General features: G+C 59.0%; 92 protein-coding genes, 1 other RNA gene and 1 pseudogene (1 of these 94 running past the window's edge). 45 read left to right on the top strand and 49 right to left on the bottom strand.

The window, feature by feature from the left end:
* Positions 1-814 carry the 5' portion of a TlpA family protein disulfide reductase gene (locus tag ACZYSM_RS10245; protein ID WP_489071336.1) on the bottom strand. 59 nt of this gene lie to the left of the window's left edge, so 814 of the gene's 873 nt are visible here — the first part of the coding sequence; it begins with the start codon at positions 812-814; the stop codon falls past the left edge of the window.
* On the bottom strand, positions 814-2,556 hold the full coding sequence (gene dsbD / locus ACZYSM_RS10240) for a protein-disulfide reductase DsbD (protein ID WP_489071334.1): 1,743 nt from the start codon (positions 2,554-2,556) through the stop codon (positions 814-816). Before dsbD ends, ACZYSM_RS10245 begins: the two co-directional genes overlap by 1 nt.
* Before the next feature lie 174 nt (positions 2,557-2,730).
* Here dsbD and ACZYSM_RS10235 point away from each other — a divergent pair, with 174 nt between their 5' ends.
* The 4 genes from ACZYSM_RS10235 to ACZYSM_RS10220 all read left to right on the top strand — a co-directional run bounded on the left by ACZYSM_RS10235 (position 2,731) and on the right by ACZYSM_RS10220 (position 6,324).
* A complete protein-coding gene (locus tag ACZYSM_RS10235) occupies positions 2,731-3,405 on the top strand; it encodes a response regulator (RefSeq protein WP_489071332.1) in 675 nt (224 codons plus the stop codon).
* Between the two features lie 2 nt (positions 3,406-3,407).
* Positions 3,408-4,733: an ATP-binding protein gene (locus ACZYSM_RS10230; protein WP_489071330.1), complete on the top strand. Its 1,326-nt coding sequence runs from the start codon at positions 3,408-3,410 to the stop codon at positions 4,731-4,733.
* A 92-nt stretch (positions 4,734-4,825) separates the two neighbouring features.
* Positions 4,826-5,311 (top strand): GNAT family N-acetyltransferase, encoded by a 486-nt coding sequence (locus tag ACZYSM_RS10225; RefSeq protein ID WP_489071328.1) that lies wholly within the window; start codon positions 4,826-4,828, stop codon positions 5,309-5,311.
* A gap of 317 nt (positions 5,312-5,628) precedes the next feature.
* Positions 5,629-6,324, top strand: coding sequence for an HAD-IA family hydrolase (locus ACZYSM_RS10220; RefSeq protein WP_489071326.1), 696 nt, complete (start codon positions 5,629-5,631; stop codon positions 6,322-6,324).
* Between the two features lie 80 nt (positions 6,325-6,404).
* Here ACZYSM_RS10220 and ACZYSM_RS10215 read toward each other — a convergent pair whose 3' ends face one another.
* Positions 6,405-7,151 (bottom strand): 3-oxoacyl-ACP reductase family protein, encoded by a 747-nt coding sequence (locus tag ACZYSM_RS10215; RefSeq protein WP_489071324.1) that lies wholly within the window; start codon positions 7,149-7,151, stop codon positions 6,405-6,407.
* Positions 7,152-7,274: 123 nt separating this feature from the next.
* Here ACZYSM_RS10215 and ACZYSM_RS10210 point away from each other — a divergent pair, with 123 nt between their 5' ends.
* On the top strand, positions 7,275-8,198 hold the full coding sequence (locus ACZYSM_RS10210; RefSeq protein WP_489071322.1) for a LysR family transcriptional regulator: 924 nt from the start codon (positions 7,275-7,277) through the stop codon (positions 8,196-8,198).
* 145 nt (positions 8,199-8,343) lie between these two features.
* Here ACZYSM_RS10210 and ACZYSM_RS10205 read toward each other — a convergent pair whose 3' ends face one another.
* The 3 genes from ACZYSM_RS10205 to ACZYSM_RS10195 all read right to left on the bottom strand — a co-directional run bounded on the left by ACZYSM_RS10205 (position 8,344) and on the right by ACZYSM_RS10195 (position 11,985).
* A complete protein-coding gene (locus tag ACZYSM_RS10205; protein WP_489071320.1) occupies positions 8,344-9,072 on the bottom strand; it encodes an aspartate/glutamate racemase family protein in 729 nt (242 codons plus the stop codon).
* Positions 9,073-9,129: 57 nt separating this feature from the next.
* Positions 9,130-10,680, bottom strand: coding sequence for an NCS1 family nucleobase:cation symporter-1 (locus ACZYSM_RS10200; RefSeq protein ID WP_489071318.1), 1,551 nt, complete (start codon positions 10,678-10,680; stop codon positions 9,130-9,132).
* Positions 10,681-11,250: 570 nt separating this feature from the next.
* A complete protein-coding gene (locus tag ACZYSM_RS10195) occupies positions 11,251-11,985 on the bottom strand; it encodes a phosphoadenylyl-sulfate reductase (RefSeq protein WP_489071316.1) in 735 nt (244 codons plus the stop codon).
* A gap of 174 nt (positions 11,986-12,159) precedes the next feature.
* Between ACZYSM_RS10195 and thrH the strand changes: the two genes are divergently transcribed.
* Positions 12,160-12,777 carry a bifunctional phosphoserine phosphatase/homoserine phosphotransferase ThrH gene (thrH, locus tag ACZYSM_RS10190; protein WP_489071314.1) on the top strand — a complete coding sequence of 206 codons (618 nt, stop codon included), beginning with the start codon at positions 12,160-12,162 and terminating at the stop codon, positions 12,775-12,777.
* A gap of 112 nt (positions 12,778-12,889) precedes the next feature.
* On the opposite strand, the gene pabB is transcribed toward thrH, so the two are convergent.
* The 4 genes from pabB to rloA all read right to left on the bottom strand — a co-directional run bounded on the left by pabB (position 12,890) and on the right by rloA (position 17,438).
* On the bottom strand, positions 12,890-14,233 hold the full coding sequence (gene pabB / locus ACZYSM_RS10185) for an aminodeoxychorismate synthase component I (RefSeq protein WP_489071457.1): 1,344 nt from the start codon (positions 14,231-14,233) through the stop codon (positions 12,890-12,892).
* 102 nt (positions 14,234-14,335) lie between these two features.
* A complete protein-coding gene (locus tag ACZYSM_RS10180) occupies positions 14,336-15,364 on the bottom strand; it encodes an alpha-L-glutamate ligase-like protein (RefSeq protein WP_489071312.1) in 1,029 nt (342 codons plus the stop codon).
* Positions 15,364-16,896, bottom strand: a complete 1,533-nt coding sequence (rloB, locus tag ACZYSM_RS10175) for an osmotic stress tolerance membrane protein RloB (RefSeq protein WP_489071310.1) — start codon at positions 16,894-16,896, stop codon at positions 15,364-15,366. The genes ACZYSM_RS10180 and rloB overlap by 1 nt, the downstream gene beginning before the upstream one ends.
* A 5-nt stretch (positions 16,897-16,901) precedes the next feature.
* Positions 16,902-17,438 (bottom strand): retropepsin-like aspartic peptidase RloA, encoded by a 537-nt coding sequence (gene rloA / locus ACZYSM_RS10170; RefSeq protein WP_489071308.1) that lies wholly within the window; start codon positions 17,436-17,438, stop codon positions 16,902-16,904.
* A 283-nt stretch (positions 17,439-17,721) separates the two neighbouring features.
* Here rloA and ACZYSM_RS10165 point away from each other — a divergent pair, with 283 nt between their 5' ends.
* The 6 genes from ACZYSM_RS10165 to prpD all read left to right on the top strand — a co-directional run bounded on the left by ACZYSM_RS10165 (position 17,722) and on the right by prpD (position 26,422).
* Positions 17,722-18,444, top strand: coding sequence for a GntR family transcriptional regulator (locus ACZYSM_RS10165; RefSeq protein ID WP_489071306.1), 723 nt, complete (start codon positions 17,722-17,724; stop codon positions 18,442-18,444).
* Positions 18,441-19,331, top strand: a complete 891-nt coding sequence (gene prpB, locus ACZYSM_RS10160; RefSeq protein WP_489071304.1) for a methylisocitrate lyase — start codon at positions 18,441-18,443, stop codon at positions 19,329-19,331. The genes ACZYSM_RS10165 and prpB overlap by 4 nt, the downstream gene beginning before the upstream one ends.
* A 229-nt stretch (positions 19,332-19,560) precedes the next feature.
* Entirely contained in the window at positions 19,561-20,688 is a 1,128-nt protein-coding gene (gene prpC / locus ACZYSM_RS10155) for a bifunctional 2-methylcitrate synthase/citrate synthase (protein ID WP_489071302.1), read from the top strand.
* A 185-nt stretch (positions 20,689-20,873) separates the two neighbouring features.
* Positions 20,874-23,468 (top strand): Fe/S-dependent 2-methylisocitrate dehydratase AcnD, encoded by a 2,595-nt coding sequence (gene acnD / locus ACZYSM_RS10150; protein ID WP_489071300.1) that lies wholly within the window; start codon positions 20,874-20,876, stop codon positions 23,466-23,468.
* 60 nt (positions 23,469-23,528) lie between these two features.
* Complete coding sequence (gene prpF, locus ACZYSM_RS10145) at positions 23,529-24,719, top strand: 2-methylaconitate cis-trans isomerase PrpF (RefSeq protein ID WP_489071298.1); 1,191 nt, start codon at positions 23,529-23,531, stop codon at positions 24,717-24,719.
* 218 nt (positions 24,720-24,937) lie between these two features.
* Positions 24,938-26,422 carry a 2-methylcitrate dehydratase gene (gene prpD / locus ACZYSM_RS10140; RefSeq protein WP_489071296.1) on the top strand — a complete coding sequence of 495 codons (1,485 nt, stop codon included), beginning with the start codon at positions 24,938-24,940 and terminating at the stop codon, positions 26,420-26,422.
* Positions 26,423-26,434: 12 nt separating this feature from the next.
* On the opposite strand, the gene ACZYSM_RS10135 is transcribed toward prpD, so the two are convergent.
* The gene (locus tag ACZYSM_RS10135; protein WP_489071456.1) at positions 26,435-27,310 is read right to left on the bottom strand and encodes a DMT family transporter; all 876 of its coding nucleotides are present in this window, start codon (positions 27,308-27,310) and stop codon (positions 26,435-26,437) included.
* A gap of 144 nt (positions 27,311-27,454) precedes the next feature.
* Between ACZYSM_RS10135 and ACZYSM_RS10130 the strand changes: the two genes are divergently transcribed.
* On the top strand, positions 27,455-28,858 hold the full coding sequence (locus ACZYSM_RS10130; protein ID WP_489071294.1) for an aminotransferase-like domain-containing protein: 1,404 nt from the start codon (positions 27,455-27,457) through the stop codon (positions 28,856-28,858).
* A 138-nt stretch (positions 28,859-28,996) separates the two neighbouring features.
* Here the strand turns inward: ACZYSM_RS10130 and ppsR are convergent, their stop codons facing one another.
* The gene (gene ppsR / locus ACZYSM_RS10125) at positions 28,997-29,815 is read right to left on the bottom strand and encodes a posphoenolpyruvate synthetase regulatory kinase/phosphorylase PpsR (protein ID WP_489071292.1); all 819 of its coding nucleotides are present in this window, start codon (positions 29,813-29,815) and stop codon (positions 28,997-28,999) included.
* A 176-nt stretch (positions 29,816-29,991) separates the two neighbouring features.
* Between ppsR and ppsA the strand changes: the two genes are divergently transcribed.
* From ppsA to ACZYSM_RS10080, 9 genes are all read left to right on the top strand, one after another.
* Positions 29,992-32,367: a phosphoenolpyruvate synthase gene (ppsA, locus tag ACZYSM_RS10120; protein WP_489071290.1), complete on the top strand. Its 2,376-nt coding sequence runs from the start codon at positions 29,992-29,994 to the stop codon at positions 32,365-32,367.
* A 93-nt stretch (positions 32,368-32,460) separates the two neighbouring features.
* A complete protein-coding gene (locus ACZYSM_RS10115; protein ID WP_489071288.1) occupies positions 32,461-33,450 on the top strand; it encodes an alpha/beta fold hydrolase in 990 nt (329 codons plus the stop codon).
* Between the two features lie 100 nt (positions 33,451-33,550).
* A complete protein-coding gene (locus ACZYSM_RS10110; protein WP_489071286.1) occupies positions 33,551-33,850 on the top strand; it encodes a Rieske (2Fe-2S) protein in 300 nt (99 codons plus the stop codon).
* 102 nt (positions 33,851-33,952) lie between these two features.
* Positions 33,953-34,444: a ribonuclease E activity regulator RraA gene (gene rraA / locus ACZYSM_RS10105; RefSeq protein WP_489071284.1), complete on the top strand. Its 492-nt coding sequence runs from the start codon at positions 33,953-33,955 to the stop codon at positions 34,442-34,444.
* Positions 34,445-34,483: 39 nt separating this feature from the next.
* Positions 34,484-35,479, top strand: coding sequence for a zinc transporter ZntB (locus tag ACZYSM_RS10100; protein ID WP_489071282.1), 996 nt, complete (start codon positions 34,484-34,486; stop codon positions 35,477-35,479).
* Between the two features lie 63 nt (positions 35,480-35,542).
* The gene (locus tag ACZYSM_RS10095) at positions 35,543-35,791 is read left to right on the top strand and encodes a CrfX protein (RefSeq protein WP_489071280.1); all 249 of its coding nucleotides are present in this window, start codon (positions 35,543-35,545) and stop codon (positions 35,789-35,791) included.
* Between the two features lie 2 nt (positions 35,792-35,793).
* Entirely contained in the window at positions 35,794-36,618 is an 825-nt protein-coding gene (locus tag ACZYSM_RS10090; protein ID WP_046053154.1) for a mechanosensitive ion channel family protein, read from the top strand.
* A gap of 90 nt (positions 36,619-36,708) precedes the next feature.
* Positions 36,709-37,299 carry an RNA polymerase sigma factor SigX gene (gene sigX, locus ACZYSM_RS10085; protein ID WP_489071277.1) on the top strand — a complete coding sequence of 197 codons (591 nt, stop codon included), beginning with the start codon at positions 36,709-36,711 and terminating at the stop codon, positions 37,297-37,299.
* A gap of 107 nt (positions 37,300-37,406) precedes the next feature.
* Positions 37,407-38,384, top strand: coding sequence for an OmpA family protein (locus ACZYSM_RS10080; RefSeq protein WP_489071275.1), 978 nt, complete (start codon positions 37,407-37,409; stop codon positions 38,382-38,384).
* 216 nt (positions 38,385-38,600) lie between these two features.
* Here the strand turns inward: ACZYSM_RS10080 and cobA are convergent, their stop codons facing one another.
* The 8 genes from cobA to ACZYSM_RS10040 form a co-directional block, all read right to left on the bottom strand.
* The gene (gene cobA / locus ACZYSM_RS10075; RefSeq protein ID WP_489071273.1) at positions 38,601-39,359 is read right to left on the bottom strand and encodes a uroporphyrinogen-III C-methyltransferase; all 759 of its coding nucleotides are present in this window, start codon (positions 39,357-39,359) and stop codon (positions 38,601-38,603) included.
* 10 nt (positions 39,360-39,369) lie between these two features.
* A complete protein-coding gene (locus tag ACZYSM_RS10070) occupies positions 39,370-42,087 on the bottom strand; it encodes a nitrate reductase (RefSeq protein ID WP_489071271.1) in 2,718 nt (905 codons plus the stop codon).
* Positions 42,087-42,404: a nitrite reductase small subunit NirD gene (nirD, locus tag ACZYSM_RS10065; protein ID WP_489071269.1), complete on the bottom strand. Its 318-nt coding sequence runs from the start codon at positions 42,402-42,404 to the stop codon at positions 42,087-42,089. Before nirD ends, ACZYSM_RS10070 begins: the two co-directional genes overlap by 1 nt.
* A complete protein-coding gene (nirB, locus tag ACZYSM_RS10060) occupies positions 42,401-44,854 on the bottom strand; it encodes a nitrite reductase large subunit NirB (protein ID WP_489071267.1) in 2,454 nt (817 codons plus the stop codon). The genes nirD and nirB overlap by 4 nt, the downstream gene beginning before the upstream one ends.
* A gap of 471 nt (positions 44,855-45,325) precedes the next feature.
* Positions 45,326-46,996 (bottom strand): bifunctional protein-serine/threonine kinase/phosphatase, encoded by a 1,671-nt coding sequence (locus ACZYSM_RS10055; RefSeq protein ID WP_489071265.1) that lies wholly within the window; start codon positions 46,994-46,996, stop codon positions 45,326-45,328.
* 7 nt (positions 46,997-47,003) lie between these two features.
* Entirely contained in the window at positions 47,004-48,215 is a 1,212-nt protein-coding gene (locus ACZYSM_RS10050) for a nitrate/nitrite transporter (RefSeq protein WP_489071263.1), read from the bottom strand.
* Between the two features lie 338 nt (positions 48,216-48,553).
* Positions 48,554-49,129: an ANTAR domain-containing response regulator gene (locus ACZYSM_RS10045; protein WP_489071261.1), complete on the bottom strand. Its 576-nt coding sequence runs from the start codon at positions 49,127-49,129 to the stop codon at positions 48,554-48,556.
* 15 nt (positions 49,130-49,144) lie between these two features.
* On the bottom strand, positions 49,145-50,356 hold the full coding sequence (locus ACZYSM_RS10040) for a CmpA/NrtA family ABC transporter substrate-binding protein (protein WP_489071259.1): 1,212 nt from the start codon (positions 50,354-50,356) through the stop codon (positions 49,145-49,147).
* Between the two features lie 248 nt (positions 50,357-50,604).
* Between ACZYSM_RS10040 and ACZYSM_RS10035 the strand changes: the two genes are divergently transcribed.
* Complete coding sequence (locus ACZYSM_RS10035; RefSeq protein WP_489071257.1) at positions 50,605-51,624, top strand: quinone-dependent dihydroorotate dehydrogenase; 1,020 nt, start codon at positions 50,605-50,607, stop codon at positions 51,622-51,624.
* Between the two features lie 153 nt (positions 51,625-51,777).
* On the opposite strand, the gene rmf is transcribed toward ACZYSM_RS10035, so the two are convergent.
* The gene (gene rmf, locus ACZYSM_RS10030; RefSeq protein WP_003223300.1) at positions 51,778-51,993 is read right to left on the bottom strand and encodes a ribosome modulation factor; all 216 of its coding nucleotides are present in this window, start codon (positions 51,991-51,993) and stop codon (positions 51,778-51,780) included.
* A 547-nt stretch (positions 51,994-52,540) separates the two neighbouring features.
* Here rmf and rlmKL point away from each other — a divergent pair.
* The gene (gene rlmKL, locus ACZYSM_RS10025; protein ID WP_489071255.1) at positions 52,541-54,814 is read left to right on the top strand and encodes a bifunctional 23S rRNA (guanine(2069)-N(7))-methyltransferase RlmK/23S rRNA (guanine(2445)-N(2))-methyltransferase RlmL; all 2,274 of its coding nucleotides are present in this window, start codon (positions 52,541-52,543) and stop codon (positions 54,812-54,814) included.
* A gap of 137 nt (positions 54,815-54,951) precedes the next feature.
* Positions 54,952-57,351: a sensor domain-containing diguanylate cyclase gene (locus ACZYSM_RS10020; RefSeq protein WP_489071253.1), complete on the top strand. Its 2,400-nt coding sequence runs from the start codon at positions 54,952-54,954 to the stop codon at positions 57,349-57,351.
* Between the two features lie 196 nt (positions 57,352-57,547).
* Here the strand turns inward: ACZYSM_RS10020 and dacB are convergent, their stop codons facing one another.
* Positions 57,548-59,008 carry a D-alanyl-D-alanine carboxypeptidase/D-alanyl-D-alanine endopeptidase gene (gene dacB / locus ACZYSM_RS10015; protein ID WP_489071251.1) on the bottom strand — a complete coding sequence of 487 codons (1,461 nt, stop codon included), beginning with the start codon at positions 59,006-59,008 and terminating at the stop codon, positions 57,548-57,550.
* Between the two features lie 233 nt (positions 59,009-59,241).
* On the opposite strand from dacB, the gene ACZYSM_RS10010 reads away from it, so the two are divergent.
* On the top strand, positions 59,242-59,586 hold the full coding sequence (locus tag ACZYSM_RS10010; protein ID WP_489071249.1) for a YggL family protein: 345 nt from the start codon (positions 59,242-59,244) through the stop codon (positions 59,584-59,586).
* Positions 59,587-59,869: 283 nt separating this feature from the next.
* Here ACZYSM_RS10010 and ACZYSM_RS10005 read toward each other — a convergent pair whose 3' ends face one another.
* Positions 59,870-61,060, bottom strand: a complete 1,191-nt coding sequence (locus ACZYSM_RS10005) for a benzoate/H(+) symporter BenE family transporter (protein WP_489071247.1) — start codon at positions 61,058-61,060, stop codon at positions 59,870-59,872.
* A 370-nt stretch (positions 61,061-61,430) separates the two neighbouring features.
* Between ACZYSM_RS10005 and ACZYSM_RS10000 the strand changes: the two genes are divergently transcribed.
* Positions 61,431-62,195, top strand: coding sequence for a GntR family transcriptional regulator (locus tag ACZYSM_RS10000; RefSeq protein ID WP_489071245.1), 765 nt, complete (start codon positions 61,431-61,433; stop codon positions 62,193-62,195).
* Between the two features lie 234 nt (positions 62,196-62,429).
* Here ACZYSM_RS10000 and guaD read toward each other — a convergent pair whose 3' ends face one another.
* The 4 genes from guaD to xdhA form a co-directional block, all read right to left on the bottom strand.
* Complete coding sequence (guaD, locus tag ACZYSM_RS09995; protein WP_489071243.1) at positions 62,430-63,734, bottom strand: guanine deaminase; 1,305 nt, start codon at positions 63,732-63,734, stop codon at positions 62,430-62,432.
* Between the two features lie 8 nt (positions 63,735-63,742).
* Positions 63,743-64,585 carry a xanthine dehydrogenase accessory protein XdhC gene (gene xdhC / locus ACZYSM_RS09990; protein WP_489071241.1) on the bottom strand — a complete coding sequence of 281 codons (843 nt, stop codon included), beginning with the start codon at positions 64,583-64,585 and terminating at the stop codon, positions 63,743-63,745.
* A gap of 138 nt (positions 64,586-64,723) precedes the next feature.
* Positions 64,724-67,123, bottom strand: a complete 2,400-nt coding sequence (gene xdhB / locus ACZYSM_RS09985) for a xanthine dehydrogenase molybdopterin binding subunit (protein ID WP_489071239.1) — start codon at positions 67,121-67,123, stop codon at positions 64,724-64,726.
* Positions 67,116-68,570, bottom strand: coding sequence for a xanthine dehydrogenase small subunit (gene xdhA / locus ACZYSM_RS09980; protein WP_489071237.1), 1,455 nt, complete (start codon positions 68,568-68,570; stop codon positions 67,116-67,118). Before xdhA ends, xdhB begins: the two co-directional genes overlap by 8 nt.
* Before the next feature lie 281 nt (positions 68,571-68,851).
* Here xdhA and ACZYSM_RS09975 point away from each other — a divergent pair, with 281 nt between their 5' ends.
* From ACZYSM_RS09975 to ACZYSM_RS09940, 8 genes are all read left to right on the top strand, one after another.
* A complete protein-coding gene (locus ACZYSM_RS09975) occupies positions 68,852-69,511 on the top strand; it encodes a GntR family transcriptional regulator (RefSeq protein ID WP_489071235.1) in 660 nt (219 codons plus the stop codon).
* Positions 69,512-69,513: 2 nt separating this feature from the next.
* Positions 69,514-73,002, top strand: a complete 3,489-nt coding sequence (smc, locus tag ACZYSM_RS09970; protein WP_489071233.1) for a chromosome segregation protein SMC — start codon at positions 69,514-69,516, stop codon at positions 73,000-73,002.
* Positions 73,003-73,260: 258 nt separating this feature from the next.
* A complete protein-coding gene (gene zipA / locus ACZYSM_RS09965) occupies positions 73,261-74,112 on the top strand; it encodes a cell division protein ZipA (RefSeq protein WP_489071231.1) in 852 nt (283 codons plus the stop codon).
* A gap of 177 nt (positions 74,113-74,289) precedes the next feature.
* Positions 74,290-76,647 (top strand): NAD-dependent DNA ligase LigA, encoded by a 2,358-nt coding sequence (gene ligA, locus ACZYSM_RS09960; protein WP_489071229.1) that lies wholly within the window; start codon positions 74,290-74,292, stop codon positions 76,645-76,647.
* Between the two features lie 182 nt (positions 76,648-76,829).
* The gene (locus tag ACZYSM_RS09955) at positions 76,830-77,993 is read left to right on the top strand and encodes a zinc-binding metallopeptidase family protein (protein ID WP_489071227.1); all 1,164 of its coding nucleotides are present in this window, start codon (positions 76,830-76,832) and stop codon (positions 77,991-77,993) included.
* Positions 77,994-78,149: 156 nt separating this feature from the next.
* Positions 78,150-78,246, top strand: an RNA gene (gene ffs, locus ACZYSM_RS09950) — signal recognition particle sRNA small type.
* Between the two features lie 277 nt (positions 78,247-78,523).
* Positions 78,524-78,979, top strand: a complete 456-nt coding sequence (locus ACZYSM_RS09945) for a hypothetical protein (protein ID WP_489071225.1) — start codon at positions 78,524-78,526, stop codon at positions 78,977-78,979.
* Positions 78,904-79,548 carry a glycosyltransferase family 8 protein gene (locus tag ACZYSM_RS09940; protein WP_489071223.1) on the top strand — a complete coding sequence of 215 codons (645 nt, stop codon included), beginning with the start codon at positions 78,904-78,906 and terminating at the stop codon, positions 79,546-79,548. Before ACZYSM_RS09945 ends, ACZYSM_RS09940 begins: the two co-directional genes overlap by 76 nt.
* A 306-nt stretch (positions 79,549-79,854) precedes the next feature.
* On the opposite strand, the gene ACZYSM_RS09935 is transcribed toward ACZYSM_RS09940, so the two are convergent.
* On the bottom strand, positions 79,855-80,169 hold the full coding sequence (locus ACZYSM_RS09935) for a helix-turn-helix domain-containing protein (protein WP_489071221.1): 315 nt from the start codon (positions 80,167-80,169) through the stop codon (positions 79,855-79,857).
* 444 nt (positions 80,170-80,613) lie between these two features.
* Between ACZYSM_RS09935 and ACZYSM_RS09930 the strand changes: the two genes are divergently transcribed.
* Entirely contained in the window at positions 80,614-80,763 is a 150-nt protein-coding gene (locus ACZYSM_RS09930; protein ID WP_489071219.1) for a hypothetical protein, read from the top strand.
* An 18-nt stretch (positions 80,764-80,781) separates the two neighbouring features.
* Positions 80,782-82,473 carry a putative bifunctional diguanylate cyclase/phosphodiesterase gene (locus tag ACZYSM_RS09925; protein ID WP_489071217.1) on the top strand — a complete coding sequence of 564 codons (1,692 nt, stop codon included), beginning with the start codon at positions 80,782-80,784 and terminating at the stop codon, positions 82,471-82,473.
* Here the strand turns inward: ACZYSM_RS09925 and ACZYSM_RS09920 are convergent.
* Positions 82,439-83,261: pseudogene (locus ACZYSM_RS09920) on the bottom strand (substrate-binding periplasmic protein). The gene ACZYSM_RS09925 and the pseudogene ACZYSM_RS09920 overlap by 35 nt on opposite strands.
* Before the next feature lie 144 nt (positions 83,262-83,405).
* Here ACZYSM_RS09920 and dnaX point away from each other — a divergent pair.
* The 4 genes from dnaX to ACZYSM_RS09900 all read left to right on the top strand — a co-directional run bounded on the left by dnaX (position 83,406) and on the right by ACZYSM_RS09900 (position 88,016).
* Positions 83,406-85,505, top strand: coding sequence for a DNA polymerase III subunit gamma/tau (gene dnaX, locus ACZYSM_RS09915; RefSeq protein WP_489071215.1), 2,100 nt, complete (start codon positions 83,406-83,408; stop codon positions 85,503-85,505).
* Positions 85,506-85,573: 68 nt separating this feature from the next.
* A complete protein-coding gene (locus ACZYSM_RS09910) occupies positions 85,574-85,912 on the top strand; it encodes a YbaB/EbfC family nucleoid-associated protein (RefSeq protein WP_489071213.1) in 339 nt (112 codons plus the stop codon).
* Positions 85,913-86,066: 154 nt separating this feature from the next.
* The gene (gene recR / locus ACZYSM_RS09905) at positions 86,067-86,669 is read left to right on the top strand and encodes a recombination mediator RecR (RefSeq protein WP_489071211.1); all 603 of its coding nucleotides are present in this window, start codon (positions 86,067-86,069) and stop codon (positions 86,667-86,669) included.
* Between the two features lie 198 nt (positions 86,670-86,867).
* On the top strand, positions 86,868-88,016 hold the full coding sequence (locus ACZYSM_RS09900) for an acyl-CoA dehydrogenase family protein (RefSeq protein WP_489071209.1): 1,149 nt from the start codon (positions 86,868-86,870) through the stop codon (positions 88,014-88,016).
* Between the two features lie 121 nt (positions 88,017-88,137).
* On the opposite strand, the gene ACZYSM_RS09895 is transcribed toward ACZYSM_RS09900, so the two are convergent.
* From ACZYSM_RS09895 to ccoN (ACZYSM_RS09820), 16 genes are all read right to left on the bottom strand, one after another.
* Entirely contained in the window at positions 88,138-88,686 is a 549-nt protein-coding gene (locus ACZYSM_RS09895; RefSeq protein ID WP_489071207.1) for an adenine phosphoribosyltransferase, read from the bottom strand.
* A gap of 87 nt (positions 88,687-88,773) precedes the next feature.
* The gene (gene fnrA, locus ACZYSM_RS09890) at positions 88,774-89,508 is read right to left on the bottom strand and encodes a Crp/Fnr family transcriptional regulator FnrA (protein WP_489071205.1); all 735 of its coding nucleotides are present in this window, start codon (positions 89,506-89,508) and stop codon (positions 88,774-88,776) included.
* 139 nt (positions 89,509-89,647) lie between these two features.
* Positions 89,648-91,030: an oxygen-independent coproporphyrinogen III oxidase gene (gene hemN / locus ACZYSM_RS09885; protein ID WP_489071203.1), complete on the bottom strand. Its 1,383-nt coding sequence runs from the start codon at positions 91,028-91,030 to the stop codon at positions 89,648-89,650.
* Between the two features lie 199 nt (positions 91,031-91,229).
* Positions 91,230-91,913 carry a sulfite exporter TauE/SafE family protein gene (locus ACZYSM_RS09880; RefSeq protein WP_489071201.1) on the bottom strand — a complete coding sequence of 228 codons (684 nt, stop codon included), beginning with the start codon at positions 91,911-91,913 and terminating at the stop codon, positions 91,230-91,232.
* On the bottom strand, positions 91,906-92,139 hold the full coding sequence (ccoS, locus tag ACZYSM_RS09875; RefSeq protein ID WP_489071199.1) for a cbb3-type cytochrome oxidase assembly protein CcoS: 234 nt from the start codon (positions 92,137-92,139) through the stop codon (positions 91,906-91,908). Before ccoS ends, ACZYSM_RS09880 begins: the two co-directional genes overlap by 8 nt.
* Positions 92,140-92,163: 24 nt before the next feature.
* A complete protein-coding gene (locus ACZYSM_RS09870) occupies positions 92,164-94,614 on the bottom strand; it encodes a heavy metal translocating P-type ATPase (RefSeq protein ID WP_489071197.1) in 2,451 nt (816 codons plus the stop codon).
* 139 nt (positions 94,615-94,753) lie between these two features.
* Positions 94,754-95,293: a FixH family protein gene (locus tag ACZYSM_RS09865; protein WP_489071195.1), complete on the bottom strand. Its 540-nt coding sequence runs from the start codon at positions 95,291-95,293 to the stop codon at positions 94,754-94,756.
* An 11-nt stretch (positions 95,294-95,304) separates the two neighbouring features.
* Complete coding sequence (gene ccoG / locus ACZYSM_RS09860) at positions 95,305-96,720, bottom strand: cytochrome c oxidase accessory protein CcoG (protein ID WP_489071193.1); 1,416 nt, start codon at positions 96,718-96,720, stop codon at positions 95,305-95,307.
* Between the two features lie 524 nt (positions 96,721-97,244).
* Positions 97,245-98,222 (bottom strand): cytochrome-c oxidase, cbb3-type subunit III, encoded by a 978-nt coding sequence (ccoP, locus tag ACZYSM_RS09855; protein ID WP_489071191.1) that lies wholly within the window; start codon positions 98,220-98,222, stop codon positions 97,245-97,247.
* Positions 98,219-98,404, bottom strand: a complete 186-nt coding sequence (locus ACZYSM_RS09850; RefSeq protein ID WP_003175465.1) for a CcoQ/FixQ family Cbb3-type cytochrome c oxidase assembly chaperone — start codon at positions 98,402-98,404, stop codon at positions 98,219-98,221. The genes ccoP (ACZYSM_RS09855) and ACZYSM_RS09850 overlap by 4 nt, the downstream gene beginning before the upstream one ends.
* Before the next feature lie 5 nt (positions 98,405-98,409).
* Positions 98,410-99,018: a cytochrome-c oxidase, cbb3-type subunit II gene (ccoO, locus tag ACZYSM_RS09845; protein ID WP_054593209.1), complete on the bottom strand. Its 609-nt coding sequence runs from the start codon at positions 99,016-99,018 to the stop codon at positions 98,410-98,412.
* Complete coding sequence (ccoN, locus tag ACZYSM_RS09840) at positions 99,018-100,460, bottom strand: cytochrome-c oxidase, cbb3-type subunit I (RefSeq protein WP_489071188.1); 1,443 nt, start codon at positions 100,458-100,460, stop codon at positions 99,018-99,020. The genes ccoO (ACZYSM_RS09845) and ccoN (ACZYSM_RS09840) overlap by 1 nt, the downstream gene beginning before the upstream one ends.
* Positions 100,461-100,943: 483 nt before the next feature.
* Positions 100,944-101,894, bottom strand: a complete 951-nt coding sequence (ccoP, locus tag ACZYSM_RS09835) for a cytochrome-c oxidase, cbb3-type subunit III (protein ID WP_489071186.1) — start codon at positions 101,892-101,894, stop codon at positions 100,944-100,946.
* Complete coding sequence (locus ACZYSM_RS09830) at positions 101,891-102,121, bottom strand: cbb3-type cytochrome oxidase subunit 3 (protein WP_489071184.1); 231 nt, start codon at positions 102,119-102,121, stop codon at positions 101,891-101,893. The genes ccoP (ACZYSM_RS09835) and ACZYSM_RS09830 overlap by 4 nt, the downstream gene beginning before the upstream one ends.
* A 3-nt stretch (positions 102,122-102,124) precedes the next feature.
* Complete coding sequence (gene ccoO / locus ACZYSM_RS09825; protein WP_489071182.1) at positions 102,125-102,733, bottom strand: cytochrome-c oxidase, cbb3-type subunit II; 609 nt, start codon at positions 102,731-102,733, stop codon at positions 102,125-102,127.
* 10 nt (positions 102,734-102,743) lie between these two features.
* Positions 102,744-104,168 (bottom strand): cytochrome-c oxidase, cbb3-type subunit I, encoded by a 1,425-nt coding sequence (gene ccoN, locus ACZYSM_RS09820; RefSeq protein ID WP_489071180.1) that lies wholly within the window; start codon positions 104,166-104,168, stop codon positions 102,744-102,746.
* Between the two features lie 101 nt (positions 104,169-104,269).
* Here ccoN (ACZYSM_RS09820) and ACZYSM_RS09815 point away from each other — a divergent pair, with 101 nt between their 5' ends.
* A complete protein-coding gene (locus tag ACZYSM_RS09815; protein WP_489071178.1) occupies positions 104,270-104,956 on the top strand; it encodes an alpha/beta family hydrolase in 687 nt (228 codons plus the stop codon).
* 205 nt (positions 104,957-105,161) lie between these two features.
* On the opposite strand, the gene ACZYSM_RS09810 is transcribed toward ACZYSM_RS09815, so the two are convergent.
* From ACZYSM_RS09810 to acnA, 3 genes are all read right to left on the bottom strand, one after another.
* Positions 105,162-106,727, bottom strand: a complete 1,566-nt coding sequence (locus tag ACZYSM_RS09810; protein ID WP_489071176.1) for a methyl-accepting chemotaxis protein — start codon at positions 106,725-106,727, stop codon at positions 105,162-105,164.
* A 102-nt stretch (positions 106,728-106,829) separates the two neighbouring features.
* Positions 106,830-107,621: a CPBP family intramembrane glutamic endopeptidase gene (locus ACZYSM_RS09805; RefSeq protein ID WP_489071174.1), complete on the bottom strand. Its 792-nt coding sequence runs from the start codon at positions 107,619-107,621 to the stop codon at positions 106,830-106,832.
* A gap of 239 nt (positions 107,622-107,860) precedes the next feature.
* Positions 107,861-110,602 carry an aconitate hydratase AcnA gene (gene acnA, locus ACZYSM_RS09800; RefSeq protein WP_489071172.1) on the bottom strand — a complete coding sequence of 914 codons (2,742 nt, stop codon included), beginning with the start codon at positions 110,600-110,602 and terminating at the stop codon, positions 107,861-107,863.
* 224 nt (positions 110,603-110,826) lie between these two features.
* Here acnA and rlmM point away from each other — a divergent pair, with 224 nt between their 5' ends.
* Positions 110,827-111,900 carry a 23S rRNA (cytidine(2498)-2'-O)-methyltransferase RlmM gene (gene rlmM / locus ACZYSM_RS09795; protein ID WP_489071170.1) on the top strand — a complete coding sequence of 358 codons (1,074 nt, stop codon included), beginning with the start codon at positions 110,827-110,829 and terminating at the stop codon, positions 111,898-111,900.
* A 219-nt stretch (positions 111,901-112,119) separates the two neighbouring features.
* Entirely contained in the window at positions 112,120-112,359 is a 240-nt protein-coding gene (tusA, locus tag ACZYSM_RS09790; protein ID WP_489071455.1) for a sulfurtransferase TusA, read from the top strand.
* On the opposite strand, the gene ACZYSM_RS09785 is transcribed toward tusA, so the two are convergent.
* Entirely contained in the window at positions 112,356-113,765 is a 1,410-nt protein-coding gene (locus ACZYSM_RS09785) for an MATE family efflux transporter (protein WP_489071168.1), read from the bottom strand. The genes tusA and ACZYSM_RS09785 overlap by 4 nt on opposite strands.
* Before the next feature lie 283 nt (positions 113,766-114,048).
* Between ACZYSM_RS09785 and pdxB the strand changes: the two genes are divergently transcribed.
* A complete protein-coding gene (pdxB, locus tag ACZYSM_RS09780) occupies positions 114,049-115,191 on the top strand; it encodes a 4-phosphoerythronate dehydrogenase PdxB (RefSeq protein ID WP_489071166.1) in 1,143 nt (380 codons plus the stop codon).
* The last annotated feature ends 152 nt before the right edge of the window (positions 115,192-115,343 follow it).

Below are 115,343 nucleotides of genomic sequence, written 5' to 3'. Positions count from 1 at the left end.
TGGTCAAATTCGGGTTATCAAAATGTTCCAGGGCGCGAGCCAGGCTGGCTTCCGACAACTCGCCCAAATGGCTGGCGAGCAGGCGACCGTCGGCGCTGTAGAACAGCGTAGTCGGTAACGCCATGGAGCCGACGGCCTGGCCTAGTCGGCCGCCGCCATCGAACAGCACGTTCGTCAGGCTCAGGCCTTGGGTCGCGAGGAAGGTGCTGACGCTTTGCATGCTTTCGGCCTGGTTGACGAACAGGAAGGTCAGGTCCGGGCGTTGCTGCTGGGCGTTCTCCAGCACTGGCATTTCCCGCCGGCAGGGTGGGCACCAGGTGGCCCACAGGTTGATCACCAAGGGCCCGCCCTGATAGTCGGTCAGTTGCACGGTTTCGCCATTGGCATTGCGCAGGGCGACGTCGGGTAACCGGGTGCCTTGCTCGTAGAGGTTCAAGGACAGGCTTGCCAGCAGCCAGAACAGCAGACCGGTGCCGACACCTGCGCCCAGTGGCCGCCGAAGTGCCGGCCGTCGCCAGCACCAAACCACTGCGCTGAGCAGCAGGACAATGACGCCCGGGCAGGCCAGGAAACCGCCGTCGCGAAGATCGATGATCTGCCACAGGTCATCGCGATAGTGAGCCCAGTAGGCGAGAACGAAACCCACCCGAGCGGCCAACATCCCCAACAGAAACAGGCTGAACAGCGCCGACTCTGGATTTTCACCGCCGCGCTTGGCGACTCGCCAACCGACCAGCATGGCCAGTGCCAGGGCACTAATCAGCAGCAGGTGATTGAGCGCGATGGCAAAAGTGCCGATGGTAAACGTCAGCATCAACGGGCATCCCGGGTGATGTTCCAGCGTTGGAGAAAGGCTGTGGCATCGACTTCGCCAGTAATGCGCTGGCTGCGGCGTTCTTCGCCATTCGGGCCGATCCATAACAGGCTCGGTGGCCCCGGCACTTTATAGCGGCTGAGCAATTCGCGACTGGCGGCGTTATCGGCGGTGACGTCCAGGCGCAACAGGTGCACGTCTTTCAATGCGTCCAATACTTGAGTCTTGGCGAATACCTGTTTTTCCATGATTTTGCACGACACGCACCAGTCCGCGTAGTAGTCGAGCAACACCCATTGGCCTTGCGCCTTGGCAGTGTCCAGTTGGCTTTGCAGGGCCGCAGGGTCTTTGACGGTGATGAAAGCCTCGTGTGCCGTCGCACCGGCGACACTGACTGAACGCGAGGGGCTATAGACCTGCAACGGTTTCCACAGGTCTTCGCTACCGCCAGCGGCACCGATCAACAATACGCTGCCCCACAGCCCAAACAGCACCGAACTTGCGCCAAACACATGAGCGGCGCGACCGTAGCCTCCGGTTTGTCGCCAGCCGGCATAGGCCATGATCAGCAACAACGCGCCCCACAAACCGATCCACAGCGATTCATCGAGCACCGGGCGAATCATCAGGATGGCGGTGCCCAGGAACAGGAAGCCGAAGATCCCCTTGAGCAGGTTCATCCAGGTTCCGGGCTTGGGCAGAAAGCGATTGCCGACAGTGACCAGCAGTAACAGCGGCACGCCGATGCCCATGCCCATGGCGAACAAGATCAACCCGCCATGCAGCGCGTTGCCGCTCTGGGCGATGTACAGCAAGGCACCGGCCAGTGGCGCAGTCATGCACGGGCCTACCAGCAAGCCGGATAAGGCACCCAGTACCCCGGCGCCGATCAGACTGCCACCGCGACGTGTGCGCCCAACGTTCTCCAGGCGATCACGTACCGCGACAGGCAGTTGCAGTTCAAAGAAGCCGAACATCGGCAAAGACAGCAGCACGAACACCGTGGCGAAACTGCCCAACAACCACGGTTGCTGCAACAGCGCTGGCAAGTTGGCGCCGAGCAGGGCGGCGAGTACACCAAGGGCGGCGTATACCAGCGCCATGCAGACCACATAACTCCCGGCCAACGCGAAGCCGCGCCTAGGGCTTGCGCCACTGCCGACAATCAACCCGGCGAGAATCGGCAACATTGGCAACGAACAAGGCGTGAATGCCAGCAACAGTCCCAGGCCGAAAAACACCAGCAGGCTCCAGCCCAGGGCGCGTTGTTGCAGGCCGCTGGCCAATGCCTGATCCGGTGCTTCACCCAGGGTTGCAGCGCCAGCGCTACCGCCAAGGTCGACTACCAGTGTTTGCGGCGGATAACACAGGCCTGCATCGGCACAGCCCTGCCACCCCAACTTGACTTGACCGCTGGCACCAGCAGGAATCCGTAGTTCAAGGCCCTGGCGGTAGACCTGTTGGGCACCGAAGAACTCATCGTTATGGGCCTCGCCTTCAGGCAACGACGGTTTATCCGTGTCGGCCAATCCGTCGAACTTCAGCCGCTGCTGGTAGAGGTAATAGCCCTCGGCGATACGCCAATACAGCTGGGTTTCCCCTGATTCCAGGCGTTCGGAGCTGAAAACAAAGGCTTTACCGACAGGAAGAAAATCCGCTTTGGTCTCGAATGGATTCGAGCCGGGCTGAGCGTGGGCCAAGCCCGAGAGGAGTAAAAAAAAGAAAATAAACAGTCGACGCATGGGTAAAGCCTTAAACCAGTGCAGTTGGTGAGCACAATGGATGTCGGCGATTAACCGATGATTAACCCGTCTATCATTGACTCGTATGACTTTTCCTGATGTTTGCAGGGCTCAGGGCATAATGTCCGCTTAATCCAGTGCCGTCTTAATCGACGCTTTTCTGCAGGTCTCACCATGCACGTACTTGTCTGTGAAGATGATGAGCTGATAGCCAGTGGCATTGTTGCCGGTCTCACGGCCCAGGGCCTGACGGTGGAACACGTCGCCACTGCGGCGGCTGCCCGGGCGATGCTGAAGGTAGCAGAGTTCGATGTCATGGTGCTCGACCTCGGCTTGCCGGACGAGGACGGTCTGAAACTGTTGCAGCAGTTGCGCCATCAAGGGCTGGAGCTGCCGGTGTTGATCCTTACCGCGCGCGATTCGGTGACTGACCGTGTCAACGGTTTACAGGCAGGTGCCGATGACTACTTGCTCAAACCGTTTGACCTGCGCGAGCTGGCCGCTCGCCTGCACACTCTGCTGCGCCGGGTGGCCGGGCGCAGCGTCAATCTGATCGAACATGGGTGCCTGACTTACAACCCCAGTAGCCGGGAAACCTTTTTGGCTGGCCACCCGGTGGACCTGTCGCGGCGTGAGCAGTCGCTGTTGCAGGCGTTATTGCACAATCGTGGTCGAGTGCTGTCCAGCGAGCAGTTGAAAGACAGCGTCTATGGCTTCAACGATGAATTGGAAAGCAACGCCCTCAACGTGCATATCCACCACCTGCGGCGCAAACTCGGTAGCGGTATCGTCGAAACCGTACGGGGTCTGGGTTATCGCCTGGGGCCGGCGGATGGCGAGGAGCAATAACCGTGATGAGTTTGCGTTTGCGTTTGAGCCTGACCCTCGGTGTGGCCTTCGCCCTGATCTGGGCCTTGGCTGCCGCCTGGATGCTCAGTGACCTGCGCAATCAGATGATGTTTTCCCTCGATCAGCGTCTGGTGGCTTCGGCACGTATGGTCGCCGGGCTGCTGGAACAACTGCCGGCGTTACCGAGCAATGGCGAGGGCACGCATTTTAGTGCCGAACAACTTAGTATCCCCGGGGGCATGGCCTGTCAGGTCAGCTCTTTGCGCGGCGAAATTCTCGCCCGTAGCCACAGCACTCCGGACCAGAAGCTGGAAGCCGAGAAAATGGGTTTCCATGACCAGATGATCGACGGCGCACGCTGGCGCAGTTTCACCCTGGCCAGAGGCGATTTACGTATTACCACTGCGGATCGTCAAGTCGAGCGTGAGGCGCTGAACCTCTCGGTGCTGCTCGCGGCGTCGGTGCCGGTGGGCGTAGCGTTGTTGGGCTGCCTGTGCCTGCTCTGGCTGGGCATCGGTCAGGGCCTGGCGCCGCTGAACCGCATGCGCGATGCCTTGATGCGGCGCAGTGCCGATTCTCTCGAGCCCTTGCAGATTCAGCCGCTGCCCAGTGAGCTGCAACCTTTGCTCGACACCCAGAATCAGCTGTTTCAGCGGATCGGCAAAACCATCGAACGCGAGCGTCGTCTGACCGGCGATGCTGCCCACGAACTGCGTAGCCCTCTGACGGCGATCAAGACCCACCTGCAAGTGGCGCGGATGACCGAGGGCGCGGCGCGGGATCAGTCTCTGGCCCGGGCCGAGGAAGGCGCTGACCGTTTGCATCGAACCCTTGAGCAGCTGTTGCTGTTGTCCCGGGTCGAAGGCAGCCTGTCGTTCGATGACGGTGTGCAGTGCAACGCTGAGCAGGTGGCGCGTCTGGCCATTCAGGATGCGGCCAGTGGTGATCGTCGACGCATTGAGCTGCGCTTGCCGGAGCATTTTTCTTCGGCACCGGTCGAAATGCCGTCCGTGCTGTCGATTGCCGCCTTGCGCAACCTGTTGGACAACGCCTTGCGCCATACCCCGAGTGATGCTTCGGTCGAGCTGACCCTGGAAACCATCGGCAATCGCGTGCGCTTTCAAGTGCGTGACCATGGCCCCGGCATTGCGCAAGAAGACCTGCAACACCTGACCCAACGGTTCTGGCGCAATGGCACGAGTACCGGTTGCGGCCTTGGTCTGGCGATTGTGCAGGCGATTGTTCAGCGTTGTGGCTGCGTCCTGCATTTCGACAGCCGACCTGACGGCCTGCTGGTCGAGCTGACCATGCCATTGCAGCCTGTTTAAACAAGAAATGTAACTTCTCTGCATTGGCTATCGCGGTCCGTGCGGCGTTATTGTCCTCGCGGCCAGACTCAATGGATTGAGGTTATAGCGCTATGGATGTACCGATAGAAATCTGCAAGGCGCAGCCTGCCGACGCCGGAATTATCAGCCGGATACTCGAACGTTCCATCAAGCTGGGTTGTGCCGTCGATCACCGCAATAACCCGCAGATTGTCGCGGCCTGGACTCGCAACAAGACCATCGATCATGTGCTTCCCTGGCTGACGGACCAGCGTCGGTACCTGAATATCGCACTGCTTCACGACAAACCGATCGGGGTCGGCATGGCGGCAGCCTCGGGCCGGATAACCTTCTGTTATGTCCAGCCCGAGTGGTTTCGTCGCGGTGCCGGGCTGGCCTTGGTGCGCGATCTCGAAGCCTGGTTGAGCGGGAAGGGATGGACGAAGGCACTTCTCACCAGTAACCGCACCAGCCTGGATTTTTATGCACGGTTGGGGTACCGGCAATCGGCTGAAACCTTCACCGTCGCCGGGCTCATGGCGACGCCTATGCATAAGCCATTGGCACCTCCCACATAGCGATCCGCTTGAGAGTGTAAATCCTCGCCCCGCGGGTTCGTTTCCAGAACAGTTGCCGCATGTGGACCGTGCTCGTTATCCTGCTGAATCCTTTAATCGATCAACACACTGGCCGTACCTAGTGGCCTGTACGGCTAGTTCTGTTAGTCAACTTCGGCGCCAGAAGCCCATATTCTGCGTTGCTGTTCCTCGCCATAGCGGGCTATGACTCGTCACAGCGCCTTGGCTATGGACTTCTGGCATCCGAATTTGAGCTAACGAACTAGCCGTACAGGCCACTAGCCCCTGGGATGTATTTTGATAACGGATCAGATGCGATGAATGCACCGTTGAATGCGTTGGGCCCGATCAAGGCCGTGATTTTCGATATGGATGGTTTGTTGCTGGATACCGAGGGGATTTACACCGAGGTCACGCAAATCATTGCCGACCGTTATGGCCGGACCTTCGACTGGAGCATCAAGCAGAACATCATCGGCCGTGGGGCCGGTGATCTGGCGCGGTATGTCGTCGAGGCGCTGGATTTGCCGATCACCGCCGAGGAGTTTTTGCGGGTGCGTGAGCCGCTGATGCGCGAACGTTTTCCGAGTGCGCTGGCGATGCCGGGTGCCCAGGAGCTGGTTCGACATTTGAAGGCCAATAACGTCCCGATTGCGGTGGGCACCAGTTCTTCGCGGCAGTCTTTTGGGCAGAAAACCACGTTGCACGGCGACTGGTTCGCACTGTTCGACACCATCGTCACGGCGGACGATCCGGAAGTGGGCGCCGCCAAACCTGCACCGGATATCTTCCTGACGGCTGCACGGCGGCTGGGTGTGGCGCCGCAAGATTGCTTGGTGTTCGAAGATTCACCGTTTGGCGTCACGGCAGCGAAAGCGGCGGGGATGACAGCGATTGCGGTACCCGATGTGGCAATGGCGGACGCAAAGTACGCCCACGCTGACGTGATTATTCGGACGTTGAAGGCTTTTCAGCCCGGTGTGTGTGGTTTACCTGTACTGGAATGGGCGTGATCGGGAAAGGGTAATCGCTGACACAGCAAAACGCCGGGCAACGTGATCAAACGTTGCCCGGCGTTTTTTATTGCCGTGAATCAGGCGCCAAAGCCACCGTCGATGGTCAGGCTGGCGCCGGTGATGTAGCCGGTTTCCGGACCTGCCAGGTAGGCGACGAAGCTGGCGATTTCTTCGACCTTGCCGTAGCGGCCGACAGCCATGTAAGGGATCAGGGTTTCAGCAAAATCGCTGTCGGCCGGGTTCATGTCGGTGTCGATCGGGCCGGGCTGCACGTTGTTGATGGTGATGCCACGTGGGCCGAGGTCGCGGGCCAGGCCTTTGACCAGGCCGACCAGCGCGGCTTTGCTCATAGCGTACGGGCCACCACCGGCGAAGGGCATGCGGTCGGCGTTGGTGCTGCCGATGTTGATGATGCGACCGCCCTCGGTCATGTGTTTGGCGGCTTCTTGAGTGGCGATGAACACGCTGCGTACGTTGATGGCCAGGGTTTGGTCGAAGTCTTCCAGTTTGAAATCTTCCAGCGGCGCTATAGCCAGCACGCCGGCATTGTTGACCAGGATATCCAGCCGGCCAAAGGTTTCGACGGTGCTGTTCACGGCGTTGCGGATGGCGACTGCGTCGGCGCTGTCGGCCTTGATGGCCAAGGCTTTGCCACCGGCCGAGGTGATGCTGTTCTGCAATTCTTCAGCCTTGGCCATCGAGCTGACATAAGTGAAGGCAACGGCTGCACCTTGAGCGGCCAGACGTTTGACGATGGCGGCGCCGATACCGCGGGAGCCGCCCTGGATCAGAGCTACTTTGCCGCTGAGGTTTTGAGTGGTCATGTCGTTCTCCAAAGTTCAAGGCGGGCTGCCTTGTTGTTGGAGTCGAGTATCGACCTCGGATTACCTACTGAATAGAGGGTAATTGCTATAGTCTGTGTAAACAAAAAGTTTATAGTGGCAGCTATGGAAACCTTCAGCAGTATCGAATGCTTCGTCCGTAGCGCCGAGGTCGGCAGCTTTGCCGAGGCCGCGCGGCGCTTGAGTCTGACCCCGGCAGCGGTGGGCAAGAGTGTCGCCAAGCTGGAGGCGCGACTGGGCGTACGACTGTTCCAACGCAGCACCCGCAGCCTGACCCTGACCGAGGCCGGTCAGCTGTTTCTCGGTGAAGTCAGCACCAGCCTTCATACCATTCAAAACGCCGTGGCCAATCTGGCCAGCGCCGAAGGGCGCCCGGCGGGGACGCTGAAAGTCAGCATGGGCACGGTGTTCGGGCGGTTGTATATCGTGCCGTTACTGGGGGAATTCCTGCGGCGCTTTCCGGCGATCAACCCGGATTGGCATTTCGATAATCGTCAGGTCGACCTGATCGGCCAGGGCTTCGATGCCGCGATTGGTGGTGGTTTTGAACTGCCCCAAGGGGTGGTGGCGCGCAAGCTGACGCCGGCCCATAGGGTGCTGGTGGCCTCCGAGGATTATCTGTTGCAGCGCGAGGCGATTGTCGAGCCAGATGACTTGCGCCATTGCGACGGGATTCTGATTCGCTCACCGCAAACCGGGCGTGTGCGCTCCTGGCAACTGACCAGTCGCAGCCAGCAACACAGCCCGTTGACGCTCACGGCGCGGATGACCATGAGCGATTCAGAAGCCGCCTGCGCCACCGCCACGCAGGGATTGGGTATCGCCTTGGTGAGCATGCCGTTCGCCGTGAACTACTTGAATGCGGGCACCTTGCAGCGGGTGTTGCCAGATTGGTATGTCGACGATGGGAATATCTCGATCTACTACGCCGAGCATAAGTTGCTGCCGGGCAAGACCCGGGCGTTTGTCGACTTCATCATTGAGCATTTTGCCGAGCAGCAATTGGGGCAGCGGTTTAGTGCCCTGTGAGCAGGTCTTTAGACCGAGTCGCAGCCATCGCGAGCAAGCTCGCTCCTACACTGGACCGTGCCAGGCGCGAATCCATGGCAAATGCAGATCTAATGTAGGAGCGAGCTTGCTCGCGATTGAACGATAACGCGGTCTAAAGCCGAACTCAGCGCCCAAACCGCCCCGGCCAACCAATAATGGTCTTCGGCCGTGGCGTGGCATAGGTCCGTACCTTGGACGTGGAAAGCCCCAGCCGCACCAGCGATTCAGCAATGGTCACCGCCGCCGTCACGCCATCCACCACTGGCACGCCGGTGCGCCGACGAATCTGTTCATCCAGCCCGGCCATCCCACCGCAGCCCAGGCAGATCACCTCAGCCTTGTCCTCACTCACCGCCAGTTCCGCCTGGCGGACGATGGCTTCAAGGGCACGCTCTGGATCTTCTTCCAGCTCCAGCACCGCCAGGCCACTGGCCCGAACCGAGGCGCAGCGGTCATAGAGGCCGGAAAGCTTGAGACGGTCCTCAATCAGCGGCACGGTGCGGTCCAGTGTGGTGACCACCGAATAGGCGTGGCCAAGAAACATCGCGGTGCTCGCGCCCGCATCGGTGATATCCACCACCGGCACGTTGAGCAACTCCTGCAGGCCTTCGCGGCCATGCTCGCCGTAACCGGCCTGGATGACCGCGTCGTAGGGCTGGTCGTATGACAGCACGCGATCCATGACGGCGATCGCCGCCAGGTAGCTTTCGAAATTGCCTTCGATGGACTCTGCGCCAAAGTACGGTGTCAGGCCGATGATCTCGGTGCCGGGCGAGGCCACGGCTTGGGCCTGCCGTGCGATGGCCTGGGTGATGGACTCGGTGGTGTTGACGTTGACCACAAGAATTCGCATAGGGTGTCCTTATAACGGGGTCATTCAGCGGCCCGGGTTGAGCGGGCCGCTTTGGGGTTAGTGGCTGACGTTATCAACGGCGATGGCTTCACCGCTGACATCCGCGTAGTGCGGTTGTTGCTTGGCGATGATCAGATAAAGAAGACCTGCGATACCGGCGCCAATCAACCAGGAGAACGGCGATACGCTGGCAAAACCCGGAACCAGCGCCAGGATGATCGCAATCAGTGCCGCAGGAACAAAGGCTGCAACGGCCCGCAGATTCACGCCGCGGCTGTAGTAATAAGCACCTTTGGGGTCTTCGCTGTAGAGCTCGGGTACATTCACCTGGCCTTTGCGCACCAGCCAGTAGTCGACCATGATCACTCCGTACAGTGGTCCCAATAGGGCGCCGAGTCCAGACAGAAAGTACACGATCACCAGCGGGCTGTTATAGAGATTCCACGGCAGGATCAGCACCGCAATGGTCGCGCTGATCAACCCGGCACGACGAAAGTTCAGGTACTTGGGCGCCAGGTTGCTGAGGACGAAGGCCGGGGCGACGAAGTTGGCCATAATGTTCACCGCCACGGTGACGATCAGGAACGCCAGGCAGCCGAGTACCAGAAAGAACGTATTGGGAATCGAGGCGATGATTTCGGTCGGGCTTTCGATGACTCTTCCATTGATCTGGAACTGCGCACCGCACAGCAGCACGGTGATGCTGGCGAACACCAGAATATTCACCGGCAGACCCCAGAAATTGCCAACCTTGATGCTCTTGCGGCACGGTGAAGAGCGGGCGAAATCGCAGAAGTTGAGGATCAGCGTGCCATAGATCGCCAGCCACAATGCGCCGCCGGCAAAGATGTTGCGCCACATCTCTGGCCCACTCAGCGGCTCGCGGATCGACCAGGCAATGGTCGCGTTGGCTTGGGTGTACATCCACGCAGCAAGCGCTGCCACGGTCAGCAAAATGATCGGCCCGGCAAACGCCTCATAACGCCGGACCGTCTCCATGCCGTAGGCGAGAATCGCCAGTTGCACGAGCCAGATCGCCACGAAACATACCCAGCCCAGGCTCGACAATCCGAGGATCGAGTTGTGATCGTACTCGGCGAAACTCGGGTGGACTGCGGTCAGCAACACGCGAAACACCACCGAGGCGAGGTACGTCTGGATACCGAACCAGGCAATGGCGATGATCGCGCGGATCAGCGCCGGAATTTGCGCGCCATGGATGCCGAAACTAATGCGACTGATGACCGGGAATGGCACGCCGGTCTTCTGGCCCATGTAGCCGGACAGGTTCATGAAGAAGTACACCAGCGCCGCGCCGATCCCCAGCGACAACAGAATTTGCCAACCCCCCAGGCCCAGGGCATACAGGCCGATGGCGAAGGAATAGTTGGCGATGTTGTGCACGTCGTTGGTCCACAGGGCAAAGATGCTGTAGCGACCCCAGCGTCGGCCTTCGATTTTGGTCGGTGCCAGGTCCTTGTTGTGCAGGCGCGGGCTGAGGGTCAGCGGTGGCGTTGTTTCAAGCGTCTGATCGGTATTGGATTGAAGGCGGTTGTGGGTGGAGGAGGGCAAATCCAGTGCGATGTTATTAAAAAGACTTGTACGCATTCCGGCAGGCTCCTGATCCCGGCTCGACGGTGACTGTGCATGAGCGCGAGGCTCGGCAATCTTCGTCGGTAGTTCCAGGAATCACTGGGTTCGGGGCATCTGCAGCCAGACGGAGGATTAACCGTGACAGGCTTGCGGATATAAAGTGTATGTATGTTTTGAATTTATTGTATACAAAACATAAATCTACCTAAGCCACTTTTGTGCCAGATTTCGGTCTATGGGATTTGTGTTTAATTTCGTTTTTGTATGCTTAATAGCTAAGTGTATGAAATAAAGACGATATAAATTGACCGTTTGAACAGGTATTTATTTTTCAGTGGGTTTTTTTGGAAGTGTCGACTGAGGAAGTCAGGGAATGAGGGTGTAACTTTTTGGGGCGCTGAAATAGAAAGTGCACACATGAATGGCACCGATGGTGACATTCGTGTGTACAAGAATTTATGTCGGAGTGCAGATAGTGTGGGAGCGGGCTTGCCCGCGAAGAACGATTACGCACAGTGCCTGAAAAACCGCGGTGTTCGCTTCGCGGGCAAGCCACGCTCCCACACAAGCCCGCTCCCACAGGGGTTACGCTTTGCTGATGATATTCCCGGCATGCAGCCCGCATTCTTTCTGTGTGGCTTCTTCCCACCACCAGCGGCCTTCGCGCTCGTGTTGGTTCGGCAGGACAGGGCGGGTGCACGGCTCACAGCCGATGCTGATAAAGCCGCGTTCGTGCAGGCTGTTGTAAGGCAGCTCAAGCATGCGGATGTAGCCCCAAATCTCTTCGCTGGTCATTTGCGCCAGCGGGTTGAACTTGTAGAGGGTACGTTCCGGAGTGGAGAAGGCGCTGTCGATTTCCAGCACGGCGACCTGGCTGCGGGTGCCGGGGCTCTGGTCGCGGCGTTGGCCGGTTGCCCAGGCGCTGACGGTGGAGAGTTTGCGGCGCAGTGGTTCGATCTTGCGGATGCCGCAGCATTCGCCATGGCCATCCTTGTAGAAACTGAACAGGCCTTTTTCCTTCACAAAGGGTTCAAGCTTGCTTTGATCCGGCGATACCAGTTCGATCTGGATCTTGTAGTGCTCACGGACTTGCTCGATGAACCGATAGGTTTCTGGATGCAAACGGCCGGTGTCGAGGCTGAAGACCTTGACGTTCTTGTTCAGTTTCCAGGCCATGTCCACCAGCACCACGTCTTCCGCGCCGCTGAAGGAAATCCACAGGTCGTCACCGAACTGGGCGAAGGCCAGTTTAAGAATGTCCTGGGCGGACTTGTTGGCATAGGTCGTGGCGAGTTCAGCGACGTCGAACGATTGGCTCATCAGGGCGGTTTCCTACAGGTCGGTGGCGCTAAGCGCTCTATATAGGCTCGATAGTATCAAAAACTTGCGGCAGCTTGCCTGCTCCTCTGCGTTGCGTCGGTCAGAGCGAGTCGCTAGAGTTCGGCTGTCCTTTTACTTGCTCAACTCAATAATCAATACAAATGGGAGTGTCTTGTGGAAATTGCCTGTCTCGACCTGGAAGGTGTGCTGGTCCCGGAAATCTGGATCGCCTTTGCCGAAAAAACCGGTATTGAATCCCTCAAGGCAACCACTCGGGATATTCCCGATTACGACGTACTGATGAAGCAGCGTCTGCGGATTCTTGATGAACACGGCTTGAAACTGTCCGATATCCAGGAAGTGATCGCCACCCTCAAGCCGCTGGACGGCGCCATCGAGTTCGTCAACTGGCTGCGGGAGCGGTTTCAGGTGGTGATTCTTTCGGACACTTTCTATGAATTTTCCCAGCCGCTGATGCGTCAGCTGGGCTTCCCGACATTGCTTTGTCATCGCTTGATCACCGACGAGACGGGTCGAGTGAGCGGCTATCAACTTCGCCAGAAAGACCCCAAGCGCCAATCGGTGCTGGCGTTCAAGAGCCTGTACTACCGAGTGATCGCGGCCGGTGATTCATACAACGACACCACGATGCTGGGCGAGGCCGACGCAGGGATTTTGTTCCATGCGCCAGAGAATGTGATTCGCGAGTTCCCGCAATTCCCGGCGGTGCATACCTTTGTCGAACTTAAGCAGGAGTTTCTCAAGGCTTCGAATCGCGATCTGAGCCTGTAAATACCTCGTAGGAGCTGCCGTAGGTTCGGGCCGCGTTCGGACGATCTTTTAAATCAGGCGACCCAGTCTAGCGGGAAGCCCAAGATCAAAAAATCGCAGGCTACGCGAGCTCCTACAGATTTTGTAGGGTTTCCAGCAACACCTTCACTTTGGTGATGGATTCCTGATATTCGGCCTGCCAGTCCGAGTCCGCGACGATCCCGCCACCGCCCCAGCAGCAGACCTGCCCATCTTTGACCAGCAAGCTGCGGATGGCGATGGAGCTGTCCATTTCCCCGCGTACATCCAGATACAGCAACGAGCCGCAATACAGCCCGCGCCGCGTTGGCTCAAGCTCATCAATGATTTGCATTGCCCGGATTTTCGGTGCGCCGGTGATCGAGCCACCGGGGAAGCTGCCGGCGATCAGGTCCAGGGCATCTTTATCGTCCGCCAACTCGCCAGTGACGCTGCTGACCAGGTGGTGCACGTTCGGGTAGCTTTCCAGACTGAACAACTCCGGCACCCGCACCGAGCCGATGCGGCAGGTGCGGCCCAGATCGTTGCGCAGCAGGTCGACGATCATCAGGTTTTCCGCGCGATCTTTGGCGCTGGCCAGCAGTTCGGTGGCGTTGGCCGCGTCCTCGGCAGCGTCTTTGCCACGTGGTCGGGTGCCTTTGATCGGACGGGTTTCCACGTGGCCGTCACTGACTTTCACGAAGCGCTCTGGCGACAGGCTCAGCACCGCGCCGCCGTCGGGCAGGCTTTGATAGCCGGAGAAAGGTGTCGGGCAAGCCGCCCGTAGCGCGCAATATGCCGTCCATGGGTCGCCCTGGCATTGCGCGCGGAAGCGTTGGGCAAAGTTGACCTGATAACAGTCACCGGCCTGGATGTACTGCTGGATGCGCACAAAGGCTTGCTGATAGTCGCCGGGGCTGAGGTCAGGGCTCATCTCGCCGTTCAGTTTGAACGGGCCGGGTATCGAGCTCGCAGGCTGGCTGAACAACTCGATCAGCCGCTGACGCTCCGCATTGGCCAGGCTTGGGTGAAACACCAGTTGGCTGGTGCTCAGCAGGTGATCGCTGATCAGCGCCCAGTTGTACAGGCCCAGCCGCGCATCGGGTAGCTGCAGATCGTCGCGGGCATGGCTCGGCAGTGTTTCCAGATGGCGGCCGAAGTCATAGCTGAGGTAGCCGATCAGACCGCCGGCGAACGGTAGTTCATAAGACTCTGGCAGGTTTGCGTGACCCAGTTGGCCAAGACTGCTGCGCAGGCGTTGAAGAAAACCACTGCCGCTTTCATTCGGCAAAACCGCGAGCTGATCAAGCGGCCAGGCGCTGAGCAGGTCATAGCGTCCGCGTTCGGCGCTCGGGCGACCGCTGTCGAGCAGCACGGCGCCTGGGGCATGACGAATCGCCGCGAAATACTCGGCAGGGTTGGCGCGATAAGGGAGCGGGTGTACGGAGCAGGTCAACATGCGGGGCAGATCAGTCATCGGTGCGCGGCTGGCGATTGTAGTCCCCTGCAGGATTTGCTCCTAGAGGGGATGTCGAGGATTGATCGCCTGTGACGCAGAGCGTCACGGGGTGTATTCCCTGACCTTGCGTGAGGCGTGCTTGCTGAGCTCTTCAACCACTGGAATATGCCCAAATAACTCTTGAGCGAATTTCACACGCTCTTCAGCGGTTTCGGTGATGCCTTTGGCCTTCAGTTCTTCCAGGCGGGCTTCCACGGCATGGGTGCGCAGGGTCAGACCGCAATCGTTGGCAATCTGGATGTTCAGGCCAGGGCGGGCGTTGAGTTCGAGAATCAGCGGGCCTTTTTCCTGGTCGAGCACCATGTCGACGCCGATATAGCCTAGTCCGCAGAGTTCATAGCAACCGGCCGCCAGCTTCATGAAGCCGTCCCAGTTGGGCAACTGCACGCCGTCCACCGCGTTGGTGGTGTCGGGGTGTTTGGTGATGATGCTGTTCAACCAGGTACCGCGCAGAGTCAGGCCGGTGGCCATGTCGACGCCGACACCGATGGCGCCCTGGTGCAGGTTGGCCTTGCCGCTCGATTGACGGGTTGGCAAGCGCAACATGGCCATTACCGGGTAACCCATCAGCACAATGACGCGGATATCCGGCACACCTTCGTAGCTGATGCTTTTGAAGATCTGGTCCGGTGTTACGCGGTATTCGATCAGCGCCCGGTCACGGTGACCGCCCAGGGAATACAGGCCGGTCAGGATGCTGGAAATCTGATGTTCGATTTCTTCATGGCTGATGATCTTCCCGGACACCGTGCGATAGCGGCCCTCGAAGCGGTCGACGATGACCAGGATGCCGTCACCACCGGCTCCCTGGGCCGGCTTGATGACGAAGTCTTTGCGCCCGCCGATGATCTCATCGAGCTTGTCGATCTCCTTTTCGGTGGAGATCACTCCGTACATTTCGGGTACGTGAATGCCGGCCTTGATCGCACGTTCCTTGGTGATGATCTTGTCATCGACAATCGGGTACAGGCTGCGCTTGTTGTACTTGAGCACGTAGTCCGCGTTACGCCGATTGATTCCCATGACGCCCCGGGCTTCCAGGGCTTTCCAGGTCTTCCAGAGACCGAACATTACGAGTCAGCCTTGAGGAAGGCTTTGAACCGCACCAGCTCGGTCAGGCGGTAGCCGCGATAGCGACCCATGGCCAGCATGAAGCCCACCATAATCAACAGAATCGCCGGGAAGGTGAACACGAAGTAGATCAGTTCCGGCACGCTCATGATCACGTGTGCCAGGGAAGCGGCGAACAGTGTGCCGATCGCGACTTTCAGCGCATTCCCGGCACCGCGTTCTTCCCAGGTGATCGACAGGCGTTCGATGGTCATGGTCAGAATCACCATCGGGAACAGCGCGACCGACAGCCCACGCTCCAGGCCCAGCTTGTGGCTGAAGAGGCTGATGGCGGCGATCAGTACCACCACGAAGGTCAATACCACCGATAACCTTGGCAGCATTTGCAGCTTCAAGTGTTCAAGGTAGGAGCGCAGCGACAAGCCCAGCGCGGTAATGACGGTGAACAGCACAATGCCGAAGCCCAACTGCGTCTCGCGAAAGGCCAGGGCGATCAGTACCGGGGTGAATGTGCCGAGGGTCTGCAGACCGATCAGGTTGCGCAGGATCAGGATCACCAGCACGCCGATCGGAATCATCACCATGATCATGAACGTCTGCTGGGTTTGCAGCGGCAGCCCGTACAACGAGTAATCGAGGACGTTAGCGTTAGAGTTCTCGTCGGTCAGCTTAGCCAGGCGAATGGCGTTCATTTCGCTGTTGTTCATGCTGAAGGTAACGGTGGCTTTCTTGCCGCCATCGACGGTGATCAGGTTGTCATCTCCGGTCCACCACAACAGGCGGTCGGTGGGCAGGCCCTGTTCGCCGGTGTCCGGGTTGAAGTACAGCCAGTCGTTACCGTTGAAGCTGCGCAGCCACAGTTCCGGGGTTTGTTGCTGATCCGCCACCAGACGAATGGTATGGACCTTTTCCACTGGCACATGGGCGATGGACAGCAACAGTTCGACGATTTTTGCCTTGTGCGGCGTCGACGGATCGCCGCCCAGCAGCAGTTTGACGTTGTCGTCGTTGAGGTTATTGACGCGTTTGATGGCTTCGCCGATGAACGTTTCGACATCCGCCGAGTGCTGGCGAATCGGCGCGAGCAGGGCCTCGGCGGCGAGTTTCTCCGGGCCTTCGACGCCAATGCTGTCACGGAAGGTCGGGCCTTTGATCTTGGGTTTTTCACTGCTGTAACGCTTGGTCAGCACCAGGCGGTAATAAAGAGTCTGATTGCCCTTGGCACGGCGTGCGGACCAGGTGACCTTGCGGTTACCGTCGACGCGGTTGACGGCCACGCCGTAGTTATTGGAGATAAAACTTTCATTGAGGCTGACGTAGTCGCGGCTCAGTGGCGGTACGAACATCTGGATCTTGATCGGATCTTTGGCATTGGCGACGAACTGGACCTTGGCGTCAATGTTCCACAAGTCGTCGGTGGCGTCTTCGGTCACGGGAATACCGAGCACGAAAATCTGATAGGCCGTGACTGAAATACCCAACGCCACCAGGATGGCGATCAGGATTTTCAGATGGAGGGTAAGAGCACGCATTGGAATTACTCTGCGGTATGAGCGTCGGTGGCGCAGGCAGGTTTGCCAGCAGCGTATTTAAGGCTGGGGTCGACCAGCGCATCAAAGCGTTTCAGTGCTTCGGATCCGATCAAAAGCGGGTATTGGAATGCACTTCGGTCGGTCAAGTTCACTTCAATGCTGCGTAAAGCGCTGCCCATGCAGATATCCAAAGCAATTACCGGGCGGGCGGTGTAGTTCTTGTCTTCATAAGGGTCGTAATCGCCGGCGCGGCGCTTGATCTTGCTGACTCGCGCCAGTGGACGTTCAATCGGGTGTGAATGTGCGGCGTCGATAGCCAGATAGAAACGCACCCAGGACTCGCCATTGCGTTTGAAGCGCTTGATGTCGCGAGCACTGAGGGAGGCGGTTTTGGCGCCGGTGTCGAGTTTGGCTGCGACTTCCAGATCGATCCCGGCAAGCGCAGCGTATTCATTCAGGCCGTATACGGTCTTCTCGGCGGCGGCACTCACGCCGGGCAGGCAGAGTAGGCAAAGCAATGTGGGGACGGGCTTGAGTCTCATAAATCCTGGGGCGTCGCAGTGCGATCTTCAATTCGAGGCGACTGGCATTGCTGCGCAAACCCCCTCGTATGCCTACCATAAAAAGATGACAGGCAAATGCGGGCGGCATTCTAGCATGCTGGTCTTATGGCGCCAGCGCTCGAGGGCGGCTATAAACAGAGGGGTTTGCGTCGTTATGGTGCAGATGGTTATTAGATGATTGTCGACAATGCATATTTTTCCTTTGACTGAATGCGCTTAATTCGCTAGTTTTTGTCGCATTAGCTTTCAAGGTGTCGACAATATGCTGGATCAACTCGATCCCCCAGTGACAGTGCAGGACGATTCGGAAACACTTTCCGAGAACGTCTTTCGGCGTATCCAGGCGGCCATCGTCAAGGGAGATATCGCCCCGGGCAGCAAGATTTCCGAGCCGGAACTGGCGCGAACCTACGGCATCAGCCGCGGACCATTGCGCGAGGCGATCCATCGTCTGGAAGGCCAGCGGCTGCTGGTGCGCATCCCCCATGTCGGTGCACGGGTGGTATCTCTGAGCCACGCCGAGCTGATCGAGCTCTATGAAATTCGCGAATCCCTGGAAGGCATGGCCTGTCGTTTGGCCGCTGAGCGGATGAGCGTCGAAGAAATCGACGAGCTGCGTCGGGTACTCGAGACCCATGAGCGCGACGCGGCATTCCAGGCTGGCGTCGGCTATTACCAGCAGGAAGGCGATTTCGACTTTCACTACCGAATCATTCAGGGCAGCGGCAATCGCACCCTGACTCAGATGCTTTGCGGTGAGTTGTACCAGTTGGTGCGCATGTACCGCATACAGTTTTCCGCTACGCCTAACCGCCCACGTCAGGCGTTCGCTGAACATCACCGGATTCTCGACGCGATTGCTGATCGCGACGGCGAACTGGCCGAGTTGTTGATGCGCCGTCACATCGGCGCTTCCAAACGTAATATCGCGCGTCATTACCAGGACAGCGCCAATCAGACAGCCACTCCACGAGGTGAGTCATGAGTTTCAACAAAAGCACTCCAGGTCAGCGTTTCCGCGATGCGGTCGCCAGTGAACAACCGTTGCAAGTGGTCGGCGCGATCAACGCCAACCACGCGTTGCTGGCCAAGCGCGCCGGTTTCAAGGCGATCTACCTGTCCGGTGGCGGGGTGGCTGCCGGCTCTCTCGGCGTGCCGGACCTGGGCATTACCGGTCTGGATGACGTGTTGACCGACGTACGCCGGATCACTGATGTTTGCGACCTGCCGCTGCTGGTGGACGTGGACACCGGTTTCGGTTCCTCGGCGTTCAACGTGGCGCGTACCGTCAAGTCGATGATCAAGTTCGGCGCGGCGGCGATTCACATCGAAGACCAGGTCGGCGCCAAGCGCTGCGGTCACCGCCCCAACAAGGAAATCGTTTCCCAGCAGGAAATGGTCGACCGCATCAAGGCCGCCGTCGATGCCCGTACCGATGACAGCTTTGTGATCATGGCGCGTACCGATGCGCTAGCGGTGGAAGGTCTGGAGTCGGCGCTCGATCGCGCCGCAGCCTGTATTGAGGCCGGCGCCGACATGGTCTTCCCGGAAGCCATCACTGAGCTTGAAATGTACAAACTGTTCGCCAGTCGCGTGAAGGCGCCGATCCTGGCCAACATCACCGAGTTCGGCGCGACGCCGCTGTACACCGTCGAGCAACTGAGAGCTGCCGATGTTTCGCTGGTGCTGTACCCGCTGTCGGCGTTCCGCGCCATGAACAAAGCGGCAGAAAACGTCTACACCGCCATCCGCCGCGACGGTACGCAGCAGAATGTGATCGATACCATGCAAACCCGCATGGAACTGTACGACGCCATCGATTACCACGTGTTCGAGCAGAAGCTTGATGCGTTGTTTGCGTCGAAGAAATAGTAGGACCCGTAGCAGCTGCCGAGCCCGCGAGGCTGCGTTCGAGGCCGAAGGACTCGCCAGTCAGACGACGCAGTTTTCCAGATGAACCGCGTCGTCGGGGTTTACGACTGCTGCGTCGGAATGCCGCCCAAACCGGACGCAGCCTCGCAGGCTCGACAGCTGCTACGAAAGTGAGATAGCCGTTTAGAAGCGTGCCGATTCCCTAACAAATTCAAGATTGGAGACAGCAATGGCCGAAGCAAAAGTACTGAGTGGCGCCGGGCTACGGGGCCAGGTTGCCGGGCAAACCGCACTGTCCACCGTTGGGCAGGAGGGCGCCGGGCTGACCTATCGCGGTTATGACGTTCGCGAACTGGCCGCCGACGCGCGTTTTGAAGAAGTGGCTTACCTGCTGCTGTACGGCGATCTGCCGAACAAAGAGCAACTGGCCGCCTACATGGGCAAACTGAGCAAACTGCGTGACCTGCCGCAAGCCTTGAAGGAAGTGCTTGAGCGCATTCCTGCCCAGGCCCATCCGATGGACGTGATGCGCACTGGCGCTTCGTTCCTGGGAAACATCGAGCCAGAGAAAGACTTCTCCCAGCAACACGACGTTACTGACCGCATGCTGGGCGCGTTCCCGGCGATCATGTGCTACTGGTATCGCTTCAGCCATGAAGGCATGCGGATCAACTGCGTCACCGATGAAGAATCCATCGGCGGGCACTTCCTGCACCTGCTGCACGGCAAAAAGCCGAGCGAACTGCACCGCAAGGTGATGGACGTTTCGCTGATCCTCTACGCGGAACACGAATTCAACGCCTCGACCTTCGCCGCCCGGGTGTGTGCTTCGACCTTGTCGGACATGTTCTCGTGCGTGACGGCAGCCATCGGTACCCTGCGCGGCCCGCTGCACGGCGGTGCCAACGAAGCGGCGATGGAAATGATTCAGCGCTTCAAGTCTCCGGAGGAGGCCATCAAAGGCACCCTCGGCATGCTTGAGCGTAAAGACAAGATCATGGGCTTCGGCCACGCGATCTACAAAGACAACGATCCGCGTAACGAAGTGATCAAGGGCTGGTCGAAGAAGCTCGCCGACGAAGTGGGTGACAAGGTCCTGTTCCCGGTCTCCGAAGCCATCGACAAGACCATGTGGGAACAGAAGAAATTGTTCCCGAACGCCGACTTCTACCATGCCTCGACGTACCACTTCATGGGCATTCCGACCAAACTGTTCACGCCGATTTTTGTCTGCTCACGCCTGACCGGCTGGGCTGCACATGTGTTCGAGCAGCGTGCCAACAACCGCATCATTCGCCCGAGCGCCGAGTACGTCGGCGTCGAACAGCGCAAGTTCGTGCCAATCGAACAACGCTGACCGGTGGGAGCCGGCACTGAAACCGAGAACCCTGTAGGAGCCGAGCTTGCTCGCGATAACGGACTGACATTCAACATTGATGTCGACAGTTATACCGCTATCGCGAGCAAGCTCGGCTCCTACAGAGGTGCGGTTTACCGGTGCCAGGCACCCCCCTTTGAACCTACCGTGATCGAGTCCTGACGATGAACACTGAATTCCGCAAACCGCTGCCTGGCAGCCATCTGGATTACTTCGACGTCCGTGCGGCGGTCGATGGGATCAAGCCCGGTGCCTACGACACACTGCCTTATACCTCCCGTGTGCTGGCCGAAAACCTGGTGCGCCGTTGCGACCCGGCCACCCTGACCGACTCCCTGAAACAGCTGATCGAGCGCAAGCGCGATCTCGACTTCCCCTGGTTCCCGGCTCGCGTGGTGTGCCACGATATTCTCGGCCAGACCGCGCTGGTCGACCTCGCCGGCCTGCGTGACGCCATCGCGCTGCAAGGTGGTGATCCTGCGCAAGTGAACCCGGTGGTGCCGACCCAACTGATCGTCGACCACTCCCTGGCCGTTGAGTCTGGCGGCTTCGATCCTGAGGCGTTCGAAAAGAACCGCGCCATCGAAGACCGTCGCAACGAAGACCGCTTCCACTTCATCAACTGGACCAAAAAAGCCTTCAAGAACGTCGATGTGATCCCACCGGGCAACGGGATCATGCACCAGATCAACCTGGAGAAAATGTCTCCGGTGATCCAGGTGCGTGATGGCGTGGCCTTCCCCGATACCTGCGTGGGCACCGACAGTCATACCCCGCACGTCGATGCCCTTGGGGTGATCGCCATCGGTGTCGGTGGCCTTGAAGCAGAAAGCGTCATGCTCGGCCGCGCTTCCTGGATGCGCCTGCCGGAAATCGTCGGTGTCGAACTCACCGGCAAGTTGCAGCCGGGCATCACCGCCACTGACATGGTGCTGGCACTGACCGAGTTCCTGCGCCAGCAAAAGGTGGTCGGGGCTTGGCTGGAGTTTTTCGGTGAAGGTGCCTCGGCCCTGACCCTGGGCGATCGCGCGACCATCTCCAACATGGCTCCGGAATACGGTGCCACCGCGGCGATGTTCTATATCGACCAGCAGACCATCGACTACCTCAAGCTCACTGGCCGTGAAGACGAGCAGGTGAAACTGGTCGAGAGTTACGCCAAACAGACCGGCCTCTGGGCCGAAAGCCTGACGGGCGCGCAATACGAGCGTGGGCTGCGCTTTGATCTGTCTTCGGTGGTGCGCAACATGGCGGGCCCGAGCAATCCCCACGCCCGTGTAGCTACTTCGGAACTCGCGGCTCAAGGTATCTCTGGCCAGTGGGACGACGTTCCCGGTCAGATGCCGGACGGTGCGGTGATCATCGCTGCCATCACCAGTTGCACCAACACCAGCAACCCGCGCAACGTCATCGCCGCCGGCCTGCTGGCGCGCAATGCCAACAAGCTGGGGCTGACCCGCAAGCCGTGGGTCAAGTCGTCCCTGGCGCCGGGTTCGAAAACCGTGGCGCTGTACCTGGACGAAGCCGGCCTGACCAGCGAACTGGAGCAACTCGGTTTCGGCATCGTGGCCTTCGCCTGCACCACCTGCAACGGCATGTCCGGCGCGCTGGATCCGGTGATCCAGCAAGAAATCATCGACCGCGACCTGTACGCCACTGCTGTGCTGTCGGGCAACCGCAACTTCGACGGTCGAATCCACCCGTACGCCAAGCAAGCGTTCCTCGCATCGCCGCCACTGGTAGTGGCCTACGCCATTGCCGGGACCATCCGCTTCGATATCGAGAAGGATGTGCTGGGCCTGGATGCCGAAGGCAAGGAAATTCGTCTGAAGGACATCTGGCCATGCGACGAAGAGATCGACGCGGTGGTCAAGGCCTCGGTGAAACCGGAGCAGTTCCGCCAGGTCTACATCCCGATGTTCGCCATCCAGGAAGACACCGGTCCCAAGGTCAAACCGCTGTACGACTGGCGCGAGATGAGTACCTATATCCGCCGTCCGCCGTACTGGGAAGGCGCACTGGCTGGCGCTCGTCCGCTCAAGGGCATGCGCCCTCTGGCCGTGCTGCCGGATAACATCACCACCGACCACTTGTCGCCGTCGAACGCCATCATGCTCGACAGCGCGGCCGGTGAATACCTTGCCAAAATGGGCCTGCCAGAGGTGGACTTCAACTCTTACGCTACCCACCGCGGCGACCACTTGACCGCGCAGCGCGCCACTTTCGCCAACCCGAAACTGTTCAACGAAATGGTCCAGGAAAACGGCAAGGTCAAACAGGGTTCGCTGGCCCGCGTCGAGCCAGAAGGCAAAGTCATGCGCATGTGGGAAGCCATCGAGACTTACATGGAGCGCAAGCAGCCGCTGATCATCATCGCCGGTGCTGACTACGGTCAGGGTTCCTCCCGTGACTGGGCTGCCAAGGGCGTGCGCCTGGCCGGTGTCGAAGCCATTGCCGCCGAAGGCTTCGAACGCATCCACCGCACCAACCTGGTGGGCATGGGCGTGCTGCCGCTGGAGTTCAAAGCGGGCACTGATCGCAAGACCCTGGGCATCGATGGCAGTGAAACCTTCGACGTAATCGGCGAGCGTATTCCGCGTAGCACGCTGACCTTGGTGATCAACCGCAAGAACGGCGAGCGTGTCGAAGTGCCGGTCACCTGCCGTCTCGATACCGCCGAAGAGGTGTCGATCTACGAGGCCGGTGGTGTACTGCAGCGTTTCGCCCAGGACTTCCTCGAATCGGCTGTTGCTGTCTAACGCGATATGCGGCGGCGGGATGCCAACGTCCCGCCGCAGCTTATAAGGAAAAACATTCCCATGGCCCACGTACCGCAAATCAAGATTCCCGCCACCTACATGCGAGGCGGCACCAGCAAAGGCGTGTTCTTCAGCCTGCAAGACCTTCCCGAATCCGCTCAGGTCCCAGGCGCGGCCCGCGATGCACTGTTGCTGCGGGTGATCGGCAGTCCCGACCCTTACGACAAGCAGATCGACGGCATGGGCGCGGCGACCTCGAGCACCAGCAAAACGGTCATCCTGTCCAAAAGCACAAAGGCGGACCACGACGTCGATTACCTGTTCGGTCAGGTCTCCATCGACAAGCCCTTCGTTGACTGGAGCGGCAACTGCGGCAACCTCTCCGCTGCGGTCGGCGCATTCGCCATCAGCAGTGGCCTGGTGGACACTGGCCGCATTCCGCGCAACGGCGTAGCCATCGTGCGCATCTGGCAGGCCAACATCGGCAAGACCATCATCGCCCACGTGCCCATCACTGACGGCGCCGTGCAGGAAACCGGTGACTTCGAGCTCGACGGCGTTACCTTTCCTGCCGCCGAAGTCCAGCTCGAATTCATGGACCCGGCCGCTGAAGAAGAGGGCGCGGGCGGCTCGATGTTCCCAACCGGCAACCTGGTTGATGATCTGGAGGTGCCAGGCCTTGGCACGCTCAATGTGACGATGATCAATGCCGGTATTCCGACCATCTTCGTCAATGCCCAGGACATCGGCTACACCGGCACCGAGTTGCAGGGCGACATCAACGGCGACCCCAAGGCGCTGGCGATGTTCGAAACTATTCGCGCACACGGCGCCCTTCGCATGGGCCTGATTCAGCACATCGATGAAGCCGCCAAGCGTCAACACACGCCCAAGGTCGCCTTCGTCGCCAGACCAGCCGATTACCTCGCCTCCAGCGGCAAATCGATTTGCGCGGGTGACGTAGACCTGCTCGTACGCGCACTGTCCATGGGCAAGCTGCACCATGCCATGATGGGCACGGCCGCCGTGGCCATCGGCACCGCTGCGGCGATTCCGGGCACACTGGTGAACCTCGCGGCCGGCGGCACTGCGCGCAACGCGGTGCGCTTCGGCCACCCCTCGGGCACCCTGCGGGTGGGCGCTGAAGCCAGCCAGGTCAACGGTGAATGGACAGTGAAAAAAGCCATCATGAGCCGCAGCGCCCGGGTGCTGATGGAAGGTTGGGTGCGCGTGCCGGGTGATGCTTTCTAAGGCTGGCTTGCTCTCCGGTGAATGATAAGGCGGTGCGCCTGGCACACCGCGGCGCCTGCATCGCGAGCAAGCCCGCTCCCACATTAGATTTTCGGTGTGAGCACAATTGTGTGCAGGGCACCGATCCAGTGTGGGAGCGGGCTTGCTCGCGATGGCGGCGCCCCGTTCTCTCAGAAGACCAAGACAATTGTTCCCGCACTTAACCGAGGGAATCAAAGATGAGCGCTAACGTCGACCTGAACAACCGCCCTGACTACGACACTGTCCTGCAGGACATTGCCGACTACGTCCTGAACTTCAAGATAGGGTCCAAAGAAGCCCTGGACACCGCCCGCAACTGTCTGATGGACACCCTTGGTTGCGGCCTGCTGGCGCTGCGTTTTCCTGAGTGCACCAAGCACCTGGGGCCCATCGTCGAAGGCACTGTGGTTCCGTTCGGCGCCCGCGTACCGGGCACCCCTTTTCGCCTCGATCCGGTCAAGGCTGCCTGGGACATCGGCTGTATCGTTCGCTGGCTCGATTACAACGACACCTGGCTGGCCGCCGAGTGGGGCCATCCGTCCGACAACCTCGGTGGCATCCTCGCGGTAGCTGATCATTTGTCGCAGAAGCGCGTGGCCAATGGTGATGCGCCGTTGACTGTTCGCGCTGTGCTGGACGCGATGGTCATGGCCCACGAGATCCAGGGTGTGATCGCGCTGGAAAACTCCTTCAACCGCGTCGGCCTGGACCACGTGATTCTGGTGAAAGTCGCGTCCACCGCCGTCACCGCGAAACTGATGGGCGCCAACCGTGAGCAACTGTTGTCCGCGCTGTCCCACGCATTCGCCGATGGTCAGGCGCTGCGCACCTATCGTCACGCGCCGAACGCCGGTTCGCGTAAATCCTGGGCGGCGGGCGATGCGTCCAGCCGTGGCGTGCGTCTGGCAGACATCGCCATGCGTGGTGAAATGGGCATTCCGGGCGTGCTGACAGCAAAGCAGTGGGGCTTTTACGACGTGCTGTTCAGCCACACCAATAAGGATTTGGCGCTCAAGCCTGAAAACAAGCGCCAATTCTGCTTCTCGCAGAAATTCGGCACCTACGTGATGGAAAACGTGCTGTTCAAAATCAGCTTCCCGGCCGAGTTCCACGCGCAAACCGCCTGTGAAGCCGCCGTGACCCTGCACGCTCAGGTCAAGGATCGTCTGCACGACATCGATAAGATCGTCATCACCACTCACGAGTCGGCGATCCGCATCATCTCCAAAGTCGGCAACCTGGCCAACGCCGCTGACCGCGACCACTGTATTCAGTACATGACTGCCGTGCCGCTGGCCTTCGGCAATCTGGTGGCCGAGCATTACGAAGACGACTTCCACGCCGCCCATCCAGTCATCGACGAACTGCGCGAGAAGATGGTCATCGTCGAAGACCCGCGTTACACCCGCGAGTACCTGGAAGCCGACAAGCGTTCCATCGCCAACGCCTTGCAAGTGTTTTTCAAGGACGGATCGAGCACCGAGCAGGTGGTGGTTGAGTACCCGATCGGCCACCGTCGTCGGCGCACCGATGGTATCCCGCTGCTGGAGGACAAGTTCAAGGCCAACCTGGCAACCCGGTTCACCGCTCAGCGCACCGCTGAAATCTTTGCCCTGTGCAAGGATCAGGCGAAGCTTGAAGCGACGCCGGTCCACCGGTTCGTCGACTTGTTCGTGATCTGACGCTGATCGTTCCTACCTTTTCACCGGCAGCTTGGTAATGGCGAAGCCGGCCAACAGGATCGCGGAGTACATCATCAGCTCCCGGGAAATCGCCTGGCCTTCGTACCAGGCACCGATGATCACGGCGAACACCGGGAAAATAATGAACACGAAAGACAGGATGATCGGGCTGAGTCGCTTGAGCAGCATGAAGTAGACGATGAATCCGCCGACTGACGCCACCAGGCCCAGGTAGAGCAGGGCGCTCCACGAGCGCAGGGTAATCGCATTAAATACCGGCGCCTCGAACCACAATCCGGCCACGAACAGCATCAATCCGGCAATACCGATGGGCAGGGTGTTGTAGGTAATGACGCTGATGGCGCTGCCTTTTTTCTTGGTGATCACGTAGCACAGCGCATGCAGCACGGCGGCCGCGAGAATCGCCAGCACACCAAAGAGCTCTGCGTGATCCAGATGCAAGCCCTGGCTGCGGATAATCATGTACAAGCTGGCAAAGCCGATGGCGATGCCGACCACCTGCGAGAAGTAGATTCTTTCACGCAGAAACAGCGCGGAAAAAATCAGGATGAATACCGGCATGCAACTGAACAGCAGCGCCGTCAGGCCAGAGGAAACGTGCAGTTCGCCGTAGTTGAGCAGGTAGTACGGCACGCTGAAGTAGGACAGCGTGACGAATACGAAAAACCAGCGACTCTCTCTGGGAAACAACACCGGTTCGCGTCGCAGCAAGGCAAAACTCAGAAACAACGGGAAGGCGATCAGAAAACGCAGGCCCGCGGAGGTCAGTGGCGGCACGCTTTCAACGGCGATCTTGATGCCCAGCCAGGTAGTGCCCCAACTCAGGCAAACGATGAGGAACAGGAGGCTGGTGACCAGACCTGTCAGCCACTGCTTTTGGACTGTTTCGGTGGTTTCGATAGCGCTGGTGGCGGACATCCTGACATTCCTTCCGTGATCCGGAATTGACCTCTATATTGAAAGTCTTCATCCGGTAAGTGAACCTGTTAAAGCACGCTATTAGGGAAGATGATGGCTGTCAAAGTAAGTATTGCCATGGTGTCAATCATGCGTGGCGGGCTCTCCGGCGGGCTGGGTGCAAAGTACAAACGCCTGGCCGAGGCCATCGAAAAGGGCATACAGGAGGGGGCGATAGAACCCGGTTGCAAGCTGCCTCCCCATCGCCTGCTGTCGGACAGCCTGGGCGTCACCATTGGCACCATCAGTCGTGCCTACGGTGAGCTTGAGCGCTTGGGGTTGGTGGTTGCACGGGTCGGTGACGGCACCTACGTTCGTCAGCGCGGTATGGAGCGCCAGCGCGACCAAGGTTTTCGCAACGTCAGCGATGAACCTCGTCAACGTTTCGACATGAGTCGTAACATGCATATCCCTGGGCAGGAGACCGTCTTTATGGCGCAGAGTCTTCAGGCTCTGGCCGGCAATCGAAATGTTTTGCAGGGCATTAGCGGCTATACCGCAGACGTGGGGTTGCTTCGGTATCGCTCGGCGGGCGCGCGCTGGATGGCGCACAAGGATTTTGCGCCGGATCCTGAGCAGGTTATTTGCGTCAATGGCGGCCAGCATGGCTTGTTGTGTACGTTGATGGCGCTGCTTAAAGCGGGCGATACCCTGGTGACCGAGCAACTGACCTATCCGGGGCTGATCACCGTCGCGCGCATGCTGGGCATAAAGTTGATCGGTGTTGCGATGGATGACGAAGGGCTGTTGCCGTCCGCCCTGGATGAGGTCTGTCGGATCCATCGGGTGTCGGCGCTGTACTGCACGCCAACGATCCAGAATCCTACAACGGCGGTGCTGTCGGTCCCGCGACGGGAGGCCATAGCCAAGGTCTGCCGCGAGCACAATCTGCTGATTCTGGAAGACGAGGCCCATGCAGTACTGGTAGAGGATCGCCCGCTACCGCTCAGCTATTTCGCCCCGGAACGCACGATCCTGATCAGCAGCTTGAGCAAGGCGGTGGCTGCAGGTTTACGGGTAGGTTACCTGCATGTGCCCCAGGCGCTGGTCAGTCGGCTGTCTGCGGCGGTGCGATCAACCTGTTGGATGGCCACCCCGCTGACCCTGGAGTTGGCCACATCATGGATCGAGAATGGCATCGCAGAGCAGCTGTTATGGCAGCAGGTTGCAGAAATCAGTCGACGCAAGGCGCTGGTTACAGGGTTATTGACGGGGCTTGAATACAAAACCCAGCCCAACAGCCCGCATTTCTGGATCGAAGTCCCCGAGCCTTGGCGTGCTTCGGAAATCGAGGCTGAGCTCAAGCGTAATAATTATCTGATAGCCACTGCTGAGGCCTTTGCGGTGGGGCATGCCGCCGTGCCGCAATTCATTCGGGCGAGTGTTTGCAACACTTCGGATGATGATCAATTGCTGCGCGAAGGCTTCGAGGCACTGGCGACGGCTTTACGCGCTTAAAGTACCACCGCGTCATCGTTCATCGCGGGCAAGGACTGGGCGTCCCCCCTGCTCCTACATGGATCGCATTCATCCTGTAGGAGCAGGGGGGACGCCCAGTCCTTGCTCGCGATAGCGGTCTGACAGGCGATACAACAATTACTTGAACCGCCGCTCCACGCCTTTCTCCACCAGAATCTTCGCCGAAATTTCTTCCACCGAAAAATGAGTGGAGTTGATGTGCGCGATGTTTTCGCGGCGGAACAGATTCTCCACTTCCCGCACTTCGAATTCGCACTGGGCATAGCTCGAATAGCGGCTGTTGGGCTTGCGCTCATTACGGATCGCGGTGAGGCGGTCCGGGTCGATGGTCAGGCCGAACAGCTTGTTCTGATGGGCGCGCAGGGCTGTGGGCAGTTGCAGGCGCTCCATGTCGTCTTCGGTCAGTGGGTAGTTGGCCGCGCGGATGCCGAATTGCATGGCCATGTACAGGCAGGTCGGGGTCTTGCCGCAGCGCGAGACACCCACCAGGATCAGATCGGCCTTGTCGTAATAGTGCGTTCGGGCACCGTCGTCGTTGTCGAGGGCGAAGTTCACCGCCTCGATACGCTCCATATAGTTGGAGTTGTGACCAATGGAATGGGACTTGCCGACCGAATACGACGAATGCTCGCTCAACTCTTGCTCCAGTGGCGCGAGGAAAGTCGAGAAAATATCGATCATGAAACCATTGGAGGTTGCGAGGATCTCACGAATATCCTGGTTGACGATCGTGTCGAAGATGATCGGACGAAATCCGTCCTTTTCGGCGGCTATGTTGATTTGTTGTACCATGGCCCGCGCTTTGTCCACGTTGTCGATGTACGGTCGTATGACTTTGCTGAAGGTAATATTTTCGAACTGCGCCAACAGGCTTTGGCCGAGAGTTTCGGCTGTAATGCCCGTGCCGTCGGAGATAAAGAAAGCAGATCGTTTCATTTGCGCCTTGGGCCTTAAGCTAGTGACGATTCTTGGATATGATAGGCGCGATTTGTCGGCCTCGAATGGCCCGCATTCTCACTTATTTTCCAGGTCCAGGCCATATCGCTGGCAAACGCTCCCTTCGAGCAGCCAGTGTCCTGAGCTTTTCCAACACAGTTAGTGGAGAGATCACCTTGGTAGAGTACGTAGTTTCCCTCGATAAGCTCGGCGTCCATGATGTAGAGCATGTGGGGGGCAAGAACGCATCCCTGGGCGAGATGATCAGTAACCTTGCAGGTGCCGGTGTATCGGTTCCTGGTGGCTTTGCTACAACGGCTCAGGCTTACCGTGATTTCCTTGAACTAAGTGGTCTGAACAATCAGATCCACGCCGCCCTCGATGCGCTGGACATCGATGACGTGAATGCCCTGGCCAAAACCGGCGCGCAAATCCGTCAATGGATCATGGGCGCCGAATTCCCCGAGAAACTCAACGCCGAGATCCGCACCGCGTTCGCCGCGCTGTCGGCCGGCAACCCTGACATGGCCGTGGCCGTGCGCTCTTCGGCCACTGCTGAAGACTTGCCGGACGCTTCCTTCGCCGGCCAGCAGGAAACCTTCCTGAACATCCGTGGCGTCGAGAACGTCATTCGTGCCGCCAAGGAAGTGTTCGCTTCGCTGTTCAATGACCGTGCGATTTCCTACCGCGTACACCAGGGTTTCGACCACAAACTGGTTGCCTTGTCTGCCGGTGTGCAGCGCATGGTGCGTTCGGAAACCGGCACTGCCGGCGTGATGTTCACCCTCGACACCGAATCGGGTTTCCGTGACGTGGTGTTCATCACCGGCGCCTACGGCCTGGGTGAAACCGTCGTACAAGGCGCGGTAAACCCCGACGAATTCTACGTTCACAAGCACACGCTGGCAGCCGGTCGCCCGGCCATTTTGCGCCGCAACCTGGGCAGCAAAGCCATCAAGATGATCTACGGCGATGAAGCCAAAGCCGGCAAGTCGGTCAAGACCATCGATGTCGACAAGGCTGATCGCGCACGTTTCTGCCTCAGCGATGCTGAAGTCAGCGAGCTGGCCAAGCAGGCGATGATCATCGAGAAGCACTACAAGTGCCCGATGGACATCGAGTGGGCCAAAGATGGCGACGATGGCAAGCTGTACATCGTTCAGGCCCGTCCTGAAACCGTGAAAAGCCGTACCTCCGCCAACGTCATGGAGCGCTACCTGCTCAAAGAAACCGGCACTGTGCTGGTAGAAGGTCGCGCCATCGGTCAGCGCATCGGCGCCGGCAAGGTGCGGATCATCAAAGACGTTTCCGAGATGGACAAGGTTCAGCCGGGCGACGTTCTTGTTTCCGACATGACCGACCCGGACTGGGAACCGGTCATGAAGCGCGCCAGCGCCATCGTCACCAACCGTGGCGGACGTACTTGTCACGCGGCGATCATCGCTCGTGAGTTGGGCATCCCGGCCGTAGTGGGTTGCGGCAACGCCACCCAACTGTTGAAAGACGGACAGGGCGTTACCGTGTCCTGCGCTGAAGGCGACACTGGTTTCATCTTCGAAGGCGAACTGGGCTTCGATATCAAGAAGAACTCCGTCGACGCCATGCCTGATCTGCCGTTCAAGATCATGATGAACGTCGGTAACCCGGACCGTGCCTTCGATTTCGCGCAGTTGCCGAACGCCGGTGTGGGCCTGGCCCGTCTGGAATTCATCATCAACCGCATGATCGGCGTGCACCCTAAGGCGCTGCTGAACTACGCCGGGCTGCCGCAGGACATCAAGGACAGCGTCGACAAGCGCATCGCCGGCTACGACGATCCGGTCGGTTTCTATGTCGAGAAGCTGGTCGAAGGCATCAGTACCCTGGCCGCTGCGTTCTGGCCGAAAAAGGTCATCGTGCGCCTGTCGGACTTCAAGTCCAATGAATACGCCAACCTGATCGGCGGCAGGCTCTACGAGCCGGAAGAAGAAAACCCGATGCTGGGTTTTCGTGGCGCTTCGCGTTACATCAGCGAATCGTTCCGTGACTGCTTCGAACTCGAATGCCGCGCTCTCAAGCGTGTGCGCAACGAGATGGGCCTGACCAACGTCGAAATCATGGTGCCGTTCGTCCGTACCCTGGGCGAAGCGAGCCAGGTCATCGACCTGTTGGCAGAGAACGGTCTGGCGCGGGGCGAAAATGGCCTGCGCATCATCATGATGTGCGAACTGCCGTCCAACGCCATTCTGGCCGAAGAGTTCCTTGAGTTCTTCGACGGCTTCTCCATCGGCTCGAACGATCTGACCCAGTTGACGCTGGGCCTGGACCGGGACTCCGGGATCATCGCCCACCTGTTCGACGAGCGTAATCCGGCGGTCAAAAAGCTGTTGGCCAATGCTATTCAGGCGTGCAACAAGGCTGGCAAATACATCGGTATTTGCGGTCAGGGTCCTTCCGACCACCCGGATCTGGCCAAGTGGCTGATGGAGCAGGGTATCGAAAGCGTTTCATTGAACCCCGATTCCGTACTGGAAACCTGGTTCTTCCTGGCTGAAGGTCAGGCTGCGGTCTGAGTCGTTGAGTGAAGGGCCGATCAATGATCGGCCCTTTTAGGGTAGAAGTAGGGCGGGCTCCATGGATGCCGCCCTTTTTTGTGCAAGAGCATTATGCAAAGCAGCAGCAATCTATTTCCTGTCGCCTTGATCAGCGCCGAGCGTCGTGGCGATCTGAGCGAGGACGTCTATCGCTTGAAGCCGGGTAACAGCCCCGACGGCACCGTTGAACTGGCCGTCACCCGGCTGGGCATGGCCGATGGGCCTGAGGTCCGCGGCGTTCCGGTCGTGTTGCTTCACGGCAGTTTTTCCAATCGGCGTTTCTGGTATTCACCCAAAGGTCTGGGGCTGGGCGCTTATCTGGCGCGGGCCGGTTTTGATGTGTGGATTCCTGAGATGCGTGGTCACGGTTTGTCCCAGCGCAATCAGAACTACCGCAAGAATCGCGTTGCCGACTATGCCCGCTACGATCTGCCGGCGATTGCCGCGTTCGTTCGTGAGCAAAGTGGCCAGATTCCCCATTGGTTGGGCCATTCACTGGGCGGCATCACTCTGGCGGCGGCGTTGGGCGGCGAGTATCTGGGCTCGCCTGCCGTTGCGTCTGCAGCGTTTTTCGGTAGCCAGGTCAGCCGGACTTACTGGCCTTTGAAAATCCCGCCAGTGGAGTGGAGTGGACGTTTCATTTTGAAGCGCTTTGCTCAGATATCGGGTTCCCGGCTCAAGCGTGGCCCCGAGGACGAGCCGATTGGCCTGGCCCTGGAAGGTATGCGTTGGTACGGTCTGTTCGGCCGTTTTGGTGATGCTGATAAAGATTGGTGGTCGGGGCTGGCGCAGGTTCAGGTGCCAGTGCTGGCGGTGAGTGCGGAGGGTGATCATCAAGACCCGACATGGGCGTGCCGCAAACTCTTCGATCAATTTGGCTCAGAACAGCGGCAGTTCATTTGTCTGGGCCGTGAGCAGGGTTTTAGCGACAATTTCGGCCATGTGGAGATGCTGGTCAGCAAAAGTGCCCAGGCGCAAGTCTGGCCGCTGGTGGAGCGCTGGTTGAAAGATCAGGGAACACCGTTACTGACTCAAGAGTCGAATCTGGCCGCTGCAGTCTGAGCCAGCCGCTCTAACAAGGGCATTTCGCTCTGCTCGACTAACGGCTAAGATATGACGCACTGGGCTGTTTTGGTCACTTTCAGTTACTGAGTCAGCATTTATGTTCGTATCGCTTGAGCGTCTGATCAATCTGGAAGAAGGTTACCGACGGACTTTTCAGGTCGGTGGACGTAGCGTGCTTTTGCTGGTGCTGGATAATCAGCCATTACTGTTCGAAGACAGCTGCCCCCATCAAGGTGCGCTGCTGTCGGCGGGCACGCTGAGCGGCAATGTGCTGCGCTGCATGCGCCATGGCATTGAGTTTCAATTGCCCAGCGGGCGTGCCTTGCAGCCGTCCTGTCCGGGTTTGAACATGCTGAAACTGGTCTATGATGGTGACCGCATTGGGGTCGACGTCTAAGCTCAGGCCTTGAACATCCGTCGCCGGAGCTCGTTTTATTAGCGTAACCCCTGCGATTTTCGGCTCTCTCTATCGTGTTTTTTCCCTTACAGGAGTTTCTCGATGAACCATTACCTTACTCCCGATCTGTGCGACGCCTACCCGGAACTGGTACAGGTGCTCGAACCGATGTTCAGCAATTTTGGTGGTCGTGATTCCTTCGGCGGCGAAATCGTGACCATCAAGTGCTTCGAAGACAACTCGCTGGTTAAGGAGCAGGTCGAACTCAAAGGGAACGGCAAGGTACTGGTGGTCGATGGCGGTGGTTCACTGCGCCGTGCGTTGTTGGGCGACATGCTGGCCGAGAAAGCCGCGAAAAACGGTTGGGAAGGGCTGGTGATCTACGGCTGCATCCGTGATGTCGACGTCATTGCGCAAACCGATCTGGGCGTGCAGGCCCTCGCCAGTCACCCGATGAAGACCGACAGGCGCGGCGTTGGTGATCTCAACGTTGCTGTGACCTTTGCCGGCGTGACGTTTCGTCCAGGCGAGTACATCTATGCGGACAATAACGGCGTGATCATCTCGCCAAGCCCGCTGAAGATGCCTGAGTAAAGCGTCGAGCAGCCGTCGATTTTTAATAAAGGGGTAAGGATGTTCGAGGAAGAAAACGCGCAGTGGGGGCTGGTTCATGCCCTGGTGCTGGATGGTAAAGGCAGTGCGCGTTCGATTGCCCGGACTGAACTGGATGACCTGCAACTGCATCCCCATGAAAGCCTTTGGCTGCATTGGGATCGCAGTCACCCGCAAACCCAGACCTGGCTGCGTAAATCCAGTGGTCTGAGTGAGTTCAGCTGCGATTTGCTGCTTGAAGAAAATACCCGACCACGGCTGCTGCCGTTGCCGGACAGCGAACTGCTGCTATTTTTGCGCGGGATTAACCTCAATCCCGGGGCCGAGCCGGAAGATATGGTCTCGGTACGGATTTTCGCTTCAGCTCAACGCGTCATTTCATTGCGCTTGCGCCCCTTGCGGGCCACTGATGAGCTGCTGGTACAGCTGACCGAAGGAAAAGGACCGAAAACGGCTTCTGAACTCATCCTTTATATGGCTCAGTACCTGACGCACAAGGTCCAGGATCTGGTCAGCGATCTCTCGGAAATCGTCGACGATGAAGAAGAAAAGCTGGATTCCGACGAACGGTATGCGCCGGAGCATGGATCCGTTTTGCAGATCCGTCGGCGGGCTGCCGGGCTGAAACGTTTCCTGGCTCCGCAGCGGGATATTTTTGGTCAGCTTTCCCGGATCAAATTACCGTGGTTCGTCGATGACGATGGCGACTACTGGAACGAATTGAACAACAGCCTGACGCGCTACCTGGAAGAGCTGGAATTGACCAGAGAGCGCGTGGGGCTTGTGCTGGAGACCGACGATCGGCGTCTGAACGTGCGGATGAATCGCACGATGTACCGCTTCGGAATCATCACCGGGATCTTTCTGCCGATGAGTTTTTTGACCGGTTTGCTAGGGATAAATGTCGGTGGCGTGCCCTTCTCAGGGAACCCGTACGGCTTCGTCATCGCCTGTCTGATGATGGTCTCCGTGGCTCTGGGTCAATGGTGGTTATTCCGGCGTTTACGATGGGTCTGATGTTTTGGCATGTGACCTGAAGAATTTTGATCGCGTCTTTCACAGACATCCCGAGAGGTGCGTATGCACGATCCGTTCGAACAGTCTTTGCGTGACATGCTTAACGCGACGGTGTCCAACCGTGACGACGATGCTTGCCTGGGCCGCGTACTGAAAACCGCCAACCGTCAGGTGGGAGCGGGTGATCTGTTCAGTTTGCTGGGGCGCTGGTTGCCGGCGCTGATGATTGCCCTCAATAACGGTTCGGCCCACGTCTTGCCGGTTTCCCGTCGCCCTAAACCTAACGCCCGCACTGCTGATAAGGCTGATTGAATATGGAACTTGATCTCTGGACTCAGAGCCTCGTCACTGCGATGACTGCGTTGTGGACCAAGGTAGCGAACTTCATTCCTAACCTGTTCGGCGCACTGGTTGTGCTGCTGTTGGGTTTTGTCGTGGCCAAGCTGCTCGACACCTTACTCTCCAAATTACTGGCCAAACTGGGCCTCGATCGCCTGATGGGCGGTACCGGTTTGACCAAGTTGCTGTCCCGTGCGGGCCTTCAGGTTCCGATCTCGACATTGATCGGCAAGATCGTTTATTGGTTCGTCTTGCTGATTTTTCTGGTTTCTGCCGCAGAATCACTTGGTCTTGAGCGAGTTTCGGCTACGCTCGATATGTTGGCGCTGTATGTGCCGAAAGTATTCGGCGCCGCGCTGGTGCTGTTGGTAGGGGTGTTGCTGGCGCAGCTGGCCAATGGGCTGGTGCGTGGCGCGGCAGAAGGCGTAGGCCTGGATTACGCCGCAGGTCTTGGGCGTATTGCTCAAGGCTTGGTGATCATCATCAGTATTTCGGTCGCGATCAGCCAGTTGGAGGTCAAAACTGACCTGCTCAACCATGTGATCGTGATTGTGTTGATAACCGTTGGTCTGGCAGTTGCCTTGGCCATGGGGTTGGGAAGCAGGGAAATTGCCGGGCAAATTCTTGCGGGAATTTATGTGCGTGAGTTGTATCAGGTTGGGCAACAAGTACGTGTTGGCGAGGTCGAAGGTCAGATCGAAGAGATCGGCACGGTTAAAACTACATTGCTGACGGATGAGGGTGAGCTAGTCTCTCTCTCCAACCGGATTCTGCTGGAACAGCATGTAAGTAGCCGCTAACCCGGCAAACCCTGCTACTGTATGCCGCCGCAAAATGCCCGCTAACACAGGCAGCGGCGGACATTGACCTGACTGTCGGCCCGACTCGTTTTGAATAAAGCCCAATCGCTATCCATGCGCTACGACCCCCGAGAACTCTCCGATGAGGAGTTGGTTGAGCGTTCGCATGGGGAGCTGTTTCACGTAACACGCGCCTATGAAGAGTTGATGCGGCGCTATCAGAGAACCCTATTCAACGTTTGTGCACGATATTTAGGGAACGATCGTGACGCAGATGATGTCTGTCAGGAAGTGATGTTGAAGGTGTTGTACGGCTTGAAGAACTTCGAGGGAAAATCGAAGTTCAAGACATGGCTGTACAGCATCACGTACAACGAATGCATCACGCAGTATCGGAAGGAACGGCGAAAGCGTCGCTTGATGGACGCTTTGAGTCTTGACCCCCTCGAGGAAGCATCTGAAGAGAAGATGCCGAAACCTGAGGATAAGGGTGGACTTGATCGCTGGTTAGTGTATGTGAACCCGATCGATCGGGAAATTCTGGTGCTACGATTTGTCGCAGAGCTGGAATTTCAGGAGATCGCAGACATAATGCACATGGGTTTGAGTGCAACAAAAATGCGTTACAAGCGTGCTCTTGATAAATTGCGTGAGAAATTTGCAAGCATTGCTGAAACTTAGTTCGGCGCAAATATCTCTTACGTTCAGGCAAGTTCTGTTAGACTTGCCGCCGAGTTGTCCCCCGGTTTGCGGGACTGCTTTACAATCACCAGATGGGGATTTAACGGATGAAACTGAAAAACACCTTGGGCTTTGCCATTGGTTCTCTTATTGCCGCTACTTCGTTCGGCGCTCTGGCACAAGGCCAAGGCGCGGTCGAGGGTGAGGCTTTCTACAAGAAGCAGTACAACGACAGCATCAACGACGTTGAAGACGGTCGCCGTCCAGGCGTTTCGATCGGTTACTTCCTGACCGACGACGTTTCGGTCAACGCTACTTACGAGAAAGACGATTACACTCGTTCGAACAACGACACTGGCAGCCAGAAGATCAAAGGCGATCACTTCGGTCTGAAAGCCCAGTACCACTTCCTGCCAGTTGGCAGCCCAGTGCGTCCTTACGTTGAAGGCGGTGTATCCCACGGCAGCATGACCAACGTCGCTGCTGACGGTCACACTGGTCGTGACAAGTCCACCTTCCTGACCACTGGCGCTGGCGCCAAGTGGTACATCACTGACAACCTGTACGCTCGTGCTGGCGTTGAAGCCGACTACAAGCTGGACAACGGTCGTTGGGACTACGCTCCTGTGATCGGTCTGGGTGTTAACTTCGGTGGCGGCAACAAGCCTGCTCCTGCACCAGTTCCAGCTCCAGCTCCAGTAGCTGAGCCAGCACCAGAAGCTCCGGTTGCTGAAGTTGTTCGTGTTGAGCTGGACGTGAAGTTCGACTTCAACAAGTCGGTAGTCAAGCCTAACAGCTACGGCGACATCAAAAACCTCGCTGACTTCATGAAACAGTACCCAAGCACCACTACTACTGTTGAAGGTCACACTGACTCCGTCGGTCCTGACGCTTACAACCAGAAACTGTCCGAGCGTCGCGCTAGCGCCGTTAAACAGGTTCTGACCAACCAGTATGGTGTTGCACCGTCCCGCGTTCAGTCTGTTGGCTACGGCAAATCCCGCCCAGTTGCTGATAACGCAACTGAAGCTGGTCGCGCTGTTAACCGTCGCGTAGAAGCGAAGGTAGAAGCTCAAGCTCAGTAATTAGCTTGCAGCTCTGAAAAGCCCGGCTTAGGCCGGGCTTTTCTTTGTCTGCGATTTGGTGATTTGGCTTGTAGGAGATTGGCGTTCGTTCGGCAATGGCGGAGGTATGCGATCGGAGTAGAAGCTGGCGCAGCCTGCGATCTTTTGACGGTGCAGGGAGTACCGAAGATCAAGATCAACAGATCGTCCGAACGCGGCCCGAACCTGCGGCAGCTCCTACAGGGCCGCCTCTGAACGCCAAGCTGTAGGCTGCGATCTTTTGGCGTCTTCATAGGCCGCCACCGCTCCAATCACCAGAATGGCAGGGCTTTTGAGCTGGAAGGCGAGGGCATCTTCCTGCATGGCTGTCAGATCGCTCCGACATTCCCTTTGCTGGGGTAGCGAAGCGTTTTCGATCATCGCCACGGGTGTATCCGCCGCAAGACCACCGGCTAGCAATTGGTCGCGAATTTCGCCCAACTTGGCAACGCCCATGTAAATCACCAGCGTCGTGCCGCTTTGGGCCAAAGCCTGCCAGTTCAGGCTGCTGTCATCCTGAGTGTGGGCGGTCACCAGGGTCACACCACGGCTGATGCCGCGCAGCGTCAACGAGATATCGCATTGTGTGGCACCGGCAAGACCTGCGGTGATGCCATTGACCAGTTCGACCTCTATTCCATGGGTTCTCAGCCACTGCGCTTCTTCACCGCCGCGTCCGAAAATGCACGGATCACCGCCCTTGAGCCGCACCACGCATTTGCCTTGGCGGGCATAGCGCAGCATCAAGCGATGAATGAACGCTTGCGGCGTGGAGCGACAGCCCCCGCGTTTACCCACGGGGATGATGCGAGCCGTTGGGCAATGAACCAGGACGGCGTCGTTCACCAGATCATCGATCAGCACCACATCGGCGTCCCCCAGTGCCCGCACGGCTTTGAGGGTCAGCAACTCGGGGTCGCCAGGACCTGCACCCACCAGCCAGACTTTTGCGCTCATGTTCAATTCCTCACGAAGTGATGGCTATCGGTTGGGCGGTGACAGCCAACAGACGCTTGATTTCCGGTACGCAGGAGCCGCATTGAGTGCCGCAGCCCAATTCTTGTTTCAAACCATTCAAATCCAGGCCGCGGCTGATGCCGGCACACACCGCTCTTTCGCTGACGTTTTTGCAGTTGCATAAGGTTTTACTACTGGAGGCGGAGCTGCTGGCGTTGCCTGGCGGGGTGCTTAGCGGCGCCAGTAGCCAGCGACGCAATTGCTCGTCGGCGCTCCCCTCGAGCCACAGGTTTTGTAGCCAATGCCGGGCAAGGGTTTCTCCGGCCAGGCGAATGGCAGTGATTCGCCCATTCTCGATCCGGACCCGTTTACCAATGGAGCGCCGCGGGTCGTCATAGGCCAATACCGGTCCGTCGTTGAGCCCCAACAGTTGATCAATGTCCCTGAGCATCTGCGGATCGGGTGCCTGAGCGCTTGCAGCACGAATCAACAGCGCCGGACGCTCGCGGCCGGTCAGGCTGAGGCTGACGTAGGCAAAGCCCTCACAGAGCGGTCTCAGGGCCTCGAAATGCTTCTGCACATCGCCTTCGATCAAGGCGAACAGATGCCATGGCAACTGCACCGGCTCAATGCGCACGCCGCTGTGTTTGAGTTCCGGTTGTTTGGACAGTGGGTCGAATGCCGGTTGCGTGACGGTATTGATACCGCCCTTGAGGAAGCGATCGCCCCAGTGCATGGGCAGGAAGGCTTGACCTGGGCGCACGCTGTCATCGCTATCCACCGCGACGATCAGGCTGCCCCGACGGCTTTTCAGGCTGACCAGATCCCCGGTTTGTAGCCTGTGTCGGCGCAACTCGTCAGGGTGCAGGCTCAGAACGGCTTCGCTGACGTGTCCGAACAGTTGAGCAGCCGTGCCGGTGCGGCTCATGCCGTGCCATTGATCGCGCAGGCGCCCGGTGATCAGCGTCAGTGGGAAGCGGGCGTCGCGCTGCTCCTTGGCGGCGCGGTAGGGGTCAGCAACGAAGCTCGCCCGACCGCTGGGTGTCGGAAAGATACCGTCGCCATACAAACGCACCGTGCCGCGTTGTGCTCCTCGAGGGAAGGGCCATTGTTGCGGGCCGATTTGGTCGAGCAGGGCATGGCTGATGCCGGACAGATCGAGGTCACGGTCGCGGGTCAGCTCTTTGTATTCATCGAACACCTGTGCCGGATCGTTGAAGGCGAACAGGCTTGGCTGTCCAGGGCGCAGGCGCTGTTCCAGGCGCTGAGCGAAATCCACGGTGATCGCCCAGTCTGCCCGGGCTTCTGCGGGTGCGGTAATGGCGCGGCGAACGTGGGAAATACGCCGTTCCGAATTGGTGACCGTGCCTTCCTTCTCGCCCCAGCTGGCGGCGGGCAACAACAGGTCGGCAAACGGCGCGGTTTCCGTCGTGCGAAAGGCTTCCTGCAGGACAACGAACGGACAAGCCTTCAAGGCCTCGCGCACCGCATTCTGATCCGGCAGCGATTGAGCCGGGTTGGTGCAAGCGATCCACAGGGCTTTGATCTTGCCGCTCTGGACTTGCTCGAAGAGCTCGATGGCGGTCAGTCCGGTGCTTTCGGGCAAGCGCTCGACACCCCAATAGGCTGCGACTTCTGCCCGGTGTTCAGGGTTGGCGGCCTCGCGGTGGCCCGGCAGCAAGTTCGACAGGCTGCCGGTTTCGCGACCGCCCATGGCATTCGGCTGACCCGTCAGGGAGAAGGGGCCGGCACCAGGTCGGCCGATTTGCCCGGTGGCCAGGTGCAAGTTGATCAGCGCGCTGTTTTTCGCACTGCCGGCCGTGGACTGGTTGAGCCCCATGCACCACAGCGACAGAAAGCTTGGCGAGGTGCCAATCCACTCCGCACATTGCTGCAGCTGCTCGACACTGATCCCGCACAGCTGCGCGACCATTTGCGGGGTGTAATCGCGCACCAGGTTTTTCAGTTCGGCCAAGCCTTCGGTGTGGGCCTTGATGAACTCACGGTCGACCCAGTCTTCCCACAGCAGCAGGTGCAAAATCCCATGAAACAGCGCGACATCGGTGCCCGGCAGAATGGCCATGTGCAGGTCCGCCAGATCGCAGGTATCGGTGCGTCGCGGGTCGATGACGATGACTTTCATCTGCGGCCGGCGACTTTTGGCTTCTTCCAGGCGACGAAACAGCACCGGGTGGGCGTAGGCCATGTTGCTGCCGACGATCATCACGCAGTCGCTCAGCTCAAGGTCTTCATAGCTGCACGGCGGGGCGTCGGCACCGAGGCTGCGTTTGTAGCCAACCACCGCCGAAGACATGCACAGCCGTGAATTGCTGTCGATGTTATTGGTGCCGACCAGCGCTCGTGCCAGCTTGTTGAAGGTGTAGTAGTCCTCGGTCAGCAGTTGCCCGGAAATGTAGAACGCCACGCTGTCCGGGCCGTGCTCGGTGATGGTGTCGGCAAACACATTGGCTGCGTGATCCAGCGCGGTGTCCCAATCGGTGCGGCTGCGGGCCAGGCTTTTGCTCAGCCGCAGTTCCGGGTACAGCGCCCGCGCCGCGAGGTCGCCCGTCAGGTGCAGGCTGGCGCCTTTGCTGCACAGCTTGCCGAAGTTGGCCGGGTGCGTCGGATCGCCGCTGACGCCGAGGATGTGCTCGCCATCATGCTCGATCAGTACGCCGCAACCGACCCCGCAATAACAGCAGGTCGAGGCGGTCGTCTGGCGGTTCATCAGCCTGCGTCCCGCAGTGCCAGCATGACCCGACCATTCTCCACGCGTGCCGGATGGTGGTGCGCGCAGCCAATGTCCGGCGCTTGGGCTTCGCCGGATTCCAGGTCGATCTGCCAGTTGTGCAGCGGGCAGGCAACGCGCTTGCCGTAGATCAGGCCTTGTGAGAGCGGGCCACCTTTGTGTGGGCAGCGATCATCGAGGGCGAAAACTTCATTGTCACTTGTACGAAAGATCGCGATATCACCTTTTGGGCCATTGATGATGCGCGAGCCGAGGGTGTTGATTTCTTCCAGTGCGCAGATATCCAGCCAGTTCATAGCGATACCTCAAGCTGTTTCACGGTGATGGTGTCGAATTCCTTCTTCAGCAGCGGCTGTTCCAGGCGCTCTTTCCACGGGTCTTGCTCGAACGACAGGGAGAATTGCAGACGATCATTCAGTGCCTTGCGTCTCTGCGGGTCTTCCAGCACGGCTTTCTTGATGTGCTCCATGCCGACCCGTTGCAGGTAGTGCACGGTGCGTTCCAGGTAGAAGGCTTCTTCGCGGTAAAGCTGTAGGAAAGCGCCGTTGTACTCGCGCACTTCGTCGGCGGTTTTCAGCTTGACGAAGAACTCTGCAACTTCGGTTTTGATCCCGCCGTTGCCGCCGATGTACATCTCCCAGCCCGAATCCACACCGATGATGCCGACGTCCTTGATTCCGGCTTCCGAGCAGTTGCGTGGGCAGCCGGAGACCGCCAGCTTGACCTTGTGCGGCGACCACATGTTGAACAGGTCATGTTCCAGCTCGATACCCAGTTGGGTGGAGTTTTGCGTACCGAAGCGGCAGAACTCGCTGCCGACGCAGGTCTTCACGGTACGGATGGATTTGCCGTAGGCGTGGCCGGACGGCATGTCGAGGTCTTTCCAGACACCCGGCAAGTCTTGCTTCTTGATTCCCAGCAAGTCGATACGCTGACCGCCGGTGACCTTGACCATCGGCACGTTGTATTTGTCCGCCACATCCGCGATGCGCCGCAGCTCGGAAGGGTTGGTCACGCCGCCCCACATCCGTGGAACCACCGAGTAAGTGCCGTCTTTCTGGATATTGGCGTGGGCCCGTTCGTTGATCAGGCGCGATTGCGGGTCGTCCTTGGCTTCCCCCGGCCAGGCGGAAATCAGGTAGTAGTTCAGCGCCGGACGGCAGGTGGCGCAGCCGTTGGGCGTGCGCCAGTTCAGGTAGCTCATGGTCCCGGCGATGGTCAGCAAATGCTGCTCGCGGATCGCCTGGCGGATTTGCCCGTGATTGAGGTCGCTGCAGCCACAGATGGCTTTTTCGCTTTTTGGTTTGACGTCTGCCGCGCCACCGACGGTGTTGATCAGGATCTGCTCCACCAACCCGGCACAGGAGCCGCAGGAGCTGGCGGCTTTGGTGTGCTTCTTGACCTCATCGACGCTGAACAGGCCGTGTTCCTGAATCGCCTTGACGATGGTGCCTTTGCATACGCCATTGCAACCGCAGACTTCAGCGGTGTCGGCCATGCCCATGGCTTTGTCCTGACCCTGATGTCCTACATCGCCGATCGCGTTTTCGCCGAACATCAGGTGGTCGCGGATTTCGCCGATGCCGTGGTTTTCGCGGATTTGCCGGAAATACCAACCGCCGTCGGCGGTGTCGCCATACAGGCAGGCGCCGACCAGCACGTCATCCTTGATCACCAGCTTCTTGTAGACACCGCCGATAGGGTCGGAAAGGGTGATGGTTTCGGTACCTTCGCCGCCCATGAAATCGCCGGCGGAGAACAGGTCGATACCGGTGACTTTCAATTTGGTCGAGGTGACCGAGCCTTGATAGCGGGCGAAGCCCAGTTGCGCGAGGTGGTTGGCGCAGACTTTGGCTTGTTCGAACAGAGGCGCGACCAGGCCATAGGCGATGCCGCGGTGACTGGCGCATTCGCCGATCGCATAGATCCGTGGGTCGTAGGTTTGCAGGGTGTCGTTGACCAGGATCCCGCGGTTGCAGGGAATGCCGGATTTTTCTGCGAGTTCGGTGTTCGGTCGGATACCGGCGGCCATCACCACCAGGTCCGCAGGAATTACGTCGCCATTCTTGAATTGCACCGAGCCGACCCGGCCGTTACCGGCGTCGTGCAAGGCTTGGGTCTGTTCGCACAGGCGAAAGTTCAAACCGCGACTTTCCAGGGCGTTTTGCAGCAGTTCACCACTGGTTTTGTCCAGTTGCCGTTCCATCAGCCATTCGCCGATGTGCACCACGGTTACGTGCATGCCCCGCAGCATTAGCCCGTTGGCGGCTTCCAGGCCAAGCAGGCCGCCGCCGATGACCACCGCGTGCGTGTGGGTTTTGGCGGTGTCGATCATGGCCTGGGTGTCGGCGATATCGCGGTAGCCGATGACGCCCTGCAAGGTGTTGCCAGGAATCGGCAGAATGAACGGCGTTGAGCCGGTGGCGATCAGCAAACGGTCGTATTCAGCTTCGGTGCCATCTTCGGCAATCACTCGGCGTTTGACCCGGTCGATCTGCACCACTTTGCGGTTGAGCAGCAGTTTGACGTTGTTGTCCAGGTACCAGCTCAAATCGTTGAGCACGATCTCTTCGAACGTCTGCTCACCGGCTAGCACCGGCGATAGCAGAATGCGGTTGTAGTTGGTGTGGGGTTCGGCGCCGAAGACCGTGATGTCGTACAGCTCGTTACTCAGCTTGAGCAATTCTTCGAGGGTGCGAACCCCCGCCATGCCGTTGCCGATCATCACCAGTTTGAGTTTTTTCATAAGAATCTCCGGGGGAGCTCAGTCCTGCCTCATCAGGGCGGTCGGACTGGCTCGACAAATTTTGCGCAAACAAAAAAAGGCGTCCCGCTAGTTACCTAGCGAGGACGCCTTTGTCCTGATCCCGTTCTCTCGGGAAGCACAGCCTTCGTCGTTGAAGGCTGCGCTTTATGTCTGTTGAAGGAGGTAATGCAGCGGTTGTGCCAAGTTGTACGCAGAGTGGTTTTATTGGGCGTTGAGCCGTGATTCAGCGTTTGGTTTGAGTTTTATGCACCGATTCAAGGCATCGCGCACGCTAGTGGAGCGCAAAATCCTGTAGCAGCTGCCGCCAGGCTGCGTTCGGCTGCGAAGCAGTCGCAATCCAGGCGACTCCATTTTTTTGCCAAAAACGCGGTATGGCTTTTTACGACCGCTTCGCCCGAACGCGGACCGAGCCGAACGCAGGCTTCGCCAGCTGCTACGAAAAGCGCGTGCTCAACCATGAAACACCCAATACAGCAGCACCAGATTGATCAGCAACGACACCAGTGCCAAGGTCCGCCAAACCTTCAGTGGCTCTCGTTCCAGTAGCGGCTTGGGCCGAACGCTCAAACTGCGTCTTTCTCCCTGTTCCAATAGCAGCAACCATTCCTCTGCCGTTTCAAAACGCTGAGCGGGATTGACTGAAACCGAACGCTCCAGGCTTTGCTCCAGCCAATCCGGAAGGTCCGGCCGATAGCGATTGGCGCTGACTGGCACCCCGAAGCGTGGTCGTTGAAAGGCTTCGATTTCCCCGAAGGGATATTGCCCGGTCAGCAGGAAATATAAGGTCACGCCCACCGCATACAGATCCTGTTGCGGCGTTGGCGTGTTGCCATTGAAGGCTTCCGGGGCAATGTAGCTAGGCGTTCCAGGAAGCAAGTGCGCCTGGTCCTCCGAGAGCCCAGGGCAATACGCCAGACCGAAATCCAGCAGACGCAATTCGCCGTCCTCACCCAGCAACAGGTTTTCCGGTTTGATATCCCGGTGCAGGATCTGCCGTCGATGCAGCATGCCCACCGTCCGCAACAGGCGTTCGGCCAGTTCCTGCCATTGAGCCAGTGGCAGCGGACCGTTTTGTGCGAACAGCTCGGCCAGGGTCAAACCTGGGTATTCGCGCATCACGTAGTACAAATGCTGACGCTGACTGGCGGCATGCACTTCGGGGAAGTGTCGACCGGCGACCCGCCGCAGAAACCATTCTTCAGACAGCAGACCTTGCCCGGCCTGGTTATCGTCATGCAGGTGGGCCGGTAAGGTTTTCAGCAGCCAGGGTTGCTGTTGGGCATCGCGAACGCGGTAGAGCAGAGACTGCTGGCTCTGCCCGAGTAATGCCTCGACCTGCCAGCCTTCGAACGACTGACCCGGCTTCAGCGCGGGCGGCAACGGCCATTGCTGTAAATGGATCAGCGCATCACCGATGTTCGCTTCACCGAGGGCATCGACCCGCACCAACAAGGCGCTGGCATTGTCCTGGCTGCCTGCCAGGTGCGCGGCGTTGACCAGCGTCTGCGCGGCGCTGTCGAGGTCGGGCTGGTCACGCAGGATCGCGGTGATCGCCATGTCGCCAAGGACTGCCCAGATGCCGTCGCTGAGCAGCACGAAGCTCTCACCCAGGCGCAGTTCACTGTCGAGAAAATCCAGCACCAGATGCTGATCCAGACCCAATGCGCGCTTGAGTACATGCTGCATGCCCGGTTGCTCCCAGACATGATCCTCAGTAATGCGCTGCAACTCCCCGGCGCACCACCGATAGACCCGGCAGTCGCCGACATGGGCAAGGGTAAAACGCCGGCCACGCAGCACCAACGCGCTGACGGTGGTGAGCAATGGCTGCCCGCCACCGTTGGCCTGTAGCCAGCGATTCTGTGCCAGCAACAACCGATCGAGGGCCTGAGCCACGCCCCAGGTTTCCGGCGTGGCGTAGTAGTCCAGTGCCAAAGCCTGCAAGGTCGAACGAGCGGCGAGGCCGCCGTCGGCGCACTGGCTGACGCCATCAGCGATGGCGAACAAATAGCCCTTACTGGCCGCCAGCGCAGGGGCTGGGGTGACCAGGCGCAGAGCGTCCTGATTTTCATCGCGTGGGCCGATGGCGCTGGCCTGGGCGAAAGTCAGTTGCAGGCTCATTAAGCGCTTAGACCCGCGCAGCGGTCACGGCCGCCGAACCCCACGTGGTTCTCCAGCGACGTTTGACCCCGTGCAGGCCGAACCAGGCCAGCACACCGAGACTGGCGAAAAACCAAAGCGCCAGTTGATAGCTGCCGGTGCTCTGTTTGATCGCGCCCATGCCGGCCGCCAGTGCGAAGCCACCGATGCCACCAGCCATGCCGATCAGGCCAGTCATCACGCCGATCTCCCGACGAAAACGCTGCGGTACCAATTGGAAGACCGCGCCATTACCGGCACCAAGACCGAGCATGGTGCAGACGAAAAGGGCGAGGGCGGCGTAGGAGCTTGGCAAGTTGAAGCCCACCGCGGTCATGCAGATCGCCGCCAAAGTGTACATGCCAAGCAACGTGCGAATGCCACCGAAGCGATCCGCCAGGGCGCCACCCAGCGGGCGCATCAGGCTGCCACCGAACACGCAGGCAGCGGTGTAATAGCCAGCGGTTACCGGGCTCAGGCCGTACTGGTCGTTGAAGTAGCCGGGCAGGGAGCTGGCCAGGCCGATAAAACCACCGAAGGTCACACTGTAGAAAAACATGAACCACCAACTGTCGCGATCGCCCAGTGCCTTGAAGTAGTCAGCCATGGATTTTGGTTTTGGCCGCTCAGGGGCGTTTTTGGCCAGCCAGGCAAAAACTATCAGGGTCAGGATCAGCGGAATCAGGGCGAAACCGAACACGTTGCTCCAGCCAAAAGCTGCCGCCAGTACGGGGGCAATCAACGCCGCGAACACCGTGCCGGAGTTGCCCGCACCGGCAATGCCCATGGCCTTGCCTTGATGCTGCGGTGGATACCACTGCGAGGCCAGAGGCAGCGCGACAGCGAACGACGCACCGGCCATGCCGAGAAACAGGCCGAGCACCAGTGCTTGTTCATAGCTGTGAATACCCAGCTTCCAGGCGCCGAACAGCGCGCAGATGACGATGACCTGACCGATCAGTCCGGCGGTTTTCGGTGACAGGCGATCCGCCAGCAAGCCCATCACAAAGCGCAGAAAGGCCCCCGCCAGAATCGGCGTGGCGACCACCAGCCCGCGTTGTTGGGTGGTCAGTTGCAGGTCGGTAGCGATTTGCACCGCCAAAGGGCCGAGCAGGTACCAGACCATGAAGCTCAGGTCGAAATAGAGGAAGGCCGCGAACAATGTCGGGGTATGGCCGGATTTCCAGAAGCTTGATTTCATCGCGCACCTCAGCTGTGAAGAGTCTCGAAAGGAGTCGTGAGCTTTCAGGTGGGGCGCCCGTAACGGCCGCGCCACCGGCCCCGGGCTATGGGGCCAAAACGAAAAAACGCCGCAACCCGATGCGCTTTCGCGAAGGGGTGTGCGACGTCTTTGTCGTAGGTGGGGCAACCGCCGTTGGTTACCTGTGTGGTTTACATAGCGAGATCTGTGCCAACAGGTGAAACCGAGTTGCGGCCAATCGCGAGCAGGCTCGCTCCCACAGTTGATTTATGTACGACGCAATTCCCCTGTGGGAGCGAGCCTGCTCGCGAAGACGCCCTCACAGACGCAACAGAACTTCAGCCAAGCAACTCACTCATGGCAATGATCTGTTCAGCCACTTGAATCAGCTTCTGCTGGCGGCTCATGGCCTGGCGGCGCATCAGGGTGTAGGCCTCTTCCTCTTTGCAGTCCTTCATCTTCATCAGCAAGCCTTTGGCCAGTTCGATGCGCTTGCGCTCGGCGAGTTGCTGGTCGCGGGCCTGGAGCTGTGCGCGCAAGGCCTGGTCGCTTTCGAAGCGGGCCATGGCGACGTCGAGGATCGGTTGCAGGCGCGAGGCGAGGATGCCTTCGACGATGTAGGCGCTGACCCCGGACTTGATCGCCTGGCGCATTACGTCCGGGTCATGTTCGTCGGTAAACATCACGATCGGCCGTGGCTGGTCGCGGCTGACCAGCACCACTTGTTCCATCACATCGCGGCTCGGTGACTCGGTATCGATCAAAATCACATCCGGACGCACCGTTTCGACGCGCGCCGGCAGATCGATGGTCAGCCCGGATTCGTCGATTACGTCAAATCCGGCCTCGGTCAGGGCAGCTTTGAGCCGTCCGACTTTCTTTGCCGTGTCGTTGATCAGCAGGATACGCAACATGTTCGCAGGCTCCTGTCAGCGGCTGGCGAGAAGGGCGGAGGGGGCGTTCATAGCGTGCAGTGTGAAGCTGCGGGCATAGCCGGCCGGGTCCGAACCGTCCCAGATCTTGCCGTCGATCAATTGGCTGCTGCGCATCGCCTCGCCAGAGTGACTGACACCGACGGCGCTGGCGGCCTCGCGATACAGCTCCAATTGCTGAACCTGACGGGCGACGCCGAGATAGTCCGGGTCGTCGCGCAATAACCCCCAGCGGCGGAACTGGGTCATGAACCACATGCCATCGCAGAGGTACGGCAGGTTGACCTCGCCCGCACCATGGAAGCGCAGCGCATAAGGGTCTTGCCAGCGATTGCCCAGGCCGTCGGCATAGTCGCCGAGCAGCCGCGGCTGGATGCAGTCCACAGGCGCGTCCAGATACTCGCGTGCGCTCAACAGTTGCGCGGTGCTTCGGCGGTTCTCGGTGCTCTGGTCGATAAAGCGGCTGGCTTCGAGGATCGCCATGACCAGTGCGCGGGCGGTATTGGGGTACTGCTCGACAAACGCACGCGTGCAGCCCAGAACCTTTTCAGGATGATTGGGCCAGATGGTTTGAGTGGTGGCCATGGTGAATCCCAGATCCTGCTTTACCGCGCTGGCGCACCACGGCTCGCCGACACAAAAACCGTCGATGCGCCCGGCCTGCAGGTGCGCGACCATCTGCGGCGGTGGCACCACTACGCTGTCGACATCCTGCAACGGATGGATGCCTTGGCTGGCGAGCCAGTAATAGAGCCACATGGCGTGGGTACCCGTGGGGAAGGTCTGGGCGAAGGTCAGCTTTGCGCGACTTTGGTGCACGTGCTGGTGAAGCGCTTCAGGACTGGTCACGCCAAGAGCTTGCAGGCCGTGGGACAGGTTGATGCTTTGGCCGTTTTGGTTCAGGCCCATGAGCACGGCCATATTGGTGGCTGCGACGCCGCCGATGCCCAGGTGCACGGCGTAGATCAAACCATACAGGCTGTGGGCGGCATCCAGTTCGCCGCTGACCAGCTTGTCCCGCAGGTTCGCCCAGGATGACTGGCGCTTGAGATTAAGGGTCAGGCCGTAGGGTTGGGCGAAGCCCTGAGTGGCGGCGACCACCACCGAAGCGCAATCGCTCAGGGCCATGAAGCCAAGGTTGATCGCGCTTTTTTCCGGGGCATCGCTGCCGTTGACCCAGGCCAAGGGGCCTGCAGGAAATTCATTCATCAGGTGTGCACCCTCCATAAAAAAGCGTCGTACCCAGGTCCCTTGCCAAAGCAAAAGCGGGTGACGACGCCGTTGTCCTTTTCAATAACAACGTGGGACTCATCCCGCCGTTGGCATGAGTGCTGATGCAATCGATGGTGCAAGGCATATGCCATTCACCGTTGATTTCATCGCGTACCTCGCTTGCGGCCCCGTTGCCCGGCTATAATCGCCGGCTCATTTCGCCGCCAACCGAGTCAAGCCCGCCCATGTACACCCTGGCCCGTCAGCTGTTGTTCAAACTCTCCCCGGAAACCTCCCACGATCTGTCCCTGGACCTGATCGGCGCGGGCGGGCGTTTGGGCCTCAATGGCTTGTTGTGCAAGGCGCCAGCGCGGATGCCGGTGAATGTCATGGGGTTGGATTTCCCCAACCCGGTCGGTTTGGCGGCAGGCCTGGACAAGAACGGCGCGGCCATCGATGGTTTTGCCCAGTTGGGTTTCGGCTTCGTCGAGATCGGCACCATCACCCCGCGTCCACAACCGGGTAACCCGAAACCGCGGATTTTCCGCTTGCCGCAAGCCCTGGCGATCATCAACCGCATGGGCTTCAACAACCTCGGCGTCGATCACTTGCTCGCGCGGGTGGCAGCGGCCAAGTACAAGGGCATCCTGGGCATCAATATCGGCAAGAATTTCGACACCCCGGTTGAACGCGCGGTTGATGATTACCTGATCTGCCTGGATAAAGTTTACGCCCATGCCAGCTATGTGACAGTCAACGTCAGCTCGCCGAACACCCCGGGCTTGCGCAGCCTGCAATTTGGCGACTCGCTCAAGCAACTGCTCGAAGCCCTGCGTCAGCGCCAGGAAGACCTGACGCAGCGTTATGGCAAGCGAGTGCCGCTGGCGATCAAGATCGCTCCGGACATGACCGATGAAGAAACCGTGCAGGTGGCGCAAGCGTTGATCGAGACGGGCATGGATGCAGTGATCGCCACCAACACCACGCTGAGCCGCGTTGGCGTCGAGGGTATGGAGCATGGCGACGAGGCGGGCGGTCTGTCCGGCGCGCCGGTTCGCGACAAGAGCACCCACACCGTCAAGGTACTGGCTGGTGAATTGGCCGGCCGCTTGCCGATCATCGCCGTGGGCGGTATCACCGAAGGCAAGCACGCGGCTGAAAAAATCGCCGCTGGCGCGAGCCTGGTGCAGTTGTATTCGGGCTTTATCTACAAGGGACCGGCGCTGATTCGTCAATCGGTGGATGCGATTGCAGCGCTGCGTTAAGTCTTTGTAGGATTGCGTGATGGCTTACAAAGTGAGCAGGAATAAAAAAGGGCTCCTTGAAGGAGCCCCTGGGCCGTAGCCCGCCGCCCGGATGGGACGTGCATGGTTAAGTCGTTGCGTATTCAGATTGTGGTGTCGGAATGTGTGCCCCGTTTAGCCGACGGCGTGAAGTTCGTTGAGTCTATGGATTCCCGCAGTGCCGGTCATACCGTCCCAGTTGTCGCCGCGTCCTTCTCGCCAGCCGTTAATCCAGGCTTGACGTACCGACGGTAGAGTAAATGGGCAAAGCTCACGGGATTTGCCACCAACGCCATATTGATATCCGCGTAAAAATGCTCTTTCCAACGGATCACGCTTAAGTCTTCTCATAGGGTGTTTCCCTCACTTGTTGACTGTGTAATGTCCCGTCGACCTCAATCGAGGTCGGGCAGAAATTTTCTGCCGTTGGCGGCTCGCTGCCGGCGTGGCGAGCCAAGGTGTTGACGTCATTGCGGCGCCAACCTGTATTGAGTTCTAACCAATGCGTCACATCGAGGGAATGATCGTTTTGTCATAAGGACGTAACGATAATGGTGTTAAGGCCATAAGTAAGACGGGTTTCGCGACCTGCTTTTTGAGCAAAGCCCGCTATGATCAGGCTCCCACTAGATGATGAGGTTAATTCTCTAGTGCGAATGTCGACCTGTTGTCGTCGGGTATTATTCGACGAAGGGTCGAAATATGACATTTTGTTGCACCGAATTTTTTATCTGCCTCTGCATCTAAGCTCATTTAACCTCTTGGTTGGCGGAGCAGCCGGGGTGGGACGGCACACTTTCGTGCCACGCGAGCGCTCTTCAAGAAAAGCGCTTGATTGAAAACCGAACGGACAATGCGTTGCCCGTTCACTACTGCTCTTAAAGGCCCTGGAACTCCCATGTCGGATCGTTACGAACTCTTCCTCACTTGCCCCAAAGGCCTCGAAGGCCTGCTTATCGAGGAAGCCATCGGGCTTGGCCTTGAGGAAGCGCGCGAGCACACCTCGGCCGTGCGCGGCATGGCCGACATGGAAACGGCTTATCGCCTGTGCCTGTGGTCGCGTCTGGCTAACCGGGTGTTGCTGGTCCTCAAACGCTTCCCGATGAAGGACGCCGAAGACCTCTACCACGGCGTGCTGGATGTCGAGTGGCAGGACCATATGCTTAATGACGGCACCCTGGCGGTAGAGTTCAGCGGCCACGGCTCGGGCATCGACAACACCCACTTTGGCGCCCTGAAGGTCAAGGATGCGATTGTCGACAAGCTGCGCACCCCGTCGGGCGAGCGTCCATCCATCGACAAGATCAATCCGGATTTGCGCATTCACCTGCGTCTGGACCGTGGCGAAGCGATTCTGTCTCTCGATCTGTCTGGCCACAGCTTGCACCAGCGCGGTTACCGTCTGCAGCAAGGTGCGGCACCGCTGAAGGAAAACCTCGCGGCAGCGATTCTGATTCGCGCCGGTTGGCCGCGCATTGCTGCTGAGGGCGGCGCGCTGGCTGACCCGATGTGCGGTGTGGGCACCTTCCTGGTGGAAGCGGCGATGATCGCCGCCGACATGGCACCGAACCTGCGACGTGAGCAGTGGGGCTTCACCGCCTGGCTCGGTCACGTGCCGGCGCTGTGGAAGAAACTCCATGAAGAAGCCACGGAGCGTTCCGCCGCCGGTCTGGCCAAGCCACCGCTGTGGATTCGCGGTTATGAAGCCGATCCACGGCTGATTCAGCCGGGTCGCAACAACATCGAACGTGCCGGTCTGAGCGATTGGATCAAGGTCTACCAGGGCGAAGTCGCGACCTTCGAGCCGCGTCCGGACCAGAACCAGAAAGGTCTGGTGATCTGTAACCCTCCCTACGGTGAGCGTCTGGGTGATGAGGCGAGCCTGCTCTATCTCTACCAGAACCTCGGCGAGCGCCTGCGTCAGGCGTGCCTGAACTGGGAAGCGGCGGTATTTACCGGCGCGCCGGACCTGGGCAAGCGCATGGGCATCCGCAGCCACAAACAGTATTCGTTCTGGAACGGCGCCTTGCCGTGCAAATTGTTGCTGATCAAGGTCACGCCGGACCAGTTCGTCACTGGCGAGCGTCGCACCCCGGAACAGCGTCAGATCGAGCGCGAGCAAGCCGCGGTCGTAGAAGTTGCGGACAACATCGAGGCGCCGGGCAAGTACGAGAAGTACAACAAGAACGGCAATCCGATCAAACCGGTTGCGCCGGTCATCGAGCAGGCACGCCTGAGCGAAGGCGGACAGATGTTCGCCAATCGTCTGCAAAAAAACTTGAAGTTGCTGAGTAAATGGGCCAAGCGTGAAGGTGTCGAGTGCTATCGCGTCTACGATGCCGATATGCCGGAATACTCGATGGCCATCGATCTGTACAGCGATTGGGTTCACGTCCAGGAATACGCCGCGCCGAAAACCATTGATCCGGAAAAAGCCTCGGCGCGTATGTTCGATGCCCTGGCGGCCATTCCCCAAGCCTTGAACATTGATAAAAGTCGCGTGGTCGTCAAGCGTCGCGAGCGTCAGAGCGGCACCAAGCAGTACGAACGTCAGAGCGCCCAGGGCAAGTTCACCGAGGTCAATGAAGGCGGCGTTAAACTGCTGGTCAACCTGACCGACTACCTCGACACCGGGCTGTTCCTCGATCACCGGCCAATGCGCCTGCGGATTCAGAAAGAGGCCGCCGGCAAGCGTTTCCTCAATCTGTATTGCTACACCGCGACCGCCAGCGTGCACGCAGCCAAGGGCGGCGCGCGCAGCACTACCAGCGTCGATTTGTCGAAAACCTATCTGGATTGGGCGCGGCGCAACCTGTCGCTCAATGGTTTCTCCGACAAGAACCGTCTGGAGCAGGGCGACGTAATGGCCTGGCTGGATACCTTCCGCGACGAGTTCGACCTGATCTTCATTGACCCGCCGACTTTCTCTAATTCCAAGCGTATGGAAGGGATCTTCGACGTGCAACGCGACCAGGTGCAATTGATCGATCTGGCGATGGCGCGTCTTGCCCCTGGCGGTGTGTTGTATTTCTCCAACAACTTCCGCAAGTTCCAGCTCGAGGAAAACCTCACCACGCGTTATGCCGTTGAGGAAATCACCGCTCAAACCATCGACCCGGATTTTGCGCGCAACGGCAAGATCCACCGCGCCTGGAAAATCACCGCCCGCTAAATGCCGATTGGATCCATAGAGCCTTGATTTTTAAAGGCTCTTGGGTCTTTTTGCACTGGTTAAATTACTGGCTAATAGCTATAACTCAGTCAAAGCCCATGTGACGCCCAAGCTCGCTGGCGTTATGAGTTCTGCTTATGTCGTTGCATGCCGTGCGCCCGAAAATTTTGGGATTCATCAGCGAAAATATTTCGGTCTGGCTGGTCGCGATACTGGTATTGCTAGCCGGAGCTATTCTGACGGGATTGCTGGCCTGGGCGACGCTCAATCTGTATCAGCAGCAATTGCGTCAGCGCTTCCAACTGCTGGTCAGCGAGCGTTACAGCCGGCTTGAAGATCGTTTCGACGATCAGGAGCAGCGCCTCGACAGTTTGCGGCGATTTTTCATCAGCTCTGATTCGGTAACCCGCCAGCAATTTGATGGCTACGCCAAGCCATTGTTACGCCGAACTCAATCCTACTATTGGGCGCCGCGAGTCACTGGCGCAGAACGCCCGTTGTTCGAGCGCAAGGTGCGAGCGCAAGGGTTGGTGGATTTTTCCATTCGTGAGTTGAATGCTGCGGGCCAATTGCAACTGGCTGCCGAGCGCGATGAGTACGTGCCGGTGTTGTTCGGTCAGACGCAAAGTGTTCTAGGCGTACCGTTTGGCTATGACTTGCTGGCCCAGCCTTTGCGTCGCTCCACCCTGGAGCGTGCCCGCAACCTCGGATCTCTAGCGGTCTCGCAACCGATGGATATGGTTGGGATCGAGCCTGCCTATGCCCGCGGCGTGCTGTTAGTCGCACCGGTCAGCATGCGCTCATCCAGCGCAAGTCCGACATCTGAACCCTATGGTTACGTCATGGCAGCGATCAGCATTCGTCAGCTGGTGGCTGACGGTTTGCCCGAGGCGAGTCATGACAACCTGGCGGTACGCATTCTCGATCTGTCCACCGGCGACGAACACGAAGTGCTCTATGAGTCGGACAATCGGCCGGCGCAAAGTGAGTTGTCGGCGACGCGTTTGCTGCGCTTTGCGGACCACGATTATCAGGTGGATATCCGGCCCAGCGCGGTATTCCTGCAGGCCAATCATTCTTCGGCCATCAGCCTGGTGGTGTTGGGCAGTCTGCTGAGTGTCCTGCTCAGCGCCTTACTCTATGTATTGGTCAGCCAGCGAAAACGGGCCTTGGCGCTGGTTGAGCAACGCACCCGTGAATTGCGCCTGCGCGAGCAGGAACTGCGCGGTGCTCATGGACAACTGCGCAGTGTGTTGAATGCGGCGACGCAGGTGGCGATTATCGCGACGGATTTGCGCGGTGTGATCAGCACCTTCAATGCCGGTGCCGAGCAAATGCTCGGTTATCGAAGTGTCGATGTGCTGGAACACATGACGCTGGAAAGCCTGCACCTGCCCACTGAGCTGCAGGCGCGAGCGGCGGAACTGAGTCGGCGTTATGGAAAACCGATCCCGATGGGCCAGGCGATGCTTGTCGAGGGCGACGAAGAGGGGGGGCATGAAGCTCGCGAGTGGACGCTGGTCCGTCAAAATGGCACCCATCTGACGGTGGATATGCTGGTGGCGCCGGTGCTCGATGAGCTGGGCCTTTGGGTTGGGCATCTGGCGATTTGCATTGATGTTACCGAGCGCAAACGGGTACACGAAGCGCTGGCGGCTCGGGACAGTTTGCTGAAAAAACTCAGCGCCCATGTGCCGGGCGGGATTTACCAATTCAAGATGGCGGCCGACGGCACGTTCAGTGTCATCTATGCCAGTGACGGCATTCGTGAAATTTACGAGCTTGAGCCGGATGCGCTGCAAAAAAACGCGGAGGCGATTTTCGAGCGAATCCATCCTCAAGACTCGGCCAGAGTCCGCGCCTCGATTCGTTCTTCAGCCCAGAAGCTTAGCCCGTGGCGTGAGGAATACCGTGTGCAGCTACCGCAGCGAGGGCTGCGCTGGGTGCGTGGTGAGGCGACGCCGGAAGAGTTGCCGGGTGGCGGGGTGCTCTGGCACGGCTATATCTCGGATATTTCTGATCTGAAGCGGGTTGAGGAAGAACTGCGCGCGCTTTCGGTTACCGACTCCCTGACCGGGATTCACAATCGGCGTTATTTCCAGGAGCGCCTTACAACCGAAATGGCCCGGGTTGAGCGTAATGTCGGAGAGCTGGCGGTAATCATGCTCGATATCGACCACTTCAAGCGCATCAATGATCAGCACGGTCATGCCGTGGGTGATCGAGTGCTGCAAAGTGTCTGTCAGCGCATTGGCCAACGCTTGCGGCGCACCGATGTGTTCTGCCGTTTAGGGGGCGAGGAGTTCATGGTGCTTTGTCCGGACACCAACGGGCAGCAGGCTTGTATCCTTGCGGTGGAGCTTTGGCAGGGGCTGCGCAGTTCGCCGATTGATGGGGTGGGTACAGTGACAGCGAGCTTCGGGATTGCCAGTTGGCGGGCAGGTGAAGGGGCTGATGCGTTGCTGTTGCGGGCTGATTCTGGGGTGTACGTGGCGAAGCAGGCGGGGCGGGATCGGGTTGAGGCGGAGTTGAAGTAGGTAGGGCTGCACGCAATCCCATGTGGCGAGGGGGCTTGTCCTAACGCTGCCCCCCCTGTAGGAGCGAGCTTGCTCGCGATGGACTCAAGGGCGACGCGTTTACTCAGAAAACACGCGTTATCGTTAACGTCCATCGCGAGCAAGCTCGCTCCTACAGGCATTGGGACAAGCCCCCTCGCCACATGGATCCGCAGGGTTAAAGCGCCGAAGCAGTCGCCGCCAATTTTGGCTGACGGTAAAGATCCAGCAGCACCTGATCGAGCACCGAAGACGCGCCAAATGGCTTCGGATCATTGAGGATCGCCACCACCGCCCAAGTGTTGCCGTTGCTGTCGCGGCTGAAGCCGGCGATGGCGCGTACGGTGTTCAGGGTGCCAGTCTTGATATGCGCTTCACCGGCCATGGCTGTGCGTTTCAGGCGTTTGCGCATGGTGCCGTCCGTGCCGGCAATTGGCATCGAACTGATGAACTCCGCCGAGTACGGGCTTCTCCAGGCCGCCTGCAGCATAGCGCCCATTTCCCGGGCGCTGACTCGTTCGGCGCGGGACAGGCCGGAACCGTTTTCCATGACCAGATGCGGCGCAGTAATGCCTTTCTTCGCCAGCCACTGGCGTACTACGCGTTGGGCGGCTTTGGCGTCGTCGGCGTCGGCGTCGTTGCGAAATTGGGCGCCGAGGCTGAGGAACAGCTGCTGGGCCATGGTGTTGTTACTGTATTTGTTGATGTCGCGGATGATCTCAGCCAGATCCGGTGAGAACGCCCGGGCCAGAACCTTGGCGTCTTTGGGTACGGGGGCCAGACGATCCTTACCCTGAATGCTGCCGCCCAGTTCCTGCCAGATCGCTCGCACGGCGCCGGCGGTGTAGGTCGCGTGGTCGAGCAGGGACAGATAGGTCTGCGAGCTGCAGCCGTCGCCCAACTGACCGTTGACCGTCACGCTCACGCCACCGTCGGCCTGGGTGATAGGGCTGTAACGCACGTTGCCGGTGCACTGCTTGGTGTCGACGGCTTTGACCTGATTGTCGATGTGAATGCTGGCAATCGGTGGCTCGACGGAAATCAGCACCTTACCCGAGTCGTTGCGGGCGACGAAGCGCAGCGCCTTGAGGTTGACCATCAGCGAGTCGGGTTTGACCAGGAACGGTTTGTTCTCGTTATTGCCGTCGTCATTGAACTCCGGCAATTGCGGTTGCACGAAGAAATTGCGGTCCAGCACCAGGTCGCCGGTGACTTGCTGCACGCCATTGGCCCGCAGGTCACGCATCAGCAACCAGAGCTTTTCCATGTTCAGCTTCGGATCGCCGCCACCCTTGAGGTACAAATTGCCGTGCAGGATGCCGCCACTCAGGGTGCCGTCGGTGTAGAACTCGGTTTTCCACTGATGGTTCGGGCCGAGCATTTCCAGCGCGGCGTACGTAGTAACCAGTTTCATGGTCGAGGCCGGGTTGACTGACACATCGGCGTTGAAGATCGTCGGCGTGCCGGGGCCGTTGAGCGGAATCATCACCAGGGACAGGGCGTTGTCCTGCAGTTTGCTGGCTTTGAGCGCTTGTTGAACTTTAGGTGACAAAGCGGTGTTGATCGGGGCGGCGGAGACTGGCAGTGCCAGGGGCAGAAGAAGACTGGCGAGCAGCAATGGACGCAAAGATTTGATCATGTGAAGTAAAACCCTACAGCCGAGGGGGAAAAAGACGAGGGCATGTTGATAAATTCCCTCAGTGGTCATGAAAGTGTCGGCATTATGCCCCAAGGCATAGCGGCTTGTGCCGTGCCCTGTGCCTCTAATCGGCTATTTTTTTACAGACGGCGGACGTAAGGCCCTATAGAAGCGGGCAATCGGTTGCTTAAACTGCTAAAGTGCCGCCCGTTATTACTTATGAGGATTGTTCCATGGCGACTAACCGTTCCCAGCGTCTGCGCAAAAAACTGTGCGTAGATGAATTTCAAGAGCTGGGTTTCGAGCTGAACCTGGATTTCAAAGAAGATTTGGCTGATGAGGCTATTGACGCTTTCCTCGAGTCGTTCCTGAATGAAGCGATGGAAGCCAACGGCCTCGGCTATGTTGGCGGCGATGACTACGGTCTGGTTTGCCTGATCAAACGTGGTTCGGTCAGCGAAGAGCAGCGCGCTCAGGTTGAAGCCTGGCTCAAAACCCGCACCGAGCTGACCAGCGTTGAAGTCAGCCCGCTGTTGGACGTCTGGTACCCGGAAAAGCCAATCAATCCGGTAGCCTGATGTCATGAGTCAGCGGCCCGTTCGGGCCGCTGATTCGTTGCTGCTCTGTAGCAGCTTTTCTATTTTTCCCTTCTGATTTGTTTATGCCTCGGGCCTGTTTCCCGGTATTTTGTGTGGGCGTCGGAAATTTCGTCATACCCGGAATTATTGTCGGCGATGAGGCCGCCATCGCGAGCAAGCTCGCTCCCACCCTAGATCTTCTGTGAGCACACTATTTGTGAGCAGCAGAGATCAAATGTGGGAGCGAGCTTGCTCGCGATTGGTTCTTGGCGTTTCGAATAACCTAAGCCTTACGCCAATTCAGAATCACCAACGTCAACACCCCCGCCACAATCCCCCAGAACGCCGAACCAATCGAAAACAGCGTCAGCCCCGATGCGGTAACCATGAAGGTGATCAGCGCAGCTTCGCGTTCTTTTACTTCGTACATAGCGATGCTCAGGCCATTGATGATCGAGCCGAAGAGGGCCAGTGCGGCAATCGACAGCACCAGTTCTTTCGGTAACGCAGCGAACAGCGCGGCCAGCGTCGCGCCGAACACCCCGGCAATCCCGTAGAAAATCCCACACCAGACCGCAGCGGTGTAGCGCTTGTTACGATCTTCATGGGCATGAGGGCCGGTGCAGATAGCGGCGCTGATCGCAGCAAGGTTGATGCCGTGGGAGCCGAACGGCGCCAGTAATAGCGAGGCGATGCCGGTGGTGGTGATCAGTGGTGAGGCCGGAACGTTGTAGCCGTCGGCGCGCAACACAGCGATGCCCGGCATGTTCTGCGAGGTCATTGCCACCACAAACAGCGGAATGCCGATGCTGATGGTCGCGGCCAGAGAGAAATGCGGAGTGGTCCAGATCGGCGTCGCCACTTCCAGGCTGAAACCGCTGAAGTCCAATAACCCCATCAGACCGGACAACGCCGTGCCGATCAGTAGAGCACCGAGTACTGCATAGCGGGGCGACAGGCGCTTGATGATCAGGTAGGTGAAAAACATCCCCAGCACCAGTGCTGTGCGGTGTTGCGCGGCGACGAAAATTTCGCTGCCGATCTTGAACAAAATGCCGGCCAACAACGCTGCGGCCAGCGAGGCAGGAATACGCTTGACCAAGCGTTCGAAACTACCAGTCAGCCCGCAGATGGTTACCAGCACCGCACAGGTTATATAGGCGCCGATGGCTTCGCCGTAGGTCACGCCGCCCAGGCTTGTGATCAACAGCGCCGCGCCCGGGGTCGACCAGGCGATGGTGATGGGCGTGCGATAGCGCAGGGACAGGCCGATGCTGCACACCGCCATACCGATCGAGATCGCCCAGATCCACGACGAAATTTGCCCGCTGGTTAAACCGGCAGCCTGACCTGCCTGAAACATCAGTACCAAAGAGCTGGTGTAGCCGGTCATCATCGCGATGAAGCCGGCGACAATGGCTGATGGCGAAGTGTCGGCCAGTGGGCGTAACAGCGCTGGAGTAGCGTCGGTCATGAAGCGGTGTTCCTTGTGCTGGTGAAGATGTCCGGGGTGCCTTAACCGTAGGAGCTGCCGCAGGCTGCGATCTTTTGATCTTTTGATCTTTCGGGATGTGCAGAGCTCCCGAAAAGATCGTCCGAGCGCGGCCCGAACCTGCGGCAGCTCCTACAGGGGGTGGTGTTAACCTCAGATTCTGTGCCCAAGCCTAAACTCAAACGTAACCGACCATTGCAATACAGCCGTGGCTGTAAACAGCCGTACAGTCGTGTTCGCACAACCGGTTGTGTACAATGTGTCATGTTTTTTACGCGATACTTGCCCGCGACCTGCTGTGTCGTACTACAGTCACGGTTAATTCGCCGCAGTTTTCTCAACTCGAGTGCCCATGAACGAACAGTTGCAGCCCCTCAAGAAACAACCGCGAGCAGGCAAAGCCGGCCGCAGCGGAACCCAGGACGATATTGTCTACGCGCATATCTTTGAGGCCATCCTGGAACAGCGTCTGGCGCCTGGCACGAAGTTGAGCGAAGAGGCGCTGGGGGAGATTTTCGGGGTCAGTCGCACCATCATCCGTCGCGCCTTGTCGCGTCTGGCTCATGAAGGTGTGGTGTTGCTGCGGCCCAATCGGGGGGCGGTGGTCGCCAGCCCGAGCGTCGAGGAAGCCCGGCAGGTGTTCCTGGCACGGCGTCTGGTTGAGCGGGCGATTACCGAATTGGCGGTGCAGCATGCGACGGCCGAGGAGCTTGCGGAACTAAGGCAGATGGTCAACGACGAGCGCGACAGCTTCTCGCGCGGCGATCGTGGGGCGGGTATCAGGCTTTCTGGCGAGTTCCACTTGAAGCTGGCTGAAGCGGCGAAGAATGCGCCGCTGATCAGCTTTCAGCGCAGTCTGGTGTCCCAGACTTCATTGATCATCGCCCAGTACGAAAGCGGCAACCGCTCGCATTGTTCCTACGATGAACACACTCAATTGATCGATGCCATCGAGGCTCGCGACGCTGAGTTGGCGGTGCACCTGATGATGCATCACATGGATCACATCGACAGCAAACTCAACCTCGACGAAGAAAGCGCTTCGGACGATTTGCACGCGGTGTTCTCGCACCTGTTGCAGACCAAGAAGCCAGGGCGTTCAGCGGCGAAACTGTAAATTGCGAAGAGCGCGCCCCCCCCTGTAGGAGCGAGGCTTGCCCGCGATCGGCTGCGCAGCAGTCGTAATGCTGCCGACTCGTTCTACCTGATATAGCTCGGTTGCAGGATTTGCGACCGCTGCGCGCTCGATCGCGGGCAAGCCTCGCTCCTACAGGAATGTGAGGCCTGACAGACCAAAAAAATCCCCCACAGCCTCTACTCATGGCTGCGGGGGATTTTTTGTTTCCAGCCTTTAGCGCTGATGCACCAGATTTCCCGCCGCATAGGTCTGCAGCACAGTCCGGTCATCCCCCAGCGTCATCAGCACAAACAACGTCTCGGCAATGTTATTGGTCTGTTTCAGGCGATAGCTGAGCAGCGGCGTGGCGTTGTAGTCGAGCACCAGGAAGTCCGCGTCGGTGCCCGGTTGCAGGGTGCCGATCTTGTCTTCCAGGCGCAGGGCGCGGGCGCCGCCGAGGGTCGCCAGGTACAGCGATTTGAATGGGCTCAGACGAGCGCCTTGCAGTTGCATAACCTTGTAGGCTTCGTTCAAGGTTTGCAGCAGCGAGAAACTGGTACCGCCGCCGACGTCCGTGCCCAGACCGACATTCAATTTGTGCTTCTCGGCCATCGGCAGGTTGAACAGACCGCTGCCGAGGAAGAAGTTCGACGTCGGGCAGAAAGCGATTGCTGAACCGGCTTCGGCCAGACGCGCACATTCGTCGTCGCACAGATGCACGCCGTGGGCGAATACCGAGCGTTCACCCAACAGCTTGTAGTGGTCGTACACGTCCAGATAGCCACTGCGCTCCGGGAACAACTCCTTGACCCATTCGACTTCTTGCAGGTTTTCACTGATGTGCGTCTGCATGTACAGGTCGGGGTATTCGCTGAGCAATTGCCCGGCCAGTGTCAGTTGTTCCGGGGTGCTGGTTGGCGCAAAGCGCGGGGTCACCGCGTAGTGCAAGCGGCCCTTACCGTGCCAGCGTTCGATCAGCGCTTTGCTTTCGAGGTAGCTGGATTCAGCGGTGTCGGTCAGGTAGTCCGGCGCGTTGCGGTCCATCATCACCTTGCCGGCGATCATCCGCAGGTCCAGCTGTTCGGCGGCTTCGAAGAACGAGGTCACCGATTGCGGGTGCACACTGCCGAATACCAGCGCGGTGGTGGTGCCGTTGCGCAGCAGCTCCTTGATGAAAATGCCCGCGACCTCTTCGGCGTGGGCCTTGTCGGCGAACTGGCTTTCACAAGGGAAGGTGTAGGTGTTGAGCCAGTCCAGCAGCTGCTCACCGTAGGCACCGACCATGCCGGTCTGCGGTAGGTGGATGTGGGTGTCGATGAAACCGGGAGTGATCAGCGCATCCTGATAATGGGTGACTTCGATATCGGCCGGCAGGCTGGCGAGCAATTCAGTGGCATGACCGACGGCGCTGATCTTGCCGTTATCGATGACCAGCAAACCATCTTCGAAATATTTATAGGACGCTTCGATACCCACTTCAGCAGGGTCGGCGATGCTGTGCAGAATGGCGGCGCGGTAGGCTTTGCGAGTCAAAGGCATGAGGTTTCTCAGTTCGTGGCTTGGCTGCGGCGCGAGGCTGGCAGCAATTTGGCAATGGGTTCGGCGCTCGCGGTGTGCTGGCCAAAATTCGCGTTATAGGTGGCGATGATTTCGCCGGCGATGGAGATGGCGATTTCCACAGGCAGTTTGCCTTTGACCTCGCCGATGCCCATCGGGCAGCGCATGCGTTGCAGCAGCGCGCTGTCGAAACCACGGTCACGCAAGCGATGTTCGAACTTGACCCGCTTGGTCTTCGAACCGATCAGGCCGAAGTAGGCGAAGTCGGCGCGCTTGAGGATCGCGGCGGTCAATTCCAGATCGAGCTGGTGATTATGGGTCATGACGATGCAGTAACTGCCGGCGGGCAGGTTATCGATTTCATCCACCGGCTCTTCGCTGACGATCTTGCTTACGCCATGGGGGATCTGCTCGGGGAACTCCTGCTCCCGCGAGTCGATCCAGCGTACCCGGCAAGGCAGGCTGGCCAGTAACGGCACCAGCGCCCGCCCGACATGGCCGGCACCAAATACCGCGATCTGTGCCTGAACCTGGCCCATCGGTTCAAACAGCAACACGGTCACGCCGCCGCAGCACTGGCCGAGGCTGGCGCCCAGGGTGAAGCGCTCCAGATGGGTGTCTTGTTTACCGCTGGCAAGCATCTCCCGGGCGACCTGCATTGCCTTGTATTCCAGGTGCCCGCCGCCGATGGTGTCGAAGGTCTTCGTGGCACTGATGACCATTTTCGAACCGGCATTACGCGGCGTCGAACCGAGCTCTTCGATGATGGTCACCAACACGCAGGGTTCGCCCTGGGTTTGCAGGTCGGCGAGGGCGTCGATCCAGTTGTACATGTTCACCTCAACATCTGTGTTGTCTGTTCGGCCGTCATCGCTGGCAAGCCATGCTCCTACAGGGGGGCGGCGGCCACCATCGCGACCGCGCCATGCCCTTGTAGGAGCAAGGCTTACCCGCGATGGCAGCACCTCGGTCTAGAGCGAAGCCAACTCAACCTCGGCTTCCACGGTTTTCACCGCCTTCAACTGGCGCATCTGCTCGCAGCCCCACAACACGCGCTCCGGTGTTGCCGGTGCGTCAATTTTTGGCTGGTGACGGTAATCGCCGAGGCTCGCCACCGCATCCTTGATTGCGCACCAGGCGGCGATACCGAGCATGAACGGCGGCTCGCCCACAGCCTTGGAATGGAACACCGTGTCTTCCGGGTTCTTGCGGTTTTCCACCAGTTTCACTCGCAGGTCCAGCGGCATATCCGAAACCGCCGGAATCTTGTAGCTGGCCGGGCCGTTGGTCATCAGCTTGCCCTTGGCATTCCACACCAGCTCTTCCATGGTCAGCCAACCCATGCCCTGAATGAAGCCGCCTTCGACCTGGCCGATGTCGATGGCCGGGTTCAGCGAGGCGCCAACGTCATGCAAGATGTCGGTACGCAGCATCTTGTATTCGCCGGTCAGGGTGTCGACGATCACCTCGGCGCAGGCCGCGCCATAGGCGAAATAGTAGAACGGTCGACCACGGGCCTGACTGCGGTCGTAAAAGATTTTCGGGGTCTTGTAGAAGCCGGTACTGGACAGCGAAACCTGAGCGAAATACGCCTGTTGGATCAGCGCTTCGAAGGTCAGGATGTGATCGCGCACCCGCACATGACCGTTGTGGAATTCAACGTCTTCTTCACTGACCTTGTACTGCCGCGCGGCGAACTCCACCAAGCGTTGCTTGATGATTTCAGCGGCGTTTTGCGCGGCTTTACCGTTCAGGTCGGCACCGCTTGAGGCTGCAGTCGGCGACGTGTTCGGGACCTTGTCGGTGTTGGTTGCGGTGATCTGCACCCGATCGATTTCGACCTGGAACACTTCGGCCACGACCTGCGCGACTTTGATGTTCAAACCCTGACCCATCTCCGTGCCGCCGTGGTTCAGGTGGATGCTGCCGTCGGTGTAAATATGGATCAGAGCACCGGCCTGGTTGAGGAAGCTGGCGGTGAAGGAAATACCGAATTTCACCGGTGTCAGCGCCAAGCCTTTTTTCAGGATCGGGCTGTTGGCGTTGTAGCGTCGGATCGCTTCACGACGCTCGGCGTACTGGCTGCTTTCTTCAAGCTCGGCGGTCATTTCCTCGAGCATGTTGTGCTCGACGGTCTGGTAGTAATGGGTGACGTTACGCTCGGTCTTGCCGTAGTAGTTGGCCTTGCGCACCGCCAGTGGATCAAGGGCCAGATGGCGGGCGATGGCGTCCATCACTTCTTCGATGGCGACCATCCCTTGCGGGCCACCGAAGCCGCGATAAGCGGTGTTCGACGCGGTGTTGGTTTTGCAGCGGTGACCGTTGATGGTCGCATCGCCGAGGTAGTAGGAGTTGTCGGCGTGGAACATCGCACGGTCGACGATCGACGCCGAAAGGTCCGGCGAACAACCGCAGTTACCCGCCAGTTCCAGTTGAATACCGTGCAGACGCCCAGTGCTGTCAAAGCCGACGTCGTACTCGATGTAGAACGGGTGACGCTTGCCGGTCATCAGCATGTCTTCGACGCGCGGCAGACGCATTTTGGTCGGCTGACCGGTCAGGTGCGCAACCACGGCGCAGAGGCATGCCGGGCTCGCAGCCTGGGTTTCCTTGCCACCGAAACCACCGCCCATGCGGCGCATATCGACGACGATTTTGTTCATCGATACGTCGAGTACTTCCGCCACCAGTTTCTGCACTTCAGTGGGGTTCTGGGTTGAGCAGTAGACGATCATCCCGCCGTCTTCGGTCGGCATCACCGAAGAGATCTGGGTTTCCAGATAAAAGTGTTCCTGGCCTCCGATGTGCAGCGTGCCCTGGATGCGATGCTCTGCGGTAGAGAGCGCGGTCGCCGAATCGCCCCGCTGATGAGTGTGGCTGTCGAGCACGAAATGGCGTTTGCGCAGCGCTTCGACCACGTCAAGCACTGGCTCGAGGTCTTCATATTCGATGACGGCGGCCATGGCCGCTGTGCGCGCGGTTTCCAGATCTTTGGCGGCGACCGCCAGCACCACTTGACCGACGAACTGCACATCATCGATGGCCAGCAACGGGTCGCCGGGCAACAGTGGACCGATGTCCTTCAGGCCTGGCACATCCTTGTGAGTGATGACGATGCGCACGCCTTCGAAGGCGTAGCACGGTGCTGTGTCGATGCTGATGATTTTCGCGTGGGCACGATCCGACAGCCGTGCGTACAGGTGCAGCTGATTAGGAAATTCCAGGCGGTCGTCGATGTACTGCGCTTCGCCGGACACATGCTTGTCAGCGCTGTCGTGCTTGACGCTGCGGCCGACACCGGTGCTCAGGTCTTTGGCAAACAACTCGGCGAGTTCGGCCTGAGTTTTTTCGACGGCATGATGATTAGACATAAGCGGTCACCCGAGTCTCGATGTGCGGTGTTTGCAGTTCGATGAAGTATTTGCGTAGCAGATTTTGCGCACTGAGCAGGCGGTATTCCTTGCTGGCGCGGAAATCCGAAAGCGGCGTGAAGTCTTCGCCCAACGCGGCGCAGGCACGTTCCACTGTCGACGAGTTCCACTGCGAACCGAGCAGGGCGGCTTCACAGCTTTTCGCACGTTTTGGCGTCGCAGCCATGCCGCCGAAAGCGACGCGGGCGTCAGCGATCACACCGTTTTCGATGCGCAGATTGAAGGCTGCACAGACCGCGGAAATATCGTCGTCCAGACGCTTGGAAACCTTGTAGGCGCGGAAGATTTGTTCGGCGGTGGCGCGGGGCACGATGATCTTTTCGATGAACTCGCTTTCCTGGCGCGCAGTCACCCGGTAATCGATGAAATAGTCTTCCAGCGCCAGTGTGCGACGGGTCTCGCCTTTGCACAGAACGATCTGCGCGCCGAGAGCGATCAACAGGGGTGGCGAGTCACCGATTGGTGAGGCGTTGCCGATGTTGCCGCCCAGGGTGCCCTGGTTGCGGATCTGCAGCGAGGCGAAGCGTTGCAGCAGTTCGCCGAAGTCCGGGTACTCAGCCTTGAGCGCTTCATAGCAATCGGACAGCGAGGTGGCGGCGCCGATTTCCAGGCGATCGTCCAAGCGTTCGACGCGCTTCATTTCAGCGACATTGCCGACGTAGATCATCACCGGCAGGGTACGGTGGAATTGGGTGACTTCAAGCGCCAGATCGGTACCGCCGGCCAACAAACGTGCTTGTGGGTAGGCATCGTAAAGGTCGGCCAGATCGGCGACGGTCATCGGCACAAGGCAACGTTTGTCACCGCTATTGAGTTCGCCGGTTTCGGTCGGTGCGATGGCTTTCAGGCGGGCGATGGTATCGGCTTCGCGCGAATCGAACTGGTCAGCCTGTTTGCCGCAGCAGACTTGTTCAGCCGCCGCGAGGATAGGGCGATAGCCGGTGCAGCGGCAGAGATTGCCTGCCAGGGCTTCGTGGGCCTTATGGGAGTCCGGCTGGTCACTGTTCTTTTGCAAGGCGAACAGCGACATGACGAAGCCCGGCGTACAGAAACCGCATTGCGAGCCGTGGCACTCAACCATGGCTTTTTGCACGCTGTGCAGTTGGCCCTGGTGTTTGAGGTCTTCGACGCTGATCAGCTGTTTGCCGTGCAGTGAAGAAACAAAGGTCAGGCACGAGTTGAGGCTGCGATAGCGAATATGTTCGCGGCCGTCATCGTCCGCCTGCAATTCGCCGACGACTACGGTGCAGGCGCCACAGTCGCCGCTGGCGCAACCTTCTTTAGTGCCGGGTTTGCCCAAGTGCTCGCGCAGATAATTGAGCACGGTCAGGTTCGGGTCCAGGGCGTGCTCACTACGGAGTTCCTGGTTTAGTAAAAACTGGATCACGGAAGGCCTCGCAGACTCATTATTGTTGTTAACCGACTTGAACCGAATTTAGTCATGTCTGACTTTTCGGTCAATGATTTTCTGACTTAAAGGTCAGGAAATGCTGTTTTACCGATTAACGACACCTTTCTTCATTATTGACCCTCTCGGGATGCAGTGCTTTTTGCTTATTTCGTGCCAAATTCAGCGCTGCGCCATTACACTTCAGCGCCCTGCGCCATGACGTAGCAAGTGCGCTACACTGCGCCGCTTGTACCGATCGAAGATTTTGAAGGAAAACCATGACGTTCAAGGCGCCGGACAGCCTCGCCGAGCAAATTGCTCACCACCTCGCCGAACGTATTATTAGCGGGGACCTCAAGCCAGGGGAGCGCATCCAGGAACAGAAGGTCACGCTGGCCCTCAATGTCAGCCGCGGATCGGTGCGCGAAGCGTTGTTGATCCTTGAGCGTCGTCACCTGATCGCGATCCTGCCGCGTCGCGGCGCCCACGTGACCGAACTCACCGCGCACAAGGTGCAGAGCCTGTGCACGCTAATGAGTGAGCTGTACATCCTGCTCGGCAACTCTGTGGCCAACGACTGGAAGGTTCAGGCTGATATGGCGCCGTTCCTGCAAATTCAGCAGCGGTTGGTCACCAGCTACGAACGTCAGGACATTCGTGCTTTCGTCGAAGACAGTTTCAATGTGATGCGTGCTGCGTATGCCTTTGCCAACAATCCGTACCTGCAAGAAACCGTCGAGAACCTTCAGCCGGCTATGAGCCGCGCATATTTCCTCGCGCTGGAGCAACGCAAGGCATCAATGAGCGAGTTCCTCGACCTGTTTGAGCAACTGCTGGCCGCTGTGCTGGCCCGCGACCTGCCGCAGATTCGCGTCGTGCTCTCGGCCTATGCCCAGCGCAGTTGCGATCTGGTGCTGTCTGCGTTGACGGCTGCCTAAGCGTGCGGCTCAAGTGCATCAAATTGGCGGGGTTCAAATCCTTCGTCGACCCGACCACGGTGAACTTCCCCAGTAATATGGCGGCGGTGGTCGGGCCCAACGGTTGCGGCAAGTCGAACATCATCGACGCCGTACGCTGGGTGATGGGCGAGAGCTCGGCAAAAAACCTGCGCGGCGAGTCGATGACCGACGTCATCTTTAACGGCTCCACCAGCCGTAAACCGGTCAGCCAGGCCAGCATCGAACTGGTCTTCGATAACTCCGACGGTACGCTGGTCGGGGAATACGCGGCCTATGCGGAAATCTCCATTCGCCGCAAAGTGACCCGCGACAGCCAGAATAGTTATTTCCTCAACGGCACCAAATGCCGCCGTCGAGACATCACCGATATCTTCCTTGGCACCGGCCTTGGTCCGCGCAGTTACTCGATCATCGAGCAGGGGATGATCTCCAAGCTGATCGAGGCCAAGCCCGAAGACTTGCGCAACTTCATCGAAGAAGCGGCGGGGATCTCCAAGTACAAGGAGCGCCGGCGCGAGACCGAAAACCGCATCCGCCGCACCCACGAAAACCTTGCCCGCCTGACCGACCTGCGTGATGAACTGGAACGCCAGCTCGAACGTTTGCACCGTCAGGCTCAGGCTGCCGAGAAATATCAGGAATATAAAGGCGAGGAGCGTCAGCTCAAGGCTCAGCTGTCAGCGTTGCGCTGGCAGGCGTTGAACGAGCAGGTGGGTCAGCGCGAATCGATCATCGGCACCCAGGAAATCAGCTTCGAAGCCCTGGTCGCCGAACAGCGTAATGCCGATGCCAGCATCGAGCGGCTGCGTGACGGTCATCATGATCTCTCCGAGCGCTTCAACCTGGTGCAAGGGCGCTTTTATTCGGTCGGCGGCGACATCGCCCGGGTCGAGCAGAGCATCCAGCACGGCCAGCAGCGTTTACGTCAGTTACAGGACGACTTGCGCGAAGCCGAGCGATCGCGGCTGGAAACCGAATCCCACCTGGGCCTCGACCGCACCTTGCTGGCGACCCTCGGCGAAGAGCTGTACACGCTTGAGCCCGAGCAGGAAGTCACCAGCGCCGCCGCAGAAGAGGCTGCCGCTGCGCTGGAAGAGTCGGAAACCACGATGCATGGCTGGCAGGAGCAGTGGGACAGTTTCAACCTGCGCTCCGCCGAGCCGCGTCGTCAGGCCGAAGTGCAGCAGTCGCGGATCCAGCAACTGGAAACCAGCATGGAGCGCCTGGCCGAACGCCAAAGGCGTCTGGCTGAAGAGCGCACGTTGCTTGCCGCCGATCCTGAAGATGCAGCGATCCTCGAACTCAGTGAGCAACTCGCCACCCGCGAAATGACCCTGGAAGAGTTGCAGGCCAGCGAGGAACAGCTGGTCGAGCGTCTTGAGCAATTGCGCCACGAATTACAGCAAGCCAACCAGGGCCAGCAACAGGCTCAGGGTGAATTGCAGCGCCTCAACGGCCGACTAGCGTCGCTGGAAGCCTTGCAGCAAGCCGCGCTCGACCCGGGCACCGGTACTGCCGAATGGTTGCGCGAGCAGCACCTGGCTGAGCGGCCGCGTCTGGCAGAAGGTCTGCGGGTTGACGCTGGTTGGGAGTTGGCGGTGGAAACCGTGCTCGGCGCCGATCTGCAAGCGGTGCTGGTCGACGACTTTGGCGGCTTGGATCTGGCCGGCTTCGAGCAGGGCGATTTGCGCCTGCTGAGTCCTGCCAGTGATGGCATTCGCGTGCCAGGCAGCTTGCTCGACAAGGTCGAATCCGAGATCGATCTGTCGCCTTGGTTGGGTCAGGTCAAGCCGGTCGAAAGCCTTGAACAGGCCTTGGCCTTGCGCGGTCAATTGGCTGCCGGTGAAAGCTTGATCAGCCGTGATGGTTATTGGGTTGGTCGATATTTTCTGCGGGTGCGTCGTGCCAGTGAAGCGGAAAGTGGCGTGCTCGCTCGAGGACAGGAATTGCAACGCCTGGGGCTCGAGCGCGACGAGCGCGAAGCGACCCTGGCGACCTTTGAAGAGCAGCTGCAAACCCTGCGCGAGCAACAGCTTGCACAAGAAGACGCCCGTGAACAACTGCGTCGTCGCCTGCAAGATGAAGCGCGCCAGCAGGGTGAATTGAAAGCCCGGCTATCCGCCGGTAAAGCCAAGGTCGAGCAGTTGACCCTGCGCCGTACGCGTCTGGATGAAGAGCTTGGTGAGCTGGCTGAGCAACGCGCGCTTGAGCACGAACAGGTCGGCGAGGCACGCCTGCAATTGCAGGACGCTCTGGACAGCATGGCAGTCGACACCGAACAGCGCGAGTTACTGCTGGCTCAGCGCGACAGCCTGCGTGAACGACTGGACCGTGTGCGTCAGGAAGCCCGTCAGCATAAGGATCACACTCATCAACTGGCGGTGCGCCTGGGTTCGCTCAAGGCTCAGCACGACTCAACGCGTCAGGCGCTTGAAAGGCTTGAGTTGCAATCCGAGCGTCTGACCGAAAAACGCGAGCAGCTCAGCCTCAATCTGGAGGAGGGTGAAGCGCCGCTGGAAGAATTGCGTCTGAAGCTCGAAGAGCTGCTCGACAAGCGCATGACCGTCGATGAAGAGCTCAAGACTGCGCAAATCGCTTTGGAAGATGCTGACCGTGAACTGCGCGACGCCGAGAAGCGCCGTAGCCAGGCCGAGCAGCAATCGCAGTTGATCCGCAGCCAGCTTGAACAGCAGCGTATGGAATGGCAGGCCCTGACGGTGCGCCGCAAGACTTTGCAGGATCAATTGCTGGAAGACGGTTACGACTTGCACGGCGTCCTCGCTACGCTCACCACCGAGGCCAACGAAAAGGAAGCCGAAGAAGAGCTTGAGCGTATTGCCGCGCGGATTCAGCGTCTGGGCGCGATCAACCTTGCGGCTATCGACGAATATCAGCAACAGTCCGAGCGTAAGCATTATCTGGATGCTCAGGATGCTGACTTGGTTGAAGCCCTCGACACGCTGGAAAACGTGATTCGCAAGATCGATAAAGAAACCCGAAATCGCTTTAAAGATACCTTTGATCAGATCAACGGTGGTTTACAGGCACTATTTCCAAAAGTTTTCGGTGGTGGCAGCGCTTATTTGGAACTGACGGGCGAAGATCTACTCGATACAGGGGTAACGATCATGGCGCGTCCGCCCGGAAAGAAGAACAGCACCATCCATTTGCTCTCTGGTGGTGAGAAGGCTCTTACCGCGCTGGCGCTGGTATTTGCCATCTTCAAGTTGAATCCGGCGCCATTCTGCATGCTCGACGAAGTTGACGCCCCGCTGGATGACGCTAACGTTGGACGCTACGCTCGACTGGTGAAAGAGATGTCGCAGACGGTGCAGTTCATCTATATCACCCACAACAAGATCGCCATGGAAATGGCCGATCAGTTGATGGGGGTGACGATGCACGAGCCTGGTTGTTCACGCCTTGTGGCAGTTGATGTTGAGGAGGCGATGGCAATGGTGGACGCATAAGTCGTTGTGCGTAAGATGATTTTCTACAGGGTGTAGAGCGTTTTATCTTCCTCGACTTGCTGGCCAATCGACATATTGGCTGAAGCCATTGCGACAGACGGTGTAAAGTTATCTATGGTCGTGCTAGTTTAATGTCAATTTTTCGTATGCGTGGGCAAAACGCCTGTCAGAACATAGAGTTGGCGCCACGTTTTAAAGGGGTTTGCAGCTTGCTAAACCCTTTATTCATCAGCATTTTTTATAGAGGCACGGGATTACATGGAAATCGGTCTGCGCGAGTGGCTGATAGTCATCGGCATTGTGGTCATTGCCGGTATTCTTTTTGATGGATGGCGCCGCATGCGCGGTGGCAAGGGCAAGCTGAAATTTCGTCTGGACCGAAGCCTGTCCAATTTGCCCGACGAGGACACTGCTGCCGAGCTACTGGGCCCGCCGCGTGTGCTGGATAACCATAAAGAACCGCAGCTCGACGAGCATGATTTGCCGTCGGTGAGCATGCCTGCCCGTGAACCCCGTGAATCGGGTTCCAAGCGTGGCAAGCGTGGCGGTGAACCGCATCAGGGTGACTTGAATCTCAACCTCGATCTGGATGGTGGTCCGAGCTTCAGCAGTCGTGACGATGACTTCCCGGATGAAACCCGGTCTTCGAGTGCAGCTGTGGTCAAAGAACAGCCGCAAGCGGAAGAAGTCTTGGTGATCAGCGTGATCTGCCGTGACGCCGGCGGCTTTAAGGGCCCGGCGCTGTTGCAGAACATTTTGGAAAGCGGCTTGCGTTTTGGTGAGATGGACATCTTCCACCGCCACGAAAGCATGGCAGGCAATGGCGAAGTCCTGTTCTCCATGGCGAATGCGGTCAAGCCGGGTGTGTTTGATCTGGACGATATCGATCACTTCAGCACTCCAGCCGTGAGCTTTTTCCTCGGCTTGCCAGGCCCGCGTCATCCCAAACAGGCTTTCGACGTGATGGTTGCGGCAGCCCGCAAGCTGTCCCAGGAGCTCAATGGTGAACTCAAGGACGATCAGCGCAGCGTGCTGACCGCTCAAACCATCGAGCACTACCGTCAACGCATCGTCGAATTCGAACGTCGCGCCCTGACCCAGAAGCGTTGAAATAGACAGCCTATAGGAGATCGCGCCGCGCCTCCTGCGCCCTGTAGGAGCCGAGCTTGCTCGCGATGACTATCTCAAGGACGCCATCGCCGGCAAGCCGTGCTCCTACAATGAGTTTGTGCCGTATTAACAGATTGAGCAGCCTCGGCTGCTCTTTTGCTTTATGAGAGAACATCCATGACCGCCGCCGAAAACCGCATTCTAGAGCTGCGCGCTGAGCTGGATCAGCACAACTACCGTTACCACGTCCTCGACGAGCCGAGTATTCCGGACGCCGAATACGACCGGCTGTTCCATGAGCTCAAGGCGCTGGAGGCGGCGAACCCCGAGCTGATCACCAGCGACTCGCCGACCCAGCGAGTCGGCAGTGCCGCGCTCTCGGCATTCACCCAGGTGCGCCACGAAGTGCCGATGCTCAGTCTCGGCAATGCCTTCGAAGAAACCGACATGCGCGAGTTCGATCGCCGGGTGAACGAAGGCCTCGATCTGCCCGTCGGCGATTTGTTTGGTGGTGGCGCGGCGGTGGAATATAGCTGCGAACCGAAGCTCGATGGCCTGGCGGTCAGCTTGCTGTATCAGGATGGCGTGCTGGTACGCGGCGCGACCCGTGGCGACGGCACCACGGGCGAAGACATCAGTGTCAACGTGCGAACCGTGCGCAATATCCCGTTGAAGCTGCAAGGCAGCGGCTGGCCGGCAACTCTGGAAGTGCGCGGTGAAGTCTTTATGTCCAAAGCCGGTTTCGAGCGGCTCAACGCCACGCAACTGGAAGTCGGCGGCAAGACCTTTGCCAACCCGCGCAACGCTGCTGCCGGCAGCCTGCGGCAGCTGGACTCGAAGATCACGGCTAGCCGTCCATTGGAGTTTTGTTGCTACGGCCTTGGACAGGTGTCGGCCGAATTTGCCGATACCCATATTGGCAATCTGCAGCAACTGAAAAAGTGGGGCATGCCGGTCAGTCGCGAACTGAAACTGGCCAACGGTATCGGAGAATGCCTGGACTACTACCGCGATATCGGTGAGCGCCGTAATGCGCTGCCCTATGAAATCGACGGGGTGGTGTTCAAGGTCAACAGCCTGGCGTCGCAGCGCGAACTCGGCTTCCGTGCCCGTGAGCCTCGTTGGGCGATTGCCCATAAATTCCCGGCGATGGAAGAGCTCACAGAGCTGCTCGACGTGGAATTTCAGGTGGGTCGCACCGGGGCCGTGACTCCGGTTGCGCGCTTGAAGCCGGTCAAGGTCGCAGGCGTTACTGTCTCCAATGCCACGTTGCACAACATGGATGAAGTGGCCCGGCTCGGCCTGATGATCGGCGACACGGTGATTATTCGTCGCGCCGGGGATGTGATCCCCCAAGTGGTGCAGGTGGTTACCGAACGTCGTCCGGAAAACGCCCGGCCGGTGCAGATTCCCGAAAACTGTCCGGTGTGCGGTTCGCATGTCGAGCGCACGCAGCTGGTCAAGCGCAGTAAGGGGCGTGAAACCGTTACCGAAGGCGCGGTCTATCGCTGTGTCGGCCGCTTGGCCTGTGGTGCGCAACTCAAACAGGCAATCATTCATTTCGTCTCGCGGCGTGCCATGGACATTGAAGGTCTGGGCGAAAAGAGCGTCGAGCAACTGGTGGATGAAGGCCTGGTGACATCACCGGCGGATCTCTACACCTTGAACTTCGAACAGATCGTCGACCTTGAAGGTTTTGCCGAGCTCTCCAGTAAAAACCTGCTCAGCGCCATTGCTGACAGCAAAAAACCGAGCCTCGCTCGCTTTATCTACGCGTTGGGTATTCCCGATGTCGGCGAAGAGACGGCCAAGGTCCTCGCTCGTTCTCTGGCGTCTCTGGAGCGCGTTCAGCAAGCATTGCCGGAAGTGCTGACGTACTTGCCGGATGTGGGTCTGGAAGTGGCCTACGAGATTCACAGCTTCTTCGAGGACCCGCATAACACCACGGTTATCGAGCAGCTGCTGGCGCGTGGTCTGGATATTCAGGATCAGGGCGAGCTGGGTGCAGAGTTCGCTGCCAGCACGACCCTGGGTGGCTTGATCGACAAGTTGCATATTCCGTCGGTCGGCCCGGGCGGGGCGCAGAAGCTGGCCGACAAGTTCGGTTCGCTGGACGGTGTGATCAAGGCGGACTGGCTGGACATGCGTCAGGCGCTGGCGGAGAAGCAAGCGAAAGCGGTGCGTGAGTTCTTCGATAACCCAGAGCACGCCGAGCGTGCGCTGGAGATCGAGAATCAGTTGAAAGCGTTTGGCATGCACTGGCAGAGCGAAAAGAAAGTCGTGGAAGGTCTGCCGCTCGCCGGCCAGACATGGGTGCTGACCGGCTCCCTGGAACTGATGAGCCGCGACATTGCTAAGGACAAGCTCGAAAGTCTGGGCGCCAAGGTGGCAGGCTCGGTGTCAGCGAAAACCCACTGCGTGGTGGCTGGGCCGGGGGCTGGCTCTAAACTGGCCAAGGCTAATGAGCTGGGGTTGAAGGTGCTGGATGAAGAGGCGTTTGTCGCGTTTCTGGGTAAGCACGGGATAGAAGTCTGAGTTTCTGCAGTGCTGCTGCGGTGTTGGCGAAATTGCCAGGATCGTCCGAACGCGGCCCGAACCTGCGACAGCTCCTACACCGGTCGAGTACAACCGCAATGTTGTGGGTGTATGCAATCCCTTGTAGGAGCTGCCGCAGGCTGTGATCTTTTGATCTTCGCGGGCCCCAGGGAGAGATCGCCATGTACCGCTTCTTCGAACAACTGAGCTCACGCATCGCCGCGCCTTTCATGGGGGAGGGCAGCCGCAACAGCAAAGTCTGGCATTGTCGCTGCGGGCAGTCGCTGTTCTTTCGCAACAGCCAGTGCCTGGCCTGCTCGGCGGCGCTGGGGTATCAGCCGGAGCTGAGCCGCTTGTCATCGCTGCAGCCCGGGGGGCAAATGGATACCTGGCAGCTCGACGCTGATCCGCAAGCCGGCCTGTTCCGTCGCTGTGCCAATCTCGATACCCCGGCAGCGTGCAACTGGCTGCTGCCAGCTCACAGTGCAGGTGTTCTCTGCGTTGCCTGTAGTCTGAATCGCACCATCCCCGACCTGTCGATCCCCGAGAATCACGAGCGCTGGCGCAAGGTGGAAACCGCCAAGCGTCGCCTTGTCGCGCAGTTGGTCAGCCTGGGTTTACAGGTCATCCCGAAAACCCAGGATGAAGACACAGGAATTGCTTTTGATTTCGTCGGTATAGACCTTGATGGCAAACCGCCGACCACCGGCCACGCCAAAGGCCTGATCACCCTCGATGTCAAAGAGGCAGATGACGCCCATCGGGAGCAGGTCCGCGTGCAAATGCACGAACCGTATCGGACCTTGCTCGGGCATTTTCGTCATGAAACAGGGCATTACTACTGGGACCGGCTGATCGCTAATAGTCACTGGCTCGAACCGTTCCGTAACCTGTTCGGCGACGAGCGCGCCAGCTATACCGAGGCCCTGGAGCGGCATTACCAACAGGGCGCGCCGGGCGACTGGCAGCAAGGTCATGTCAGTGCCTATGCCACCATGCACCCGTGGGAAGACTGGGCGGAAACCTGGGCTCACTACCTGCACATGGTGGACGCGGTCGACACTGCACTGAGCTTTGGCATGAGCGCCCGAGAGATGGATTTCGACTACCAGCCATTTCCCCTCAGCACACTCTACGATCCAGAGCATCCTGGCGGCGCGGCATTCCTGTCGTTCGTCAACGCCTGGATCGAACTGGCCGGGATGCTCAATGAACTGTCACGCAGCATGGGCCAAGCGGATTTCTATCCTTTTGTCCTGTCGCCATCGGTCATCGCCAAATTGCATTTTATTCATCTGGTCATCCAGCAAGAGGGTGGCCGGGCGGATGAGGTGATGCAGGCATAGGAGCTGCCGCAGGTTCGGCGTTCGGACGATCTTTTCAAGAACACCGCAGGTCCTTGACCTTGCTCATATTTTTTAATCCAGCCGAACGGTTGTAACTTCTCGTCAGATCGGTACAATGGCGCGGCTCGCCACTGGCGAGCGTCGTTATGGTGACCCCATCGGTCCCCCCGCAACGATCAGCCGTGAACCCGGTCAGGCCTGGAAGGGAGCAGCCGCAGCGGTGACATTGTGTGCCGGGGTGTGGCTGGTGGGGTTACCACCTATCTCTAAATCCTTGATTCTACAAGGATTTGTCAGTAAAAAATCTCAACTCAAAGTGTGACAGCGTTTAGGTACACCCAAGCGGTGCATCATAAAACGGCATGCTACTGCATCTGTTTCAGCTGTTCCATGACGCGAACGCTTGGTCTTTTACTGTGACTGGTCCCCCCAGGTTAACGTGTTTGACCAGATTACAAATCCGCCTCCAACTGTCCATGGAAAACAGGGGGGGCAATATGTTAAAACCTGCGCAACCTTGAGCTTCGCCAATGAGTGTTTTGCGCTCGTGGTCATATTTCTGGATGAGCAACGTGTCAATCGCCGCACTGCTGCAACATAATCGTTTTCACCAATCTTTTTCTGTTTCATCGCCCTCGAGCGAGGCGGCAACCTTCCATGTGGTGTTCGGCGTCGATCAGGCATTCTTGAGTCATGCCGCCATTGCAATGCAATCGGTTATCGAGCGTGAGCGGGATGTGTCTTTTCACTTCCACATCATCAGCACCGCCGATTTGTCTGGGGCACTGGCTAACCTGCAAACCTCATTGCCGAAAGCCGTTGCCAGGCCACGTTTCATCGCATCTCTGAGCCGCTATTCGAGAATCTGCCTCAATCGAGGCTGTTCCCCAAGTCGATTTACTATCGCCTCTTGGCTCCGTTCATTCTTGAGGAGCATCAGCAGGTCTTGTATCTGGATACTGATATCGTTTGTCTTGAGCCGCTAAGCCCGATATGGCTCCAATTGGAGGGGGCTGACTGTGTGGCGGCGGTTGTCCGCGATAGCCCGCTCGCTGAGCAAAGCCGCACTTCCAGCCTTGGGATGGCCTCGAAGCAATACTTCAATTCGGGCGTAATGTTGATCGACATTCGGGCCTGGCATCGGGAGCGCGTTACCGAGCAGGTTTTGGAGGTAATCGAAAAGCGCGCCGTCGAGTTGAAATGGCCCGATCAGGACGCACTCAACGTGGTTCTGCAGGGAAAGGCTCGCTTCATTGATGCTCGCTTCAATACTCAGTTCAAGCTCGGCCACCGCCGCGATGATTACGAAAGACCGGCGCCACCTGATACCGTCCTGCTGCATTACGCTGGGGCCAACAAACCGTGGCAGATCTGGAATAATCAGGCGGCTACCAGCCATTATCGGGAAGTGCGTGCTCGCTCGCCATGGCGCAATACTCCTTTTGATGTGCCGAGCACACGCCAGCACGCCAAACGTATGTACAAGTCGTGCTTTCTCGGCAATAAGCCCCTTAAGGGCTTGTATTGGTTCCTGTGCTATCGGTTCAAGTGGTAAGCCGGGTATGACACCGATAGGTGATAGCAAAGTGTGACAGTGCCGGCTACACCCCGATTTTTTGACGTCTTTCAGGGACGTGTTTCGCCCCAGTATTTAAGAGCGAAAATGCCCGCAACCGATGCCTGTCGGGACCCAGCGCAACGAAGGTGTAGCCGAAATCCAGGGCAACGGGTGCTGGTCGCCGGGCTGTGCGCTCAAATTTAGTGGTGCGCGCTGTCAGTTCCTGTCAGGAGTCGTTTGTGAAAGAGGAGGCGGATTTATCGGGATCGATAAGTCTGCCTCCTCTTTTTTGTTGCTCGGCTCTCAAGGCTTGGACAAGGCTAGGTCTACCGTTGCTATCAGCTTTCCCAGATCCTTCGGGGTGGCTTTGTGAATGACACCGAACAAATAAGCTCGCTGTTCGTCTTCGTCGCCCAGATCCGCGAAAAAGACTTTCAGCTTTACCCCCAGCACATCGGCGAACAAGAACAGAGCTTCCACGCTGGGTGTATAGGTGCCGGTTTCGAAGCGGCTTATGGTTTTAGGGTCAAAACCGGTTCTCTCACCTAGTTCAGCCTGAGTAAGCCCTGCTACCTTGCGGTAGCGCCTGATGGCTGGACCCAAACTTGAAATTTGCATCGCTCAATTCCCATTTAGAATCAATAACTTAACGACAAATCTTCGCATTAGACAACACCATAATCCATCACCTTGCTTTGCAAAATGTGATGCATTTCGTAGAATCTTCGTTCCAGACAGGTATTTGGTGATCTGGTTTCAAAAGGCGCGTTTTATGGAGCAGGAACCCGTTGCATTTCTTTTGTTCCTTTAAAACAGGGCTGGCGCAGGCGAAAGGGTTTCGTCAATCGCTGCCGACACTACGCCCTCCAGTGTTGCCTGATGCCTTGATTAATCCTAGTTGATCTTCGCCAATTTGAAGGCGAAACGCCGTGTAAAACGCTGCATTGCAAGCAAGCGGGCGATCAAGCCGGTTGTACAGCGCAGTCAGGGAAAACGCGAATCAGCCGGTCGCCAGTCAAGTCTGGGGCAGGGCATATCGAATGCTGTCTATGGAGTTTTAACGTGCGTCTGAATTGGCCGGTCACTTCTGTTAAACAGGCTCTTGCTGACTCGCAGCGGCTTATGGGCGCCACCGATGCCATTGGCCTTGGCGCTGGGCCTCAAGGCATCTCTTCCGGGTTGTGCGCCCTGGTCGAGCGGATCAACCGCTAGCGACAGTGAGCCTGACTCATGGATGAGCGATACCGAAGGGCCGTGGATGCGGCCGCCATTTTCTCCGAGACCGATCTTGCGGGGCGGATTACCCATGTCAACGACCAGTTTTGCCTGATTTCCGGCTACGGCCGGGAGGAGTTGTTGGGCAAAAACCACCGAATGCTCAGTTCCGGGTTGCATCCCGCCGATTTTTTCACCTCGATGTGGCGCACCATTGCCTTGGGCGAGGTCTGGAAAGGCGAGATTTGTAACCGCGCCAAGGATGGCACGTTGTATTGGGTCGACAGCACCGTGGTGCCGCTGCTCGACGATGAAACTGGACGGGTGCAAAGGTATGTGTCGATTCGCTTCGACGTCAGCGAGAAACGTCAGCTCCTGCATTCGCTGCAATGGCGGGTCGGTCATGATGTGCTGACTGGGTTGCCCAATCGTGCCTTCCTGTCCGAGCTGCTCGATCAAGCCCTGGACTTCTCCCGGCTGGAGAATATTCCGCTGGCGGTGTGCATGCTCGACCTCGACGGCTTCAAGGCCGTCAACGATGGTTACGGCCACGCCAGCGGTGATCTGTTGTTGGTGGAATTGGCGAAGCGTTTGCGCACGATCATTCGCGGCGAGGATGTGGTGGCGCGGTTGGCGGGTGACGAGTTCGTGCTGATTTTGCGCTACGTGCGCGATGTCCCTGGATTGCGCGCTGCGTTGCATCGGGTGCTGGGAACGATATCCGCGCCTTATTCGATACAGGGCAAGGAGATCACTGTATTCGCGAGCATTGGTGCCACGCTGTTCCCCGTCGATAACGAAGATGCCGAAACCCTCTTGCGTCACGCCGATCAGGCCATGTACGTGGCCAAGCAGGGGGGGCGAAATCGGTTCCACCTGTTCGACGTGTCCCGCGACAGAGAGGTCAAGGTGACCCATCAGACCGTCGAGCGGGTGCGTCAGGCTCTGGTCAGGGGGGAGCTGTGTTTGCACTTTCAACCCAAGGTCAATATGCGCTGCGGTTCCGTCGTTGGCTTCGAGGCGTTGTTGTATTGGGAAGATCCGCAATGCGGGATGGTGCCTTCCAAGGAGTTTTTGCCGCTGGTGGTGGAAACGGATCTGATCGTCGACATCGGCGAATGGGTGATGGATCAAGTCATGACGCAATTGCATCAATGGCAACGGCTGGGGCAGAGCTGGCCGATCAGCATCAACATCGCTGCCCGGCATTTTCAGCGGGCGGATTTTGTCGAGCGGCTCAAGGGCGTGCTCGAGCGGCATGCCCAGGTGGCGCCGCAGCTGCTCGATCTGGAAATAGTCGAGTCAGTAGCCATCGAGAACATCCAGCATGTCAGTACCTGCCTTGAAGAGTGTCAGGCGTTGGGGGTGCAGTTCTCTCTTGGTGATTTTGGCACCGGTCACTCTTCGCTGAGCTACCTCAAGCGTTTGCGCACGCAAACCATCAAGATCGACAAATCATTTGTCCGCGACATCCTCAGCGACAAGGATGATCTGGCGTTGACTACGGCCGTGATTGGACTGGCCCGGGCTTTCGGTCGGGAGGTGATCGCCGAGGGACTGGAAACCCTGGAACACGGTGAGTTACTGCTGCGCCTGGGCTGCGAAGTGGCTCAAGGCTATTTCATTGCCCGACCGATGCCTGCCAGCGAAGTGCCAGGCTGGGTTGCGACCTTCAAGGCGCCGGTGCAATGGCAGGTGCTGGAGTAAGTGGTCTGACGGTCACTGCTTCTGAACGGTTTTGTGCAGCGCCCGTCGGATCATCAGCGCCGGTGTAGAGTTTGATGATGTCATCGATTTCCCTGGACATCTTCATCTCCAAGAGAGTGTGCAGGATGCGTTGCACCGGCAATTTGGGGTCGTTGCGTACGTAGCAGCCAACATTTTGCTCCTGCAACACCGCGACGCCATGCAGTTGTTTGTCTGGCATAAGCTTGTGATTGAACCAGTCCAGGGTCCATTGGTTACTCACGGCATAGTGATAGCGACCGGCCAGGAGCTTTTCCAGAACCTGTTCTTGATTGCGTGCATCGTCGCGCTGCAGTTGGCCGTTGTCGAACAGCGGCTGCAGGCTTGGGTAGCTGTAGCCCAGCACCGTTGCCGATATGTTGTGAGGGCAGGCTTGCAGGTAACACTCGCGCTGGCAGGCTTTGCGTACTGACCAGCAGGTCGCGCTGAAACAGCAGCGCAATGCTCCAGATGTAGTCGCCTGACGGGTTGGGTAGCCAGGATTGCGCGGCATAGCAACGAACATCGATATCGCCATGCTCCATGGCACTTTGCACCCGGCCACGGGCCAGCACGTGAAACTCGGCAGGGTGGCCGACCCGGGTCGCCAGGCTCAGCATCATGTCGTGCAAAATACCCTGGGTCGGCTGACCGCCTTCGATTTGCACCATGGGCATGGCCCAGCTGTCGGTGACCGCGAAACGCAGTGGCGCTTCTGCGGCAAAGCCGCTTGCGGTAATAAGCATCAAAGCTCCCCAGGCTAAATGCATAAACTCTCCCGCAAGACTACAACGAGGGCCAATAAAAGCATCCCAAAGACCAGCTTAGCCAGATTAGACGAGCACACTGGATGCAATTTAGCCCTTGCTCCGCTAGCATTACCGGCTTCCGCTTCCCAGTTGCGACGGTTTTCGATGAGTTATCAGGTTCTTGCACGTAAATGGCGTCCGCGCTCGTTCCGCGAAATGGTCGGCCAGACCCATGTGCTCAAGGCTCTGATCAATGCCTTGGACAGTCAGCGGCTGCACCACGCCTATCTTTTCACCGGCACGCGCGGGGTGGGTAAGACCACTATTGCGCGGATCATTGCCAAATGTCTGAACTGTGAAACAGGTATCACTTCGACGCCGTGCGGTACCTGCTCGGTGTGCCGGGAGATTGATGAAGGGCGTTTTGTCGACCTGATCGAGATCGACGCCGCAAGCCGGACCAAGGTCGAGGACACTCGTGAGCTGCTGGACAACGTGCAGTACGCGCCAAGCCGCGGGCGCTTCAAGGTCTACCTGATCGACGAAGTGCACATGCTGTCCAGCCATTCGTTCAATGCGCTGCTGAAAACGCTGGAAGAACCGCCGCCCTACGTAAAATTCATCCTGGCGACCACTGATCCGCAGAAACTTCCTGCAACTATTTTGTCGCGGTGCTTGCAGTTCTCCCTGAAAAACATGACGCCGGAGCGTGTGGTCGAGCATTTGACCCATGTGCTCGGTGTCGAGAACGTACCGTTCGAAGACGATGCTCTGTGGCTGCTGGGTCGCGCTGCCGATGGTTCGATGCGCGACGCCATGAGCCTGACCGACCAGGCGATCGCTTTCGGTGAAGGCAAGGTCATGGCTGCCGATGTGCGGGCGATGCTCGGTACGCTTGATCACGGTCAGGTCTATGACGTGCTGCACTCGCTGCTCGACGGCGATGCCAGGGCGTTGCTTGAAGCCGTGCGTCACCTGGCCGAGCAGGGCCCGGACTGGAATGGCGTGCTGTCGGAAATCCTCAATGTGCTGCACCGTGTCGCTATTGCCCAGGCATTGCCTGAAGGTGTCGACAACGGTCAGGGCGACCGCGATCGGGTGCTGGCGCTGGCTCAGGCCTTGCCGGCTGAAGATGTGCAGTTCTATTACCAGATGGGTCTGATCGGCCGCCGCGATTTACCGCTGGCACCCGACCCGCGTGGTGGTTTTGAAATGGTTCTGCTGCGGATGCTTGCCTTCCGGCCGGCAGACACCGCAGACGCGCCGAGGCAACCGCTAAAGCCAGTGGGGATCAGCCAGGCCACAGTTGATTCCGCAAACTCCGTGGCTGCAGCGTCTGTCGTTGCGCTGGCGGTTGCCCCAGTTGTGGTGCCCGTGGCTGTTGCGCCAATCGAGCCTGTTGCTGCGGTTGTAGCGCCAGCTCCAGAGCCGGTTGCTCCTGTCGTGGCGCCGGAGCCGATAATCGCGTCGCCGGTTGTGGAACCTGCGGTTGTCGCCGCTGAAGTGGTGGATCTGCCCTGGAACGACCCGGTAGAGCCGGTGATCGAGCAACAGCCGGCGGTTGAGCCAGTGCTTGAGACCGCCGCCGAGCAGCCGGAATTGACTCCAATGCCCGTGCCGATGCCTGACAGCGCGGTGCCGGATGCGCCCGAGTGGGTGGCAGCGTCCGTTCCTGAACCTTCTGTTGCCGAGGTCGATGCGGCCACGCCAGGGATGGATCTGGATGACGAGCCGCCGCTGGATGAGGACTACATCGAGCCGGACATGGATTCGGCGTACAGCTATCTCGATGAGCTGGCCAGCGAACACGCCGCGGAACCGGCTCCGGAACCCGAACCTGCGCCAGCTTTGCAACCTGCGACCGGTTTGGCCCTGGAGTGGCTGGAGCTGTTCCCGAAATTGCCGATTTCCGGGATGACTGGCAGCATCGCCGCCAACTGCACCTTGATTGCGGTTGATGGCGACCACTGGTTGCTGCACCTGGACCCGGCCCACAGCGCACTGTTCAACGCGACCCAGCAGCGCCGTCTGAATGATGCGCTGAACCAGTATCACCAGCGCACGCTGACCGTGAGCATCGAGCTGATCAAGCCCGAGCAGGAAACCCCGGCCCAGGCAGCGTCCCGGCGCCGCGGCGAGCGGCAGCGCGAGGCCGAAGAGTCGATCCACGGTGATCCGTTCATCCAGCAAATGATGCAACAGTTCGGTGCGGTGATCCGTAACGATACTATTGAACCTGTCGAGGCTCTGGTCAGTCAGGGCTAATAACTGAATGGTGTCTGGCCTGATGGGCCGGGCGCAGTTTTTATCCAAGTACTTTTGAGGTGATTCCCATGATGAAAGGTGGCATGGCCGGCCTGATGAAGCAGGCGCAGCAGATGCAGGAAAAAATGGCCAAGATGCAGGAAGAACTGGCCAACGCCGAAGTCACCGGCAAGTCCGGCGGTGACATGGTGACGGTGGTCATGACCGGCCGTCACGACGTTAAACGCGTCAGCATCGACCCAAGCATCGTTGAAGGCCTGAGCGAAGATGACAAGGAAATGCTGGAGGCCTTGTTCGCCGCCGCCGTCAACGACGCCGTGCGCAAGATCGAAGCCAACAGCCAGGACAAAATGTCCGGAATGACCGCTGGCATGCAATTGCCACCGGGTATGAAGCTGCCGTTCTAAGTCGCTTTGGCGAGTTGGATGCACAACAAAAATGCCAGGCCTTGAGCCTGGCATTTTTGTTTGTAGGCAGTGGCATAACCAGTGGATGAGTATTTGACGGTGAACTGAGGCGCGGGTATAAACCGCGTCTCGTTGTTTTGTCGGACCTTTGCCCATGAGCTTCAGCCCCCTGATTCGCCAACTAATCGATGCCCTGCGCATTTTGCCGGGAGTGGGTCAGAAAACTGCCCAGCGTATGGCGCTGCAATTGCTTGAGCGTGATCGCAGCGGTGGTTCGCGGTTGGCCCAGGCCTTGAGCCAGGCCATGGAAGGGGTCGGGCATTGTCGTTTGTGCCGCACGCTCACTGAAGACGATCTTTGCCCGCAATGCGCCGATCCGCGCCGCGACGACACGATATTGTGTGTGGTCGAAGGGCCGATGGACGTGTATGCGGTGGAGCAGACCGGTTTTCGCGGACGCTACTTTGTGCTCAAGGGCCATTTGTCGCCGCTCGACGGGCTCGGCCCAGAGGCCATTGGCATTCCGCAATTGCTGGCGCGAATCGAAGAACAGGGCAGCTTCACCGAGATCATTCTCGCCACCAATCCAACGGTTGAAGGTGAAGCAACTGCCCATTACATCGCGCAGTTGCTGGCCAACAAAGGCCTGATTACCTCGCGCATCGCCCATGGCGTGCCGTTGGGCGGTGAGCTGGAGCTGGTGGACGGCGGTACTCTGGCGCATTCGTTTGCCGGGCGTAAACCGATCGCTTTGTAGTCATTAGTTAAGGTGATGGTGTCAGGCCCACCGCCATCGCGGGCAAGCCTCGCTCCTACAGGGTATGTGGCGCTCTGCTCTTGTAGGAGCGAGGCTTGCCCGCGATTCAGGCGCATCGGTCCCACAGGTTCCCCACATACCTCTTGAAAACCAAGCAAGCGCTCGGTAAGTTCGCTGAACCTTCAGTGGAGCTCGCCGATGCCTGCCTTTCAGGAATACTTCGACCCTAGCCATCAGATGGTCCGCGACAGCGTACGGCGCTTTGTCGAACGGGAAATTCTTCCGGACATCGACCACTGGGAGGAAGCCGAAAGCTTTCCCCGTGAGCTGTACCTCAAGGCAGGAGCAGCGGGGATTCTGGGTATCGGTTATCCCGAAGCGCTGGGTGGCAGCCATGAAGGTGATGTGTTTGCCAAGATCGCCGCCAGCGAAGAGCTGATGCGCTGTGGCTCCGGCGGCTTGGTCGCAGGTCTTGGGTCGCTGGACATCGGCCTGCCGCCAATTCTGAAGTGGGGGCGCCCCCAGATTCGCGATCGTGTGGTGCCGCAAGTGCTGGCGGGCGAGAAGATCAGCGCTCTGGCGGTCACTGAACCCAGCGGTGGTTCAGATGTGGCCAACCTGCAAACCCGCGCCGTGCGTGACGGCGACTTTTACCGCGTGAGCGGTTCCAAAACCTTTATCACCAGCGGCATTCGCGCGGACTTTTATACCGTCGCGGTACGTACCGGCGAGCCCGGTTTCGGTGGCATCAGCCTGTTACTGATCGAGAAAGGCACGCCGGGCTTCACCGTCGGCCGCCAGTTGAAAAAAATGGGCTGGTGGGCCTCCGATACAGCCGAGTTGTTTTTCGATGACTGCCATGTCCCTGTCGGTAATCTGATCGGCGCCGAGAACATGGGCTTCGCCTGCATCATGGGTAACTTCCAGAGCGAGCGTCTGGCTTTGGCGCTGATGGCCAACATGACCGCACAGCTGGCGCTGGAAGAAAGCCTGAAATGGGCCCGGCAGCGTGAAGCCTTCGGCAAGCCCATCGGCAAATTCCAGGTGCTCAAGCATCGCCTTGCCGAAATGGCCACGGCGCTGGAGGTGTCCCGAGAGTTCACTTACCGCCAGGCAGCGAAAATGGCTGCCGGGCAGAGCGTGATCAAGGAGATCTCTATGGCCAAGAACTTCGCCACCGACACCGCTGACCGCATTACCAGCGACGCGGTGCAGATTCTCGGCGGCCTCGGTTACATGCGCGAAAGCCTGGTCGAACGGTTGTACCGCGACAACCGCATCCTCTCCATCGGCGGCGGCACCCGTGAAGTGATGAACGAAATCATCAGCAAGCAGATGGGGCTTTGAATCAGGCGGTGCTGCGGCTGACGCTATCGCGAGCAGGCTCGCTCCCACAGGGATTTTGTAAATACCGGAGATCCAATGTGGGAGCGACCCTGCTCGCGATGGCGTCGGTGAAGACGCCGACTTATCTTTCGGTCAACGCAAACTGCGTCAGGCAGAAGGTCGGTATGCCCATGTCTTCCAGGCGCTGAGAGCCGCCCAGTTCAGGCAGATCGATAATCGCCGCGGCTTCGAAAATCCGCGCGCCCATGCGTCGTACCAGGTTGGCCGCAGCAATCAGGGTGCCGCCGGTGGCGATCAGGTCGTCGAACATCAGCACCGAGTCACCTTCGCACAGGCTGTCGGCGTGGACTTCAAGGAAGGCTTCACCGTATTCAGTCTGATAGCCCTCGCTAAGTACTTCGGCCGGCAATTTGCCTTGCTTGCGGAACAGAATCAGCGGTTTGTTCAACTGATACGCGATGATCGAGCCGATCAGGAAGCCACGGGCATCCATCGCGCCGATGTGCGTAAAGTCGGCTTCGACATAACGATGGGCAAAGCTGTCGGCGACCAGGCGCAAGGCCTTAGGCGACTGGAACAGCGGCGTGATATCGCGAAAGATCACCCCAGGCTTGGGGAAGTCGATCACCGGGCGGATCAGGGATTTAATGTCGAAGGAGTCGAAGACCATCGTCGAAGTGTCCTGGCGAGCTGGGGAAGGGCAGCTCGGCAGTATAGCCGCGACCGAGCCCGTTCGCTCGGCCGCAAGGTGGCAGGATCAGCCTTCCAGCGAACCACCGGCCAGGGCGCAGAGCTGGATCGGATCGAGAATGTGCACTTCCTTACCTTCGGCGGCGATCAACTCGTTTTGCTGGAAACGAGTGAACACCCGGGACACGGTTTCCACCGCCAGACCCAGGTAGTTACCGATTTCGTTGCGCGACATGCTCAAACGGAACTGATTGGCTGAGAACCCACGCGCGCGGAAACGCGCCGACAGGTTGACCAGGAAGGTGGCGATGCGCTCGTCGGCGGTTTTCTTTGAGAGCAGCAGCATCATTTGCTGATCGTCACGAATCTCGCGGCTCATCACGCGCATCAATTGGCGGCGTAGTTGTGGCAGTTGCACGGCCAGTTCGTCGAGGCGTTCGAAGGGGATTTCGCAGACCGAGGTGGTTTCCAGCGCTTGCGCCGAGACCGGGTAGGCTTCGGTGTCCATGCCTGATAGCCCGACCAGTTCGCTGGGCAGGTGGAAGCCAGTGAGCTGCTCCTCGCCGCCGTCGCTCAGGCTGAAGGTTTTCAAGGCGCCGGAGCGTACTGCATAGACGGATGCAAACGTATCGCCCTGGCGAAACAGGAATTCACCCTTTTTTAACGGGCGACCACGTTTGACGATCTCATCCAGCGCATCCATGTCTTCCATATTCAGAGAAAGTGGCAGGCAGAGGGGGGCCAGGCTGCAATCCTTGCAATGGGCCTGGTTATGAGCGCGCAGCTTAACTGGCTCGGACATTTCTTAAATCCTTGTGGGAAAACACACATAAGATGTAAGGGTAACTCACTGGAGGACGATCAGACCAGCTCGCACGGGGATGGCGCGTTGTCATAACGCTGTCGAATCATTGACCAATAACCACGTGGGTAATGTCGCGCTAGATAACCCGCGAAAAACGTTGGCTATTCTGCTGTTCCAGATACGCATCGAAAACCATGCACACTGAGCGCACCAGCAGCCGTCCGGCCGGCAATACACTGATTTTCTGATTATCGAGTTCGATCAGGCCATCCTCGGCCATGGCTTGTAACTGTGGCCAGAGATCGACGAAGTAACCGCGAAAATCGATGTTGAAGGCTTGTTCGATCACGGCGAATTCCAGGCTGAAGTTACACATCAACTGTTGAATCACTTCCCGGCGCAGACGGTCGTCCTGATTGCACACCAGGCCGCGGCTGGTAGCCAACTGCGTGCCACCCAAGGCGTTCTGGTAGTGGTTCAGATCACTGCTGTTCTGGCAGTACAGATCACCGATCTGGCTGATGGCCGACACACCGAGGCCGATCAGATCGCAATGACCATGGGTGGTGTAACCCTGAAAGTTGCGCTGCAAGGTCGACTCTTCCTGGGCAATCGCCAGCTCGTCGTCGGGCAGAGCGAAGTGATCCATGCCGATATACCGATAACCCGCTACGCTCAGTTGTTCGGTCGTACGCTGGAGTATTTCCAGCTTTTCAGCGGGCGCCGGCAGGTCGTTGCTGTTGATCCGCCGTTGCGGCATGAAGCGCTCAGGCAAATGCGCGTAGTTGAACACCGAGAGCCGGTCCGGTTGCAGGCTAATGACTTCGTCCACGGTGCGAGCGAAGTTGTCTGGCGTCTGCTTCGGCAAACCGTAGATCAAATCGATGTTGATCGAGCGAAACTGCAAGGTGCGTGCGGCGTCGATCACTGCGCGGGTTTCTTCCAGACTTTGCGGGCGGTTGACCGCCCGCTGGACCGTCGGGTCGAGGTCCTGCAAGCCGATGCTGACGCGGTTGAAGCCCAGTTCGCGGAGTAGGCCCATCGTCGACCAGTCCGCTTCGCGAGGGTCGATTTCGATGCCGTAGTCGCCAGAGTCATCGTCCAGCAGATTGAAATGCTTGCGCAGCTGAGCCATCAGCTGGCGCAGTTCGTCATGGCTGAGAAAGGTCGGAGTGCCGCCGCCGAAGTGCAGTTGCTCGACCTTCTGGTTCGGGTCCAGGTGGCAGGCGATCAACTGGATCTCCTGCTCCAGGCGCTGCAAATAGGGCAAGGCGCGGCCACGGTCCTTGGTGATGACCTTGTTGCACGCGCAGAAGTAGCAAATATTTGCGCAGAACGGTACATGCACATACAACGACAACGGTCGCAGTGCCTTGCGGCTGTCGCGCAGGGCGTGGAGCAGGTCGAAGGAGCCGACCTGGTTGTTGAACTGCACCGCGGTCGGATACGAGGTGTAGCGCGGTCCCGCCAGGTCATAGCGGCGGATCAGATCTGAGTCCCAACGAATGGCGTCGAGCATGCGGGCATTCCCCCGAGATAGGCTGGCAGTGTCCGCGAGTCTAGGGGGTGCGGCGTTGAGGCATCTTGATTTGCATCAACGGTCGGTCTGTGTTGCCAGTGCGGGTCTCTTCGCGAGCAGGCTCGCTCCCACATTGGATTTGCGGTGTTCACAGATCCTCTGTGGGAGCGAGCCTGCTCGCGATAGGCGCGCCGCCGATTTAATGCCCCATCAACCAATGCTGATGCGGCCCTGGCAGGGTCCAGATGCCAAACAGCATCACCAACAATCCGCCGGTCATGCGCACGCTGCGTTTGCGTAGCAGGGCGGTGACCCTTTCGGCGGCAAGGCCGGTGGCGAGCAGCACCGGCCAGGTGCCGAGGCCGAAGGCGAGCATTAGCAGTGCGCTGTCGAGGGCATTGCCCTGGCTGGCAGACCAAAGCAGCGTGCTGTAGACCAAACCACACGGCAGCCAGCCCCAGAGCGCGCCCAGCAACAATGCACGGGGCAGGCTCGACACTGGCAGCAAACGGTTAGCGACAGGCTGGATATGCTTCCAGAGGCCGCGTCCGAGGCTTTCGATGCGGGTCAGGCCGCTCCACCATCCGGCCAGGTACAGGCCCATGGCGATCAGCAGCAATCCGGCAATGACCCGCATGAACATCGCTGCCGGGCTGTTGGCTACTGCCCAACCCGCAAGACCGATCAGCAGTCCGGCCGTCCCATAGCTGAGAATCCGTCCCAGGTTGTAAGCCAGCAGCAGACGAAAGCGTCGGCTGCGTTGCTCCTTGGGAATCGCCAGGGTTAACGCGCCCATGAGGCCACCGCACATGCCCAGACAATGACCGCCACCGAGCAAGCCGAGAATCACTGCGGAAACCAGCAGCGGGGCCAGCTCAAGCATGGGGAGGGGCCTTGTCTTTCGATTGGCATGCGTCGGCGGCAGGCGGGTGGCCGCTGGCCTCGTCGACGGCGGCCTGGTGGTTTGGGTCCAGGTCGTCGAACAGAATGCTGTGGGCCGGGCCGTCAAGGTCGTCGTACTGACCGCTGTCGACCGCCCAGAAGAAGATGTAGATAGCGATGGCCACGATCAGCAGCGCGGCCGGGATCATCACGTAAAGAGCTGGCATGGGTAGACTCCATGCCCGCGCGGCTCAGGCCGGCAGCGGGCGGGTTTCTGGTGTGGCGCTGGCAGCAGGCGTGCTCGGCATGCGAGTCAAGCGCAAAGCGTTCAGCACCACGGTCAACGAGCTGAGGGACATGCCGATCGCAGCCCAGATCGGCGTGATCCAGCCGAGGGCGGCGAACGGCAACATGAGGCCATTGTACAGCCCGGCCCACAGCAGGTTCTCGATGATTACCCGGCGCGTGCGTCGAGCCAGGCTGAAGGCTTGCACCAGTGCGTCGAGGCGGTTGGACAGCAGCACCGCATCGGCGCTGGTTTTCGCCAAGTCGGTGGCCGAGCCCATGGCCACGCTGATATCGGCGGCGGCCAGCACCGGCACGTCGTTGACCCCGTCGCCGAGCATCAGCACCTTGCGACCTTCTTTGTGCAGTTGTTGCAGCACCTGCAGCTTGTCATCGGGACGCAGACCGCCACGGGCCTCGTCAATGCCAAGCTCGGCGGCGACGCTGGCAACCATCGGCGAGCTATCACCGGACAGCAGCAGTGTGCGCCAGCCACGGGCCTTGCACGCGGCAAGCAGGGCGGGGGCATCGGTCCGCAAGCGGTCATCGAGAACAAACCAGGCCAATGCGCCCTGGCTATCGCCGAGCAGTAACCATTGACCGGGCTCATCGGGCATCGCTGGCACAGGGCAGCCGCTGAGCTCACACACAAATGCCGGTTGGCCAATACGCAGGCGCTGCTCACCCACCCGACCTTCAAGGCCGAGTCCCGGCGTACTGAGGACTTCTTCGGCGGCCATGGGTGCTCGGCCAAAGGCGCGGGCAATCGGATGTTCGGAACGGTTTTCCAGAGCTGCAGCGAGGCCAAGGCACTGATCACTGTCCAGCGCGCCGAGCGCTCGTATCGAGCGCAGCGCCAGACGACCTTCGGTGAGGGTGCCGGTCTTGTCGAAAATTACCGTGTCGATCTGGTTCAGACCTTCGAGCACATGACCACGGGTTAGCAGCAGGCCGAGTTTGTGCAGGGTTCCCGTGGCGGCAGTCAGGGCGGTCGGTGTGGCCAGGGACAAGGCGCAAGGGCAAGTGGCGACCAGCATCGCCAGGACGATCCAGAATGCCCGGGATGAATCCAGTTCCCACCACAGCAGGCCAATGGCGGCGGCGGCGATCAGTGAAAGCAGCAGGAACCATTGCGCGGCGCGGTCGGCGATTTCCGCCAGACGGGGTTTTTCGGCCTGGGCACGCTCCAGCAGGCGGACGATGGCTGACAGCCGGGTGTTCTGGCCCAGCGCCAGTACTTCTACGGTCAACGCGCCTTCGACGTTCAGGGTGCCGGCGGTGATCGCATCGCCCAAGGTCCGCGGTTGCGGCAAGTACTCGCCGGTCAGCAGCGATTCATCGATGCTCGACTGGCCGTCGAGGATCTTGCCGTCGGCCGGTAGGATGGCGCCGGGATGCACCAGCACCCGGTCACCCAGGCGCAACTCGCTAAGCAGAATGCGCTCGCTCTGACCGTCATCGCTCATGCGCAGACAAGAGGCAGGCAGTAAATTGACCAGCTGCGCGGTGGCAGCGGCGGTGCGCTCCCGGGCGCGGCGTTCCAGATAACGACCGGCCAGCAGGAACAGTGCAAACATCCCGACCGCATCGAAATACAGCTCGCCGACGCCGGTGATCGAGGTCCAGATGCCGGCGATGTATGCGCTGCCAATCGCCAGCGACACCGAGACGTCCATGGTCAGGTGGCGGGTGCGCAAGTCGCGCATGGCGCCTTTGAAGAATGGCGCGCAGCTGTAGAAGACGATGGGTGTGGTGAGGAACAGTGCGACCCAGCGCAGAATGGTGTGCAACTCGGGGCTCAGGTCGATATTGAATTCCGGCCAGGTGGCCATGGTCGCCATCATCGCCTGAAACCACAGCAGGCCAGCGACGCCCAGCTGTCGCAAGGCCAGACGGTTTTCGCTGGCCAGTTGTTCGGCAGCACGGTCGGCCTGATACGGATGCGCGACATAACCGATGTGCCGCAGTTCGCTGAGCACCTTGCTCAGCGGCAACTGGCTATCAGCCCAGCGCACGTGCAACCGATGGTTGGACAGGTTCAGCCGCGCTTCGGCCACCGCCGGCAGGCTGCGCAGGTGTTTCTCGATCAACCAGCCGCATGCGGCGCAGCTGATGCCTTCCATCAGTAGGGTGGTTTCGGCCAGATCGCCTTCGTGGCGGACAAAAGGCTCCTGCACATCGGCGCGATCGTACAGCGCGAGCTCGTCTACCAATTGCACCGGCAGGGCTTCGGGGTTGGCTGAGGCTTCACTGCGGTGGCTGTAATAGCTTTCCAGACCACCGGCGACAATCGCCTCGGCCACAGCCTGACAGCCTGGGCAGCAAAGCTCGCGGGTTTCGCCGAGAACGACGGCGGTAAACCGGCTGCCGGCAGGAACGGGCAGGGCGCAGTGGTAGCAGGGGGTTGGAGTGGTCATGGGGCGTTCACAAGTACCGCGGAATCTATGTCGTCTGATAGGACGTCATCGCGAGCAAGCTCGCTCCTACAGTTGATCGCGTACCTCTGTAGGAGCGAGCTTGCTCGCGATGCGCGAAGCGCAGGGTCTTGATATCAGCTTATTTCTTCAGGTCTTCCGCACCTTGGAGCGGTTCATCACCGAGCAGCAGGTCTTTGTCGTGGCTGATTTGCTCTTCCTCGAACATACGCCAGGTCTTGTCGTCCTGCACACCGAGCAGTTCAACGAAGCGCCGGCCTTCGATTTTGTCGGTCAACTGGCCAATATAGCGGCCCTGTTCGGTTTCGCTGCGAGCCAGGGTGATCTTGCGATCCTTCTCTGGCTGGGTCGGTGAGATCAGGTTCAGCTCCAGGGTTTTTGGCTGGCTGTTGCCGGTCAGGCGCAGGTCGACTTCGCCGGTCAGTTCATCCAGATGCACACTGGCGCGCAGTAGCAGGGTCTGGGCCAGCAGCTCACGGTCCAGCGAGCGGTTGATGCCTTTACCAGCCTCGTAGTAGTTGTCGTTGACCAGGTTGTCCGGGTTGTTCACCGCGATGGTCACCATGGACAAGGTCAAGGTGACCGAACAGGCCAGAATACCGATGATGATCCACGGCCAAAGGTGCTTGTACCAAGGGCTTGCGGCGTTTGCTGCGGGCATGGTGACTTCTCTCAACGAATTTGTGGGCCGATGAATCGGCTCTTGGCTTCAACGTGTACATTCGCGTCATCGGCATCCTGGAGGGTGAATTTCACCTCGTTGGTACTCGATGGCAGTTGTTCCGGTGCACTCGACAACTCGACCGGCATGCTGAAAATCTCGCCGGCGCTGACCTTGATCTCGCGCTTGCCTTGCAGCTTGAGGTCCGGCAGGCCAGAGGCTTCCAGCAGATAAGTGTGGTCGCGCTGGTCTTTGTTCATGACTTTCAGGCTGTAGACGTTTTCGATCCGCCCCTCGGCGTTCTCGCGATAGAGCACGCGGTCCTTGCTGACGTCGAAACCGACCAGCGAGCGCATGAAGAACGCGGTCACCAGCAGGCTGATCATTACCAGCAATACCAGCGCATAGCCGATCAGGCGCGGGCGCAGTTTATTGGTTTTTTGCCCGGAAAGGTTGTGCTCGGTGGTGTAGCTGATCAGCCCGCGAGGGTAGTTCATCTTGTCCATGATGCTGTCACAGGCGTCGATACACGCGGCGCAGCCGATGCATTCGATCTGCAGGCCGTCGCGAATGTCGATGCCGGTCGGGCAGACCTGAACGCACATGGTGCAGTCGATGCAGTCGCCCAGACCCATTGCCTTGTAGTCGGCGTCTTTTTTGCGCGGGCCGCGACTTTCACCGCGACGCGGGTCGTAAGACACGATCAACGTGTCTTTGTCGAACATCACACTCTGGAAGCGCGCATACGGGCACATGTAGATGCACACCTGCTCGCGCAGCCAGCCGGCGTTGCCGTAAGTGGCAAGGGTGAAGAAACCGACCCAGAAATACGACCAGCCATCGGCCTGGCCGGTGAAGAAGTCGATGGTCAGCTCACGGATCGGCGAGAAGTAACCGACAAAGGTCATGCCGGTGACGAAGCCGATCAGCAGCCAGAGGCTGTGTTTGCTGAGCTTGCGCAGGAACTTGTTGGCACTCATCGGCGCCTTGTCGAGCTTGATGCGCTGGTTGCGGTCGCCTTCGGTGACCTTCTCGCACCACATGTAAATCCAGGTCCAGACGCTCTGTGGGCAGGTATAACCGCACCAGACACGTCCGGCATACACCGTGATGAAGAACAGGCCAAAGGCACTGATGATCAGCAGGCCCGAAAGAAGAATGAAATCCTGCGGCCAGAAGGTCGCGCCGAAGATGAAGAATTTGCGCTCTGGCAGGTTCCACCAGACGGCCTGATGGCCCCCCCAGTTGAGCCAGACCGTACCGAAATACAGCAGAAACAGCGCGGCACCGCCCATCATCCGCAGGTTACGGAACAGGCCCGTGAAGGCGCGCGTGTAGATTTTTTCTCGAGAGGCGTAGAGGTCGACGCTGTTGTTCGAATTTTTGGCAGGCGGGGTGACGTCGTGTACCGGAATCTGATTGCTCATTATTGCATCCCACGGCAGTGGAAAAATGCCTCGGTCAGTGCATGCCGACCGCGGTCAAAAGTGTGTTGCAGTGGCGCAATGATACGCCTGTAGCTCTAGATCAAGGGTGCGACCTTTGGTCGCGTTGGGAGAAATCCAGAGATGGTGTAGCAAATGTAACAAGTCGTGATTTGAATCAATTGACTTGTGAAGTATGGACGGTTTTGCGGGCAAGAGCGTTCAATCCTGTATTCGCCTTGGGAGGAAGCCTCCCGCAGCTGCCGAGCCCGCGAGGCTGCGTTCGACCCGTAGCAGTTGACGAGTAGTGCGAGGCTACGTTCGGCTGCGCAGCAGTCGTAAAGCCAGGTGAGGGGGCGGACTCTACGACTGCTGCGCAGCCGAACGCAGCCTCGCGGGCTCGGCAGCTGCTACGTGGGAGGGGAATCACCGCGTGCCAGGCAAGGTGGGCCTCCATCGGCCCAAAACAAAACGGCCCCGTCAATTTTCATTGGCGGGGCCGTTTGTGTAGCGATCAAGCGTTTGCCTTACTTGGCGTCAGCAGCCTTGTCACCGTGGGACAGGCTGTAAACGTAAGCGGCCAGCAGGTGAACCTTGTCGTTCCCTTGCAGCTGCTCTTGGGCAGGCATCTGGCCCTGACGGCCATAGCGGATGGTCTGCTGCAGTTGAGCGAAGCTCGAACCGTAGATGAACGCCGCTGGGTGAGTCAGGTTAGGTGCGCCCATCGCTGGAGTACCTTTGCCTTCCGGACCGTGGCAAGCCACGCAGTTGGTCGCGAAGAGCTTCTGACCGGCAACCGGATCAGCTTTTGCGCCTTCTGGCAGTTTGCGGCCATCAAGGTTGGTCAGGACGAAAGCAGCAACGTCGCTGACGCCTTGCTCGCCAATCACTTCGCCCCATGCTGGCATGACCGCGTGACGGCCACCCATGATCGTGGTCTTGATGGTTTGTGGCTCGCCGCCCCAGCGCCAGTCTTCGTCGGTCAGGTTAGGGAAGCCATAAGCACCTTTGGCGTCGGAACCATGGCAGACCGAGCAGTTGGAGGCGAACAGACGGCCACCCATCTTCAAGGCTTGCGGATCCTTGGCGACTTCTTCGATCGGCATGGCAGCGAACTTGGCGAAGATCGGACCGAATTTGGCGTCCGATTTAGCCATTTCCTTTTCCCATTCGTGCACGCCAGTCCAGCCGGTCTGGCCGTTGGCGAATGCAGTCTGCTTATCGTTGTCGAGGTAGCTGTAGCCTGGCAGCAGGCCTTTCCAGTTACCCAGGCCTGGGTACAGCACCAGGTAACCCAAGGCGAAGATGATGGTGCCGACGAATAGCATGAACCACCATTTCGGCAGTGGGTTGTCGTACTCCTCGATCCCGTCGAAGGCGTGGCCAACCGTCTCATCCGTCTGTTCGGCGCGCTGGCCCTTACGGGTCGACAGCAGCAGCCAGGTCAGGGCGAAGATGGTACCCAGACTGAGGACTGTGACGTACAGACTCCAGAACGTAGTCATTCTTTGTTACTCCTAGAAGCTTGCTCGACGTGCTTGATGGCTTCGGGATCATCCGCGAAAGGCAGCAAGGTCGCGTCTTCAAACTCGGACTTGCGCTTGGGGCTGAACACCCACAGCGCCAGACCGATAAAGGCCACCATCACGACAACGGTGCCCAGGCCACGAATCATCCCGATATCCATCTAAATCACCGTTTGCTTTTGATGATGGTGCCCAGGCCTTGCAGATAGGCCACCAGCGCGTCCATTTCGGTTTTGCCCTTCACAGCATCCTTGGCGCCGGCGATATCTTCGTCGGTGTAAGGGACGCCGAGCGTGCGCAAGACTTCCATTTTCTTCGCGGTGTCTTTGCCGTCGAGCTTGTTTTCCACGAGGAACGGGTAGGCCGGCATTTTCGACTCAGGCACTACGTTGCGCGGGTTGTACAAGTGCGCACGCTGCCAGTCATCGGAGTAACGACCGCCGACGCGGGCCAGGTCCGGACCGGTACGCTTGGAACCCCACAGGAACGGGTGGTCCCAGACGCTTTCACCGGCTACCGAGTAGTGGCCGTAACGTTCGGTTTCTGCACGGAACGGACGGATCATCTGCGAGTGGCAGCCGACACAACCGTTGGCGATGAAAATGTCACGGCCTTCAAGTTCCAGCGCCGGGCGCGGCTTCATGCCTTCAACCGGCTTGTTGGTCACGTCCTGAAAAAACAAGGGGACGATCTGGGTCAGGCCGCCGATGCTGACGGCGATGACCATGAAGAAGGCCAGCAGGCCAATATTCTTCTCGACTGCTTCATGCTTCATCAGTGAGCTCCAACTACAGCAATCTGAGCGGCGGCTTCAGCTTCAGCCGGGTTCGAGGCGCGTACGGTACGGAACACGTTGTACGCCATGAACAGCATGCCGCTGGCAAAGAACGCACCGCCCAGGGCACGAACGATGAAACCAGGGTGGCTGGCTTGCAGCGCTTCGACGAAGGAGTAGGTGAGGGTGCCGTCATCGTTGATTGCACGCCACATCAGACCCTGGGTGATGCCGTTGACCCACATCGAAGCGATGTAGAGCACGGTACCGATGGTCGCAAGCCAGAAGTGGGTGTTGATCAGGCCGATGCTGTGCATCTGCGGACGACCGAAGATTTTCGGGATCATGTGATACAGCGCACCGATCGAGATCATCGCAACCCAACCCAAAGCACCGGCGTGTACGTGGCCGATGGTCCAGTCGGTGTAGTGAGACAGCGAGTTGACGGTCTTGATGGCCATCATCGGGCCTTCGAAGGTCGACATGCCGTAGAACGCCAGGGAGACGACCAGGAAGCGCAGGATCGGGTCGGTGCGCAGCTTATGCCAGGCGCCCGACAGGGTCATCATGCCGTTGATCATGCCGCCCCAGCTTGGAGCCAGCAGGATGATCGACATTGCCATGCCCAGGGACTGAGCCCAATCCGGCAGAGCGGTGTAGTGCAAGTGGTGCGGACCTGCCCAGATGTACAGGGTGATCAGTGCCCAGAAGTGCACGATCGACAGACGATAGGAGTAGATCGGGCGCTCGGCCTGCTTCGGAACGAAGTAGTACATCATCCCCAGAAAGCCCGTGGTCAGGAAGAAACCCACCGCGTTGTGGCCGTACCACCACTGGATCATCGCGTCAGTCGCACCGGCGTAGGCCGAGTAGGACTTGAAGAGAGAGACCGGCAGGGAAGCGTGGTTGACGATGTGCAGCATGGCCGTCACGACGATGAAGGCACCATAGAACCAGTTACCGACATAGATGTGCTTGGTCTTGCGCTTGACGATGGTTCCGAAGAACACCGCACCGTAGGTGACCCAGACGATAGCCAGCAGGATAGCCAGAGGCCATTCCAGTTCCGCGTATTCCTTGGTGGTGGTGTAACCCAGCGGCAAGGTAACGATCGCGCCGACGATTACAGCCTGCCATCCCCAGAAGTGGAAGGCCGCCATGCTGTCGGAAATCAGTCGCGTTTGGCAGGTTCGCTGCACGACGTAATAAGAAGTGGCAAACAGTGCACAACCACCGAAGGCGAAAATCACCAGGTTGGTGTGCAACGGGCGTAGGCGTCCAAAAGTCGTCCACGGCAGGCCAAAGTTAAGTTCTGGCCATACGAGCTGTGAGGCGATAAAGACACCGAGCCCCATGCCAAGGATCCCCCAGACCACCGTCATGATGGCGAACTGGCGGACTACCTTATAGTTATAAGCAGTCGGACTGATTGCTGTGCTCATTCTAAGGTTCCACGGTTTGGGTGTTTTATTAGGAGTAAAAATCGGTCGCAAGTATGGAGAAAACAGGGTGTCATTGCAACGCGCCATGACCTGGGTCAATGCTTCCCGAAGCTGATTCTGCGGCCTTTCCATGCGCTGAGTAGGGACAAAAATGCCCACGGACAAAATGTCGCAGTGGATGAAAAAGGCGAGGGGTACAGGTTAGTTGTAACTAGGTGTGTTGAAACGAGGAGATCAGGTGACAGGCGGTAACTTGCACGACAGCCGGTATAAACCAGCCTTTGCAGCCTGTCATCGAGCAGAATCGTTGAACGCATCGGTTACAGTTGGCCTGCGACCGGCTGGTGCCAGTCCACTAACGGGCAAGCTTAGACCCGAATCCTGAGAGTGGAAAGGCGGACCATTGGAGGGTGCGACACTTGGTCGCGTAGAGGCAGGGAACTGCCGCATCCTGAGCGAATGCGACAGCGAAACGGTTACCGGCTATTCGCTTTTGCTTCCAGTGGGCCCCTTTTCATCAGTGCTGTGGGACAGGCTGAAGACATAGGCGGCCAGCAGTTGCACTTTGTCATTGCCGAGCAACTCGGTCTGCGCCGGCATATGGCCTTGGCGACCATGGCGAATGGTCTGTTGCAGCTGCGCCAGGCTGGTGCCATAGATAAAACCGGCTGGTTGCGTCAGGTTCGGCGCGCCCATTGCCTCGGTGCCGTGCCCGGCGGGTCCATGGCACGCGACACAGGTGGTGCTGAACACTTGTTGTCCGGCTTGCAGGTCGGCAGTGCTCTCGGCAGGCAACGGTAGACCGGCCAAGTCATGACGTACATAAGCGGCGACATTCTTCACGCCGTCCTCGCCGAGGATTTCGCCCCAGGCTGGCATGGCCGCAATGCGTCCGCCCATGATGGTGGCCTTGATCGTGTCGGGGTTGCCGCCCCAGCGCCAGATGCTGTCAGCGAGGTTGGGGAAGCCGAACGCACCCTTGGCATCCGAGCCGTGGCAAACCGCGCAATTGGAGGCAAACAGACGACCACCCATTTTCAGTGCTTGGGGGTCTTTGGCGACGTCTTCCAGGGGCATGGCGGCGAACTTGGCGAAGATCGGACCGAACTTGGCGTCTGCCTTGTCCATTTCCTTTTCCCACTCATGTACGCCGGTCCAGCCGTTTTCATAGCCGGGCAGGATGCCTTTCCAGTTGCCCAGGCCCGGGTAGAGGATTAAGTAACCCACGGCAAACACCAGAGTGCCGGCGAACAGCATGAACCACCATTGCGGCAACGGATTGTCGTACTCCTCAATGCCGTCGAAGCTGTGGCCCATGGTCTGGTCGACGCTGCCCTTGGTTTCGCCCTTGCGCGTTCCGATCAACAGCCAGGTCAGCCCGATCAGGCTGCCAATGGTCAGCACGCAGATGTACGTACTCCAGAAAGTGGTCATGGCCGAATGCTCCTTGTCGCATGCTCTTCGGATTGAGCGTCATCAGGTTGAAGGCCGGGGGCTTGCGCACCGGGCAACGGTTCGTCGGCAAACGGCAGCAGGCGCGCCTGAGCGAACTCGGGATTGCGCTTGGCGTTGAATACCCACAGCGCCAGGCCGATGAAGGCGATCATCACCACCACCGTGCCCAGGCCGCGGATCATTCCACTATCGAGTTCAAAACCCATGGCTCACCTCTTGCTCTTGATCGCAGTGCCAAGCACTTGCAGGTAGGCGACCAGTGCGTCCATTTCGGTCTTGCCCTTGAGCGTCTCGGTGGCACCGGCAATGTCGGCGTCGGTGTACGGGACGCCGAGGGTGCGCATCACTCGCAGTTTGGTTTCGGTGTGGCTACTGTCGAGCTGATTGGCCACCAGCCAGGGGTAGGCGGGCATCTTCGATTCAGGCACTACGTTGCGCGGGTTGTACAAGTGCGCGCGGTGCCAGTCTTCGGAGTAACGGCCGCCGACCCGGGCCAGGTCCGGACCGGTGCGCTTGGAGCCCCAGAGGAACGGGTGGTCCCAAACGCTTTCCCCAGCCACCGAATAGTGACCGTAGCGCTCGGTTTCGGCGCGGAACGGGCGGATCATCTGCGAGTGGCACTGGACGCAGCCTTCGCGGATATAGATGTCGCGGCCTTCCAGTTGCAGAGCGGTGTAGGGCTTCATGCCTTCGACCGGTTTGTTGGTCACGTCCTGAAAGAACAACGGGACGATCTGAGTCAGACCGCCGACGCTGACGGCCAGGACCATCAACAGCAGCAACAGGCCGACGTTTTTCTCGATTGTTTCGTGTTTCATGGCGGACTCCTCAGGCCATCTGCGCCGCGGCGGCGACTTCGGCAGGCACGGCAGCGCGTACGGTGCGCCAGGTGTTGTAAGCCATCAGCAACATGCCGCTGAAGAAGATCGCGCCGCCTACCAACCGCACGACGTAGCCTGGGTGGCTGGCCGCCAGGGTTTCGACGAAGGAGTAGGTCAGCGTGCCGTCTTCATTGACCGCGCGCCACATCAGGCCCTGGGCGATGCCGTTGACCCACATCGAAGCGATGTAGAGCACGGTGCCGATGGTTGCGAGCCAGAAGTGCGCGTTGATCAGGCCGATGCTGTGCATCTGCGCACGACCAAAGATTTTCGGGATCATGTGATACAGCGCTCCGATCGAGATCATCGCAACCCAACCCAAAGCGCCGGCGTGAACGTGGCCGATGGTCCAGTCGGTGTAGTGGGAGAGGGCGTTGACGGTTTTGATCGCCATCATCGGACCTTCGAAGGTCGACATGCCGTAGAACGCCAGGGACACGACCAGGAAACGCAGGATCGGGTCGCTGCGCAACTTATGCCAGGCGCCCGACAGGGTCATCATGCCGTTGATCATTCCTCCCCAGCTGGGTGCCAGCAGAATCAGCGACATCACCATGCCCAGCGACTGTGCCCAGTCCGGCAGCGCGGTGTAGTGCAGGTGGTGCGGGCCGGCCCAGATGTACAGCGTGATCAACGCCCAGAAGTGCACGATCGACAAGCGATACGAGTACACCGGACGCTCGGCCTGTTTGGGCACGAAGTAGTACATCATCCCCAGGAAGCCTGCGGTGAGGAAGAAGCCCACCGCGTTGTGGCCGTACCACCACTGAACCATGGCGTCGGTCGCCCCGCCGTACAGCGAGTAGGACTTGGTCAGGCTGACCGGGATTTCCAGGTTGTTGACGATATGCAGGATCGCCACGGTGATGATGAATGCACCGAAGAACCAGTTACCCACGTAGATGTGTTTGGTCTTGCGCTTGGCCAATGTGCCGAAGAACACGTAGGCGTAGGCGACCCAGACGATGGTGATCAGGATATCGATCGGCCATTCCAGCTCGGCGTATTCCTTGGAGCTGGTGTAACCCAGTGGCAGGCTGATGGCCGCCAACAGGATCACCAGCTGCCAGCCCCAGAAGGTGAACGCAGCGACTTTCGGCGCAAACAGTTGGGTTTGGCAGGTGCGTTGTACCGAGTAGAAGGACGCTGCGAACAGTGCGCAGCCACCGAAAGCGAAAATCACCGCATTGGTGTGCAACGGGCGCAGGCGGCCGAAACTGGTCCACGGCAAGTTGAAGTTGAGTTCGGGCCAGACCAATTGAGCCGCGAGAAAAACCCCGAGCCCCATGCCGACGATGCCCCACACCACCGTCATAATGGCGAATTGGCGGACCACCTTGTAGTTATAGGCGGTACTGATAGAAGTGTTCATGGTTCCCCATCCACGGTTCAGCTGAAGTGAAAGCGACTGCGCACGGCAACGGCGCGCCCACTTCTTCTGGAGTTATAGGCAGACTAAAAAGCGAGGCAAGCATGGACAAAGCGCACAAGGCCAGTATTGACGGGGATCAATGGGCGCAGTGCATGGCGGAGCGCGGCTGGCTGTGGGATGCAGCGCAAACCCAATCGGGGAGTGACCCGCTGACGCTGATCCTGGCCCACGGTGCCGGTGCTCCGATGGACAGCAGCTTCATGAATGACATGGCCGCACGCCTCGCCGGGCGCGGGATCAACGTGCTGCGCTTCGAGTTTCCCTACATGGCTCAGCGACGCCTGGACGGCGGCAAACGTCCGCCTAACCCGGCGCCGAAATTGCTGGAATGCTGGCGTGAGGTGTACACCCAAGTGCGACGCCATGTCGCTGGGCGTCTGGCCATTGGCGGCAAGTCTATGGGCGGGCGCATGGCCAGTTTGCTGGCGGATGAATTGCAAGCGGATGGGTTGGTGTGTCTGGGTTATCCGTTTTACGCGGTTGGTAAGCCGGAGAAGCCGCGTGTGGCACATTTGGCCGAGCTCAAGACACCGACTTTAATTGTGCAGGGCGAGCGTGATGCGCTGGGCAATCGTGCTGCCGTTGAGGGTTATGACCTGGCGCCGAGTATCGAGGTGTTTTGGTTGGTTGCGGCTGATCATGATTTGAAGCCGTTGAAGGCGTCGGGTTTTACCCATGAGCAGCATCTGGAATCAGCAGCCAGGAAAATAGCCGGTTTTCTTCTGTGAGATTTCGGTGTCGGTCAGGGCCTCATCGCGAGCAAGCCCGCTCCCACATTAGATCTATGTCGGCCACAAATTTTGTGACTGGATGCGGATTAGTGTGGGAGCGGGCTTGCTCGCGATAGCGGTCTGCCAGGCGACATCACTTTCATGTTGGCAATAAAAAAAACCGGAAGTATCACCTCCCGGGTTTCTGTCTTTCCAGCGACTGTCAGCGATTAAACCGCTCAACCAACGAATATTGCGTATTCGCCGTACGCGTCAGCTCTTCACTCAGCAGTGCCGAGTGCTGGGCCTGTTCCGAGGTCTGGTCAGCCAGTTGCGAGATGTTGCTGATGTTGCGGCTGATCTCTTCGGCCACGGCGCTTTGTTCTTCGGTGGCGGCGGCGATCTGCGTGGTCATGTCGGTGATGTTGGCCACCGCTTCGCTGATTCCCACCAACGCCTGGTCGGCCTCGAGTACCCGCGCTACGCCTTCTTCAGCCTGGCGATGGCCAGCGTCCATGGTTTGCACGGCGGTGTTGGCAGTCTGTTGCAGCTTGGCGATCAGGCTATGGATCTGCCCGGTGGACTCACTGGTGCGTTGTGCCAGTTGCCGTACTTCATCGGCAACTACCGCAAAGCCGCGACCCATTTCCCCGGCGCGAGCCGCTTCGATGGCGGCGTTCAAGGCCAGCAGGTTGGTCTGGTCGGCGATGCCCTTGATCACATCGACCACGCCGCCAATTTCGTCGCTGTCCTTGGCCAGTTGGGTCACGGTGGCGCCGGTCTCACCAACCACCACCGACAGGCGCTGGATGGCTTCACGGGTTTCGCCGGCAATGTCGCGGCCGCGACGGGTCAGACGATTGGCTTCCTGAGTGGCGTCGGCGGTGCGTTGGACGTGGCTGGCGACTTCCTGAGTGGTGGCGGCCATCTGGTTGACAGCGGTTGCCACTTGCTCGGTCTCGACCCGTTGGCGCTCAAGCCCGGTGGAGCTCTTGTGGGCCAGGGTGTCGGATTGGCGGGCTTGCTCGTTCAGGTGTTCGGCGGTGTCCTGCAGACGGGTCAGGCAGGTCTTCAGGCGTGCTTCCTGGCTGAGAATGGACATCTCCAGGCGTGCCTGGGCGCCGCGGCTGTCGGTGTACATTTGGGCGATCAGCGGGTCCGAGGTGGTTTGTTCGGCCAGGCGCAGCAAGCGCTTGAGGCCGCGTTGTTGCCAGCTCAAACCGAGCAGGCCCAGCGGCACCGAGAGTCCGGCGGCAAGGGCGAAACCCCAATGGGAGTTGAGCCAGATGCCAATCAGGAAGCTCAGTTGGCTGACCAGAATGAACGGCAACCAGTCTTGCAGTACCGGCAACCATTTATCACTTTGAGGAATGGCCGACTTGCCCTGGTTGATGCGTTGGTAGAGCGCTTCGGCGCGGTGGATCTGTTCGGCGGTGGGTTTGACCCGTACCGACTCGTAACCGACCACCTGTTTGCCTTCGAAAACCGGTGTGACATAGGCGTTGACCCAGTAGTGGTCACCGGCCTTGCAGCGATTCTTGACAATGCCCATCCATGGCAAGCCTTGTTTGAGAGTGTTCCACATGTGCGCAAATACCGCTGCCGGGACGTCTGGATGACGTACCAGATTGTGCGGTGCACGGACCAGCTCTTCGCGGGAAAAACCACTGATTTCAACGAACGCATCGTTGCAGTAAGTAATCACGCCTTTGGCATCGGTGGTGGAAATCAACCGTTGCTGAGCGGGGAAGGTACGTTCGCGTTGTGTAACGGGCTGGTTATTACGCATGTTTTTTCAATCCGCAAGGCTTTGTCGGGATATCGGCAGCGTCAGGAATTTATTGAAGATATTTTTTAAAAAGCGGCGCTGCGTCTCAAAAAGTGCATTGCATTACCCAGCGAGCATCGGATAAGTAAACAATCCGAAGTGCAGCAGATTCAAACCAAAGTGCGTGGCGATTGCCGCGCTCAGTCCGCCAAAACGGTAAGCCAGGCCGTAACCGACCCCGGCAATACTTGCCAGCAACGCCCATTGCCAGCCAGCGCCAAGATGCACCAGGCCGAAGAGCAGCGCCGCGCAGATCAGGGCAAGGTTTTCGCCATAGGGCAACTGTTTGAAGTGTCGGCTCAAGCCGCCCTGGATATAGCCACGGAACAAGGCTTCTTCGACCAGGGTCACCAGCAGCAGGTTGTTCAGTACCCACAACCAGGCTTGCTCTGGCCACTTCGGTTCCCAGTGGATGACGCCGAGCAACACCGCACCGCCGAGGGCGGCCAATGCGCTCAGGGTCAAGGCCAGGGCAGTCGCATACAGCGAAAGACGCCAGGAGCGTCGGCCGACAATCCACGGGCACACCAGCAATAGCCAGAAGCCAATCAGCGGTTTGTCCAGGTTGAGATACATCGAGAACGGCACCGCATCATCGGTGAAAGCTTCCGGGCCAATGACGCTCCCGTTATAGAAGCCCGGTAGCCAATGCAGGGCCAGCACGAGGGCCAGAGTCACGAACAAACCGTGACCGAGATAACGACCATAACGGCTTTTTTGCTGGCGCACCGCAAAGCCTGCGAACAGCAGCAAAGCAATGGCGATCAGTGCTTGCACGTCCAGTTGTCCGGCGAACATTGCGAGGCTGTAGCCAATGGAGAGAAGTGCCAGATAGAGCCATGGCAGTGCAGTCATGTGAGTCCTTTGGGGCGGGAGTCTTACCTGAGAAAGTTGTCGCGGTCTGGATCGCCAAGATCGCAGCCTGCGGCAGCTCCTACACCGACCGCATACACCCGCGGTGCTGAGGGTGTACGCAATCCCGTAGGAGCTGCCGCGCTGCGATCTTTTCGTGGCCGCGCAATTATAAGCAAAGGAACACACCCACCAGCCAAACAAAAACACCGCCCGAAGGCGGTGTTTTAGGTTAGGTTGATTTAAGACGCGATCAATTGCCGCAACACGTAATGCAGAATCCCTCCGGCCTTGAAGTATTCGACTTCATTCAGGGTGTCGATCCGGCACAGTACTTCGATCTTCTCGCTGCTGCCGTCTTCACGGGTGATGACCAGTGTGAGGTTCATGCGCGGTTGCAACTCGACTCCGGTCAGGCCCTGAATATCCAGGGTTTCCTTGCCGGTCAGTTTCAGGCTCTTGCGGTTCTGATCAAGCTTGAACTGCAGTGGCAGCACGCCCATGCCCACCAGGTTGGAGCGGTGAATGCGCTCGAAGCTCTCGGCGATTACCGCTTTGACCCCCAGCAGATTGGTGCCTTTGGCCGCCCAATCGCGGCTTGAGCCCGTGCCGTATTCTTGACCTGCGATCACCACCAGCGGCGTGCCGGCAGCCTGATAACGCATGGCCGCATCGTAGATCGGCAGTTTTTCGCCGGTGGGGATGTAGATCGTGTTGCCACCTTCTTCGCCACCGAGCATTTCGTTGCGGATACGGATGTTGGCGAAGGTGCCGCGCATCATCACTTCATGATTGCCGCGGCGTGAACCGTAGGAGTTGAAGTCGCGCGGCTCCACACCCAGTGTGCGCAGGTAGCTCCCGGCCGGGCTGTCGGCCTTGATGTTGCCGGCAGGGGAGATGTGGTCGGTGGTCACCGAGTCGCCGAGCAGCGCCAGAACCCTCGCACCCTTGACGTCTGCGACTACCGGCAAGGGGCCGGCGATGTCATCGAAGAACGGTGGATGCTGGATATAGGTGGAGTCCTTCTGCCAGGCATAGGTCGCCGCTTGCGGGACTTCGATGGCTTGCCATTGTGCGTCACCGGCAAACACCTCGGCGTATTCCTTGTGGAACATTTTGGTACTGACCTGGGCCACCGCGTCGGCGATTTCCTTAGCACTGGGCCAGATGTCCCGCAGGTATACCGGCTGGCCATCTTTACCAATACCCAGCGGCTCGCTGCTGATATCCATCCGCACGCTGCCGGCCAGGGCATAGGCCACTACCAGCGGTGGCGAGGCCAGCCAGTTGGTTTTCACCAGTGGATGCACGCGACCCTCAAAGTTGCGGTTGCCGGACAATACCGAGGCGACGGTCAAGTCCGACTGTTGAATGGCTTTTTCGATCGGCTCCGACAGCGGCCCGGAGTTGCCGATGCAGGTCGTGCAGCCGTAACCTACCAAGGCAAAACCCAGCTCATCGAGGTATTGGGTCAAGCCTGCGGCGTTGTAGTACTCGGTGACGACTTTCGAGCCGGGTGCGAGGGAACTCTTGACCCAGGGTTTGCGTTTGAGGCCTTTCTCTACGGCTTTTTTCGCCACCAGCCCGGCGGCCATCATCACGCTCGGGTTGGAGGTGTTGGTGCAGGAGGTGATCGCAGCAATGACCACTGCGCCGTTTTTCAAGCGATAGGTTTGGCCTTCGAAGTTGTAGTCCGCTTCGCCTATCAGATCGGCGTTGCCCACCGCGACACCGCCGCCACCTTCGCTTTCCAGGCGACTTTCATCTTTACTGGTGGGTTTGAATTGCAGGCCGAGAAAGTCGGTAAACGCTTGGCCGACATTCGGCAGCGAGACTCGGTCTTGTGGGCGTTTGGGTCCGGCCAGACTGGCTTCGACACTGCCCATGTCCAGCGTCAGGCTATCGGTGAAGACCGGTTCTTTGCCGGGCAAGCGCCACAGGCCTTGAACCTTGCTGTAAGCCTCCACCAGTTTTACGGTTTCTGTCGTCCGACCGGACAGGCGCAGGTAGTCCAGGGTGACGTCATCCACCGGGAAAAATCCGCAGGTTGCGCCGTATTCCGGGGCCATGTTGGCGATGGTCGCACGGTCCGCCAGTGGCAAGTCGGCAAGGCCGTCGCCATAGAATTCGACAAATTTGCCGACCACGCCTTTCTTGCGCAGCATTTGCGTAACGGTCAGCACCAGGTCGGTGGCGGTGATGCCTTCCTTGAGTTTGCCGGTCAACTTGAAGCCGATCACTTCCGGAATCAGCATCGACACCGGTTGACCGAGCATCGCCGCTTCCGCTTCGATACCGCCAACGCCCCAGCCGAGGATGCCGAGGCCGTTGATCATGGTGGTGTGGGAATCGGTACCGACCAGGGTGTCCGGGAAGGCGTAGGTGCGGCCGTCCTCGTCTTTGGTCCAGACCGTACGGCCGAGGTATTCGAGGTTGACCTGGTGGCAGATGCCGGTACTTGGTGGTACCACGCTGAAGTTGTCAAAGGCGCTTTGGCCCCAACGCAGGAAGGCATAACGTTCGCCGTTGCGCTGCATTTCGATGTCGACGTTCTGTTCGAAGGCTGTGCTGCTGGCGAATTTGTCGACCATCACCGAGTGGTCGATCACCAGGTCCACCGGCGACAGCGGGTTGATGCGCTGCGGATCACCGCCGGCCTTGGCCATGGCGGCGCGCATGGCAGCCAGGTCGACCACTGCGGGTACGCCGGTGAAGTCTTGCATCAGCACTCGGGCCGGACGGTACTGGATTTCCCGGTCGGAGCGGCGCTCTTTGAGCCAGGCAGCGATGGCCTTGAGGTCTGCACCAGTGACGGTTTTTTCGTCTTCCCAGCGCAGCAGGTTTTCCAGCAGGACTTTCAACGACATTGGCAGTTGGTCGAGGTCGCCGAGGGATTTGGCGGCCTCCGGCAGGCTGAAATAGTGGTAGGTCTTGTCGTCGACTTTTAATGGTTTAAGGGTTTTCAGGCTATCGAGGGACGGCATTGAATGACTCCTTTTAGTCCGCACGGCTACGGACGTGACGGAAGGACAGAGCCTTTAACCTAGCTCTGTTTGGCGCTTAAGGCTAATAACTGGACTCTATGGGCGGTCCAGGGTTCCGAACTCGGCTATCATGCGCCGGTTTTCGTGACAGGCTTTGCTTTAGAGCAAGCCTGGGCATCGATCGCGCAGTGGCTGAATTCTTCGCCAACTGCCCAGGAGTATTAATGAACACCCTCTTTATGCATTGCCGGCCGGGCTTCGAAGGCGAAGTCTGTTCTGAGATATCCGAACACGCCGCGCGTCTGAATGTGGCCGGTTATGCCAAGGCCAAGACCAGCAGCGCTTGCGCCGAGTTTGTTTGCACCGAAGACGATGGTGCCGAGCGTCTGATGCGCGGCCAGCGTTTCGCCGAGCTGATTTTTCCTCGGCAATGGGCTCGCGGTATGTTTATCGACTTGCCGGAAACCGACCGTATCAGCGTGATTCTTGCTCATATGGCAACTTTTCCTACCTGCGGCAGCTTATGGCTGGAAGTAGTCGATACCAATGACGGTAAAGAGCTGTCGAATTTCTGCAAAAAATTCGAAGGCCCATTGCGCAAGGCGCTGACCAGTGCCGGCAAGCTGGTGGAAGACGCCAACAAGCCACGCTTGCTGCTGACCTTTAAAAGCGGTCGCGAGGTGTTTCTCGGTCTGGCTGAAAGCAACAACTCAGCGATGTGGCCGATGGGCATTCCACGCTTGAAGTTTCCCCGCGAAGCGCCAAGCCGTTCGACGTTGAAGCTGGAAGAGGCCTGGCATCATTTCATCCCCCGCGATCAGTGGGACGAGCGTTTGCACAGCGACATGACCGGTGTCGATCTGGGTGCCGCACCGGGTGGCTGGACTTGGCAACTGGTCAATCGCGGGATGCTGGTAACCGCCATCGACAACGGTCCGATGGCTGAGAGCTTGATGGATACCGGACTGGTTCAGCACTTGATGGCAGACGGTTTCACCTTCAAGCCTAAGCAGCCGGTGGACTGGATGGTCTGCGATATCGTCGAGAAGCCTGCGCGCAACGCGGCGCTACTGGAAACCTGGATTGGCGAGGGGCATTGCCGGGAAGCGGTGGTGAACTTGAAGCTGCCGATGAAACAGCGCTACGCGGAAGTAAAGCGCTTGCTCGAGCGCATCGAAGAAGGCTTCAAGGAACGCGGCATTCGCGTTGCCATCGGCTGCAAGCAGCTGTATCACGACCGCGAAGAAGTGACCTGCCATTTGCGTCGTCTGGATGTGAACAAGCCGAAATCCCGCTGAGCCTTTCGCGGGCAAGCCCGGCTCCCACAAGGTCGGCGCAGGATCTGTAGGAGCCGAGCTTGCTCGCGATGAACGATGACGCGGTTTGCCTGATGCACCTCGCTGCCCGCATCGCGAGCAAGCTCGGCTCCTACATTAGGTAAAACGCCACAGATGACTCGACACCCGGCTTTGCGCGACAATGCCGGTCAGTTTCAGGAGTGAAGTATGAGCCAAACCATCGATGCGCCCGTCGACGCGATCCTCGACGCCACCGGTCTCAACTGTCCGGAGCCGGTGATGATGCTGCACCAGCACATCCGCGATCTGCCGCCCGGTGGCCTGCTCAAGGTGATCGCCACCGATCCCTCGACCCGTCGCGACATCCCCAAGTTCTGCGTGTTTCTCGACCACGAGCTGGTTGAGCAGCAGGAAGACGCTGGCACCTATCTGTACTGGATTCGCAAGAAGCTCGATTAACCCGTCGAACGGCTGATCCGGATCCGCTTGCGCGCACTGCGCGTCAGGCGGATCGACAGCATCAGCGCCGCGCAACTCAAACCGACGATCAAACCTTGCCACAACCCGCTCGGGCCGCTGGCAGTGCCGAACCAATCGGTCAGGCCGAGGGCGTAACCCACCGGCAAGCCAATCCCCCAGTAGGCGAACAACGTCAGGATCATCGTTACCCGAGTGTCTTGATAACCACGCAAGGCGCCGGCCGCAGTGACCTGAATCGCATCCGAGAATTGGAACAACGCCGAATAGATGATCAGCATCGACGCGACCTGAATGACCATCGGGTCGGCGGTGTAGATCGTCGCGATGTGCTCACGCAGCAACAACATCATGCTGGCTGAGATACAGGCATAGGCCAGCGCAGTGCCCATGCCGACGCCCGCAGCAAAACGTGCTTCACGGGGCTCTTCACGTCCCAGTGCCTGGCCGACACGCACGGTCACGGCCATCCCGAGGGAGTAAGGGATCATGAACACCAGCGAGCTGAAGTTCAGGGCGATCTGGTGCCCGGCGACCACTGTGGCACCGAGGCTGCCGATCAGCAGGGCGATCACCGCGAAAATGCTCGACTCGGCAAACACTGCAATACCGATCGGCAGACCGATGCTTAGCAGGCGTTTGATCACCGCCCACTGCGGAAAATCGAAACGGCTGAACAACTGACTCGACTGATACGCCGGTGCCCAGCGGGTCCAGCCAGTCATGCCGAGCATCATCACCCACATCACAATCGCCGTGGCCCAGCCGCAACCGACACCGCCCATGGCAGGCACACCGAAGTGGCCGTAGATGAAGATGTAGTTGAGCGGAATATTCAGCGCGAGCCCACAGAGGCCCAGCACCATGCTCGGGCGGGTGCGGCCCATACCATCGCTGAAGCAGCGCAACACATGGTAGAGCGCTACGGCCGGAAACCCGGTGGCGATACCGCGCAAGTATTCCATGCAGGGACCGATCAGTTCGGGATCAACCTTCATGACATGCAAAATCGGCTCGGCACTGAACAGGGCCAGCGTCGCCATTAACCCCACCACCAATGCCAGCCATAACGCTTGGCGCACAATCGGGCCGATCTCGCCGTGAGTCCCGGCACCGAAGCGTTGCGCGACTTTCGGCGTGGTCGCCAGCAGCGTACCGGTCATCAGCAGGAACACCGGCACCCAGATCGAGTTGCCCAGCGCCACCGCCGCCAGATCCCGCGGCCCGACGCGGCCAGCCATTACCGCGTCGACGAAGCCCATGGCAGTGGTGGCCAGTTGCGCGATCATGATCGGCAAGGCCAGTCCGAGCAGATTACGCAGCTCGAGTCGAACCCGGGCAGGGCGGTTGAGGGAAATAGCGGCAGGGCTGTCAGTCACGGAATTCACAAGCGAAGCGTCCAAAGGTTTTGATGCGCAGGGCGGCGCATTCTACGCCTTGACGCAGTGGTCAGGAAAATTCCTGTGTTGGGGATTTGTAAGCGCTAGTCGGACGTTCGGGGTGTGACGCTGACGAGGTGAGGTCAATGCCCATGTAAGCTGATGCAATCTCCAAGGTTGCCCGGCCCTTCCCACATTAGATTCTCGTTGTATCAAAACCATGTGCTCCAAAGCCCGCTGGCCCCTCACTAGCAACTACGCCTACACTGCGGCTCCGCGAAAGGAGCCTGCCATGCTGATTGTTGCCGACGAAAATATCCCGCTGCTCGATGCCTTCTTTGCCGGTTTCGGCGAAATCCGCCGCTTGCCGGGACGCTCCATCGACCGCACCGCCATCGAGCAGGCCGATGTGTTGCTGGTGCGCTCGGTGACCAACGTCGACCGTGCGTTGCTCGAAGGCAGCAACGTGCGCTTCGTCGGTACCTGCACCATTGGCACCGATCACCTGGATCTCGATTACTTTCAGCACGCCGGTATCACCTGGTCTAGCGCCCCGGGCTGTAACGCTCGCGGCGTGGTTGACTACGTCCTCGGCAGTTTGCTGACGTTGGCGGAAATCGAAGGCGCTGACCTGACCCAACGTACTTATGGTGTGGTCGGTGCCGGTGAAGTGGGTGGCCGGTTGGTCAAGGTTTTGCGTGGTCTGGGCTGGAACGTGTTGGTCTGCGATCCGCCACGGCAAGCGCTTGAAGGTGGCGATTACGTCAGCCTGGAACAGCTCATTGAGCAGTGCGACGTTATCAGTCTGCACACCCCGCTCAGTAAAAGCGGCGATCTGCCGACCTGGCACCTGTTCGATAAAGCTCGTTTGAACCAACTCAAGTCCGGCTCTTGGCTGATCAATGCCAGCCGTGGCCCGGTGGTGGACAACGCCGCTCTGCGCGAAGTGCTGTTGCAGCGTGAAGACCTGCAAGCAGTGCTGGACGTTTGGGAAGGCGAGCCGCAGGTCGATGTCGCCCTGGCTGATCTGTGCGTGATCGCTACTCCGCATATCGCCGGCTACAGCCTCGACGGTAAACAACGCGGCACGGCGCAGATCTATCAGGCGTTTTGCGAGTACCAGGAGCAGGCGCCTCAGGTCAGCCTGGACGATTTGTTGCCCGCGCCGTGGTTGGCTGAAGTTAGCCTTAGTGCCGATAGCGATCCGGCGTGGTCGCTGGCCATGTTGTGTCGCGGTGTATACGACCCACGCCGCGACGACGCGGATTTTCGTCGCAGCCTGGTGGGCAGTGTGGAAGAACAACGCACCGCGTTTGATGCCTTGCGCAAGCATTATCCGCAGCGGCGGGAGATCGATGGGCTGGCGGTAAGGATCAAGGGGGAGTCGCATGTCCTGCGCAATATCGTATTGGCGCTGGGGGCGGTGGCAGTCTAGTGTCCTGAGCGTGTAATTCGTTTATCTAAAAGCATATCGATATACTGACCAGACTTCGACCTCACTGAGCAGTAGTGCACATGGCCAAGCCCGCCGCCCCATTCGTTTTAACGCCATCTGACTACGCCACACTACAAGGCTGGTCGCGGATG

The organism is Pseudomonas sp. F220, from assembly GCF_057813935.1.
This window is presented reverse-complemented; position numbering and strand designations above follow the sequence as displayed.

Bases quoted from the DNA above. Each gene is read 5' to 3' on its own strand.
- dsbD (WP_489071334.1), bottom strand. From the start codon at position 2,556: ATGCGTCGACTGTTTATTTTCTTTTTTTTACTCCTCTCGGGCTTGGCC.
- ACZYSM_RS10235 (WP_489071332.1), top strand. From the start codon at position 2,731: ATGCACGTACTTGTCTGTGAAGATGATGAGCTGATAGCCAGTGGCATT.
- ACZYSM_RS10225 (WP_489071328.1), top strand. From the start codon at position 4,826: ATGGATGTACCGATAGAAATCTGCAAGGCGCAGCCTGCCGACGCCGGA.
- ACZYSM_RS10220 (WP_489071326.1), top strand. From the start codon at position 5,629: ATGAATGCACCGTTGAATGCGTTGGGCCCGATCAAGGCCGTGATTTTC.
- ACZYSM_RS10215 (WP_489071324.1), bottom strand. From the start codon at position 7,151: ATGACCACTCAAAACCTCAGCGGCAAAGTAGCTCTGATCCAGGGCGGC.
- ACZYSM_RS10210 (WP_489071322.1), top strand. From the start codon at position 7,275: ATGGAAACCTTCAGCAGTATCGAATGCTTCGTCCGTAGCGCCGAGGTC.
- ACZYSM_RS10205 (WP_489071320.1), bottom strand. From the start codon at position 9,072: ATGCGAATTCTTGTGGTCAACGTCAACACCACCGAGTCCATCACCCAG.
- ACZYSM_RS10200 (WP_489071318.1), bottom strand. From the start codon at position 10,680: ATGCGTACAAGTCTTTTTAATAACATCGCACTGGATTTGCCCTCCTCC.
- ACZYSM_RS10195 (WP_489071316.1), bottom strand. From the start codon at position 11,985: ATGAGCCAATCGTTCGACGTCGCTGAACTCGCCACGACCTATGCCAAC.
- pabB (WP_489071457.1), bottom strand. From the start codon at position 14,233: ATGTTGACCTGCTCCGTACACCCGCTCCCTTATCGCGCCAACCCTGCC.
- ACZYSM_RS10180 (WP_489071312.1), bottom strand. From the start codon at position 15,364: ATGTTCGGTCTCTGGAAGACCTGGAAAGCCCTGGAAGCCCGGGGCGTC.
- rloB (WP_489071310.1), bottom strand. From the start codon at position 16,896: ATGCGTGCTCTTACCCTCCATCTGAAAATCCTGATCGCCATCCTGGTG.
- rloA (WP_489071308.1), bottom strand. From the start codon at position 17,438: ATGAGACTCAAGCCCGTCCCCACATTGCTTTGCCTACTCTGCCTGCCC.
- ACZYSM_RS10165 (WP_489071306.1), top strand. From the start codon at position 17,722: ATGCTGGATCAACTCGATCCCCCAGTGACAGTGCAGGACGATTCGGAA.
- prpB (WP_489071304.1), top strand. From the start codon at position 18,441: ATGAGTTTCAACAAAAGCACTCCAGGTCAGCGTTTCCGCGATGCGGTC.
- prpC (WP_489071302.1), top strand. From the start codon at position 19,561: ATGGCCGAAGCAAAAGTACTGAGTGGCGCCGGGCTACGGGGCCAGGTT.
- acnD (WP_489071300.1), top strand. From the start codon at position 20,874: ATGAACACTGAATTCCGCAAACCGCTGCCTGGCAGCCATCTGGATTAC.
- prpF (WP_489071298.1), top strand. From the start codon at position 23,529: ATGGCCCACGTACCGCAAATCAAGATTCCCGCCACCTACATGCGAGGC.
- prpD (WP_489071296.1), top strand. From the start codon at position 24,938: ATGAGCGCTAACGTCGACCTGAACAACCGCCCTGACTACGACACTGTC.
- ACZYSM_RS10130 (WP_489071294.1), top strand. From the start codon at position 27,455: ATGGCTGTCAAAGTAAGTATTGCCATGGTGTCAATCATGCGTGGCGGG.
- ppsR (WP_489071292.1), bottom strand. From the start codon at position 29,815: ATGAAACGATCTGCTTTCTTTATCTCCGACGGCACGGGCATTACAGCC.
- ACZYSM_RS10115 (WP_489071288.1), top strand. From the start codon at position 32,461: ATGCAAAGCAGCAGCAATCTATTTCCTGTCGCCTTGATCAGCGCCGAG.
- ACZYSM_RS10110 (WP_489071286.1), top strand. From the start codon at position 33,551: ATGTTCGTATCGCTTGAGCGTCTGATCAATCTGGAAGAAGGTTACCGA.
- rraA (WP_489071284.1), top strand. From the start codon at position 33,953: ATGAACCATTACCTTACTCCCGATCTGTGCGACGCCTACCCGGAACTG.
- ACZYSM_RS10100 (WP_489071282.1), top strand. From the start codon at position 34,484: ATGTTCGAGGAAGAAAACGCGCAGTGGGGGCTGGTTCATGCCCTGGTG.
- ACZYSM_RS10095 (WP_489071280.1), top strand. From the start codon at position 35,543: ATGCACGATCCGTTCGAACAGTCTTTGCGTGACATGCTTAACGCGACG.
- ACZYSM_RS10090 (WP_046053154.1), top strand. From the start codon at position 35,794: ATGGAACTTGATCTCTGGACTCAGAGCCTCGTCACTGCGATGACTGCG.
- ACZYSM_RS10080 (WP_489071275.1), top strand. From the start codon at position 37,407: ATGAAACTGAAAAACACCTTGGGCTTTGCCATTGGTTCTCTTATTGCC.
- cobA (WP_489071273.1), bottom strand. From the start codon at position 39,359: ATGAGCGCAAAAGTCTGGCTGGTGGGTGCAGGTCCTGGCGACCCCGAG.
- ACZYSM_RS10070 (WP_489071271.1), bottom strand. From the start codon at position 42,087: ATGAACCGCCAGACGACCGCCTCGACCTGCTGTTATTGCGGGGTCGGT.
- nirD (WP_489071269.1), bottom strand. From the start codon at position 42,404: ATGAACTGGCTGGATATCTGCGCACTGGAAGAAATCAACACCCTCGGC.
- nirB (WP_489071267.1), bottom strand. From the start codon at position 44,854: ATGAAAAAACTCAAACTGGTGATGATCGGCAACGGCATGGCGGGGGTT.
- ACZYSM_RS10055 (WP_489071265.1), bottom strand. From the start codon at position 46,996: ATGAGCCTGCAACTGACTTTCGCCCAGGCCAGCGCCATCGGCCCACGC.
- ACZYSM_RS10050 (WP_489071263.1), bottom strand. From the start codon at position 48,215: ATGAAATCAAGCTTCTGGAAATCCGGCCATACCCCGACATTGTTCGCG.
- ACZYSM_RS10045 (WP_489071261.1), bottom strand. From the start codon at position 49,129: ATGTTGCGTATCCTGCTGATCAACGACACGGCAAAGAAAGTCGGACGG.
- ACZYSM_RS10040 (WP_489071259.1), bottom strand. From the start codon at position 50,356: ATGAATGAATTTCCTGCAGGCCCCTTGGCCTGGGTCAACGGCAGCGAT.
- ACZYSM_RS10035 (WP_489071257.1), top strand. From the start codon at position 50,605: ATGTACACCCTGGCCCGTCAGCTGTTGTTCAAACTCTCCCCGGAAACC.
- rmf (WP_003223300.1), bottom strand. From the start codon at position 51,993: ATGAGAAGACTTAAGCGTGATCCGTTGGAAAGAGCATTTTTACGCGGA.
- rlmKL (WP_489071255.1), top strand. From the start codon at position 52,541: ATGTCGGATCGTTACGAACTCTTCCTCACTTGCCCCAAAGGCCTCGAA.
- ACZYSM_RS10020 (WP_489071253.1), top strand. From the start codon at position 54,952: ATGTCGTTGCATGCCGTGCGCCCGAAAATTTTGGGATTCATCAGCGAA.
- dacB (WP_489071251.1), bottom strand. From the start codon at position 59,008: ATGATCAAATCTTTGCGTCCATTGCTGCTCGCCAGTCTTCTTCTGCCC.
- ACZYSM_RS10010 (WP_489071249.1), top strand. From the start codon at position 59,242: ATGGCGACTAACCGTTCCCAGCGTCTGCGCAAAAAACTGTGCGTAGAT.
- ACZYSM_RS10005 (WP_489071247.1), bottom strand. From the start codon at position 61,060: ATGACCGACGCTACTCCAGCGCTGTTACGCCCACTGGCCGACACTTCG.
- ACZYSM_RS10000 (WP_489071245.1), top strand. From the start codon at position 61,431: ATGAACGAACAGTTGCAGCCCCTCAAGAAACAACCGCGAGCAGGCAAA.
- guaD (WP_489071243.1), bottom strand. From the start codon at position 63,734: ATGCCTTTGACTCGCAAAGCCTACCGCGCCGCCATTCTGCACAGCATC.
- xdhC (WP_489071241.1), bottom strand. From the start codon at position 64,585: ATGTACAACTGGATCGACGCCCTCGCCGACCTGCAAACCCAGGGCGAA.
- xdhB (WP_489071239.1), bottom strand. From the start codon at position 67,123: ATGTCTAATCATCATGCCGTCGAAAAAACTCAGGCCGAACTCGCCGAG.
- ACZYSM_RS09975 (WP_489071235.1), top strand. From the start codon at position 68,852: ATGACGTTCAAGGCGCCGGACAGCCTCGCCGAGCAAATTGCTCACCAC.
- zipA (WP_489071231.1), top strand. From the start codon at position 73,261: ATGGAAATCGGTCTGCGCGAGTGGCTGATAGTCATCGGCATTGTGGTC.
- ligA (WP_489071229.1), top strand. From the start codon at position 74,290: ATGACCGCCGCCGAAAACCGCATTCTAGAGCTGCGCGCTGAGCTGGAT.
- ACZYSM_RS09955 (WP_489071227.1), top strand. From the start codon at position 76,830: ATGTACCGCTTCTTCGAACAACTGAGCTCACGCATCGCCGCGCCTTTC.
- ACZYSM_RS09945 (WP_489071225.1), top strand. From the start codon at position 78,524: ATGAGTGTTTTGCGCTCGTGGTCATATTTCTGGATGAGCAACGTGTCA.
- ACZYSM_RS09935 (WP_489071221.1), bottom strand. From the start codon at position 80,169: ATGCAAATTTCAAGTTTGGGTCCAGCCATCAGGCGCTACCGCAAGGTA.
- ACZYSM_RS09925 (WP_489071217.1), top strand. From the start codon at position 80,782: ATGGATGAGCGATACCGAAGGGCCGTGGATGCGGCCGCCATTTTCTCC.
- dnaX (WP_489071215.1), top strand. From the start codon at position 83,406: ATGAGTTATCAGGTTCTTGCACGTAAATGGCGTCCGCGCTCGTTCCGC.
- ACZYSM_RS09910 (WP_489071213.1), top strand. From the start codon at position 85,574: ATGATGAAAGGTGGCATGGCCGGCCTGATGAAGCAGGCGCAGCAGATG.
- recR (WP_489071211.1), top strand. From the start codon at position 86,067: ATGAGCTTCAGCCCCCTGATTCGCCAACTAATCGATGCCCTGCGCATT.
- ACZYSM_RS09900 (WP_489071209.1), top strand. From the start codon at position 86,868: ATGCCTGCCTTTCAGGAATACTTCGACCCTAGCCATCAGATGGTCCGC.
- ACZYSM_RS09895 (WP_489071207.1), bottom strand. From the start codon at position 88,686: ATGGTCTTCGACTCCTTCGACATTAAATCCCTGATCCGCCCGGTGATC.
- fnrA (WP_489071205.1), bottom strand. From the start codon at position 89,508: ATGTCCGAGCCAGTTAAGCTGCGCGCTCATAACCAGGCCCATTGCAAG.
- hemN (WP_489071203.1), bottom strand. From the start codon at position 91,030: ATGCTCGACGCCATTCGTTGGGACTCAGATCTGATCCGCCGCTATGAC.
- ACZYSM_RS09880 (WP_489071201.1), bottom strand. From the start codon at position 91,913: ATGCTTGAGCTGGCCCCGCTGCTGGTTTCCGCAGTGATTCTCGGCTTG.
- ccoS (WP_489071199.1), bottom strand. From the start codon at position 92,139: ATGCCAGCTCTTTACGTGATGATCCCGGCCGCGCTGCTGATCGTGGCC.
- ACZYSM_RS09870 (WP_489071197.1), bottom strand. From the start codon at position 94,614: ATGACCACTCCAACCCCCTGCTACCACTGCGCCCTGCCCGTTCCTGCC.
- ACZYSM_RS09865 (WP_489071195.1), bottom strand. From the start codon at position 95,293: ATGCCCGCAGCAAACGCCGCAAGCCCTTGGTACAAGCACCTTTGGCCG.
- ccoG (WP_489071193.1), bottom strand. From the start codon at position 96,720: ATGAGCAATCAGATTCCGGTACACGACGTCACCCCGCCTGCCAAAAAT.
- ccoP (WP_489071191.1), bottom strand. From the start codon at position 98,222: ATGACTACGTTCTGGAGTCTGTACGTCACAGTCCTCAGTCTGGGTACC.
- ACZYSM_RS09850 (WP_003175465.1), bottom strand. From the start codon at position 98,404: ATGGATATCGGGATGATTCGTGGCCTGGGCACCGTTGTCGTGATGGTG.
- ccoO (WP_054593209.1), bottom strand. From the start codon at position 99,018: ATGAAGCATGAAGCAGTCGAGAAGAATATTGGCCTGCTGGCCTTCTTC.
- ccoN (WP_489071188.1), bottom strand. From the start codon at position 100,460: ATGAGCACAGCAATCAGTCCGACTGCTTATAACTATAAGGTAGTCCGC.
- ccoP (WP_489071186.1), bottom strand. From the start codon at position 101,894: ATGACCACTTTCTGGAGTACGTACATCTGCGTGCTGACCATTGGCAGC.
- ACZYSM_RS09830 (WP_489071184.1), bottom strand. From the start codon at position 102,121: ATGGGTTTTGAACTCGATAGTGGAATGATCCGCGGCCTGGGCACGGTG.
- ccoO (WP_489071182.1), bottom strand. From the start codon at position 102,733: ATGAAACACGAAACAATCGAGAAAAACGTCGGCCTGTTGCTGCTGTTG.
- ccoN (WP_489071180.1), bottom strand. From the start codon at position 104,168: ATGAACACTTCTATCAGTACCGCCTATAACTACAAGGTGGTCCGCCAA.
- ACZYSM_RS09815 (WP_489071178.1), top strand. From the start codon at position 104,270: ATGGACAAAGCGCACAAGGCCAGTATTGACGGGGATCAATGGGCGCAG.
- ACZYSM_RS09810 (WP_489071176.1), bottom strand. From the start codon at position 106,727: ATGCGTAATAACCAGCCCGTTACACAACGCGAACGTACCTTCCCCGCT.
- ACZYSM_RS09805 (WP_489071174.1), bottom strand. From the start codon at position 107,621: ATGACTGCACTGCCATGGCTCTATCTGGCACTTCTCTCCATTGGCTAC.
- acnA (WP_489071172.1), bottom strand. From the start codon at position 110,602: ATGCCGTCCCTCGATAGCCTGAAAACCCTTAAACCATTAAAAGTCGAC.
- rlmM (WP_489071170.1), top strand. From the start codon at position 110,827: ATGAACACCCTCTTTATGCATTGCCGGCCGGGCTTCGAAGGCGAAGTC.
- pdxB (WP_489071166.1), top strand. From the start codon at position 114,049: ATGCTGATTGTTGCCGACGAAAATATCCCGCTGCTCGATGCCTTCTTT.